Below are 115,343 nucleotides of genomic sequence, written 5' to 3' on the forward strand. Positions count from 1 at the left end.
GGAGCGGCGGCACTGCGCGAGGAACTGACCGCGCTCGGCGTGACGGTCACCATCGCCGCCTGCGACACCTCGGACCGTGACGCGGTCGCGGCACTCCTCGCCGCCGTACCGGACGCACACCCGCTCACCGCCGTCGTCCACACCGCCGGGGTCCTCGACGACGGCGTGGTCACCGCCCTGACCCCGGACCGTGTCGACACCGTCCTGAGGCCAAAACTGGACGCCGCACTGCACCTGCACGAACTGACCCGGGACGCGGACCTCGCGGCGTTCGTCCTCTTCTCCTCCGCTGCCGGTGTCCTCGGCAACCCCGGCCAGGCCAACTACGCCGCCGCCAACGCCGCCCTGGACGCGCTCGCCCTGCACCGCCGCCGGTCCGGTCTGCCCGGTGTCTCCCTGGCCTGGGGCTACTGGAGCGACGCCAGCGCCATGACCCGGCACCTCGGCGCCGCTGACCTGCACCGCACCCGGCGTCTCGGCATGACCGGACTCTCCGCCACCGAGGGCATGGCGCTCCTCGACACGGCCCTGAGGTGGGGCGACGAGATCCCCGCCGCCCTCGTGGCCGCCCGGTTCGACCTGCCCGCTCTGCGGGCGTCCGCCCGTGCAGGAACTCCCGTAGTACCCCTGCTGCGCGGCCTCGCGCCCACCGCCCGGCCGACGGCCGGGGCCGCACCCGCGGCAGGCACCGGCTCCCTGCGGCAGCGGCTCGACCGCCTGGGCACACGGGAGCGCACCGAGGCACTGGTGGACCTGGTCCGCCGGAGCGCCGCCCAGGTCCTCGGCCACTCCGGGCCCGGCGCCGTCCGTGCCGACCATGCCTTCAAGGACGCCGGGTTCGACTCACTGACCGCCGTCGAACTGCGGAACCGGCTCGCGTCCGCGACCGGTCTGCCCCTCTCCTCCACCATCGTCTTCGACTACCCGAAGCCGGTGCTGCTCGCCGGCCACCTGCGCGTACGGCTCTTCGGCGACGACGAACCGACGGGCGACGCGCAGGAGCGGGACGCCGGGGAGCGCGTCACCGGCACCGCAGCCGCCCTCTCTGACGATCCGATTGCCATCGTCGCGATGGCCTGCCGCTTCCCGGGCGGTGTGGAGAGCCCCGAGGACCTGTGGCGACTGGTCGCCGAAGGCGTGGACGTCGTCGACGAGTTCCCCGACGACCGGGGCTGGGACATCGACCGGCACTACGACGCCGACCCCGACAGCGCCGGCAAGACCTACGTACGGCACGGCGCGTTCCTGGACGACGCGACCGGCTTCGACGCCGCCTTCTTCGGGATCTCCCCGAACGAGGCGCTCGCGATGGACCCCCAGCAGCGACTGCTCCTGGAGACCTCCTGGGAGGCGTTCGAACGCGCCGCGATCGACCCGACCGGGCTCGGCGGTCAGGACGTCGGCGTGTTCGTCGGCGTCAACAGCCACGACTACACCGTACGGACGCATCACGCGGCCGGTGTCGAGGGCTTCCGCCTCACCGGCAGCTCCGGCAGCGTCCTCTCGGGCCGGATCGCCTACCAGTTCGGCTTCGAGGGCCCGGCCATCACGGTCGACACGGCCTGCTCGTCCTCGCTCGTCGCCTTGCACCTGGCGGCCCGCGCGCTCCAGCGAGGCGAGTGCTCCATGGCCCTCGCCGGCGGTGTGATGGTCATGGGGAACCTGGAGACGTTCGTCGAGTTCTCGCGGCAGCGCGGACTGTCCCAGGACGGCCGCTGCAAGGCCTTCGCCGACGCGGCGGACGGAACCGGCTGGTCGGAGGGTGTCGGCGTGCTCCTCGTCGAGCGGCTCTCCGACGCACGCCGCCGGGGCCACCAGGTTCTCGCGGTGGTCAACGGCAGCGCGGTCAACCAGGACGGCGCGTCGAACGGCCTGACGGCACCGAACGGGGTTTCGCAGCAGCGGGTGATCCGCAGGGCGCTCGCCGACGCGGGTCTGTCGACGGCTGATGTGGACGTGGTCGAGGGGCATGGCACGGGTACGGTGCTCGGCGATCCGATCGAGGCGCAGGCCCTGCTCGCGACGTACGGGCAGGACCGGCCCGCCGACCGCCCGCTGTGGCTCGGCTCGGTCAAGTCCAACATCGGTCACACGCAGGCCGCGGCAGGTGTGGCGGGCGTCATCAAGATGGTCATGGCGATGCGCCATGGCGTCCTGCCCCGCACGCTGCACGTGGACCGGCCCTCGACCCATGTGGACTGGTCCGCGGGCGCGGTGGAACTGCTCGCCGAGGCCCGGCAGTGGCCGGAGGGCGGGCACCCGCGGCGCGCCGGTGTCTCGTCCTTCGGTATCGGCGGCACCAACGCGCATGTCGTGCTCCAGCAGGCGCCGGCGGAGGACGACGCGGCGTCCGAGCGGGCATCGGCGGGCGACCCGGCCCCCGGCGCCGACTCGATGGCTGCCGTGGACCAGGGGTCCGGCGGCGCGACGGCGCCTGCCCCGAACCAGGGGGCCGGCACCGGCTCGGCAGCCGCCTCGGACCAGACGCCCGCCGTTGACGCGGGACCCGACGCGGACCCCGTACCGTCACCGCCCGTTCTCCTGCCCGTGCCCGTGTCGGCCCGGACGGCGGCGGCTCTGCGGGCCCAGGCCGGTCGCCTCGCCCGCTTCGTCGACGCGCGGCCCGAGCTGTCCCTCACGGACACCGCGCACGCGCTGGCCACCACCCGTGCCCGGCTCGACCACCGGGCGGTCCTGCTGGCCACCGGCCGGGAACAGCTCGCCGACGCGCTGCGGGCGCTCGGGAACGGCACGCCCACCGCCGTCACCGTCACCGGCAGTCCCGCCGAGGGCAAACTGGCCTTCCTCTTCACCGGACAGGGCAGTCAGTGGGCCGGCATGGGCCGCGAACTCGCCGCGCGGTACCCGGTCTTCCGCAACGCCTTCACCGCCGCGTGCGACTCCGTCGAACGGCACCTGGACGGACACCTGGCGCGCCCGCTGCACGAGGTGGTGTTCGCCGAGCCCGGCACGGCCGAGGCCGCACTGCTCGACCACACTCTGTACACGCAGGCCGGTCTCTTCGCCCTGGAGACCGCGCTGTTCCGGCTCTTCGCCTCCTGGGGCGTACAGCCGGACCTGGTCGCCGGACACTCGGTCGGCGAGATCTCCGCCGCCCATGCCGCCGGAGTCCTCGACCTGGCAGAGGCAGGCCAACTGGTCGCCGCCCGTGGACGGTTGATGCAGGCACTGCCCGAGGGCGGCGCGATGGTCGCCGTACAGGCGGCCGAGGCCGAGGTGATGCCGCTGCTGGCCGAGACCGCCGGCGAGATCGCGATCGCCGCGGTCAACGGACCCGACGCCGTCGTGCTCTCCGGCGCCGAGGACACCGTCCTGGCACTGGCGGCGAGACTGGCCCACCAGGGCAGGAAGACCAAGCGACTGACGGTCAGTCATGCCTTCCACTCGCCGTTGATGGCACCCATGCTCGACGAGTTCCGTGCCGTCGTCGCACGGCTGCACCCCCGGCCGGCCACCGTCGAGGTCGTCTCGACGCTCACCGGTGCGCCCGCCGAGGACGGCCGCTTCGCCACCCCGGAGTACTGGGTCGACCAGGTGCGCCACTCCGTACGGTTCGCCGACGCGGTCGCCGCGCTGCGCGACCAGGGCGCCGGGACCTTCCTGGAGATCGGCCCCGGCGGCGGCCTGACCGCCCTCGCCCTCAGCACGCTCGGCCCGGACCACCGGGGCTGCGTCGCCACCCTGCGCGAGGACGGCTCCGAGGAGAACGCCGTCCTCACAGCGCTCGCCGAACTGCACGTCCGCGGTACGGACATCGACTGGCCCGCCCTCCTCGGCACCCCCGCCGCCGCGATCGGCACCGACCTGCCCACGTACGCCTTCCAGCACCAGCGGTACTGGGCCGAACCCGAGACCACCGCCATCGACGCCGAGGCGCTCGGCGCCCGCTCCACCGGCCACCCGCTGCTCGGCACGGCCGTCGAGATCCCCGAGGACGACCACGCCGGCACGATCAGCGACGGCGGCACCCGCGTGGTGCTCACCGGGCGACCCGACCGGCGCGTCCTCGGTCGACTCGTCGATCCCGCCAACGGCGTCGTTCCGGCCGCCGTGCTCCTCGATCTGCTGGTCCACGCCGGCACCGAGGCGGGCAGCGGCGCCGTCGAACAGATCATCGTCGACACTCCGCTGACCGTGCCCGAACACGGCCACCTCCAGCTCCGTGTGCACGTCGATGCCCCCGGCCGGGACGGACTGCGCCCGGTCGCCGTCCACAGCAGGGAGACCAACGACGGGAACGGCACCTGGACGCGCCACGCCCACGCCCTGCTCCGGCCCGGCCTGCCAAGGCCCTCCTTCGACCTGCGCACCTGGCCCGCCACCGGAGCCGACGCCTCGGCGGACCTCCTCGGCCTCCACGGCGTACGAGGCGTACACGGCCTGACGGAACAGGACGGCCTGCTCTCCGCCGACCTCGCCCTGCCTCCGGAACTCGCCGACGAGGCAGCGGGGTTCACACTCCACCCCGCACTCCTCGACACGGTCCTTCGCCTCCTGGCCGCGCGCACCGGCGAGAGCGGGCGCGACCTCACCGCCTGCGCCGACCTGGCCGTCTACGCGCAGGGTGCCACGGCCCTGCGGCTGCGCGTCACGCCCGTCGAGGGCGGACGCCACCTCGTGGAACTCGCCGACCACACCGGCGAACCGGTGGCCGCGCTCGGCCCGCTCACCCTGGGCCTCCCCGACAGCGACACCACCTCGGAAACCGTCAGTAACCCCGCCATCCGCGAGGCACGGACGACGCAGGACGGGCCGCTCGTCCGGCGGGTCGTCGGACGGCCGCCGACCGACGAGGGCGGATCGCTGGCCCACCGGCTCGCCGGGCTCGGTGCCGCAGAGCAGCAGCGTGTCCTGATGGATCTCGTGCAGGAGAGCGCCGCCGTCGTCCTCGGTCACACCGGCGCCGACGACCTCGACGTGAACCAGCCGTTCAAGGACCTCGGCTTCGACTCCCTCAGCGCCGTCAAACTCCGCAACCGGTTGCACGACTTCACCGGCATGAGCCTCCCCAGCAGCCTGGTCTTCGACTACCCGACCCCGTCCGCCCTCGCCGGGCACCTCCGCACCGAGCTGCTCGGCGAGGACGTCGCGACCGCAGGCACCGCCGCATCCCTACCGGCCGTACCCGCGGACCCCGACGAGCCGATCGCCATCATCGCCACGAGCACCCGCCTGCCCGGCGGTGTCGACACCCCCGAGGAACTGTGGCGACTGGTCGTCGAGGAGCGCGACGCGCTCTCCGGCTTCCCGCAGGACCGGGACTGGGACGTCGACAAGCTCTACCACCCCGACCCCACTCACCCCGGCACCACGTACACCCGCGTCGGCGGATTCCTGCACGACGCCGCCCAGTTCGACGCCGGACTCTTCGGGATCTCGCCGCGCGAGGCCCTCGCCATGGACCCGCAGCAGCGGCTGTTGCTGGAGACCTCGTGGGAGGCGCTGGAGCGCGCCGGCATCGACCCGGTCTCCACCCGGGGCAGTGACATCGGCGTCTTCACCGGCATCGTCCACCACGACTACGTCACCCGACTGCGGCAGGTCCCCGAGGACGTCCGTGGTTACGTGATGACCGGCACCTCGTCGAGCGTCGCGTCGGGGCGCGTGTCGTACGTGTTCGGCTTCGAGGGGCCGGCGGTCACCATCGACACGGCCTGCTCCTCCTCGCTCGTGGCGATGCACCTGGCGGCCCAGGCACTACGGCGCGGCGAGTGCTCGCTCGCCCTGGCAGGTGGTGCGACCGTCATGTCCAGCCCGGACGCCTTCGTGGAGTTCGCCCGCCAGCGCGGCCTCTCCGCCGACGGCCGCTGCAAGGCGTACTCCTCGACCGCCGACGGCACCGGCTGGGCCGAGGGCGTGGGCGTGGTCGTCCTGGAGCGATTGTCCGAGGCCCGCCGCAACGGCCACCGGATCCTGGCCGTGCTGCGCGGCAGCGCGGTCAACCAGGACGGCGCCTCGAACGGTCTCACCGCGCCCAACGGGCCCTCGCAGCAGCGGGTCATCCGGCGCGCCCTGGCCGACGCGGGCCTGTCGACGAAGGACATCGACGTCGTCGAGGGCCACGGCACCGGCACCTCTCTGGGCGACCCGATCGAGGTCCAGGCCCTGCTCGCCACCTACGGCCAGGACCGGCCCGCCGACCACCCGCTGTGGCTCGGATCGCTGAAGTCCAACATCGGTCACACCCAGGCAGCAGCGGGTGTCTCCGGCGTCATCAAGATGGTCGAGGCGCTGCGGCACGGCGTGTTGCCGCCCACGCTGCACGTCGAGGCGCCGACGCCGCAGGTGGACTGGTCGGAGGGTGCGGTCGAGCTGCTGACGGAGGCGCGGGAGTGGCCGGTCACGGGCAGGCCGCGCCGGGCCGCCGTGTCCTCCTTCGGCGCGAGCGGCACCAACGCGCACGTGATCCTTGAGGAGTCACCCGAAGAGCCCGCGACGCCCGTCGAGGCGCCGGCGAACGACGCGGAGCCGCTCGTGGTGCCGCTGGTGGTGTCGGCGAAGAGCGCCGGCTCGCTGGCGGGGCAGGCGGAGCGGCTCGGGTCGTTCGTCGGCTCCGCGGAGAGTACGGCCCTGCCGGATCTCGCGGCGGCGCTGGCTTCGCGGCGGGCGGTGCTGTCCGAGCGTGCGGTGGTGGCGGCCGGTTCGCGGGGGGAGGCGTTGGCGGGGTTGCGTGCGCTGGCGCGGGGTGAGTCCGTGCCTGGTGTGGTCGTTGGCAGTGCGGTGGCTGCGGGTCGGACGGTGTTGGTGTTCCCGGGCCAGGGTTCGCAGTGGGCCGGTATGGGTCGTGAACTCCTCGACTCCTCACCGGTGTTCGCGGAGCGGATCGCTGAGTGCGCGGCGGCGCTGGATCGTTGGGTCGACTGGTCGCTCGTGGATGTGCTGCGGGGGGACGCTCCGGCCGAACTCCTGGAGCGGGTGGATGTGTTGCAGCCGGCGAGTTTCGCGGTGATGGTGGGTCTTGCGGCGGTGTGGGCGTCGGTGGGTGTGGTGCCGGATGCGGTGGTGGGTCACTCGCAGGGCGAGATCGCCGCCGCGTGCGTATCCGGGGCGTTGTCGTTGGAGGACGCTGCCCGGATTGTGGCGGTGCGCAGTCAGGTGATCGCCGGGAGTCTCGCGGGCCGGGGTGGCATGGCCTCGGTGGCACTGGCAGAGGAGGACGCGCTCAAGCGTCTGGAGGGGTGGGCGGGCCGGGTCGAGGTCGCGGCGGTCAACGGTCCGGCGTCGGTCGTCATCGCCGGTGACGCCGAGGCCCTCGACGAGGCACTCGATGTGCTGGCGGCGGATGGTGTGCGGGTGCGTCGGGTCGCGGTGGACTACGCCTCCCACTCCCGGCATGTCGAGGCGATCGAGGAGACGCTGGGTGAGGCCTTCGCCGACATCCGTGCTCAGGCCCCCCTGATTCCCTTCTACTCGACCGTGACCGGTGGGTGGGTGCGGGAGGCGGGTGTTCTGGAGGGTGGTTACTGGTATCGCAACCTGCGTGGTCAGGTCCGCTTCGGTCCGGCGATCGCCGATCTCCTTGCTGGGGGTCACACGGTGTTCGTGGAGGCCAGTGCCCACCCCGTCCTGGTCCAGCCGGTCAGCGAGATCGTCGACCAGGCGGACGACACGGTCCGGCTGCGCGCCGTCGTCGGCAGCACGCTGCGCCGTGAGGACGGCGGCCCGCGCCGACTGCTGACCTCGATGGCCGAACTGTTCGTGCGGGGTGTGCCCGTCGACTGGACCGGCGTCCTCCCGGACGGTGCCGCCACCTCCGACACCGGCACGGGTGCCAGGCACGTGGACCTTCCGACGTACGCCTTCGACCGACGTCACTACTGGCTGCAGGAGGCCGAGAACGCCGACGACGGCGGCGCTACGGGCGAGGACACCGACGCGGACTTCTGGAGCGCCGTCGAGCGGACCGACGCCGACTCGCTCGCCGGGCTGCTCGCCCCGGACTCCGCCGGCCTGCGCGATGCCCTGCGCACCGTCGTACCGGTGCTGGCGGACTGGCGAGGCAGGCGGCGGCAGCGATCCAGCGCCGAGCGCCTCCGTTACGCCGTGACCTGGCGGCCCTTGGAGCGCGAGGTGTCCGGGGTGCCCGCAGGCCGCTGGCTCGCCGTCCTGCCCGCGGGGGGCCCGGCAGAGGGCGCGGCCGGTTCCGCGGCCGGTTCCCAGCAGGTGGCCGAGCTCCTCGCTGCACTCGGCGCCCAGGGACTGGACGTCGTACCCCTGGAGATCGACCCGTCCGCCTTCACCCGCACCGGGCTCGCCGAACACCTGAGCGGCGTCCGGGCCGAGTACGAGCCTGCGGGGGTCCTCTCCCTGCTCGCCCTCGGCGGCACGCCGGACGCCACCGCCACCGCGGCCCGGACCCTCGCGCTGGTTCAGGCGCTCGGGGACGCGGGCGTCGACGGGCCGCTGTGGTGCCTGACCCGGGGCGCGGTGAACACCGGAGTCCAGGACACCGTCACCGAGCCCGGCGAGGCCGCCCTCTGGGGTCTGGGCCGCGCCGTGGCCCTCGAACACCCCGACCGGTGGGGCGGCTTGATCGACCTGCCGGTGACCGTCGACGCCCGCACCGCGCAGTACCTCGTGGGCGCGTTGAACAGTGCCGCGGGGGACGACCAGCTCGCCGTCCGCCGCCCCGGCGTCTACAGCCGCCGGCTCACCCGCAAGCCCGCCCCCGAGGCCCCCGCCGACGGTGGCTGGCAGCCCCGCGGCACCGTCCTGGTGACCGGCGGCGCCGAGGCCCTCGGCACACACGCCTCGCTCTGGCTCGCCCGTTCCGGCGTGCGCCGTCTCATCGTCACGACCACGGCTCAGGCGCCCGCCGACGCCGTCGCCGAACTGCTGGGCAAGCTCGCGGACATGGGGGCCGAGACGACCGTCGTCTCCTGTGCCGACGCCGACCGAGAGACACTCGGCCGCCTGATCACCGAGACCCCGGAGGAAGAGCCGCTCACCGCCGTCGTGCACGCTGCCGACACCGCCTGGACCAGCAACGTGGCCGACACCGGCCTCGCCGACCTCACCGAGGTGTTCGCTGCCAAGGTCGACACCGCCCTATGGCTCGACGAAGTGTTCACCGACACCGACACCGACACCGACACCGGGACTCTCGGAAGGACTCCGCTCGACGCCTTCGTGGTCTTCTCCTCGATCGCCGGGATCTGGGGCGGTGGCGGTCAGGGCGTCTCGGGCGCGGCCAACGCCGTCCTGGACGCCCTGGTCGAACGACGCCGCGGCCGGGGCCTCGCGGCCACCTCGATCGCCTGGGGAGCCCTCGACGAGGCCGGCCCGGGCATGGACGAGGCGACTCTCGCCCAGCTGCGCCGCCGCGGTGTCCTGCCGATGGCCCCGCAGGTCGCGACGACCGCCTTCGAACAGGCCGTGGAGGCACGGGAGAAGGCCGTGACGGTCGTCGACATGGACTGGGAGGCGTTCATCCCGGCGTTCACCTCCGTACGGGTCAGCCCGCTCTTCGCCGACCTGCCCGAGGCTGCCGCCGCCCTGCGCGCGTCCCAGCCCGACGCGGAGAACAGCGACACCACCTCGTCCCTGGTGGACTCCCTCCAGGACGTCCCGGAGGCCGAACAGAACCGTCTGCTGCTCCGGCTGGTCTGCGGACAGGCCGCGACCGTCCTCGGACACAGCAGCGCGGAGAGCATCGGCCCGCTCCAGTCCTTCCAGGAGGTCGGTTTCGACTCCCTCGCCGCCGTCAACCTCCGCAACAGCCTGCACGTGGCCACCGGTCTGCGACTGCCGGCGACCCTCGTCTTCGACTATCCGACCCCGGACGCCCTCGTCGGTTTCCTGCGCTCCGAGCTGCTGACGGAGACGGGCGACGACGACCTGGACGGGCGCGAGGACGACCTGCGACGGGCACTCGCGCAGGTCCCGCTCTCCCGCTTCCGGGAGGCCGGCCTTCTCGACACGCTGCTCACCCTCGTCGGCCCCGAGGACGGCTCCGCCCCCAGGACGGCGCCCGAGCCGGAACCGGCGGCGCCCGCCGTCGACGACACCGACCTGATCGACGTGATGGACGTCGCCGACCTCGTACAGCGCGCCCTCGGCAACCACGCCAACTGATCACCTGACATACCGACACCTGACATACCGACACCTGACATACCGACACCTGACATACCGACACCTGACTTACCGACAGCGGCAAAGACGGAGGACGTACCGAGATGACGGCGCCGGACGAGCAGATCGTCAACGCACTGCGTGCCTCGCTCAAGGAGAACACGCGGCTCCAGCAGGAGAACCAGCGTCTCTCCGAGGCCTCGGCCGAACCCATCGCGATCGTTTCGATGGCCTGCCGGTACGCGGGCGGCATACGCACCCCCGAGGACCTGTGGCGGGTGGTGACCGACGGCACCGACGTCTACACCACCTTCCCCGAGGACCGCGGCTGGGACCTGGAGGGCCTCTACCATCCCGACCCGGACAACCCCGGGACGACGTACGTCCGCGAGGGCGCGTTCCTGCACGACGCGGGCCAGTTCGACGCCGCGTTCTTCGGGATCTCGCCGCGCGAGGCGCTCGCGATGGACCCCCAGCAGCGGCAGCTCCTGGAGGTCTCCTGGGAGGCCCTCGAACGGGCCGGCCTCGACCCGCACTCCTTACGCGGCACCGACATCGGCGTGTTCGCCGGCATGGTCCACCAGGACTACGCGCCCGACCTCAGCGGTTTCGAAGGCTTCCTCAGCCTGGAGCGCGCCCTGGGCACCGCGGGTGGCGTCGCCTCGGGGCGGGTCGCCTACACCCTCGGTCTCGAAGGCCCCGCCGTCACTGTCGACACCATGTGCTCCTCGTCCCTGGTCGCCATCCATCTGGCCGCCCAGGCACTGCGGCGCGGTGAGTGCTCCATGGCCCTGGCCGGCGGCGCGACCGTCATGTCGACTCCCGGCGGGTTCGTCGGCTTCGCACGGCAGCGCGGCCTCGCCTTCGACGGCCGCTGCAAGTCGTACGCGGCCTGCGCGGACGGCTCCAGCTGGGCCGAGGGCGCCGGCGTGATCCTCCTGGAACGCCTGTCCGAGGCACGGCGCAACGGGCACCGGGTGCTCGCGGTGATCCGCGGCTCGGCCCTCAACCAGGACGGCGCCTCCAACGGCCTGACGGCGCCCAACGGCCCCGCGCAGCAGCGCGTCATCCGCAAGGCACTGGAGAGCGCCGACCTGACCACGGCCGACATCGACATGGTCGAGGGCCACGGCACCGGCACCGTTCTCGGTGATCCGATCGAGGCACAGGCCCTGATGGCCACGTACGGCCAGGACCGGTCCGAGGACCGGCCGCTGCGGCTCGGCTCGGTCAAGTCGGTGATCGGCCACACCCAGGCCGCCTCCGGCGTGGCCGGTGTGATCAACATGGTGCAGGCGCTGCGGCACGGCGTCATGCCCGCCACCCGGCACGTCGACGCCCCCACCCCGCAGGTGGACTGGACCGCGGGCGCGGTGGAACTGCTGACGGAGACACGGGAATGGCCGCAGGACGACCGTCCGCGCCGGGCCGGTGTGTCCTCGTTCGGTGCCAGCGGCACGAACGCCCACATGATTCTGGAGCAGGCACTGGAAGAGGAGCCCGCCGCGGACTCCGCTCCGGCTCCCGCTGCCGACGGCGTGGTGCCGCTCGTGGTCTCGGCGGCCACGGCCGCCTCGCTGACCGGCCAGGCGGAACGGCTCGTGTCGTTCGTCGAGGCGTCCGGCACGGTCGCCCTCGCCGGCATGGCGGCCGTACTGGCCACCGGCCGGGCGGTGCTGTCCGAGCGTGCGGTGGTCGTGGCCGGCTCGTCCGAGGAGGCCCTGGCGGGCCTGGGAGCGCTGGCGCGCGGCGAGTCCGCTCCTACGGTGGCCGTCGGCAGCGCGTCGACGCCGGGCGGGGCCGGAAAGGTCGTACTCGTCTTCCCGGGTCAGGGTTCGCAGTGGGTCGGTATGGGTCGTGAACTCCTCGACTCCTCACCGGTGTTCGCGGAGCGGATCGCTGAGTGTGCGGTGGCGCTGGATCGTTGGGTCGACTGGTCGCTCGTGGATGTGCTGCGGGGGGACGCTCCCGCTGAACTGCTGGAGCGGGTCGATGTGTTGCAGCCCGCGAGTTTCGCGGTGATGGTGGGTCTTGCGGCCGTGTGGGCGTCGGTGGGTGTGGTGCCGGATGCGGTGGTGGGTCACTCGCAGGGCGAGATCGCCGCCGCGTGCGTATCGGGCGCGTTGTCGTTGGAGGACGCTGCCCGGATTGTGGCGGTGCGCAGCCAGGTGATCGCCGGGAGTCTCGCGGGCCGGGGTGGCATGGCCTCGGTGGCACTGCCGGAGGCCGACGTCGCCGAGCGGCTGGAGCGCTGGGCGGGCCGGGTCGAGGTCGCGGCGGTCAACGGTCCGGCGTCGGTCGTGATCGCCGGTGACGCCGAAGCCCTCGACGAGGCCCTCGACGCGCTGGAGGACCAGGGCGTACGCGTGCGCCGCATCGCCGTCGACTACGCCTCGCACTCCCGGCACGTCGAGGCCGTCCAGGAGACCCTTGGCGAAGCCTTCGCCGACATCCGCAGCCAGGTCCCCGCCGTGCCGTTCCTCTCCACCGTGACCGGTGAATGGGTCCGCGAGGAGGGTGTCCTCGACGGCGGCTACTGGTACCGCAACCTGCGCCGGCAGGTCCGCTTCGGTCCCGCGATCGCCGACCTCCTGGCCGAGGGCCACACGGTGTTCGTGGAATCCAGCGCCCACCCCGTCCTGGTGCAGCCGATCAGCGAGATCGTGGACCGCGCCGACGCCGACGCCGTCGTGACCGGCTCCCTGCGCCGCGACGAGGGCGGGCCGCGCCGCCTGTTCACCTCGATGGCCGAACTCTTCGTCCGCGGCGTCCACATCGACTGGAGCGGTGTCCTCACGGCCGGTCCCGACGCCGGACGCGTCGACCTCCCGACATACGCCTTCGACCACCAGCACTACTGGATCCAGCTGACCGGCACCGCCCACGACGCCGCCTCGCTCGGCCTGAGCGGCACCGACCACCCGCTGCTCGGCGCGGTGGTCCCGCTGCCCCAGTCCGACGGCCTGGTCCTCACCTCACGGCTCTCCCTGCGCACCCACCCCTGGCTCGCGGACCACGCCATCGGCGGCGTGGTCGTCGTACCCGGCACGGTCTACGTCGATCTGGCGGTCCGCGCCGGCGACGAGTTCGGCTGCGCTGTCCTGGAGGAACTCGTCATCGAGGCGCCCCTCGTGCTGCCCGAGCACGGCGGTGTCCGTGTCCAGGTCGCCGTCGGCGGCGCCGGGCCCAACGGTTCGCGCACCGTGGACGTCTACTCCCTCCGCGAGGAGGCCGCCGACGAGGCCGGACAGGGGGAGTGGACCCGGCACGCCACCGGCCTTCTCTCCATCGCCGCCCCGGCCGCCGGCACCAAGCCCGCCGTCGACTTCGCCGCCTGGCCCCCGGCCGGCGCGCAGCCCGTCGCCATCGACGACTTCTACCCCGACCTGGTCGCCCGCGGATACGCGTACGGTCCGGCCTTCCAGGGCCTGCGCGGCGTGTGGCGGCGCGGCGACGAACTGTTCGCCGAGGCCGCCCTGCCGCCCGAGCAGCGGGAGAACGCCGACCGGTTCGGCATCCACCCGGCCCTGCTCGATGCCGCCCTGCACACCAACGCCTTCGCCAACCCCGACGACGACCGCAAGGTCCTGCCCTTCGCCTGGAACGGCCTCGTCCTGCATGCCCTGGGCGCCTCCGCCCTGCGCGTACGAGTCGCCCCGAGCGGCCCGGACGCCCTCTCGTTCCAGGCCGCCGACGAGACCGGTGACCTTGTCCTGACCATGGACTCGCTGGTGTCCCTGCCGGTCACCGCCGAGCAGTTGGACGCCGGAGCGGCCGGCCGGGAGAGCCGCGACTCGCTGTTCCGCGTGGAGTGGACCCCGCTGCCCGCTCCCGAGGGCGCCGCCGCGCCCGCCTCCTGGGCGCCGCTCGCCACCGCCGACGACGTGACGGCACTCGCGGCCCGCGAGACCCTGCCGCCGGTCGCCGTTCTCACGGCGACCACCGGAGACGGCGAGGACCCGCTCGGCCTCACCACCCGCGTCGTGGCCGTGATCCAGGCGTGGCTGGCCGCCGCACCCGGCCTGGACGCCGTCCCCCTCGTCGTCGCGACCCGGGGCGCGGTGCCCGCCGGGGGCGACGCCGACGTCACCGACCCGGCCGGCGCCGCCGTCTGGGGCCTGATCCGGGCCGCTCAGGCAGAGAACCCCGACCGCATCGTGCTCGTCGACCTCGACCCCGCCGGTTCCGCCGGAGCGGGTCCCGTCCTCGGGCCCGTCCTGGCCACCGGTGAGCCCCTCGTAGCCGTCCGCGGTACGGCCCTGTCCGCCCCCCGCCTGGTGCGCGCGACCACTGCCCCCACCGAGCCCCAGGCCGAGACCGGGTCCACGTTCGCCTTCGACCCAGAGGGCACCGTCCTGCTCACCGGCGGCACCGGCTCCCTGGGCGCCATGGTCGCCCGGCACCTGGTCGACACGCACGGCGTACGACACCTCCTGCTGGTCAGCCGCCGAGGCCCCGCCGCCGAGGGCGCGGCCGAACTGGTCGCCGGACTCGGCGAGTCGGGCGCGGTGGTGACGCTCGCCGCCTGCGATGTCGCCGACCGGGACGCGGTGGCGGCACTGCTGGCGGCCGTACCGGCCGACCACCCGCTCACCGGTGTCGTCCACCTCGCCGGCGTTCTGGACGACGGGGTGATCGGCGCGCTGACGCCGGAGCGCATAGAAGGCGTCTTCGCCCCGAAGGTCACCGCCGTCCGCCACCTGGACGAACTGACCCGCGAACTCGCACCGGGGCTCGCGTCGTTCACCGTCTTCTCCTCCGCCGCCGCTCTGCTCGGCTCCGCGGGCCAGGGCAGCTACGCGGCTGCCAACTCCTTCCTCGACGCCAGCATGGCCCAGCGGCGGGCCGCCGGTCTGCCCGGTGCCTCGTTGGCCTGGGGCCTGTGGCAGCAGAGCACCGGTCTGACCGCCCACCTCAGCGAGACCGACCAGGCCCGCATGAGCCGCGGCGGCGTCCTGCCGCTCGCCCCCGCCGAGGCCCTCGCCCACCTCGACACCGGCCTGCGAGGCGAACACGCCCTGCTCGTACCGATCAAGCTTGACCTGCGGTCCCTGCGGGCCGACGCGACCTCCGGCGGTACCGTCCCGCACCTGCTGCGCGGCCTGGTGCGCACCGGCCGCCGCCTCGCCCGTGCCGGCGCGGGCGACGGCAGCGACCTGGTCCGCCGTCTCGCCGGACTGCCCGATGCCGAACAGGAGGCCGTCCTCCTCGGTATCGTGCAGGCCGAAGCCACCGCGGTCCTCGGCTTCAACGCCGCCGAACTCGCCCAGGGAACCCGCGGGTTCAGCGAGATCGGCTTCGACTCGCTCACCGCTGTCGAACTCCGCAACCGGCTCGGCGCCGCCACCGGAGTCAAGCTCCCCGCCACCCTCATCTTCGACTACCCCACCCCGGTGGCACTCGCCCGCTACCTGCGCGAGGAACTCGGCGACGACACGGCCGGCGCCGGCGCCACCGCCCTTCCCACCGTCGTGACCGCCGACCCCGACGAGCCCATCGCCATCGTCGGCATGGCCTGCCGCCTGCCCGGCGGCGTCGACGACCCCGACGACCTCTGGCGCCTCGTGGCCGAGGGCCGCGACGGCATGGTGGCACTCCCCGACGACCGCGGCTGGGACCTCGACGGCCTGTTCGACGCCGACCCCGACAAGCCAGGCACGGCCTACGTGCACAAGGGCGGATTCCTGCACAACGCCGCCCAGTTCGACGCCGGTTTCTTCGGGATCTCGCCGCGTGAGGCCCTCGCCATGGACCCGCAGCAACGGCTCCTACTCGAAACCTCGTGGGAGGCGCTGGAGCGCGCAGGCATCGATCCCCGCTCCGCGCGCGGTGACAACATCGGCGTCTTCTCGGGCGTCTCCATCCATGACTACGTCGAGTCCCTCAGCAACATGCCCGACGAACTCGAAGGGTTCGTCACCACGGCCACCGCGGGCAGCGTGGCCTCCGGCCGGGTTTCGTACGCGTTCGGCTTCGAGGGCCCGTCCGTGACCGTCGACACCGCCTGCTCCTCGTCCCTCGTCACCATCCACCTCGCCGCCCAGGCACTGCGCCAGGGCGAGTGCTCGCTCGCCCTCGCCGGCGGAGTGGCCGTCATGGGCTCGCCGATCGGTCTGCGCGGCATGTCCCGGCAGCGCGGCCTCGCCGCCGACGGCCGGGTCAAGGCGTTCTCGGCCGGTGCCGACGGCACCATCCTGTCCGAGGGTGTCGGCATCGTCGTCCTGGAACGCCTCTCGGAGGCCCGCCGACGCGGACACCGGGTGCTCGCGGTCGTCCGTGGCTCGGCCGTGAACCAGGACGGCGCCTCGAACGGTCTGACCGCGCCCAACGGGCCCTCGCAGCAGCGGGTCATCCGTAAGGCGCTCGCCAACGCGGGCCTCGCCGCAGCCGACATCGACGTCGTGGAGGCACACGGCACCGGCACGGAACTCGGCGACCCGATCGAGGCGCAGGCCCTGCTCGCCACGTACGGCCGGGACCGGGATCCGGAGCGCCCGCTGTGGCTGGGATCGCTCAAGTCGAACGTGGGGCACACGCAGGCAGCGGCAGGTGTCTCCGCCGTGATCAAGATGGTGCAGGCGCTGCGGCACGGCGTCATGCCGCCCACGCTCAACGTGACGGAGCCGACGCCCCAGGTCGACTGGACGGCGGGCGCGGTCGAACTGCTCACCGAGGCCCGCGCCTGGCCGGAGGAGGGCAGGCCGCGCCGCGCCGGAATCTCCAGCTTCGGCATCAGCGGCACCAACGCGCATCTGATCCTGGAACAGGCACCGGAGAACGAGCCCGCACCGCCGGCCACCTCGACCGACGGCGTGGTTCCACTCGTCGTGTCCGCCGCCTCGGCGGCATCCCTGGCCGGACAGGCCGCGCGGCTCGCGTCGTTCGTCGATACGTCAGATGCATCAGATACGTCGGATATGTCCGAGACGGTACAGGTAGTGCCGCTGGAGGCCGTGGCGGCGACGCTGGTCACGCGACGGGCGCTGCTCTCCGACCGCGCGGTGATCGTGGCTGCCTCCCGGAACGACGCCCTGTCAGGTCTCGGTGCCCTGGCGCGGGGCGAGTCCCACCCCGGCGTCGTCACAGGCGGATCGTTCGGTACCGCCGCTTTGGGGCGGACGGTGTTGGTGTTCCCGGGCCAGGGTTCGCAGTGGGCCGGTATGGGTCGTGAACTCCTCGACTCCTCACCGGTGTTCGCGGAGCGGATCGCCGAGTGCGCGGCGGCGCTGGATCGTTGGGTCGACTGGTCGCTCGTGGATGTGCTGCGGGGTGATGTTCCGGCTGAACTGCTGGAGCGGGTGGATGTGTTGCAGCCGGCGAGTTTCGCGGTGATGGTGGGTCTGGCTGCGGTGTGGGCGTCGGTGGGTGTGGTGCCGGATGCGGTGGTGGGTCACTCGCAGGGCGAGATCGCCGCCGCGTGCGTATCCGGGGCGCTGTCGTTGGAGGACGCTGCCCGGATTGTGGCGGTGCGCAGCCAGGTCATCGCCGGGAGTCTCGCGGGCCGGGGTGGCATGGCCTCGGTGGCACTGGCAGAGGCCGACGTCGTCGGGCGCCTGGAGCGCTGGGCGGGCCGGGTGGAGGTCGCGGCGGTCAACGGTCCGGCGTCGGTGGTCATCGCGGGTGATGCCGAAGCCCTGGATGAGGTGCTGGAGGTCCTGGCGGCGGATGGTGTGCGGGTGCGTCGGGTGGCGGTGGACTACGCCTCTCACACACGGCATGTCGAGGCGATCGAGGAGATCCTGGGTGAGGCCTTCGCCGACATCCGTGCTCAGGCCCCCCTGGTTCCCTTCTACTCGACCGTGACCGGTGAATGGGTCCGCGAGGCCGGTGTCCTCAACGGCGGCTACTGGTACCGCAACCTGCGCAATCAGGTCCGCTTCGGTCCCGCGATCGCCGACCTCCTGGCTGGGGGTCACACGGTGTTCGTGGAGTCCAGCGCCCATCCGGTCCTGGTCCAGCCGGTCAGTGAGATCGTCGACGCCGAGGGCGTGGCGGCTCTTGTCGGTGGCTCGCTGCGCCGCGACGAGGGCGGTCCGCGCCGCTTGCTGACCTCGATGGCCGAACTCTTCGTCCACGGCGTCGCGGTCGACTGGACCGGCATGCTCCCCGAGGAATCCGCCGGCCAGGTCGATCTCCCTACGTACGCCTTCGACCACCAGCACTACTGGCTCCAGTTGGCCCCCGCGACCGACGCCGCCTCCCTCGGCCAGGCCGCCGCCGACCACCCGCTGCTCGGCGCGGTGGTCCGGCTTCCGCAGTCGGACGGCCTGCTCTTCACCTCCCGACTCTCGCTCCGCACCCACCCCTGGCTCGCGGACCACGTCATCGGCGGCATGGCCGTCGTGCCCGGCGGCGCGCTGGTCGAGCTGGCCGTTCGCGCCGGTGACGAGGTCGGCTGCGGCACGCTGGACGAACTGGTGGTCGAGGCGCCGCTCGTGCTGCCCGAGCAGGGCGGCGTCCGCGTCCAGGTCACCGTCGGCGGACCCGACGAGGACGGCGCCCGCACGATCGACATCTACTCGATCCGCGAGGACGCCGCCGAGGACACGGGCGCGGACGCCTGGACCCGCCACGCCACCGGCCGGCTTTCCACCGCACCCGCCGACCGCTCCACGGCCGACGACGACCTCGTCCTCTGGCCGCCCACGGGCGCCCGGCCCGCAAGCGTCGACGAGCTCTACGACGACCTGTTCCGGCTCGGCCACGCGTACGGCCCGGTCTTCCAGGGCGTACGGGCGCTGTGGCGGCGCGGCGACGAGGTCTTCGCCGAACTGGCCCTCCCGGACGAGCAGCGCGGTGACGCGAGCCGCTTCGGGCTGCACCCGGCACTCCTGGAAGCGGCTCTCCACTCCGGCCTGCGCCATGCGGCCGTGGCCGACTCCAGCACGACCGCGGGCGGGAACGGTGCGGGCACGAGCCCGAACGCGGACCCGAACGCGACGACGGCCACGGACGGGCAGCGCCTGTGGCAGCCCGCCGAGTGGACCGGTCTGACACTCCACGCCACGGGCGCCTCTGCGCTGCGCGTGAAGCTCGCGCCGACCGGGTCCGACCGGCTGTCGCTGACGGCCGCCGACGAGACCGGCGTACCCGTCCTGACGCTCGACGCGCTCTCCTTCCTGCCGGTCACCGCCGAACAGCTCTCCACCGCGGCGGCCGTCGCGGGGCCGGGCCACGACTCCCTGTTCCGGGTGGAGTGGGCCGAACTGCCCATGGTCACCCCGGGCACGGAGACACTGCCGCCGTGGGTGCCGCTGTTCCACGCCGACGAGGTGGAGATCCTCGCCGCCAACGTCACCACCCCGGTCATCGCCGTGACACAGGCGTTCGGCAGCGGCAACGGCGATGACGCGCTGCTCCTGACCAACCGGATCCTGTCCATGGTCCAGGCATGGCTCGCCGCCCCGAGCCTGGCCGCCTCCCGGCTGGTCGTCCTCACCCGGGGCGCGGTGCCCGCCGGGGGCGACGCCGACGTCACCGACCCGGCCGGCGCCGCCGTCTGGGGCCTGATCCGGGCCGCCCAGGCCGAGGACCCGGAGCGGATCGTCCTGCTGGACACCGCCGCCGACTCCGACCTGGACGTCACCGGCATCGAGATGGAACCGGTCCTCGCCGCCGTACTGGCCACCGGCGAACCCCAGGTCGCCTCCCGCGGCCAGCTGCTCTGCGCCCCCCGCCTCGTCCGCGACACGGCCGGAGCCGACACCTCCGACACCCCCGCTGCCTTCGACGCCGAGGGCACCGTCCTCGTCACCGGCGGCACCGGCTCCCTGGGCTCTCTGCTCGCCCGACACCTGGTCGACACGCACGGCGTACGGCACCTTCTGCTGGTCAGCCGCCGAGGCCCCGCCGCGGAGGGCGCCGCTGAACTGGTCGCCGAACTCACCGGGGCCGGTGCGGTGGTGACGGTCACCGCCTGCGATGTCGCCGACCGGGACGCCGTGGCGGCACTGCTGGCGGCCGTACCGGCCGAGCATCCGCTGACCGGTGTCGTGCACACGGCCGGTGCCCTGGACGACGGGGTGATCGGCGCGCTGACGCCGGAGCGCGTCGAAGGCGTGTTCGCCCCGAAGGTCACCGCCGTCCGCCACCTGGACGAGCTGACCCGCGACCTGGACCTGACCACCTTCGCGGTGTTCTCCTCCGGCGCCGGGCTCTTCGGATCGGCAGGCCAGGGCAACTACGCGGCTGCCAACTCCTTCCTCGACGGCCTGATGGCCCGACGCCGGGCCGTCGGTCTGCCCGGTGTGTCGATGGCGTGGGGCCTGTGGCAGCAGAGCACCGGCCTGACCGCCCACCTCAGCGAACTCGACCAGGCCCGTATGAGCCGTGGCGGCGTGCAGGCTCTCACTCCGGCCGAGGGCTTCGCCCTCTTCGACGCGGCCCTCCACGCCGAACAGGCGCTCGTCGTACCCATCAAACTCGACCTGCGAGCCGCCCGCGCCGATGCCACGTCCGGCGGGGCGGTGCAGCCGCTGATGCGCGGCCTGGTCCGTACCGGCAGGCAGTCCGCTCGTGCGGCCACCGTCCAGCGTGGCGCCGGTGGCCTCGCGGACCGGCTGGCCGGGCTCACGCCCGAGGAACAGGAGGCGCTGCTGCTCGACCTGGTCCGCGGCCAGGTGGCGACCGTCCTCGGGCACGCCGGGGCAGACGACGTACGGTCCGAGAAGGCGTTCAAGGACGCCGGTTTCGACTCGCTCACCTCGGTCGAGCTGCGTAACCGGGTCCGCGAGGCCACCGGCCTCAGCCTGCCGACGACCGTCGTCTTCGACTACCCGACGCCGCTCGCCCTCGCCCGCCATCTGCACGAGGCGTTCGGCCACATACCCGCGGTCACTGCCGCACGGGTCGCCCCCTCTGTGGCGGTCGCCGACCCCGACGAGCCGATCGCGATCGTGGGTATGGCGTGCCGCCTGCCGGGTGGCGTGGCGAACCCGGAGGACCTGTGGCGGCTGGTCAGCGAGGGCCGGGACGCGATGTCCGGGTTCCCGTCCGACCGCGGCTGGGACCTCGACGGCCTGTTCGACTCCGACGCCGGCCGGGTCGGCACCTCGTACGTCGACCAGGGCGGATTCCTGTACGACGCGGGCCTGTTCGACGCGGGCTTCTTCGGGATCTCGCCGCGTGAGGCCCTCGCCATGGATCCGCAGCAGCGGTTGCTCCTGGAGACCTCGTGGGAGGCCATGGAGCGCGCCGGGATCGACCCGGGGACCCTGAAGGGAACCGATGTCGGCGTCTTCTCCGGCGTGATGACCCAGGGATACGGCTTCGGCGGTGAGGTCCCGGCCGAACTCGGTGGCTTCACCGCGACCGGCTCCGCCGGGAGCGTGGCCTCCGGCCGGGTCTCCTACGTGTTCGGTTTCGAGGGTCCGGCGGTGACCGTGGACACGGCCTGCTCGTCGTCGCTGGTCGCCATCCACCTCGCCGCCCAGGCACTGCGTCAGGGCGAGTGCTCGATGGCGCTCGCCGGCGGTGCGACCGTCCTGGCGAACCCGTACACCTTCGTGGAGTTCTCCCGCCAGCAGGCACTGTCGCCCGACGGCCGCTGCAAGGCCTTCTCCGCGACCGCCGACGGAACAGGCTGGGCCGAGGGCGCAGGGGTCGTGATCCTGGAGCGCCTGTCGGAAGCCCGGCGCAACGGGCACCACGTGCTCGCGGTGATACGCGGTTCGGCGGTCAACCAGGACGGTGCGTCGAACGGCCTGACCGCCCCCAACGGGCCCTCCCAACAGCGGGTCATCCGCAAGGCGCTGGCCAACGCCGGCCTGTCGACAGCCGATGTCGACGCGGTGGAGGCGCATGGCACGGGTACCGTCCTCGGCGACCCGATCGAGGCGCAGGCACTGCTCGCCACATACGGGCAGGACCGGCCTGAAGACCGGCCGCTGTGGCTGGGCTCGGTCAAGTCGAACATCGGGCACGCGCAGGCCGCCGCCGGTGTCGCCGGCCTGATCAAGACCGTGGAAGCCCTGCGGCACGGCGTCCTGCCGCCCACCCTGCACGTCACCGAACCGTCGCCGGAGGTCGAATGGTCGGCTGGTGCGGTGGAACTGCTGACCGAGGCCCGGGAGTGGCCGGAGAACGGCAGGCCGCGTCGGGCGGGCGTCTCCGCCTTCGGCGTCAGCGGCACGAACGCGCACATCATCCTGGAGCAGGCACCGGAGCCGGCCGTGTCGGAGCCCGAGCCCGAGCCGACGGCAGACGCCGTCGACGGCGTGATGCCGTTGGTGGTGTCTGCGCGGAGCGCCGGCGCACTGGCGGGCCAGGCGGAGCGGCTCACGTCCTTCGTTGAGTCCGGAGAGAAGCTGCCGTTGAGCACCGTGGCGGGTGCGCTGGTTGCTCAGCGGGCGGTGTTGTCGGAGCGTGCGGTGGTGGTGGCCGGTTCGCGTGAGGAGGCGTTGGCGGGGCTTGGTGCGCTGGCGCGAGGTGAGTCGAGTGCTGGTGTGGTCAGGGGCAGCGCCGGGGGTTCGGTTCGTACGGTGGTGGTGTTTCCGGGGCAGGGTTCGCAGCGGGTCGGTATGGGTCGCGAGTTGTATGCGCGCTATCCGGTGTTCGCGGAGGCCTTCGATGAGGCATGCGCGGCGCTGGACGGTCAGTTGTCCGGCTGGGTGGAGCACTCGGTCAGGGATGTGGTCCTGGGTGGGGCCGGTGATTTGAGTCGGACGGTGTTCACGCAAGCCGGTCTGTTCGCGGTGGAGACGGCGTTGTTCCGGTTGGTGGAGTCGTGGGGGATCAAGCCGGATGCGGTGATGGGCCATTCGATCGGTGAGATCACGGCGGCTCATGTGGCGGGGGTTCTGTCGCTGGCGGATGCGGCTGTGGTGGTGGCGGCGCGTGGGCGGTTGATGGAGGCGTTGCCGTCGGGTGGTGCGATGGTCGCGGTGGCGGCGTCGGAGGCGGAGGTCGCCGGGCTGCTGGGTGAGGGTGTGGGTCTGGCGGCGGTCAATGGCCCCGCGTCAGTAGTGCTGTCGGGTGTCGAGGATGCCGTGTTGGCGGTGGTGGCGAAGCTGGGGGAGCAGGGTCGTAAGACCAAGCGGCTGACTGTTTCGCACGCGTTCCATTCGGTTCTGATGGAGCCGATGCTGGCCGAGTTCGCGAATGTCTTGTCTCAGGTGTCGTGGTCGGAGCCGGAGTTCCCGGTGGTGTCGAACGTGACCGGGCGGCTTGCCGAGCCGGGGCAGCTCACCGACCCGCAGTACTGGGTCGACCACGTCCGCCGTCCCGTGCGCTTCGCCGACGGGGTCACGGCTGCAGCCGGCGACGGCGATGTGGTTGTCATCGAACTCGGCCCGGGTGCGGCCTTGTCGGGTGTGGTGGCCGAGTCGGCCGGTGAGCGGGCGACGTGTGTCGCGGCTTTGCGGGACGGTCGTTCCGAGGCGCAGACCCTCCTCACCGCGACCGCCGAAGTCTTCGTACACGGAGGGGCGGTCGACTGGGCGGGCATGCTGCCGGTCGCGGGTGCCGCGCACCTCGACCTCCCGACGTACGCCTTCGACCACCAGCACTACTGGCTCCAACTGGCTCCGGCCGTCGACGCGGTGTCGCTCGGACAGTCCACCGCCGATCACCCCCTCCTGGGTGCTGTGGTGGAGGTTCCGGAGACCGGTGGTGTCCTGTGCACCTCGCGGTTGTCCCTGCGCACGCACGCCTGGCTCGCGGACCACGCTGTCGGCGGGGTCGTCCTCGTCCCCGGTACCGGACTGGTCGAGCTCGCCGTCCGTGCCGGAGATGTCGTGGCCGCCGGGATGCTGGAGGAACTGGTCATCGAGGCGCCGCTGGTCGTCCCCGCCCATGGCGGTGTCCGTGTCCAGGTAGCCGTCGGCGGCCCCGACGAGAACGGCACGCGCACTGTCGCCGTCTACTCGGCGCGCGAGGACAACGGTGGCGAGATCGGCGTGGACGCCTGGACCCGGCACGCCACCGGCACCCTGGGAGCGGCTCCAGCCGGGAGCACGGACATGGCCGGCTTCGACGTCTCCGTCTGGCCGCCGTCCGGCGCCGAACGCGTACCGCTCGACGTCACCGGGTTCTACGAGGAACTACTCGGCCACGGATACGCGTACGGCCCGGCCTTCCAGGGCCTGAGGGCCGTGTGGCGGCGCGGCGAAGAGCTGTTCGCCGAGGTCGCCCTGCCGGACGAACTGCGCGACAGCGCCGCCCGGTTCGGCCTTCACCCGGCCCTGCTGGACGCCGCGCTGCACACAGAGGCGTTCGCGCAACCGGACGAGGGCCACAACGTCCTGCCGTTCGCCTGGAACCGGCTGGTGCTGCACGCCGCCGGAGCCTCCTCACTGCGCGTGCGGATCGCACCGCAGGGCCAGGACGCTCGATCGCTGATCGCCGTCGACGAGACCGGCGGTCCGGTTCTCACGGTGGAGTCGGTGACCTTCCGGCCCGTGGACGTGGAGCAGTTGGACATCGCGGCGGCTGACGACAGCCGGGACGCTCTGTTCGAGGTGGAGTGGACCGAGTTGGTGGCGACGCCTGGGGCGGTGGCCGAGCCGGAGCCTTCGTGGGTTCCGGTCACGACCACCGAAGACGTGGCTGCCTTGGCCGCGGAGGTTCCGGCGGTGGCTGTTCTGGAGGCCTTCGGCGGTGGGGCCGGTGGTATCGACGAGGTGCTCGCGTTGACGGGCAGGGTGCTGTGTGTGGTTCAGGCCTGGCTGGCGGAGGAGGCTTTCGAGGATTCCTCGTTGGTGGTCGTCACTCGGGGTGCTGTCCCCGCCGGTGCTGACGGCGATGTCGTCGATCCGGCCGCGGCAGCTGTCTGGGGTCTCGTCCGCACTGCCCAGGCCGAGAACCCCGACCGGATCGTCCTGCTCGACCTGGACCCGGCCGCCGAAGACCCGTTCACCACGGTCCTCGGACGGGCGCTGGCCTGCGGCGAGCCGCAGCTCGCGAAGCGCGGTTCGGTGTTGTCCGTGCCACGTCTGGTGCGTGCAGCCGTCGTCGAGTCGGCTGAGGGCGTGGCTCTGGCTGTCGGGGGGACGGTGCTGGTGACCGGTGGTACGGGTTCGTTGGGCGCGCTGCTGTCCCGGCACCTTGTCACTGAGTACGGCGCTCGTCATCTGGTGCTGGCGAGTCGGCGTGGCCCGGATGCGGAGGGTGCGACGGAACTGGTTGCCGAGCTGCGGGAGTTGGGTGCCGAGTCGGTGGCGGTGGCGGCGTGCGACGTGGCCGACCGGGATGCGGTGGCTGCGCTCCTCGGTTCGGTGTCGGCGGAGCATCCGCTGACTGGGGTCGTGCATACGGCTGGTGTGTTGGACGACGGTGTGATCGGTGCGTTGACGCCGGGGCGGTTGGCGTATGTGTTCGGGCCGAAGGTTGCGGCTGTGGGGCATTTGGATGAGCTGACTCGGGGCATGGACCTGTCGGTGTTCGCGGTGTTCTCGTCCGCGTCCGGGTTGTTCGGTTCGGCCGGTCAGGGCAACTATGCGGCGGCGAACGCCTATGTGGACGCGGTGGCTCACCGGCGGCGGGCGGCGGGGCTGCCGGGTACGTCACTCGCCTGGGGCCTGTGGGAGCAGACCAGCGGCATGACCGCCCATCTGGGTGTCGCCGACCAGGCCCGTATGAGCCGTGGCGGCGTCCTGCCCATCGCCCCCGCCGAGGGCATGCGGCTGTTCGACGCGGCCCTGCGGACCGCCACCGCCCTGGCGGTGCCGATCAAGCTGGACCTGCGGGCGCTGCGCGCCGACGCGGCGGCGGGCCGCCCGGCGCAGCCAATTCTGCGCGGACTGGTCAACCCCGGTCGCCAGACGGCCCGTACGGCCTCCGGCGACAACGGCGGACTGACCCGCCGGCTCGTCGGCCTCGCACCGCAGGAGCAGGAGGCGCTGCTGCTCGACCTGGTCCGCGGTCATGTGGCGAGCGTCCTCGGTCACGCCGGGGTCGCGAACGTCGGCGCGGAGACGGCCTTCAAGGACACCGGCTTCGACTCACTCACGTCGGTCGAGCTGCGCAACCGTCTGCGCGAGGCCACCGGCCTCAAGCTGGCGGCGACGGTGGTATTCGACTACCCCACACCACTGGCGCTCGCTCGCTATCTGCACGGCGAGCTCGGAACCACCGACGACGCCTTGTCGATGGTGAATTCCAAGATCGAGGACATCGAATCACTGATCACCGGACTGCTCTTCGACGAGGCCAAGAAGACCGGCGTCATGCTCCGTCTCCAGGGGCTGGTGGCGAAGTTCAACGGACTCGGCGAACAGACGGAGAACTCGACAGTGGCAGAGCAACTGGAATCCGCCTCCGCCGATGAGGTTCTCGACTTCATCAACGACGAACTCGGAATCTCCTGAGAGACCCCGCCTTCACTGACTGCCGCTCCCCAAAACCCGGTGAGGAAATCGAAGATGGCCACGGACGAGAAACTCCTCAAGTACCTCAAGCGTGTCACGGCCGAGCTGCACGACCTGCGGCAGCAGGTCGCGCACAGCGCGGACGAGCCGATCGCCATCGTGGGCATGGCGTGCCGTCTGCCGGGCGGTGTGGCGAACCCTGAGGACCTGTGGCGGCTCGTCAGCGAGGGGCGGGACGGTGTCACCGGCTTCCCGGAGGACCGTGGCTGGGACCTGGACGGGTTGTTCGACTCCGACCCGGACAAGGCCGGAACGTCGTACGTGAACCAGGGCGGATTCCTTTACGAGGCCGGGGAGTTCGACGCGGGCTTCTTCGGGATCTCGCCGCGTGAGGCGCTGGCGATGGACCCGCAGCAGCGGCTGTTGCTGGAGACCTCGTGGGAGGCGCTGGAGCGGGCCGGCATCGCTCCCGGCTCGATCAAGGGCACGGATGTCGGCGTCTTCAACGGCATCATGGGCGTCGACTACTTCTTCGGCGGCAATGTCCCACCGGAGCTGGAGGGCTTCGCCGGGACGGGGGCGGCCGGCAGCGTGGCGTCCGGCCGTATCTCGTACGTGTTCGGCTTCGAGGGCCCGGCCGTGACCGTCGACACGGCCTGCTCGTCCTCCCTCGTCGCCCTCCATCTCGCTGCCCAGGCGCTGCGCCGGGGCGAGTGCTCGCTTGCCCTGGCCGGCGGTTCGACCGTGATGGCGACGCCGCACACGTTCGTGGAGTTCTCCCGGCAGCGGGGGCTTGCGTCCGATGGCCGGTGCAAGTCGTATGCGGATGCCGCGGACGGTACGGGCTGGGCCGAGGGCGCCGGTGTCGTGGTCCTGGAGCGGCTCTCGCGGGCACAGGAGCGCGGGCACCGGATCCTGGCGGTCGTACGGGGTTCCGCGGTGAATCAGGACGGTGCGTCCAACGGCCTGACGGCGCCGAACGGTCTTTCTCAGCAACGCGTGATCCGCATGGCGCTCGCCAATGCGGGCCTGTCCACGGCCGATGTGGATGTGGTCGAGGGGCATGGCACGGGTACGGTGCTCGGTGATCCGATCGAGGCGCAGGCGTTGCTGGCGACGTACGGCCAGGACCGGCCTGTCGAACGGCCTTTGTGGCTGGGTTCGTTGAAGTCGAACGTCGGTCATACGCAGGCGGCTGCGGGTGTTTCCGGTGTGATCAAGATGGTGCAGGCGCTGCGGCACGGCGTGATGCCGCCCACCCTGCATGTCGATGCCCCGTCCTCGGAGGTGGACTGGTCGACCGGCGCGGTCCAGCTCATCGAGCGGCCCCAGCCCTGGCCGGAGGTGGACCGGCCGCGCCGTGCCGGTGTGTCGTCCTTCGGCGTCAGCGGGACGAACGCGCACATCATCCTGGAGCAGGCACCGGAGACGGAGCCCGTGGAGCCGGGGCTGGTCGGAAGCGATGACGGCGTGGTGCCGTTGGTGGTGTCCGCGAAGAGTGCCCAGTCCCTGGCGGGTCAGGCGGAGCGGCTGGCGTCGTTCGTCGGTGCCGAGGGCGCCGGCGCCCTGCGGGACGTGGCGGGTGCGCTGGTCGCTGAGCGGGCGGTGTTGTCGGAGCGTGCGGTGGTGGTGGCCGGTTCGCGTGAGGAGGCGTTGGCGGGGCTTGGTGCGCTGGCGCGAGGTGAGTCGAGTGCTGGTGTGGTCAGGGGCAGCGCCGGGGGTTCGGTTCGTACGGTGGTGGTGTTTCCGGGGCAGGGTTCGCAGCGGGTGGGGATGGGCCGTGAACTGTACGACCGGTACCCGGTGTTCGCGGAAGCCTTCGATGAGGCATGTGCGGCGCTGGACGGTGGGTTGTCGGGGTGGGTGGAGCATCCGGTCAGGGATGTGGTCCTGGGTGGGGCCGGTGATTTGAGTCGGACGGTGTTCACGCAAGCTGGTCTGTTCGCGGTGGAGACGGCGTTGTTCCGGTTGGTGGAGTCGTGGGGTGTGCGGCCGGATGCGGTGATGGGCCATTCGATCGGTGAGATCACGGCGGCTCATGTGGCGGGGGTTCTGTCGCTGGCGGATGCGGCTGTGGTGGTGGCGGCGCGTGGGCGGTTGATGGAGGCGTTGCCGTCGGGTGGTGCGATGGTCGCGGTGGCGGCGTCGGAGGCGGAGGTCGCCGGGCTGCTGGGTGAGGGTGTGGGTCTGGCGGCGGTCAACGGTCCTGCGTCAGTAGTGCTGTCGGGTGTCGAGGATGCCGTGTTGGCGGTGGCGGCGAAGCTGGGGGAGCAGGGTCGTAAGACCAAGCGGCTGACTGTTTCGCACGCGTTCCACTCCGTCCTGATGGAGCCGATGCTCGACGAGTTCGCTGCTGTGCTGTCTCAGGTGTCGTGGTCGGAGCCGGAGTTCCCGGTGGTGTCGAACGTGACCGGGCGGCTTGCCGAGCCGGGGCAGCTCACCGACCCGCAGTACTGGGTCGACCACGTCCGCCGTCCCGTCCGCTTCGCCGACGGCGTGACGGCCGCAGTCGGCGAGGGTGATGTGGTTGTCATCGAACTCGGCCCGGGCGCCGCCCTGTCGGGTGTGGTGGCCGAGTCGGCCGGTGAGCGGGCGACGTGTGTCGCGGCTTTGCGGGACGGTCGTTCCGAGGCGCAGACCCTCCTCACCGCGACCGCCGAAGTCTTTGTTCGCGGGGGATCGGTCGACTGGGCGGGAATGTTGCCGGTCGCGGGTGCCGCGCACCTCGACCTCCCGACCTACGCCTTCGACCACCAGCACTACTGGTTGCAGACCGCTGCTGCGACCGATGCTGTCGCGCTCGGGCAGGCCACTGCCGACCACCCCATGATCGGCGCCGTTGTGGTGGTGCCGGAGACCGGCGGTGTGCTGTGCACCTCCCGCCTGTCGCTGCGTACGCATCCATGGCTGGCCGACCATGCCGTGGGCGACACCGTCCTCATGCCCGGCACCGGACTGGTGGAGCTGGCCGTTCGCGCGGGTGACGAGGTCGGCTGCGGCACACTGGAGGAGCTGGTCATCGAGGCGCCCCTCGTGCTGCCCGAGCAGGGCGCTGTTCGTGTCCAAGTCAGTGTCGGCGGACCGGACGAGACCGGTTCCCGATCCGTCGCCGTCTACTCGACGTCGGAAGAAACCGTCGGGCACCACGAGAGCGATGCCTGGACCCGTCATGTCACCGGCACGCTCACGGCGACCGCCGCTACTTCCGCTCCCAGTTTCGACTTCACCGCCTGGCCGCCCCCCGGCGCCGAGCAGGTTGAGGTCGCGGGTGTCTACGACCTGCTGGCGGCGGCGGGTTACGGCTACGGCCCGGTGTTCCAGGGAGTGCGGGCGGTATGGCGGCGTGGCGAGGAATTGTTTGCCGAGGTGGCGTTGCCGGACGAGCAGCGGGACAGTGCTGCCCGGTTCGGTATTCACCCTGCTTTGCTGGACGCGGCCCTGCACCCGGTGATGCTGGATGTGGCGCTTGCGGATCCGGCGGGTGAGGGCCGTGGTGATGCCGATGCCGGCGTGCATCTGCCGTTCGGCTGGAGCGGGTTACGTCTGCATGCCACTGGTGCTTCCGAGCTGCGGGTGCGTCTGGTGCGGTCCGCCGCCCACACCCTTTCCCTCGAAGCCGCCGACGGGACCGGTGGTCCTGTGCTCAGTCTGCAGTCGCTGGTCTCCCGGCCCGTGCCGGTCGAACAGCTGGGCCGGACGGCGGCCGACGACAGCCGGGACGCTCTGTTCGAGGTGGAGTGGACCGAGTTGGTGGCGACGCCTGGGGCGGTCGTCGAGCCGGAGCCTTCGTGGGCTCTGGTCGCGTCGGCTGAAGACGTGGCTGCTTTGGCCGCCGAGGTTCCGGCGGTGGCCGTTCTGGAGGCCTTCGGTGGTGGGGCCGGCGGTGTCGACGAGGTGCTCGCGCTGACGGGCAGGGTGCTGGGTGTGGTTCAGGCCTGGCTGGCGGAGGAGGCTTTCGAGGACTCCTCGTTGGTGGTCGTCACTCGGGGTGCTGTCCCCGCTGGTGCTGACGGCGATGTCGTGGATCCGGCCGCGGCAGCTGTCTGGGGTCTCGTCCGCACTGCCCAGGCCGAGAACCCCGACCGGATCGTCCTGCTCGACCTGGACCCGGCCGCCGAGGACCCGTTCACCACGGTCCTCGGACGGGCGCTGGCCTGCGGCGAGCCGCAGCTCGCGAAGCGCGGCACTGCGCTGTCCGTGCCTCGGTTCGTCCATGTCAGTGAGCGGATCTTGCAGGTACCCGAAGAGGCGCGTGAGTGGCGGTTGGGCGCTACAGGGGGTGGCACGCTCGACAACCTCGCTCTGCTGCCTGAGCCCGGTGCCGCGGCGCCGTTGGCCGCAGGTCAGGTCCGGGTCGGTCTGCGGGCGTTGGGCATCAACTTCCGCGATGTTCTGATCGCGTTGGGCATGTATCCGGGTGGGGCTGAGCTGGGCGGTGAAGCCGCTGGTGTCGTGCTGGAGGTCGGCGAGGGTGTGACGGATCTGGCCGTCGGCGACCGGGTGATGGGCCTGACAAGCGTGGGGTTCGGATCGATCGCTGTCACCGATCGACGGTATGTCGTCCCGATCCCCGAGGGGTGGTCGTTCCAGCAGGCGGCATCGGTCCCCGTAGCGTTCCTCACCGCCTATTACGGCCTGCGTGATCTGGGCGGCCTGCGGGCGGGGGAGTCGGTGCTGATCCATGCCGCCACCGGCGGTGTAGGCATGGCCGCTACGCAGATAGCCCGGCACCTGGGTGCCAGGGTGTTCGGTACGGCGAGCCCCGGCAAGTGGGCGGTGTTGCGAGAACTGGGCTTCGACGACACGTGCATCGCCTCGTCCCGAACGGCGGAGTTCGAGGAGCACTTCCTGACCGGGACCTCGGGTGCCGGAATGGATGTGGTTCTGGACTGCTTGGCCGGGGAGCTCGTGGACGCGTCGCTGCGGCTGCTACCCCGCGGCGGCAGGTTCATCGAGATGGGCAAAACCGATATCCGGGATGCAGACACCGTCGCCAGGACGTACCCAGGGGTTGCCTACCAGGCATTCGACCTGATTGAGGCCGGTCCTGACCGCATCCAGCAGATGCTCACCGAATTGATGGGACTGTTCGAAGCGGGGGAGCTTACCCCGCTGCCGCGTACCGCATGGGACGTGCGCAGTGCACCGGACGCGTTCCGCTACATGAGCCAGGCCCAGCACATCGGCAAGATCGTGCTGAGCGTCCCGAAACCCCTTGATGCGGAGGGGACGGTGCTGGTGACCGGTGGTACGGGTTCGTTGGGTGCTGTGGTGGCTCGTCACCTGGTGTCCGAGTACGGCGCTCGTCATCTGGTGCTGGCGAGTCGGCGTGGCCCGGATGCGGTGGGTGCGGCGGAACTGGTTGCCGAGCTGCGGGAGTTGGGTGCGGAGTCGGTGGCGGTGGCGGCGTGTGATGTGGCCGACCGGGATGCGGTGGCTGGGCTTCTTGGTTCGGTGTCGGCGGAGCATCCGCTGACTGGGGTCGTGCATACGGCTGGTGTGTTGGACGACGGTGTGATCGGTGCGTTGACGCCGGAGCGGTTGGCGTATGTGTTCGGGCCGAAGGTCGCGGCTGTGGGGCATTTGGATGAGCTGACTCGGGGCATGGACCTGTCGGTGTTCGCGGTGTTCTCGTCCGCGTCCGGGTTGTTCGGTTCGGCCGGTCAGGGCAACTATGCGGCGGCGAACGCCTATGTGGACGCGGTGGCTCACCGGCGGCGGGCGGCGGGGCTGCCGGGTACGTCACTCGCCTGGGGCCTGTGGGAGCAGACCAGCGGCATGACCGCCCATCTGGACGCCGCCGACCAGGCCCGTATGAGCCGTGGCGGCTGGCTGGCCATCGCCCCCGTCGAGGGCATGCGGCTGTTCGACGCGGCCCTGCGGATCCCCACCGCCCTGGCGGTGCCGATCAAGCTGGACCTGCGGGCGTTGCGCGCCGACGCGGCGGCGGGCCGTGGCATCCCGACCCTGCTGCGCGGCCTGGTGCACACCGGCCGAAGGCAGGCACGGGCGGCGGCAGGGGCGAGCGGTGGCGGGCTCGCCGCCCGGCTCGTCGGCCTCGCACCGCAGGAGCAGGAGGCGCTGCTGCTCGACCTGGTCCGCGGTCAGGTGGCGAACGTGCTCGGCCACGCCGGGGTCGCGAACGTCGGAGCGGAGACGGCGTTCAAGGAAGCCGGCTTCGACTCGCTCACCTCGGTCGAGCTGCGCAACCGTCTGCGCGAGGCCACCGGCCTCAAACTGACCGCTACCGTCGTCTTCGACTACCCCACACCGCTGGCGCTCGCCCGCCACCTGGCCGAGGAACTCGGTGACACGGCGGCCGGAGCCGCAGCCGTCCCCATGGGACTGGCGGTCAACCCCGACGAACCCATCGCCATCGTCGGCATGGCCTGCCGTCTGCCTGGCGGAGTCGTGACCCCGGACGACCTGTGGCGGCTGGTGTCGGAGGGTCGGGACGCGATCTCCGGCTTCCCGGAGGACCGCGGCTGGGACGTCGAGGACCTGTTCGACTCGGACCCGGACCGGGCCGGTACGTCCTACGTCGACCAGGGCGGATTCCTCTACGGAGCCGGGCAGTTCGACGCGGGCTTCTTCGGGATCTCGCCGCGTGAGGCCCTCGCCATGGACCCGCAGCAGCGGCTGTTGCTCGAGACCTCGTGGGAGGCGTTGGAGCGGGCCGGCATCGACCCGGCGGCGTTCAAGGGCCGAGAAGTCGGCGTCTTCTCCGGCGTCATGAACCAGGGGTACGGCATCGGCGGCGTCATCGCGCCGGAGCTGAGCGGCTTCACGGCGACCGGCTCCGCGATGAGCGTGGCCTCGGGCCGCATCTCGTACGTGTTCGGCTTCGAGGGCCCGGCGGTGACCGTGGACACGGCCTGCTCGTCCTCCCTCGTGGCCATGCACCTGGCCGCGCAGTCGCTGCGCCAGGGCGAATGCACCCTCGCCGTGGCCAGCGGCGCGACCGTGATGGCGACTCCGCACACTTTCGTCGAGTTCTCGCGGCAGAAGGCGCTCGCTGCCGACGGCCGCTGCAAGCCCTTCTCCTCGACCGCCGACGGAACGGGCTGGGCCGAGGGCGTGGGCGTCGTGGTCCTGGAACGACTGTCGGAAGCGCGCCGCAACGGCCATCAAGTGCTCGCGGTCGTCCGTGGCTCGGCGGTCAACCAGGACGGCGCGTCCAACGGCCTGACGGCGCCCAACGGTCCCTCCCAGCAGCGCGTCATCCGCAGGGCCCTCGCATCGGCCGGCCTGTCGGCGGCCGAGGTGGACGTGGTGGAGGCGCACGGCACCGGGACGGTGCTCGGCGATCCGATCGAGGCGCAGGCCCTGCTCGCCACGTACGGCCGGGACCGGGACCCGGAGCGACCCCTGTGGCTGGGCTCCGTCAAGTCGAACTTCGGTCACACCCAGGCCGCGGCCGGTGTGGCCGGTGTGATCAAGATGGTGGAGGCGCTGCGGCACGGCGTGTTGCCGCCCACGCTGCACGTCGAGGAGCCGACGCCGCAGGTGGACTGGTCGGAGGGGGCGGTCGAGCTGCTGACGGAGGCGCGGGAGTGGCCGGTCACAGGCAGGCCGCGCCGGGCGGGTGTCTCGTCCTTCGGGCTCAGCGGGACGAACGCCCACCTGATCCTGGAGCAGGCGCCGGAGGAGGAGCCTGCGCCGACGTCGGTTCCGGCCGAAGGTGTGGCACCGCTGGTGGTGTCGGCGCGGAGCGCCGGTGCGCTGGTGGGGCAGGCGGAGCGGCTGGCGTCTTTCATCGAGGCCGAGGACGGTACGACGCTGCCGCAGCTCGCGGCGGCGCTGGCTTCGCGGCGGGCGGTGCTGTCCGAGCGTGCGGTGGTGGCGGCCGGTTCGCTGGGTGAGGCGTTGGCGGGGTTGCGTGCGCTGGCGCGGGGTGAGTCGAGTCCTGTCGTTGTCACTGGTGGTGGTGTGGCTGCTGGTCGGACGGTGTTGGTGTTTCCGGGTCAGGGTTCGCAGTGGGCGGGTATGGGTCGTGAACTCCTCGACTCCTCACCGGTGTTCGCGGAGCGGATCGCCGAGTGCGCGGCGGCGCTGGATCGTTGGGTCGACTGGTCGCTCGTGGATGTGCTGCGGGGGGACGCTCCGGCCGAACTGCTGGAGCGGGTCGATGTGTTGCAGCCGGCGAGTTTCGCGGTGATGGTGGGTCTGGCTGCGGTGTGGGCGTCGGTGGGTGTGGTGCCGGATGCGGTGGTGGGTCACTCGCAGGGGGAGATCGCCGCCGCGTGCGTGTCGGGCGCGTTGTCGTTGGAGGACGCTGCCCGGATTGTGGCGGTGCGCAGCCAGGTCATCGCCGGGAGCCTCGCGGGCCGGGGAGGCATGGCCTCGGTGGCACTGGCAGAGGCCGACGTCGCCGAGCGGCTGGAGCGCTGGGCGGGCCGGGTCGAGGTCGCGGCGGTCAACGGTCCGGCGTCGGTGGTCATCGCCGGTGACGCCGAAGCCCTGGATGAGGCACTCGATGTGCTGGCGGCGGATGGTGTGCGGGTGCGTCGGGTCGCGGTGGACTACGCCTCTCACACACGGCATGTCGAGGATATCGAGGAGACGCTGGCCGTCGCGTTCGCCGACATCCGTGCTCAGGCTCCGCTCGTGCCGTTCCTGTCGACCGTGACCGGTGGGTGGGTGCGGGAGGCGGGTGTCCTCGACGGTGGTTACTGGTATCGCAACCTGCGTGGTCAGGTCCGCTTCGGTCCGGCGATCGCCGATCTCCTTGCTGGGGGTCACACGGTGTTCGTGGAGGCCAGTGCCCACCCCGTCCTGGTCCAGCCGGTCAGCGAGATCGTCGACCAGGCGGATGTCGAGGCGGTGGTGGGTGGTTCGCTGCGCCGCGACGAGGGCGGCCTGCGCCGACTGCTGACCTCGATGGCCGAAGTGTTCGTGCGGGGTGTGCCCGTCGACTGGACCGGGGTCCTGCCGGACGGTGCCGCCAACGGTCACGTCGACCTCCCGACGTACGCCTTCGACCACCAGCACTACTGGTTGCAGACCGCTGCTGCGACCGATGCTGTCGCGCTCGGGCAGGCCACTGCCGACCACCCCATGATCGGCGCCGTTGTGGTGGTGCCGGAGACCGGCGGTGTGCTGTGCACCTCCCGCCTGTCGCTGCGTACGCACTCCTGGCTCGCGGACCACGCCGTGGGTGACGCCGTGCTCGTGCCCGGCACCGGACTGGTGGAACTGGCCGTTCGCGCGGGTGACGAGGTCGGCTGCGGCACGCTCGACGAACTGGTCATCGAGGCGCCCCTCGTCCTGCCCGAGCAGGGCGGCGTCCGTGTCCAGGTCAGTGTCGGCGGACCGGACGAGACCGGAGCCCGTACCGTCGCCGTCTACTCGACCCGTGAGGACGCCACCGGCGACACCGCTACCGATGCCTGGACCCGCCATGCCACCGGCACCCTCACGGCGACCGACACCACTTCCGCTCCCGGCTTCGACTTCACCGCATGGCCGCCCCCCGGCGCCGAGCAGGTTGAGGTCGCGGGCGGCTACGACCTGCTGGCGGCGGCGGGTTACGGCTACGGCCCGGTGTTCCAGGGAGTCCAGGCGGTATGGCGGCGCGGCGAGGAACTGTTCGCCGAGGTCACGCTGCCCGACGAACAGCGGGACAGTGCTGCCCGGTTCGGTATTCACCCCGCTCTGCTGGACGCGGCCCTGCACCCGGTGATGCTGGATGTGGCGCTCGCGGACCCGGAGGGTGAGGGCCGTGGTGATGCCGACGCCGGCGTACACCTGCCGTTCGGCTGGAACGGGCTGAGCCTGCATGCCGCTGGTGCCTCCGCGCTGCGGGTGCGTCTGGTGCGGTCCGCCGCCCACACCCTTTCCCTCGAAGCCGCCGACGGGACCGGCGGCCCGGTGCTCAGTCTGCAGTCGTTGGTCTCCCGGCCCGTGCCGGTCGAACAGCTGGGCCGGACGGCTGCCGACGACAGCCGGGACGCCCTGTTCCAGGTGGAGTGGACCGAGCTGCCCGGCAGCGCGGCCCCGGGCATGGAAATGCCGCCCGCCTGGGTGCCCGTGGCCTCCCCGGACCACGTGGCCATGCTGAACAACGGTGCGGGCGTACCGCCGGTCGTCGTCCTGGACGCTGCTGGTGACGGTTCGGACGACGACGAGACGCTCGCCCTGACCGGTCGTGTTCTGGAGGTCGTCCAGGCATGGCTGGCCGCCCCTGGCCTGGACGAGGCCACGCTGGTCGTGGTCACCCGTGGCGCGGTGCCCGCGGGTGACGCCGCCGACCTCGCGGACCCGGCCGGCGCCGCCGTCTGGGGCCTGGTCCGGGTCGCCCAGGCCGAGCACCCGGACCGGTTCGTGCTCCTCGACACCGATGCCGCACCCGGCACCGACGTCGAACCGGTGCTGGCTGCCGTCCTCGCGACCGGTGAGCCCCAGGTCGCCGTGCGCGGCACCGCACTCTTCGCCCCCCGTCTCGCCCGCTCCGGCCCCGGCTCCGGCACCCCAGTCACCTTCGCGCCGGACGGAACAGTGCTGATCACCGGAGGCACGGGCACACTGGGCGGTCTGGTGGCCCGGCGACTGGTCGCGGAGCATGGCGTACGGCATCTCCTGCTGGCCGGCCGGCGCGGTCCCGATGCCGAGAATGTCGCCGAACTGACGGCCGATCTGACGGAGTCGGGCGCATCGGTGACGGTCGTCGCGTGTGACGTCACGGATCGGGACGCCGTGTCCGAGCTGTTGGCAGCCGTACCGGCGGAGCATCCGCTGACCGGTGTCGTCCACACGGCCGGTGTGTTGGACGACGGTGTGATCGGTGCGCTGACGCTGGAGCGGCTGGCGTACGTGTTCGGGCCGAAGGTCACGGCCGTACGGCATTTGGACGAGCTGACCCGTGAACTCGCCCCGGAACTAAAGGCGTTCGTGGTCTTCTCGTCCGCCGCCGGAGTGTTCGGCTCGGCGGGCCAGGGCAACTACGCCGCGGCGAACGCCTACCTCGACGCCGTGGCGCACCGGCGCCGCTCGGACGGCCTGCCCGGCCAGTCGCTGGCCTGGGGCCTGTGGGAGCAGGCCACCGCCATGACCGCCCACCTGGACGACAGCGACGCGTCGCGCGTGAGCCGGAGCCGGAATCGGGCCCTGACGTCGGCCGAGGGCCTGGACCTGTTCGACACCGCACTGCGCAACGGCGAGGCCCTGCTGGTCCCGATCAAGCTCGACCTACGGTCGATGCGCGCCGACGCGACCGCCGGAGGCGCGGTCCAGCCACTGTTGCGGGGCCTGATACGGGTCGCCCGGCAGACCGCCCGCCCCGCCGCCGAGGGCGAAGTCACCGGTGTCCTTGCCGCCCGGCTGGCCGGACTGACGGCCGACGAGCAGGAAGCACTGCTCCTCGACCTCGTGCGTACGCACGCGGCGACCGTCCTCGGCCACGCCGGGCCAGACGGAGTGCCGGTCGAGACCGCCTTCCGCGAGACCGGATTCGACTCGCTCACCTCGGTCGACCTGCGTAACCGGCTTCGCGAGGCGACCGGCCTCAAGCTGACCGCCACCGTCGTCTTCGACCACCCGACGCCGCTCGCGCTCGCCCGCCATCTGCACGATGAGCTCGGCGTGTCGCCGGAGACCGCGGCCCCGGCATCGCCGGCCATGTCCGTGGCGGCACCAGCCGATCCCGGTGAGCCGATCGCGATCGTGGGTATGGCGTGCCGCCTGCCGGGTGGTGTGGCGAGTCCGGAGGACCTGTGGCGGCTGGTCAGCGAGGGCCGGGACGCGGTGTCGGGCTTCCCGGAGGACCGGGGCTGGGATCTTGAGGGTTTGTTCGACGCGGATCCGGGCAAGGCGGGCACCTCGTACGCCGACCAGGGTGGGTTCCTGCAGGGGGCTGGTCTGTTCGACGCGGGCTTCTTCGGGATCTCGCCGCGTGAGGCGCTGGCGATGGATCCGCAGCAGCGGCTGTTGCTGGAGACCTCGTGGGAGGCGTTGGAGCGGGCCGGTATCGACCCGGGGACGTTGAAGGGCCGGGACGTCGGGGTGTTCTCCGGCCTGATGGGCCAGGGCTATGGTTCGGGCAGCGACGTGCCCGCCGAGCTGGAGGGCTTCGTCACGACCGGGGCCGGCACCAGCGTGGCGTCGGGGCGTGTGTCGTACGTGTTCGGGTTCGAGGGGCCGGCGGTGACCGTCGACACGGCCTGCTCGTCGTCGCTCGTCGCCATCCACCTGGCCTCGCAGTCGCTCCGTCAGGGAGAGTGCTCGCTCGCCCTCGCCAGCGGCGCGGCCGTCATGACCGGCACCGGGGCCTTCGTTCAGTTCTCGCGGCAGCGGGGCCTGGCGGTCGACGGCCGGTGCAAGTCGTACGCGGATGCCGCGGACGGTACGGGTTGGGCCGAGGGTGCGGGCGTCGTCGTACTGGAGCGTCTGTCGGAGGCGCGCAGGAACGGGCACCGGGTGCTGGCGGTCGTACGGGGTTCAGCGGTGAACCAGGACGGCGCGTCGAACGGTCTGACGGCCCCGAACGGCCCGTCCCAGCAACGGGTGATCCGCAAGGCGCTGGCCGCGGTCGGCCTGTCCACGTCGGACATCGACATGGTCGAGGGCCACGGCACCGGCACGGTCCTGGGCGACCCGATCGAGGCGCAGGCGCTCCTGGCCACGTACGGGCGGGATCGCGATCCGGAGCACCCCCTCTGGCTGGGCTCCCTGAAGTCGAACATCGGCCACACCCAGGCGGCCTCGGGTGTCGCCGGCGTCATCAAGATGGTGGAGGCGCTGCGCCATGGCGTCATGCCGCCCACCCTGCACGTGGACGTTCCGTCGTCGCAGGTGGACTGGTCGGCGGGTGCGGTCGAACTGCTCACCGAGGCGCGGGCGTGGCCCGAAACCGGCCGACCGCGCCGGGCGGGCGTCTCCTCCTTCGGGCTCAGCGGGACCAACGCGCACCTGATCCTGGAGCAGGCGCCGGAGGTCGAGCTCGCCGAGCCGGCCGAAGCACCGACCGAGGGTGCGGTGCCCCTGGTCGTATCGGCGAAGAGCGCAGGCGCGCTGGCGGGCCAGGCCGAGCGACTGGCGTCGTTCATCGGCGCCGCTGATGGTGCGACCCTGCCGGAGATCGCGGGGGCGCTGGTCGGGGAGCGTGCGCTGCTGTCCGAGCGTGCGGTGGTCGTGGCCGGTTCGCGTGAGGACGCGCTTGCCGGGTTGGGTGCGTTGGCGCGGGGTGAGTCGGCTGCGGGCTTGGTGACGGGCAACCGGGTTTCGGCTGTTCGTACGGTGGTGGTGTTTCCGGGTCAGGGTTCGCAGCGGGTCGGTATGGGCCGTGAACTGTACGACCGGTACCCGGTGTTCGCGGAAGCCTTCGACGAGGCTTGCGCCGTGCTGGACGGTCAGTTGTCGGGCTGGGTGGAGCACTCGGTCAGGGATGTGGTCCTGGGTGGGGCCGGTGATCTGAGTCGGACGGTGTTCACGCAAGCCGGTCTGTTCGCGGTGGAGACGGCGTTGTTCCGGTTGGTGGAGTCGTGGGGGATCAAGCCGGATGCGGTGATGGGCCATTCGATCGGTGAGATCACGGCGGCTCATGTGGCGGGGGTTCTGTCGCTGGCGGATGCGGCGGTGGTGGTGGCGGCGCGCGGGCGGTTGATGGAAGCACTTCCGTCGGGTGGTGCGATGGTCGCTGTGGCGGCTTCGGAGGCGGAGGTCGCCGGGCTGCTGGGTGAGGGTATGGGTCTGGCGGCGGTCAATGGCCCCGCATCAGTAGTGCTGTCGGGTGTCGAGGACGCCGTGTTGGCGGTGGCGGCGAAGCTCGGGGAGCAGGGTCGTAAGACCAAGCGGCTGACTGTCTCGCACGCGTTCCACTCCGTCCTGATGGAGCCGATGCTCGACGAGTTCGCTGCTGTGCTGTCTCAGGTGTCGTGGTCGGAGCCGGAGTTCCCGGTGGTGTCGAACGTGACCGGGCGGCTTGCCGAGCCGGGGCAGCTCACCGACCCGCGGTACTGGGTCGACCACGTCCGCCGGCCGGTGCGCTTCGCCGACGGCGTCACGGCTGCAGCCGGCGACGGCGATGTGGTTGTCATCGAACTCGGCCCGGGCGCCGCCCTGTCGGGTGTGGTGGCCGAGTCGGCCGGTGAGCGGGCGACGTGTGTCGCGGCTTTGCGGGACGGTCGTTCCGAGGCGCAGACCCTCCTCACCGCGACCGCCGAAGTCTTTGTTCGCGGGGGATCGGTCGACTGGGCGGGAATGTTGCCGGTCGCGGGTGCCGCGCACCTCGACCTCCCGACGTACGCCTTCGACCACCAGCACTACTGGCTCCGGGCCGGCGTCACCACCGATGCGGCGTCCCTCGGGCAGGGCAAGGCCGATCACCCGCTGCTCGGTGCGGTGGTGCGACTCCCGCACTCCAACGGCCTGGTCTTCACTTCTCGTCTCTCCCTGCGTACGCACGCCTGGCTCGCGGACCATGCCGTCGACGGGGTCGTCCTCGTCCCCGGCGCTGGGCTGGTCGAGCTGGCGGTGCGGGCCGGCGACGAGGTCGGCTGCGGCACGCTCGACGAACTGGTCATCGAGGCGCCACTGGTCGTCCCCGCCCACGGCGGTGTCCGCGTCCAGGTCGCAGTCGGCGGCCCGGGCGAGAACGGCACGCGCAGCGTCGACATCTACTCGACCCGTGAAGGCGCGGAAGCCGACTCCACTGGCGGTGAGGCATGGGTCCGCCACGCCACCGGTGTCCTCGGAGCGGTGGCGAAGGCGGCCGTCAGCACGCGGGCCGACTTCGTCACCTGGCCGCCGCCCGGGGCCCAGAAGGTCGATGGGGAAGGCATCCACGCCGACCTGGTCGCCCATGGCTACGAGCACGGCCCGGTGTTCCAGGGCCTGCGTGCGGTGTGGCGGCGCGGCGAGGAGATCTTCGCCGAGGTCGCCCTGCCGGAGGAACAGCGCGACAGCGCAGCCCGCTTCGGCATCCATCCCGCTCTGCTCGACACCGCCCTGCACCCGGTGCTGCTGTCGGGCGCCACGCCGGAAGACCGCGAGCGGACATGGCAGCCGCTTGAGTGGCGTGGGCTGACGCTGCACGCCGCCGGTGCCACGGCACTGCGGGTGCGGATCGCGCCGCAGGGGCCGGACGCGCTGTCGCTGACCGCCGTCGACGAGACGGGCGGGTCGGTCCTGTCGGCCGACGCTGTCGCGCTCCGACCGGTGTCCGCAGCCCAGTTGGAGTCCGCGGCGGGCACCGCGAGCGACGGCGGGCCCGGGCTTTTCCGCGTGGAGTGGACCCCACTCGCAGAGCTGTCGTTCCAGAGCACCGGGGCGGTTGTGGCCGCGGAGGAGTGCCCGGTGACCGTATCCACCCCGGAGGACCTGGCAGGTCTGACCGGCGGGGCGGACGTGCCACCGGCGGTGGTCCTGGAGGCCATCGCCGGCCGGGACGGTGTCGCGAGCGGCGAGGACGAGGGAGTCCTTCCGAACGTGGTCTCGCGTGTCCTGTCGGTGACGCAGGCGTGGCTGGCCGACGAGGCACTGGAGAGTTCCCGGCTCGTCGTCGTGACCCGCGGCGCGGTGCCCGCGGGCGGTGACGCCGCGGTGACCGACCCGGCCGGCGCAGCGGTCTGGGGCCTGATCCGGGCCGCCCAGGCCGAGAACCCGGAGCGGATCGTCCTCCTCGACCTGAACCCGGCGGCGCCCGACTCAACCACCGCCTCCGCCACACCCGGGCCCACCGCCCTCGATTCCGCTCTCCTGGACGCAGTCCTCGCGAGTGGCGAACCACAGGTGGCGGTCGTCGGTACGGCGCTGACCGTGCCGCGCCTTGTCCGTACGCGGGTACAGCAGTCGGGACGGCCTGCCGCCTCCCTCCCCGAACGGTTCCCGCTCGACCCCCACGGCACGGTTCTCGTCACCGGCGGTACCGGATCGCTCGGTGCACTGACCGCCCGCCATCTGGTCGCGGAGTACGGCGCGCGCCACCTGGTCCTCGCAGGCCGGCGAGGACTGGACGCCGACGGCGCGGCGGAGCTCGTGGCGCGGTTGACGGCCGAGGGCGCCGAGGTGTCGGTCGTGGCGTGCGACGTCACCGACCGGGACGCGGTCGCCGAGCTGCTGGCCTCAGTACCTGCCGAGCACCCGCTGACCGCGGTCGTCCACGCCGCCCGGGTCTTCGACGCCGGCCTGATCGGCGAGATGGCCCCGGAACGGCTGGCCCAGGTCTTCGCGCCGAAGGCCACCGCGGTCCGGCACCTGGACGAGCTGACCCGTGAACTCGCCCCGGAACTCAAGGCGTTCGTCCTCATGTCGTCCGCCTCGTCCGTCTTCCTGGGCGCCGGTACCGGCGCCTACGCGGCGGCCAACGCCTACGTCGACGCGGTGGCCCACCGCCGCCGTGCCGAGGGCCTGCCCGCCCTGTCGCTGGCCTGGAGTCTCTGGGCGCAGATCGCCGACCCGGAGCCCACTGCTCCCGACGCCGCCCCGGCGACCGGCCAGGACCGGACCGGGCGCCGCGGCGGCGTGGAACCGCTGACAGCGGTCGAAGGCATGGAGCTGTTCGACGAGGCCCTCAGGGCCTGTGCGGACGACGCCGCTTTTGGCACAGGCCCTGGAGACAGCACAGCCCTCCTCGTACCGGCCAGGCTCGACCTGCGGGCGGTCCGGGCCGACGCCGTGCTCGGCGGGGGAGTCCCTCCGCTGCTGCGCGGACTGGTCCGCCCCGGTCGGCAGCAGGCCCATTCCGGCGGCGGCACCGGCGGCGGACTGGCCGCACGGCTTGCCGGACTTTCGGCCACCGAGCAGCAGGCGCTGCTGCTCGAACTCGTACGAGGCCAGGTGGCGATCGTCCTCGGCCACACCGGTCCGGAACAGGTCAGGCCGGAGACGGCGTTCAAGGACACCGGCTTCGACTCGCTCACCTCGGTCGAACTGCGCAACCGCCTCCGCGGCGCCACGGGGCTCCCCCTCCCCGCCACGGTCGTCTTCGACTACCCGGCGCCGCTCTCCCTCGCGCAGTACCTCCACGGCCGGCTCGACCCCACGACACCGTCCGCGGCCGGAACGCATCCGCTGCTGGCCGAACTGAGCAGGCTCGAAGCCACGTTGGCCGAGACGCCCGCCGACGACTCGGCCCGCGCCCAGGTGGCCACCCGGCTCCAGGGCCTCCTGGCCACCTGGTCGACAGCGAACGGAACCCCGCCCGCCGAGGAGGAACTCGACTTCGACGCCGCCTCCGACGACGAACTCTTCGACCTCATCGACACGGAGTTCGGCAACTAGCAACCGCCGACCCGCCCGCCGCCCCGCAGCCGCTGACCCGACGCCACAGCCTCTAGGAGCCGAACCTCAATGGCGGATGAAAGCAAGCTTCGCGACTATCTCAAGCGCGTCCTCGCCGAGGCACGCCGCTCCCAGCAGCGTGTGCTGGAACTTGAGGCCGAGAAGTCGGAGCCGATCGCGATCGTCGGAATGGCGTGCCGGCTTCCGGGCGGGGTCGCCGGCCCCGAGGACCTGTGGCGACTGGCCGCCGAGGGCCAGGACGGCGTCTCCGGCTTCCCCACCGACCGCGGCTGGGACCTTGAGAGCCTGTTCGACGAGGACCCCGAGCAGAGCGGCAAGTCGTACGTGACCCGAGGCGGGTTCCTGCACGAGGCCGGGCTCTTCGACGCGGGCTTCTTCGGGATCTCGCCGCGCGAGGCGGTGGCGATGGACCCGCAGCAGCGGTTGCTGCTGGAGACGTCATGGGAGGCCATGGAGCGGGCGGGCGTCGACGCAACGGGGCTCAAAGGGGCGGACGTCGGCGTCTTCGTCGGTGTCATCAACGAGGGCTACGCCACTGGCGGCCCCATCCCGCCGGAACTGGAAGGCTTCACCGGAACCGGCACCACCGGAAGCGTGGCCTCGGGCCGAATCTCGTACGTGTTCGGCTTCGAGGGCCCGGCCGTCACTGTGGACACGGCCTGCTCGTCCTCGCTCGTGGCCATGCACCTGGCCGTGCAGGCACTGCGGCGCGGGGAGTGCCAGATGGCGCTGGCCGGCGGCGCGACCGTGATGGCCGGCCCAGGCATGTTCATGGAGTTCTCGCGCCAGCGCGCCCTTGCCGCCGACGGCCGGTGCAAGTCGTATGCGGATGCCGCGGACGGTACGGGCTGGGCCGAGGGCGCGGGCATGGTCGTCCTGGAGCGGCTGTCGGAGGCGCGCCGCAACGGGCACCGAGTGCTGGCGGTGGTACGGGGTTCGGCGGTGAACCAGGACGGTGCGTCGAACGGTCTGACGGCGCCCAACGGCCCCTCCCAGCAGCGGGTGATCCGTAAGGCGCTCGCCGACGCGGGTCTGTCGACGGCTGATGTGGACGTGGTCGAGGGGCATGGCACGGGTACGGTGCTCGGCGATCCGATCGAGGCGCAGGCGTTGCTGGCGACGTACGGTCAGGAGCGTGAGCCCGGGCGGCCGTTGTGGCTGGGTTCGTTGAAGTCGAACGTCGGTCATACGCAGGCGGCTGCGGGTGTGGCGGGCGTGATCAAGATGGTGCAGGCGATGCGGTACGGCGTGCTGCCGCCCACGCTGCACGTCGATGCCCCGTCTTCACAGGTGGACTGGTCGGAGGGTGCGGTCGAGCTGCTGACGGAGGCGCGGGAGTGGCCGGTCACGGGCAGGCCACGCCGGGCGGGTGTGTCGTCCTTCGGCGTCAGTGGGACGAACGCGCACCTGGTCCTGGAAGAGGCCCCGGCCGTGGCGCAGGAGGCGCATTCGGTGGTGACCGGTGGTGTGGTGCCGCTGGTGGTGTCGGCGAAGAGCCCCAGTGCGCTGGCGGGCCAGGCGGAGCGGCTCGTCTCCTTCATAGAGGCGGGTGAGGAGTCACTGCCGGATCTCGCGGCGGCGCTGGCTTCGCGGCGGGCGGTGCTGTCCGAGCGTGCGGTGGTGGCGGCCGGTTCGCGGGGTGAGGCGCTGGCGGGGTTGCGTGCGCTGGCGCGGGGTGAGTCGAGTCCTGTCGTTGTCACTGGTGGTGGTGTGGCTGCTGGTCGGACGGTGTTGGTGTTTCCGGGTCAGGGTTCGCAGTGGGCCGGTATGGGTCGTGAACTCCTCGACTCCTCACCGGTGTTCGCGGAGCGGATCGCCGAGTGCGCGGCGGCGCTGGATCGTTGGGTCGACTGGTCGCTCGTGGATGTGCTGCGGGGTGATGTTCCGGCTGAACTGCTGGAGCGGGTGGATGTGTTGCAGCCGGCGAGTTTCGCGGTGATGGTGGGTCTGGCTGCGGTGTGGGCGTCGGTGGGTGTGGTGCCGGATGCGGTGGTGGGTCACTCGCAGGGCGAGATCGCCGCCGCGTGCGTGTCGGGCGCGCTGTCGTTGGAGGACGCTGCCCGGATTGTGGCGGTGCGCAGCCAGGTCATCGCCGGGAGCCTCGCGGGCCGGGGTGGCATGGCCTCGGTGGCACTGCCGGAGGCCGACGTCGTCGGGCGCCTGGAGCGCTGGGCGGGCCGGGTGGAGGTCGCGGCGGTCAACGGTCCGGCGTCGGTGGTCATCGCGGGTGATGCCGAAGCCCTGGATGAGGTGCTGGAGGTCCTGGCGGCGGATGGTGTGCGGGTGCGTCGGGTCGCGGTGGACTACGCCTCTCACACACGGCATGTCGAGGCGATCGAGGAGACGCTGGGTGAGGCCTTCGCCGACATCCGTGCTCAGGCCCCCCTGATTCCCTTCTACTCGACCGTGACCGGTGGGTGGGTGCGGGAGGCGGGTGTTCTGGAGGGTGGTTACTGGTATCGCAACCTGCGTAGTCAGGTCCGCTTCGGTCCGGCGATCGCCGATCTCCTGGCTGGGGGTCACACGGTGTTCGTGGAGGCCAGTGCCCACCCCGTCCTGGTCCAGCCGGTCAGCGAGATCGTCGACCAGGCGGATGTCGAGGCGGTGGTGGGTGGTTCGCTGCGCCGTGACGAGGGCGGCCTGCGCCGACTGCTGACCTCGATGGCCGAAGTGTTCGTGCGGGGTGTGCCCGTCGACTGGACCGGGGTCCTGCCGGACGGTGCCGCCAACGGTCACGTCGACCTCCCGACGTACGCCTTCGACCACCAGCACTACTGGCTCCGCCTCGGTCCGGCTGGTGACGCCGCCTCTCTCGGCCTGGCGGGTACCGACCACCCGCTCGTCGGGGGAGTGGTGGCGGTGCCGGAGACCGGCGGTGTGCTCTGCACCTCCCGGCTGTCGCTCCGTACCCACCCCTGGCTCGCGGACCACGCCGTTGGCGACACCGTCCTCCTACCCGTTGCCGCCCTGGCGGAGCTGGCTCTCCGGGCCGGCGACGAGGTCGGCTGCGGCACGCTCGACGAACTGGTCATCGAGGCGCCGCTCGTGCTGCCCGAGCAGGGCGGTGTCCGTGTCCAGGTCAGTGTCGGCGGACCGGACGAGACCGGAGCCCGTACCGTCGCCGTCTACTCGACCCGTGAAGACGCCACCGGCGACACCGGCACCGACGCCTGGACCCGCCACGTCACCGGCACCCTCACGGCGACCGACACCACTTCCGCTCCCGGCTTCGACTTCACCGCATGGCCGCCCCCCGGCGCCCGACGCGTCGAGACGGACGAGCTCTACTCCGATCTGGCAGGCCAGGGCTACGCGTACGGCCCGGTCTTCCAGGGCGTACGGGCGCTGTGGCGGCGCGGCGACGAGACCTTCGCCGAGCTCGCCGTACCGGATGAGGAGCGGGAGGAGGCGGGCCGGTTCGGCGTGCACCCCGCCCTGCTGGACGCCGTACTGCATCCCGTACTCCTGGAGGCCGTGACCGCCGACGGGGACGCGGGCGGCGACGGTCTCCGGCAGCCTCTCGTCTGGCACGGACTGGGGCTGCACGCGGTCGGCGCGACCGTGCTGCGGGCGCGGATCGTGCCCAACGGGCCGGGGACCCTGTCGTTCGAGGCGGTCGACCAGGCAGGTGGTCCGGTTCTGACGGCGGACGCGGTGGAGTTACGGTCGCTGACCGCCGAGCAGGTGCGAGCCGGTGCCGGTTCTCCGGCCGACGACGCGCTGTTCCGTGTCGAGTGGACGCAACTGCCCGGCGACAAGAGCACGTCGGCCGAGATCGCGTCCTGGGCCGCGGTGTCCAGCGCGGGCGAGGTGACGGCGCTGGCCGAGGCGGTGGCGGCAGGCGGCGAGCTGCCGACCGCTGTGCTGCTGCGGGCCGTCACGGTGGCCGACGACACTCCGGTGGATGTGACCAACCGGGTCCTCGCGGCCGTGCAGACATGGCTGGCCGTTCCGGGCCTCGACGCGGTCACACTGGTCGTGGCGACCCGGGGCGCGGTGGGCGCCGGACCCGAGGGCGCGGTCACGGACCCTGCCGGTGGCGCGATCTGGGGCCTGATCCGCGCCGCGCAGACCGAGAACCCCGACAGGATCGTCCTGCTCGACCTCGATCCGGAGATCCGGGCCGCCGACCTCACCCGCGATCCGGATCACCCCAGCGACGTCACCGTGGGGCTGCCTGGCGGACTCGACTCCGTGCTCGGGGCGGTGCTCGGCTCAGGAGAACCCGAGGTGGCCGTGCGCGGCGCGGCCCTCTCGATCCCGCGGCTCGCCCGCGCCTCCGCCGCGGGGCGGACACAGGCGCCGACGGACCTGGACCCGGACGGCACCGTACTGATCACCGGCGGTACCGGCTCGCTGGCCGGCATCCTGGCCCGGCACCTCGTCGTGAACCACGGCGTACGGCGCCTGCTGCTCGTCAGCCGCCGAGGCCGCGCCGCCGCCGGAGCGGACGAGCTGGTCGCCGAGCTGAGTGGACTCGGCGCGACCGACGTCATGGTGAAGTCCTGCGACGTCACCGACCGCGACGCGGTGGCGGCGCTCATCGCGGTGATACCGGCCGAGCACCCGCTGACCGCTGTCGTGCACACCGCGGGTATCGCGGACGCCGGTGTGATCGGCACGCTCGACCCGGCCCGGGTGGCGGAGGTCTTCGCACCGAAGGTGACGGCCGTCCGGCACCTGGACGAACTGACCCGCGAACTCGCCCCGGAACTCAAGGCGTTTGTCGTCTTCTCCTCCGTCTCGTCCGTCTTCCTCGGCGCGGGCACCGGCAGTTACGCGGCGGCCAACGCCTATCTCGACGCAATCGCCCACCAGCGCCGGGCGGCGGGCCTGCCCGCCACCTCACTGGCCTGGGGGCTCTGGGAGCAGACCGCCGGCGGTATGGCGGCCGGCATGGACGACCTCACCCGAAGCCGGATGAACCGGCGAGGCGGCGTACTGCCGATGACCCCTGCCGAGGGCATGGAACTCTTCGACGCGGCACTGCGCACCGGTGACGCCCTGCTCGTTCCGGCCAAGCTGGACCTGCGGGCGCTGCGCGCCGACGCGGCGGCGGGCCGTGGCATCCCGACCCTGCTGCGCGGCCTGGTGCACACCGGCCGAAGGCAGGCACGGGCGGCGGCAGGGGCGAGCGGTGGCGGGCTCGCCGCCCGGCTCACCGGGCTCGCGCCCGACGAGCAGGAGGCACTGCTGCTGCAACTCGTCCGGGCGCACGCGGCGACCGTGCTCGGACACCCGGCGCCCGAGAGCGTCCGGACCGAGAGCGCGTTCCGCGACTCCGGCTTCGACTCGCTCACCTCGGTCGAGCTGCGCAACCGCCTGCGCGAGGCGACCGGTCTGAAGCTGGCCGCCACGGTCGTCTTCGACCATCCCACCCCGCTCGCCTTCGCCCGGTTCCTGCACGGCGAACTGGCCGAGGCGACCGGCGCGGCGCCGGTCGCCGACGAACCGGTCCCGGGCCCGCTCGCCGACCCCGACGAGCCGATCGCGATCGTGGGCATGGCGTGCCGCCTGCCGGGCGGTGTGGCGAGCCCGCAGGACCTGTGGCGGCTGGTCAGCGAGGGCCGGGACGCGATGTCCGGCTTCCCGGACGATCGAGGCTGGGATGTCGAGGGCCTGTTCGACTCCGACCCGGACCGGGCCGGTACGTCGTACGTGAGCCAGGGTGGATTCCTGTACGACGCGGGCCTGTTCGACGCGGGCTTCTTCGGGATCTCGCCGCGCGAGGCCCTCGCGATGGACCCCCAGCAGCGGCTGCTTCTCGAAGGATCGTGGGAGGCGCTGGAGCGGGCCGGGATCGACCCGGGCTCACTCAAGGGCACGGACGCCGGTGTCTTCTTCGGCGTCATGGGTCAGGCGTACGGGGCGGGCGGAACCGTGCCCGCCGAACTGGAGGGCTTCACCGGCACCGGCGGCATGGGCAGCGTCGCCTCCGGCCGCGTGTCGTACGTGCTCGGCCTGCAGGGCCCGGCGGTGACCGTCGACACGGCCTGCTCGTCGTCGCTCGTCGCGGTGCACATGGCCGCACAGTCGCTACGCCAGGGCGAGTGCTCGCTCGCCCTCGCCGGCGGCGCGACGGTGATGGCGACGCCGGGGACTTTCGTGGAGTTCTCGCGGCAGCGGGGCCTGGCGGTCGACGGCCGGTGCAAGTCGTATGCGGATGCAGCGGACGGTACGGGTTGGGCCGAGGGTGCGGGTGTCGTCGTACTGGAGCGTCTGTCGGAGGCGCGCAGGAACGGGCACCGGGTGCTGGCGGTCGTACGGGGTTCAGCGGTGAACCAGGACGGCGCGTCGAACGGTCTGACAGCGCCGAACGGGCTTTCGCAGCAGCGGGTGATCCGCAAGGCTCTCGCCAACGCCGGTCTGTCGACGTCGGACGTGGACGTGGTCGAGGGCCACGGGACCGGCACGGTCCTGGGCGACCCGATCGAGGCGCAGGCTCTGCTGGCGACGTACGGGCGGGATCGCGATCCGGAGCGCCCCCTCTGGCTGGGCTCCCTGAAGTCGAACATCGGCCACACCCAGATGGCGGCCGGTGTCGCCGGCGTCATCAAGATGGTGGAGGCGCTCCGGCACGGCGTGATGCCGCCCACCCTGCACGTGGACGTTCCGTCGTCGCAGGTGGACTGGTCGACGGGGGCGGTGGAACTCCTGACGGAGCCGAGGGACTGGCCGGAGACGGACCGGCCGCGCCGGGTGGGTGTCTCGGGCTTCGGCGTGAGCGGGACGAACGCGCACGTGATCCTGGAGCAGGCGCCGGAGCCTGAGCCGGCGCTGGAGCCTGAACCGACGGTGGATGTGGTCGGTGGTGCGGTGCCGTTGGTGGTGTCGGCGCGGAGCTCGGGTGCGCTGGCCGGGCAGGCGGAGCGGTTGGCGTCCTTCCTCGCTGATGAGGAAGTGTCGCTGTCCCCTGTCGCGGGTGCGTTGGTCACTCAGCGGGCGGTGTTGTCCGAGCGTGCGGTGGTCGTGGCCGGTTCGCGCGAGGACGCCCTTGCCGGGCTTGGTGCGTTGGCGCGGGGTGAGTCGGCTGCGGGCTTGGTGACGGGCAACGGGGTCTCGGCTGTTCGCACGGTGGTGGTGTTTCCGGGGCAGGGTTCGCAGCGGGTGGGGATGGGCCGTGAACTGTACGACCGGTACCCGGTGTTCGCGGAAGCCTTCGATGAGGCATGTGCGGCGCTGGACGGTGGGTTGTCGGGGTGGGTGGAGCATCCGGTCAGGGATGTGGTCCTGGGTGGGGCCGGTGATCTGAGTCGGACGGTGTTCACGCAGGCGGGGTTGTTCGCGGTGGAGACGGCGTTGTTCCGGTTGGTGGAGTCGTGGGGGATCAAGCCGGATGCGGTGATGGGCCACTCCATCGGTGAGATCACCGCGGCTCATGTCGCTGGTGTCCTGTCTCTCGCGGATGCGGCGGTGGTGGTGGCCGCACGGGGCCGGTTGATGGAGGCGTTGCCGCCGGGTGGTGCGATGGTCGCTGTGGCGGCGTCGGAGGCGGAAGTCGCCGGGCTGCTGGGTGAGGGTGTGGGTCTGGCGGCGGTCAACGGTCCTGCGTCAGTAGTGCTGTCGGGTGTCGAGGACGCCGTACTGGCGGTGGTGGCGAAGCTGGGGGAGCAGGGTCGTAAGACCAAGCGGCTGACTGTCTCGCACGCCTTCCATTCGGTGTTGATGGAGCCGATGCTGGCCGAGTTCGCTGCTGTGCTGTCCCAGGTGTCGTGGTCGGAGCCGGAGTTCCCGGTGGTGTCGAACGTGACCGGGCGGCTTGCCGAGCCCGGTCAGCTCACCGACCCGCAGTACTGGGTCGACCACGTCCGCCGTCCCGTCCGCTTCGCCGACGGCGTCACGGCCGCGGCGGGCGACGGCGATGTGGTGTTCGTCGAACTCGGCCCGGGCGCCGCCCTGTCGAGCGTCGTGGGGGAGTCCGCTGGTGAGCGGGCGGCGTGTGTCGCGGCTCTGCGGGATGGTCGTTCCGAGGCGCAGACCCTTCTCGCGGCAGTCGCCGAGGTCTTCGTACACGGAGGGGCGGTCGACTGGGCGGGCATGCTGCCGGTCGCGGGTGCCGCGCACCTCGACCTTCCGACGTACGCCTTCGACCACCAGCACTACTGGCTCCGCCCCACTCCTGCGGTCGACGCCGTCGCGCTCGGCCTCGCCGGTACGGCGCATCCGCTGCTCGGCGCGGTGGTGAGGCTTCCGCAGTCGGACGGTCTGGTCTTCACCTCGCGGTTGTCCCTGCGCACGCACGCCTGGCTCGCGGACCACGCTGTCGGTGGGGTCGTCCTCGTCCCCGGTACCGGGCTGGTCGAGCTGGCGGTGCGGGCCGGCGACGAGGTCGGTTGCGGCACGCTCGACGAACTGGTCATCGAGGCGCCGCTCGTCGTGCCTGAGCAGGGCGGTGTCCGCGTCCAGGTCGCCGTCGGCGGCCCCGACGAGAACGGCGCACGCGCCGTCGACATCTACTCGACCCGCGACGAGGGCACGGAAAGCAGCGGCGCCGACGTATGGATCCGCCACGCCACCGGCCGGCTGGTGCGGGAGACCGCCGTGCGCGCCGCGACGGTCGACTTCGCCGCCTGGCCGCCGCCCGGCGCCGAGCGCGTCGAGGTGGACGTCGACGACTTCTACGCGAGGCTGATCCGGGTGGGCTACACGTACGGCCCGGCGTTCCAGGGCCTGCGCGCGGTGTGGCGGCGCGGCGAGGAGATCTTCGCCGAGATCGCCCTACCGGAGGAACAGCGCGACAGCGCAGCCCGCTTCGGCATCCACCCCGCCCTGTTGGACGCAGCCCTGCACTCCAACGGGTTCGTGACGCCGGTCGACGCCCCCGGCGGAGCGGACCGGTCCCGGACCGTGTTGCCGTTCGCCTGGAACGGCCTGGCGCTGCACGCCACCGGAGCTTCGGCACTGCGGGTGCGGGTGGCGCCGTCCGGGCCGGACGCCGTGTCGTTGCAGGCGGCCGACGAGACCGGCGGCCTCGTCCTGACGACGGACTCGCTCGTGTTCCGGGAGGTCTCCGCCGAACAGTTGGAAGCGGCGGCCGGTGCGGCGGGCGACGACGCCCTGTTCGGTGTGGAGTGGACCGAGCTGTCCGCCGCGACCACGCGTACGGCCGCGCCGGTGCCGTCCTGGGCACCGGTCGCCACCGCCGCCGACGTGGCGGCGCTCGGCGCCCGGGACGAAGCGCCGACGGCAGTGGTCGTACGAGCGGTCGCCGCGGAGGACGATGACGCACTCGGACTCACGGCCCGCGTGCTCGGCGTACTCCAGGCCTGGCTGGTAGCCCCGGCCTTCGAGAGCGGCAAGCTGGTGGTGGTCACTCAGGGCGCGGTGCCGGCCGGCGGCGACGCTGACGTCACCGACCCGGCCGGCGCCGCCGTCTGGGGCCTCATCCGGTCCGCCCAGGCCGAGAACCCCGATCGAATCGTCCTCCTCGACACCGAAGACAGTGCCTTCGAGGGCGACTTGAGCGTGGTGCTGGCCGGCGGTGAGCCGCAGCTCGCGAGGCGCGGTTCGGTGTTGTCCGTGCCGCGTCTGGTGCGTGCAGCCGTCGTCGAGTCGGGAGGGGGTCTTGCTCCGGCTGTCGGGGGCACGGTGCTGGTGACCGGTGGTACGGGTTCGTTGGGTGCTGTGGTGGCTCGTCACCTGGTGTCCGAGTACGGCGCTCGTCATCTGGTGCTGGCGAGTCGGCGTGGCCCGGATGCGGAGGGTGCGACGGAACTGGTCGCCGAGCTGCGGGAGTTGGGTGCGGAGTCGGTGGCGGTGGCGGCGTGCGACGTGGCCGACCGGGACGCGATGGCTGCGCTCCTCGGTTCGGTGTCGGCGGAGCATCCGCTGACTGGGGTCGTGCACACGGCTGGTGTGTTGGACGACGGTGTGATCGGTGCGTTGACGCCGGAGCGGCTGGCGTATGTGTTCGGGCCGAAGGTCGCGGCTGTGGGGCATTTGGACGAGCTGACTCGGGGCATGGACCTGTCGGTGTTCGCGGTGTTCTCGTCCGCGTCCGGGTTGTTCGGTTCGGCCGGTCAGGGCAACTATGCGGCGGCGAACGCCTATGTGGACGCGGTGGCTCACCGGCGGCGGGCGGCGGGGCTGCCGGGCACGTCACTCGCCTGGGGCCCGTGGGAGCAGACCGCCGGAATGACCGCGGCAACCGAGGTGGCCCATCGCACCCGTACCAACCGGCGCGGCGGCATCGTGCCGCTCCGGCAGAAGGAGGGTCTGGCCCTCTTCGATGCGGCACTGAGCGGTGACCGAGCGCTGTTCGTGCCGATCGATCTGGACCTGCGGGCTGTCCACGCCGAGTCGGCGACGGGCGGCGGCGTGCCGCCCCTGCTGCGGGGCCTGGTCCGAGGCACCCGCCAGGTGGTGCGAGCCGCGTCCGGTGACAGCGGTGACGGCCTGCGCCGCCGGCTGGCCGGGCTCGCGCGGGCCGAGCAAGAGGCCGTGCTCCTCGACCTCCTTCGCACCCATGTGGCGACGGTGCTGGGGTACAGCGGTCCGGAGGGGGTCGTGGCCGGTACGCGGTTCAAGGACGCCGGCTTCGACTCGCTCACCTCGGTCGAGCTCCGGAACCGACTCCGTGAGGCCACCGGCCTCAACCTGGCCGCGACGGTGGTCTTCGACTACCCGACCCCGCTCGCGCTGGCCCGCCACGTACACGCCGAACTCCTCCCGGACGGTGCGAAGAGCGGAACGGAGGTCGACGAAGAGCGGCTGCGGCATGTCCTGGCCTCCCTCCCACTGGCCCGGATCCGGGAGGCCGGACTGCTGGACGCCCTCGTCGAGCTGGCCGCTCTCGACACTGCCACACCCGCTGCCGGGCAGCCGGACGAGACCGACGGACCGGGGACGCTCGCCGGTCTTGACGTCGACGACCTCGTTCAACTGGCGCTCGGTGACAGCTACGAGGACCTCGAAGGCTGATGCAGTACCTACTGATGAGGACAGCTAAGTGAGTACTTCATACGAGAAGCTTGTCGAGGCGCTGCGGAAGTCGCTCGAAGAGGTCGGCTCGCTGAAGAAGCGCAACCGCCAACTCGTCAACGCCTCACGGGAACCGATCGCGATCGTGGGCATGGCCTGCCGCCTGCCCGGTGGTGTGGCGAGTCCGGATGACCTGTGGCGGCTGGTCAGCGAGGGCCGCGACGGTGTGTCCGGCTTCCCGGCCGACCGAGGCTGGGACCTGGACGGCCTGTTCGACGAGGACCCGGAGAAGACCGGCACGTCGTACGTCGACCAAGGCGGGTTCCTGCACGAGGCGGGCCTGTTCGACGGCGCCCTCTTCGGGATCTCCCCGCGTGAGGCCCTCGCGATGGATCCGCAGCAGCGGCTGCTCCTGGAGACCTCGTGGGAGGCCCTGGAGCGCGCCGGGATCGACCCCGAGACCCTGATGGGAATCGATGTCGGTGTCTTCAGCGGCATCATGGGCGTCGACTACTTCGCGGGTGGCAACGTGCCCCCCGAACTGGAGGGTTTCACCGGCACGGGAGCGGCGGCCAGTGTGGCCTCGGGCCGGGTCTCCTACGTGTTCGGCTTCGAGGGCCCCGCGGTCACGCTGGACACCGCTTGTTCGTCGTCCCTGGTCGCCATCCACCTCGCCGTCCAGGCCCTGCGTCGCGGGGAGTGCTCGATGGCGCTGGCCGGCGGCGCGACCGTGATGGCCACTCCTGGTCTCTTCATCGACTTCTCGCGGCAGCGCGGTCTCGCCTCCGACGGCCGGTGCAAGTCGTACGCGGATGCCGCGGACGGTACGGGCTGGGCCGAGGGCGCCGGTGTCGTGGTCCTGGAGCGGCTGTCCGAGGCCCGGCGCAAGGGCCACAGGGTGCTGGCGGTCGTCCGTGGCTCGGCGGTCAACCAGGACGGTGCGTCGAACGGTCTGACGGCGCCCAACGGACCCTCCCAGCAACGCGTGATCCGCAAGGCACTCGCCGACGCGGGCCTGTCGACGGCTGATGTGGACGTGGTCGAGGGGCATGGCACGGGTACGGTGCTCGGCGATCCGATCGAGGCGCAGGCGCTGTTGGCGACGTACGGTCAGGAGCGTGAGCCTGGACGGCCTTTGTGGCTGGGTTCGTTGAAGTCGAACGTCGGTCACACGCAGGCGGCTGCGGGTGTTTCCGGTGTGATCAAGATGGTGCAGGCGCTGCGGCACGGCATGTTGCCCGCGACGCTGCATGTCGACGCCCCGTCGTCGCAGGTCGACTGGTCGGCGGGCGCGGTGGAGGTGTTGGCCGAGGCACGCGAGTGGCCGGAGACGGACCGGCCGCGCCGGGCGGGCGTCTCGGGTTTCGGCGTCAGCGGGACGAACGCGCACATCATCCTGGAGCAGGCACCGGAACCCGAGACGGAACCGGCAGAGCCCGCCAACAGTGATGGCGCAGCGCCCCTGGTGATCTCGACGGCCTCCGCGGATTCACTGTCCGGACAGGCCGAGCGCCTCGCCTCCCTGCTCGAATCGTCGGACAGCGTGTCTTTGCCGGACGTGGCGGGTGCGCTGGTTGTTCAGCGGGCGGTGTTGTCGGAGCGTGCGGTGGTGGTGGCGGGTTCGCGTGAGGAGGCGTTGGCGGGGCTTGGTGCGCTGGCGCGAGGTGAGTCGAGTGCTGGTGTGGTCAGGGGCAGCGCCGGGGGTTCGGTTCGTACGGTGGTGGTGTTTCCGGGGCAGGGTTCGCAGCGGGTCGGTATGGGCCGTGAACTGTACGACCGGTACCCGGTGTTCGCGGAAGCCTTCGATGAGGCTTGCGCGGCGCTGGACGGTCAGTTGTCCGGCTGGGTGGAGCATCCGGTCAGGGATGTGGTCCTGGGTGGGGCCGGTGATTTGAGTCGGACGGTGTTCACGCAGGCGGGGTTGTTTGCGGTGGAGACGGCGTTGTTCCGGTTGGTGGAGTCGTGGGGTGTGCGGCCGGATGCGGTGATGGGCCATTCGATCGGTGAGATCACCGCGGCCCATGTGGCGGGTGTCCTGTCGCTGGCGGATGCGGCGGTGGTGGTGGCGGCGCGTGGCCGGTTGATGGAGGCGTTGCCGTCGGGTGGTGCGATGGTCGCGGTGGCGGCGTCGGAGGCGGAAGTCGCCGGGCTGCTGGGTGAGGGTGTGGGTCTGGCGGCGGTCAACGGTCCTGCGTCAGTAGTGCTGTCGGGTGTCGAGGATGCCGTGTTGGCGGTGGCGGCGAAGCTCGGGGAGCAGGGTCGTAAGACCAAGCGGCTGGCTGTCTCGCACGCCTTCCACTCCGTCCTGATGGAGCCGATGCTGGCCGAGTTCGCGAATGTCTTGTCCCAGGTGTCGTGGTCGGAGCCGGAGTTCCCGGTGGTGTCGAACGTGACCGGGCGGCTTGCCGAGCCGGGGCAGCTCACCGACCCGCAGTACTGGGTGGATCACGTCCGCCGTCCGGTGCGCTTCGCCGACGGGGTCACGGCTGCAGCCGGCGAGGGTGATGTGGTTGTCATCGAACTGGGCCCGGGTGCGGCCTTGTCGGGTGTGGTGGCCGAGTCGGCCGGTGAGCGGGCGACGTGTGTCGCGGCTCTGCGGGACGGTCGTTCCGAGGCGCAGACCCTCCTCACCGCGACCGCCGAGGTCTTCGTACACGGAGGGGCGGTCGACTGGGCGGGAATGTTGCCGGTCGCGGGTGCCGCGCACCTCGACCTCCCGACGTACGCCTTCGACCACCAGCACTACTGGCTCCCGGCCACCCCTGCCACCGATGTCTCCTCGCTCGGGCAGGGCAAGGCCGATCACCCGTTGCTCGGTGCGGTGGTGAGGCTTCCGCAGTCGGACGGTCTGGTCTTCACCTCGCGGTTGTCCCTGCGCACGCACGCCTGGCTCGCGGACCATGCTGTCGGTGGGGTCGTCCTCGTCCCCGGTACCGGGCTGGTCGAGTTGGCGGTCCGGGCCGGCGACGAGGTCGGCTGCGGCACGCTCGACGAACTGGTCATCGAGGCGCCGCTCGTCGTGCCCGAGCAGGGCGGTGTCCGCGTCCAGGTCGCCGTCGGCGGCCCCGACGAGAACGGCGCACGTACCGTCGAGGTGTACTCCGCCCGCGAAGACGCCGAGGCCGATGCGGCCGACGGAGCCGGTGTGTGGACCCGGCACGCGTCCGGAACGCTGGCGCCGACGACGCTCGCCGCGCCTGCTCCGAAGTTCGACTTCGCCGCCTGGCCGCCGCCCGGCGCCCAGCCGATGGACATCAACGGCGGCTACGACCTGCTCGCGCGCGTGGGCTACGCGTACGGGGAGTCGTTCCAGTGCGTGCGTGCTGTATGGCGGCGCGGCGAGGAGGTCTTCGCCGAGGTCGCCCTGCCGGAGGAACTGCGCGACAGCGCCGCCCGGTTCGGTATCCACCCGGGACTGCTGGACGCCGCCCTGCACTCCAGCATGCTCAACGAGGCCGCCGCTCTCCGCGGCCGGGTTCCGGACGACACGGTGGCCGACGAGCCCGTGGTACGGCTTCCGTTTGCCTGGAAAGGTCTGGCGCTGCACGCCGCCGGAGCTTCCTCCATCCGGACGCGGGTCGTGCAACTCGCGCCCGACGCCATGGACCTGGAGGCGGTCGACGACGCGGGCGGTCTCGTCCTCAGGCTGGACTCCCTGGTCTCGCGGGCCATCTCCGCCGAGCAGTTGGAGGCCGCGGCCGGCACCGCACCGGGCAGTGACTCACTGTTCACGGTCGAGTGGACCGAACTGCCCGCCCCGGCTCCAGCTCCGGAGACTCAGACGCCGTCCGCCCTGCCGCAGTTCACCGTCGTCGAGGCCGTCAGCGACGGTGACACCGACGCCGATACCGAAAGCCCCTACGCACTCACCAGCCGCGTATTGGATGCCGTTCAGGCCTGGTTGGCCGACGAGACGCTCGACGACGCCTCCCGCCTCGTCGTACGCACCCGGGGAGCCGTCGCCGCCGGGGGCGACGCGGCGCTCACTGACCCCGCAGGCTCCGCCGTCTGGGGCCTGGTCCGGGCCGCGCAGGCGGAGAACCCCGACCGGATCGTGCTCATCGACACCGAATTACCCTCCTCTGAAGGCGAGTTGAGCGCTGCACTGGCCGCCGCTGAACCCCAGCTCGCAGTCCGTGGTACCAAGCTCCTCGTCCCCCGGCTCGCTGGGGCCGACGTGTCGGTGCCCGCACCCGCCCGCAGGGTGCTGGACCCGGAGGGCACCGTCCTGGTGACCGGCGGCACCGGCTCTCTCGGTGCGGTGCTTGCCCGTCACCTGGTCACCCGGTACGGCATCCGCCGCCTCGTCCTGACCAGTCGGCGCGGCCTGGAGGCGGACGGTGCCCGCGACCTCGTAGCCGAACTGCGAGCCCTGGGTGCGGAGTCGGTCGATGTCCCGGCGTGTGACGTGACCCACCCGGAGGCTCTGGCCGCCCTCCTCACCGAGCTCTCCGGGGCCGGGCACCGGCTCACCGCGGTCGTCCACGCCGCGGGCGTCTTCGACGGCGGGGTGATCGGCGACATCACCCCCGAGCGGATGGCCAGGGCATTCGCGCCGAAGGTCACCGCCCTTCAGCAGCTGGACGAGCTCACGCGCGAACTCGTCCCGGATCTGGACGCGTTCGTCGTCTACTCCTCCGTCTCGGCTGTCTTCCTGGGCGCGGGTACGGGAAGCTACGCCGCTGCCAATGCATTCATGGACGGCCTGATGGCCAGGCGTCGCGCCGACGGCCTGCCGGCCCTGTCCCTCGCCTGGGGACCGTGGGAGCAGTCCTCCGGCATGGGCGCCGACCTGGACGAGCTGGCCCGGAGCCGGATGAACCGGCGCGGCGGTGTGCAGCCCCTGTCGGCGGACGAGGGCCTGGCTCTGTTCGATGCCGCCCTGCACAGTGACCGTTCCCTTCTCGTCCCGGCCAAGCTGGACCTGCACGCCCTGCGCGCGGCCGCCAATGCCGGCGCCGGGGTGCCGCCGCTGCTGCGCGACCTGGTGCGGCCGGCCCGTCGGCAGGCGGCGCGCGGGGCGGCGCGGGACGGCGGCAGCGGGCTCGCCGCACGGCTGGCCGGGCTCGCGCCCGCCGAGCGGGAGGCGCTGCTTCTGGACCTCGTCCGTACCCGTGTCGCCGCTGTTCTCGGCCACGCGGGTACGGCGAAAGTCGTGGCGGAACGGGCGTTCAAGGACGCCGGCTTCGACTCGCTCACCTCGGTCGAACTGCGCAACCGCCTTCGCGAGGCCACCGGCCTCAGCCTCCCCGCCACGGTCGTCTTCGACTACCCCACCCCGCTCGCCCTGGCGCGTTTCCTGCACGGTGAGTTGGACGGGACAGGGGCCGCACTCACCGCGGCGGGCCCGGTGACGCCGGCCTCCGCGGTCGCGCACGACCCGGACGATCCGGTGGCGATCGTCGGCATGGCCTGCCGCCTGCCCGGCGGTGTCGCGAGCCCCGAGGACTTGTGGCGGCTGGTCACCGAGGGCCGGGACGGCGTGTCCGGCTTCCCGAACGACCGCGGATGGGGTCTGGACGAGCTCTTCGACAGCGACCCCGAGCACGAGGGGACCTCGTACGTCGACCAGGGCGGCTTCCTTCACGAGGCCGGGGATTTCGACCCCGCGTTCTTCGGGATATCCCCGCGCGAGGCCACGGCGATGGACCCACAGCAGCGTCTGCTCCTGGAGACGTCGTGGGAGGCCATGGAGCGGGCCGGCATCGATCCGGGCACGCTCAAGGACGCGGACGTCGGCGTGTTCAACGGCATCATGGGCGTCGACTACTACGCGGGCGGCAACGTGCCCGCGGAACTGGGCGGCTTCGCCCTGACCGGCACCGGAGCGAGCGTGGCGTCGGGCCGCATCTCGTACGTGTTCGGGTTCGAGGGACCAGCGGTTACCGTCGACACGGCCTGCTCGTCCTCCCTCGTCGCCCTCCACCTCGCCGCCCAGGCGCTACGGCAGGGCGAGTGCTCGCTCGCCCTGGCCGGCGGTTCGACCGTGATGTCGAGCCCGAGCATGTTCATGGAGTTCTCCCGGCAGCGGGCGCTCGCGTCCGACGGCCGCTGCAAGTCGTATGCGGACGCCGCGGACGGCACCGGCTGGGCCGAGGGCGCGGGAGTCGTCGTACTGGAGCGACTGTCGCAGGCTCGCCGCAACGGTCACCCCGTCCTGGCCGTGCTGCGCGGCAGCGCGGTCAACCAGGACGGCGCGTCCAACGGCCTCACCGCCCCCAACGGTCCCTCCCAGCAGCGCGTCATCCGCAAGGCCCTCGCGGCGGCCGGCCTGTCGACGGCCGACGTCGACCTGGTCGAGGGCCACGGGACCGGCACCGTACTCGGCGACCCGATCGAGGCACAGGCCCTGCTCGCCACCTATGGGCGCGGCCGGCCCGCCGAACGGCCGCTCTGGCTGGGCTCGCTGAAGTCGAACATCGGCCACGCCCAGGCGGCCGCAGGTGTCTCCGGCGTGATCAAGACCGTGCAGGCGCTGCGGCACGGCGTCATGCCCGCGACCCTCCACGTGGACGCGCCCTCCGCGCAGGTCGACTGGACGGCCGGCGCCGTCGAACTGCTCACCGAGGCTCGCGCCTGGCCGGAGGTCGAGCGGCCGCGCCGGGCGGCGGTGTCCTCCTTCGGCCTGAGCGGCACCAATGCGCACGTGATCCTGGAGCAGGCGCCGGAGCTTGAGCAGGCACTGGAGCTTGAGCAGGCACTGGAGCCTGAGCAGGCACCGGAGACGGAGCCCGTGGAGCCGGGGCTGGTCGGAAGCGATGACGGCGTGGTGCCGTTGGTGGTGTCCGCGAAGAGTGCCCAGTCCCTGGCGGGTCAGGCGGAGCGGCTGGCGTCGTTCGTCGGCGCGGAGCACACCGGCGCCCTGCCGGACGTGGCGGGTGCGCTGGTTGTTCAGCGGGCGGTGTTGTCGGAGCGTGCGGTGGTGGTGGCCGGTTCGCGCGAGGACGCCCTTACCGGGCTTGGTGCGTTGGCGCGGGGTGAGTCGGCTGCGGGGGTGGTGACGGCCGGTGCTTCGTCGTCCGAGGCGGCGAAGGTCGTGGTGGTGTTTCCGGGGCAGGGTTCGCAGCGGGTGGGGATGGGCCGTGAACTGTACGACCGGTACCCGGTGTTCGCGGAAGCCTTCGACGAGGCTTGCGCCGTGCTGGACGGTCAGTTGTCGGGCTGGGTGGAGCACTCGGTCAGGGATGTGGTCCTGGGTGGGGCCGGTGATCTGAGTCGGACGGTGTTCACGCAAGCTGGTCTGTTCGCGGTGGAGACGGCGTTGTTCCGGCTGGTGGAGTCGTGGGGTGTGCGGCCGGATGCGGTGATGGGCCATTCGATCGGTGAGATCACGGCGGCTCATGTGGCGGGGGTTCTGTCGCTGGCGGATGCGGCGGTGGTGGTGGCGGCGCGTGGGCGGTTGATGGAGGCGTTGCCGTCGGGTGGTGCGATGGTCGCGGTGGCGGCGTCGGAGGCGGAAGTCGAGGCGCTGCTGGGTGAGGGTGTGGGTCTGGCGGCGGTCAACGGCCCCGCGTCGGTGGTCGTCTCCGGTGTCGAGGATGCCGTGTTGGCGGTGGCGGCGAAGCTGGGGGAGCAGGGTCGTAAGACCAAGCGGCTGACCGTCTCGCACGCCTTCCACTCCGTCCTGATGGAGCCGATGCTGGCCGAGTTCGCGAACGTTTTGTCCCAGGTGTCGTGGTCGGAGCCGGAGTTCCCGGTGGTGTCGAACGTGACCGGGCGGCTTGCCGAGCCCGGTCAGCTCACCGACCCGCAGTACTGGGTCGACCACGTCCGCCGTCCCGTCCGCTTCGCCGACGGCGTCACGGCTGCAGCCAGCGACGGCGATGTGGTTGTCATCGAACTCGGCCCGGGCGCCGCCCTGTCGGGTGTGGTGGCCGAGTCGGCCGGTGAGCGGGCGACCTGCGTCGCCGCCCTGCGGGACGGTCGTTCCGAGGCGCAGACCCTCCTCACCGCGACCGCCGAAGTCTTCGTACACGGAGGGGCGGTCGACTGGGCGGGAATGCTGCCGGTCGCGGGTGCCGCGCACCTCGACCTCCCGACGTACGCCTTCGACCACCAGCACTACTGGCTCCCGGCGGGCGGCACCGGCGCGGGCGGCGATGTCGCCTCGCTCGGTCTGACCGGCATCGATCACCCCATGATCGGCGCGTTCGTCGAGGTGCCCGAGACCGGCGGTGTGCTGTGCACCTCCCGGCTGTCACTCCGTACCCACCCATGGCTGGCCGACCACGCTGTCGGCGACACCGTTCTCGTGCCCGGCACCGGACTGGTCGAACTGGCCGTGCGGGCAGGTGACGAGGTCGGCTGCGGCACGCTGGAGGAGCTGATCATCGAGGCGCCGCTCGTCGTCCCCGAGCAGGGCGGCGTCCGCGTCCAGGTCGCCGTCGGCGGCTCCGACGAGGACGGTACCCGCGCCGTCACCGTGTACTCGGCGTCCGAGGACACCGCCGGGGATCACGGCAGCGACGTCTGGACCCGCCACGCCACCGGCCGGCTGGGAGCGGCCCTGGCCGGGAGTGCGGACATGGCCGACTTCGATGTCTCGGTCTGGCCGCCGGTCGGCGCCGAGCAGCTTCCGGTCGAGGGTGGCTACGATCTGCTGGCAGCGGCGGGTTACGGCTACGGTCCGGCCTTCCAGGGTGTACGTGCGGTGTGGCAGCGTGGCGAAGAAGTGTTCGCAGAGGTCGCTCTGCCCGACGACCAGCGCGGCGACGCGAGTCGCTTCGGCATTCACCCCGCGCTGCTGGACGCCGCCCTGCACTCCGGCACGTTGGCCGTGGTGCTTGCGCACCCGGCGGACGAGGACCACGCCGGCACAGGAGCCGGCATACCCGTGCCGTTCGCCTGGACGGGGCTGCGCCTGCACGCCGCCGGTGCCTCCGAGCTGCGCGTGCGGATCGCGCGGTCCGTCGACGACACCTTGTCTCTCGAGGCCGCCGACTCGACGGGTGCTCCGGTGCTCAGCCTGCGGTCGCTGATCTCCAGGCCCGTGTCGGCCGAGCAACTGAGCCGGACGACGGCCGACCACAGCCGCGACGCGCTGTTCGGGGTGGACTGGACCGAACTGCCGGCCGTGAGCACGCGTACAGCCATGCCGGTGTCGTCCTGGGTGTCGGTCACGTCCGCCGAAGAGGTGGCCACACTGGCCGACGAGGTGCTGACCGGGGTGTCCGGCACACCCGAGGCAGTGATATTGACGGCCGCCACCAAGGGCTCGGACGTCAGCCCGCTGGAGTTGACCGACCGGGTCCTGGAGGCCGTCCAGACGTGGCTCGCGGGTGGCGGCTTCGCAAGTACACGGCTGGTGGTGGTCACGCGGGGCGCCGTGGCCGCGGGAGGCGACGCGACCGTCACCGACCCGGCCGGCGCCGCGGTGTGGGGACTGGTGCGCGCCGCCCAGGCGGAACACCCGGAGCGGATCGTCCTGCTGGACACAGAAGCCGACGAAGCCGGCCCAGCCGCCGAAGCGGCAGAGACCCCTGAGAACACCGCCCTCGGTGCACTGTTGGGTACTGTTCTCGCGCTTGGTGAGCCCCAGATCGCGCTGCGTGGCGCAGGGTTCCATGTTCCCCGGCTCACCCGGGTCGGCGTTCCGGCGTCGGCCGCCTCGCCTGGCGGTGCGGTGCTGGACCCGGAGGGCACAGTCCTGGTGACCGGCGGCACCGGCGCTCTCGGTGCGATGCTGGCCCGTCACCTTGTCACCAAGCACGGCATTCGCCATCTCGTCCTGGCCAGCCGGCGTGGTCCGGACGCGGACGGCGCTCGAGATCTGGTCGCCGAACTCCAGGCACTGGGCGCCGAGTCGGTCGCTGTCCCGGCCTGCGACGTGGCCGATTCGGAGGCGCTGCGGACTCTGCTGTCCGGGCTGACCGAGCCGTCCAGGGTGAAGCACCGGCTCTCTGCCGTCGTTCACACCGCGGGCCTTATCGATGCCGGAGTCATCGGTGAGATCGACCGGGAGAGTCTGGAGCGAGTGTTCGCGGCGAAGGTGACAGCGACACGCCAACTGGACGAGGTCACCCGGGTGTTCGCCCCGGACCTCGACGCGTTTGTCGTGTATTCATCCGTTTCGGGGATCTTCATGGGTGCTGGTACGGGCAGTTACGCCGCTGCCAATGCCTACATGGACGGTCTGATGGCCAGGCGTCGCGCTGACGGCCTGCCGGCACTGTCCCTTGCCTGGGGCCCGTGGCTGCAGGACACGGGTATGGGGGCGAGCCACACCGACGAGGTAGTCCAGAGAAGGCTGAACCGGCTCGGTGGAGTACAGCCCATGACGTCCGCGGAAGCCCTGGAACTGTTCGACGCCGCCCTGCACAGCGACCGTTCCCTGCTCGTCCCGACCAAGCTCGACCTGCGCGCCTTGCGGGCCGATGCCGCCGCGGGCCGCGAGACTCCCCCACTCCTTCTCGGGCTGGTCGCGGCCCGGCGGAAGGCGGCGCGGCCCAGTGTTTCGGGCGACGAGCGTTCCCGGCTCACCGAACAACTCGTGGGACTGTCCCCGGCTGAACGGACGACGGCCCTCCTCGACCTCGTACGGACCGAGGTGGGAATCGTCCTCGGCTACCCAGCGACCCAGCTGATCGACGCGGACCAGGGCCTCTTCGAGATCGGCTTCGACTCGCTCACCGCGCTCGAACTGCGCAACAGAATCAGCAAGTCGCTCGGTATCAAGCTCACGCCCGAACTGGTCTTCAGCTACCCGACGCCGGCGCTGGTCGCCGCCCACGTGTACGGGCAGTTCTTCGGTGAGGAAGCGCCGGGTCTCCCGGGGGTCGCCGTGTGACAGGAATCCGGCACCAGCCACAAGGCGGAAACGAACCACAAGGCGGAAACGAACGGCGAAAGGAGCCCAGGCAGTGTTCAACGCGGAGGCGTATCTCCGGCGCATCGGCTGCGACGGAGAGGAAAAGGCGAGCATCGAGACGCTGCGCAGGCTTCAGAAGCGGCACCTCATGGCGATCCCGTACAGCATCGAAACGGTCGAGATTTCCGCCGATGGCATCCAACTCGTCGAACTCGACGAGGACGCGATGTTCCGGACGGTCGTTCTCGAAGGGCGCGGCGGCACCTGCTTCCAGATGAACCGTCTGTTCTTCCGTCTCCTGGGCGAACTGGGTTATGACGTCACGCTGCTGGCGGCAAGCACCGCCGAGGGCTGGGAGAACTACGGCACCGAGGTGGAGCACATGTTCATCCGGGTCGCCCTGGACGGCGCCGAGTGGCTCGTCGACGCCGGCTACCCGGGACCCTCGTACCTCGAACCGCTCCTTGTCACCGACGCGGTGCAGACCCAGTACGGCAGCCAGTTCCGGCTCGTGGACCAGGGCGACGGCGCGTACGCGCTGCAGCGGCGCGCACGCGCCGGGCGTTGGGGTGTCGTCTACACCTTCCGGCTCCAGGAACGACGGTGGGACGACTGGAAGGCGGTAGAGGCCGGCATGCGCGCCATCGCTCCCGCGCCGGACGGCGATCCGCAGGGCGGGCTGTACGGCCGGACCTTCGACAACGGCCAGGTCGTGCTCAAGGGCCGCCGGTACCTGACGGTCCGCGACGGCCGCGAACGCGCCCGCACGGTCGTCGACGACGACGAACACCGGGCCCTGGTGGCGCAGATCCTCTCCGGGGACCTGCCCGGGCTCTCCTGAGCGGCTTCCGGAGACAGCACCATCCGCAATCCGAGACAAAGGCTGGAAGGAAACCAGAATGGCCAAGAAGACGGCTGACGTGGTGGTCATAGGCGGCGGACCGGCGGGGGCGGTCAGTGCTTTCGTGCTGGCCCGCCAGGGCCACTCCGTCGTGCTCCTGGAACGTGACGAGTTCCCGCGGTTTCACATCGGCGAGTCTCTGCTGCCGTACATGATGGGCCTGTTCGACCGGATCGGGCTGCGGGAGGCGCTGGAGTCCAAGGGCTATGTGCCCAAGTTCGGCGGCGAGTTCATCGACCCGACGGAGACGAAGTTCTTCTCCGGTGTCTTCCGGGCGGACTTCAGCCTCCAGGGCGAGGGGCGTTTCGACCGGGCGTTCCAGGTCGAGCGGGCCCGGTTCGACGCGATGCTCGTGGAGGAGGCCGGCAAGGCCGGCGCCGAGATCCACCTGGGCACGCCGGTGAAGGACCTTCTCCTCGACGGCGAGCGGATCACCGGTGTCACGTACGAGAAGGACGGCGAGGAGCACCGGATCGACGCGTCCTACGTGATCGACGCCAGCGGCCGGGCCGGCCGGATCGCGAACAGGTTCGGGCTGCGCAAGACGCTGGAGAAGCTCCGCATGGTCGGGGTGTTCCGCCACTACTCGGGCCTCGACGAGCGACACAACCTGGGCAACGAGGGTGACATCCAGGTCGGCGCGCACGACGACGGCTGGGTGTGGGCGATCCCCATCTCCAAGGACGTCATCAGCGTCGGCACCGTGATGCCGCGTGACGTGTTCCGCAAGGGCACGCCGCAGGAGGCCTTCGACGAGCACCTGAACCGGGTGCCGCGGATCACCGCGCGGCTCACCGGGACGACCCCGGCCACGGACCTCAGGATCGAGACCGACTACTGCTACCACGCGGACACCGTCACGGGCCCCGGCTGGGTCATGGTCGGCGACGCGGGCTGCTTCGGTGACCCGATGTTCTCCGGCGGTGTGCTGGTCGCGGCGTCGACCGCGGCGCGCGCCGCCGAGACGATCAGTGCCGCCCTCAACAACCCGGCCGACGCCGACCGGCTCATCGAGGAGTACGCGAACTACTTCAAGACGGGCTACGACACCTACATCCGCCTCATCCACGCCTTCTACGACGGCGAACTGGTGGCGGTGGCGGCCGACGCCGGGCGGACCACCTCCCGCGAAGCACTGGAGCGGTACCTGATCCGGCTGATCGGCGGCGACTTCTGGAGCGAGCACAACGCGGTCGCGCAGGAGATGCGGCGGCGCCCGGAGTGGGACACCTTCGCACCGTTCCAGCGGGTCTTCGGCTGCCCGGCCTACCCGCAGCTCGACGAGCAGGACCGCAAGGAGCGCGCCGAGGCCCGCATCCTGCGGGTGACCGCCGGCCAGTAACGGCCCCGGTCAGGTCCGGGGGTTGCGGCGGACCGCCGCAACCCCCCGGGCGGGACGGCGGCCGACCCGGCGTATGACCGGCTTCGACACGACAGGGTGAGGCGGCGTGAGAGAACAGATACCGGTAAACATCGGCGAGCGTTCGTACGATGTGCTGATCGGCTCGGGAGTGCGTTCCTCGCTGGCCGAAGTGATCCAGGGTCTCGGCGCCCGGCGGGTCGCCGTCGTGTCGGCCCGGCCCGCGGAGTGGGTGCCCGACACCGGGGTGGAGACCCTGCTGCTGCCCGCCCGGGACGGCGAGCCGGACAAGAACCTCGCCACCGTCGAGGCGCTGTGCGCGGAGTTCGTACGCTTCGGGCTCACCCGTGACGACGCCGTCGTCTCCTGCGGGGGCGGCACCACCACCGACGTGGTCGGTCTGGCCGCCGCCCTCTACCACCGGGGTGTGCCGGTGGTGCACCTGCCGACGACGCTGCTGGCCCAGGTCGACGCGAGCGTCGGCGGCAAGACGGCGGTCAACCTGCCCGCGGGCAAGAACCTGGTGGGCGCCTACTGGCAGCCCGCCGCCGTCCTGTGCGACACCGACTACCTGGCCACCCTGCCCCGGCGCGAGATGCTCAACGGCCTGGGTGAGATCGCCCGTTGTCATTTCATCGGCGCCGGCGACCTGCGCGGGCTCGGCCTCGCGGAGCGGATCGCCGCCAGTGTGACCCTCAAGGCCGGCATCGTGTCGGCCGACGAACGGGACACCGGGTTGCGGCACATCCTCAACTACGGCCACACCCTCGGTCACGCGCTGGAGGTGGCCGGCGGTTTCACGCTCCGGCACGGCGAGGCCGTCGCGATCGGCACGGTCTTCGCGGGGCTGCTCGCCGGCGCCCTGGACCGGATCGGTCCCGCGCGGGTGGCTGAGCACCGGGAGGTGGTCGAGTTCTACGGCCTGCCCAGTGCACTGCCCGAGGAGGTCGAGGGGGCCGAGCTGATCCGTCTGATGCGCCGGGACAAGAAGGCGCTGCGCGGCCTCGCGTTCGTCCTCGACGGTCCCGGGGGAGCGGAGCTGGTCCAGGACGTGCCCGAACACGTCGTGGCCGACGTCCTCGAACTCATGCCACGGCAGCCCATCGACCGGCTCGTCGAGCCGGTCGGCCTCCACGGAACGGGAGCCCCGGTGGCATGACGCACTCATCGAGGGGAGCGCCCGGCGAGGCCCGGGTCAGGGTCGCGCGGGAGCAGCGGTTGGCGGACCGCCTCGCCGCGGCCCTGGCCCGGCCTGCGGCTCAGCAGCCCCAGTGGCCGGACCCGGCCCGGGCCCGGACGGTGCTGGCCCGGCTGCGCACGGCGCCCCCGGTCGTGGCCGAGGCAGAGACGGCGCGGCTTTCCGAGCGGCTCGCGGCGGTCGCCCGCGGCGAGGCGTTCCTGCTGCAGAGCGGGGACTGCGCGGAGACCTTCGCGGAGACCACCGAACCGCACCTGCGGGCCAATCTCGGACTCCTGAAGCGCATGGCGCAGGTCCTGGCCCACGCCGCCGGGCTGCCGGTGGTTCCGCTCGCCCGTATGGCCGGCCAGTACGCGAAGCCGCGCTCGCAGCCCGTCGACGCGGCCGGTCTGCCGGCCTACCGGGGCGACATCGTCAACTCCGCCGCCCCCTCCCGCGCCGCCCGTACTCCCGATCCGGAGCGGATGCTGCTCGCCCACGGGCACGCGGCCCGCGCCATGGCGGTCGTCCGCCGGGTGGGCGCACAGGATCCGCCGGACCCGCGCGCCGGCATCCTCGCCCACGTCCACGACGCACCCGGCGGCGACCAGTTCGTCCGCGGCGCCGAGGAGGCCGGCCGCGATCCGGGCCCGGGGACCGAGGAGATCTACGTCGGCCACGAGATGCTCCTGCTCGACTACGAGACCGCCCCGCTCCACACCGCCGGGTTCACCACCGGTCCGGAACCGCTGCTCGTCAGTCCGCTCGCGCACTTCCTGTGGATCGGCGAGCGCACGCGGGGTCTCGACGACGCGCACCTCGCCGTCGCCGAACTGCTCGCCAACCCCGTCGGGGTGAAGATCGGCCCGGGCACCACCCCCGAGCAGGCCCTCGCCTACGTCCGCAGACTCGACCCGCACGGAACGCCAGGGCGGCTGACCCTGATCAGCCGGATGGGCCACACCCGGGTCCGCGAGGTGCTGCCGCCGATCGTGGAGAAGGTCACCGCCACCGGCCACCAGGTGGTGTGGCAGTGCGATCCGATGCACGGCAACTCCCGGACGACGGCGGATGGTCGCAAGACCCGCCGCTTCGACGACATCCTCGCGGAGATCAGCGGCTTCTTCGAGGTTCACCGCACCCTGGGCACCCATCCCGGCGGTCTGCACCTGGAGGCGACCGGCGAGGACGTCACCGAGTGCCTGGGCGGGGCCCGCGGTCTCGGTGAGGACGACCTGCCGGCCCGCTACCGCACTGCTTGCGACCCCCGCCTGAACGCCGAGCAGGCGATGGAACTCGCCCTCACCGTCGCCGAGTTGCTCACCGCGGCCGGCCGGGCCGCCGGCCCGCGGCCCGCCCTCCACCGCCCCCGGAGCCCGAGATGACCGACACCGACACCGACACCGATTCCGGCGACGGCACCGACACCCCGCCCCAGGCCCCGATCAGCGGCACCACCCGCCTGTACGTCGTCATCGGCGATCCGGTCGCGCAGGTCCGGTCGCCCGGGCTGCTCAACCCGCTGTTCGCCGAACAGGGCGTCGACGCCGTGCTGGTGCCGGTGGAGGTCCGCCCGGACAGCCTGGAGCGGGTTGTCCGCGGTCTGCAGCGGATCGGCAACCTCGACGGCATCTTCGTCACCGTCCCGCACAAGGCCGATGCCGCCCGGCTCGCCGAGCGGCGCAGCCGTGCCGTCGAGATCGCCGGCACCGCCAACGTGCTGCGCCGTGAGGCCGACGGCAGTTGGCTCGCCGAGAACTTCGACGGCTCCGGCTTCGTGGCGGGCCTCGCCCGTGCCGGCCACGAGGTGCGCGGCAGACGGGTCGCGCTGGCCGGGGCCGGCGGGGCGGGCAGCGCCATCGCGGCGGCGCTGCTGACGGCCGGCGCGGACCGGCTCGCCGTCACCGACCCGGACCGGCCCAAGCTGGACGCACTCGTCGACCGGCTCGCCGGGTACTGGCCCGGCCGCGTCCACGCCGCCGCCGAACCACCCCTGTACGACAGCGACCTCGCCATCAACGCGACCCCGCTCGGGCTGCGGCCCGGCGACCCGCTGCCGTTCCCGCCCGCGGACCTCGCTCCCGGCTCGGTGGTGGCCGACATCATCATGAAGCCCCACGAGACGCCCCTGCTGCGACAGGCCGCCGCCCTCGGACACCACATCCACCACGGCATCCACATGCTGACCGGTCAAGTGGACTCCTACTGCGCGTTCTTCGGCCTGCGCGCGCCCGCGAACGGCTGACGCACACGCCCGGAAAACCTTCGTCGCCGGCCGGTCCGTACCCGGCCGGCGACGACTACCAGACCGGGGGATGCGGGGTCCTACGGGCGGTGCCTACGGTGAAAGTCGCACCTTCCTGTGTGTGATCCCCGGGGTGAAACGTTCCGTCGGCCACGTGCCCCGCCCGCTTTATGTCGCCCGTCGGCCATCGGCCGAGAAATGTCCGAAGCGGAGATTTGGAGATACATGAACGCGCGACCGGCACCGGAGTTCCCCTCCTGGCCGCAGTACGACGACGGCGAGCGCAACGGCCTGATCCGGGCCCTGGAACAGGGCCAGTGGTGGCGCATGGGCGGGTCGGAGGTGGACTCCTTCGAAAGCGAGTTCGCCGACTTCCACGGCGCCCCGCACGCCCTGGCCGTCACCAACGGCACCCACGCCCTGGAGCTGGCGCTGCAGTGTCTGGGCGTCGGCCCGGGCACCGAGGTCATCGTCCCGGCCTTCACCTTCATCTCCTCGTCGCAGGCCGCTCAGCGGCTCGGCGCGGTCGCCGTCCCCGTCGACGTCGACCTCGGCACGTACAACATCGACGTGGCCGCGGCAGCCGCCGCCGTCACCCCCCGCACCAAGGTGATCATGCCGGTGCACATGGCCGGGCTCATCGCCGACATGGACGCGCTGGACAAGCTCTCCGCCGACACCGGCGTCACCCTGCTGCAGGACGCCGCCCACGCACACGGCGCCCGCTGGCAGGGCAAACGGGTCGGCGAGTTCGGCACGGTCGCCGCGCTCAGCTTCCAGAACGGCAAACTCATGACCGCAGGCGAGGGCGGCGCGCTGCTCTTTCCCGACGAGGAGACCTACGAGGCCGCCTTCCTGCGGCACAGCTGCGGCCGGCCGCGTACCGACCGCCGCTACATGCACCAGACCGCCGGCACCAACATGCGGCTCAACGAGTTCTCCGCGTCCGTGCTCCGTGCTCAACTGGGCCGCCTCGACGCCCAGATCGCGCTGCGCGAGCAGCGCTGGACACTGCTGTCCCGACTGCTCGGCGAGATCGACGGTGTCGTGCCCCAGGGCGAGGACCCGCGCGCCGACCGGAACTCCCACTACATGGCCATGTTCCGGATACCCGGCATCTCCGAGGAGGGCCGCAACGCCCTCGTCGACACGCTGGTCGACGCCGGCCTGCCCGCCTTCGCCGCCTTCAGGGCGATCTACCGCACCAACGCCTTCTGGGAGACGGCCGCGCCCGACACCACCGTCGACAAGCTCGCCGAAAGCTGCCCGAACACCGAGGCGATCAGCACCGACTGCGTCTGGTTGCACCACCGGGTCCTGCTCGCCTCCGAGGAGGCCCTCCACGCCACGGCCGAGATCATCGCCGACGCCGTGGCCGCCCGGTGAGGGTCCGGGCCGCCGTCGTCGGGCTGGGCTGGGCGGGCCGCGAGCTGTGGCTCAGACTGCTGCGCGAGCACGAGGACTTCGAGGTGGTCGCTGTCGTCGACCCTGACCCGCGCTCCCGGGCTGCCACCGTCGCGGCGACCGGCCTGCCCGCCCACGCCACCGTGGACGCCCTCGACCCTCGCACGGTCGACGTCGCCGTCGTCGCGGTGCCCAACCATCTGCACGCCGAGGTGGCGGCGGACCTGCTCCGCCAGGGGATCTCCGTCTTCCTGGAGAAGCCGGTCTGCCTGACCGGCGCCGAGGCCGACGCGCTCGCCGAGGCCGAACGGGACGGCGGGACACTGCTCGCCGGCAGTGCCGCCGCCCACCGCGGCGACGTCCGGGAACTCGCCGGACTGCTGCCCGAACTCGGCCGGATCCGCCATGTCGGCCTGGCCTGGGTCAGGGCGCGCGGAGTGCCGCAGCCGGGCGGCTGGTTCACCCAGCGCAGCAAGGCCGGCGGTGGCGTGCTCGTCGACCTCGGCTGGCATCTGCTCGACGTCCTCACCTCCCTCCTCGGCCCCGCCCCCGTCGTCCAGGTGATCGGCTCGGTCTCCGACGACTTCGTCAACAGCGGTGCCTGGTCCGCCGCCTGGCGTGAGGACCGGGCCACCGACGTCCCGGCCGGCGACGTCGAGGACACCGCCCGCGGCTTCCTCGTCCGAGAGGACGGCATCTCGGTCTCGCTGCGGGCGAGTTGGGCTTCGCACGAGGCGCTGGACGCCTCCGTCGTCACCATCGAGGGCAGCGCGGGAACGGCACGGCTGCACTGCACCTTCGGCTTCAGCCCCAACCGGGCCCCCGAACCGGTGCTCACCCTCACCCGGGAAGGCACCACACAGCGCATCCCGCTGCCCACCGAACCCATCGGTGTCGAGTACGGACGGCAGCTCGACGGCCTCGCCGGGCTCCTGGCCGACCCGGGCCGGCGCGGCCTGGCCGTCGCCCAGGCCCGCAGCACCGTGCGGCTGGTCGAAAACTTCTACGCATCGGCGCGCGCCGCCCGACCGGTGGACCGCGCCGACGACTCCACCACCTACAAGGAGGTGCGGACCGCATGACCACAGAGTCGGAACACCACGCGGGAACGAGCACCGAGCAGCAGCCCACGGTCCCCAGGCAGGCCGTCGTCTTCGACCTCGACGGGGTCGTCGTCGACAGCTTCGCGGTGATGGGCGAGGCGTTCGCCCTCGCCCATGCCGAGGTCGTCGGCGACGGCCCGGCGCCCTTCGAGGAGTACCAGCGTCACCAGGGCCGCTACTTCCCCGACATCATGCGGATCATGGGCCTCCCGCTGGAGATGGAGGAACCCTTCGTCCGCGAGAGCTACCGGCTGGCCGACCGCGTCCAGGTGTACGACGGTGTCGTCGACGTGCTGCGGACGCTGAACGAGCGCGGCCTCAGGCTCGCCATCGCCACCGGCAAGGCCGGTGTGCGCGCCCGGTCCCTGCTCGAAGTCCTCGGCCTGCTCCCGTACTTCGCCCATGTCATCGGCTCCGACGAGGTACCCCGGCCCAAGCCCGCCCCCGACATCGTCAGGCGCGCACTCGAACTCCTCGACGTCCCCGCGGACCGGGCCGTCATGATCGGCGACGCCCCCACGGACCTGGCCAGCGCCCAGGGCGCCGGCGTCACCGCCGTCGCCGCACTCTGGGGCTGCCACGACGGGGCGGAACTGCTCGCCGCCGGCCCCGACGTCGTCCTGCGACGGCCCGCCGACCTGCTCGCCCACTGCCCGGCCCTGCCCGGGCACTGAACCGGAATGGCAGCCGTACCACCGCCGTGGCATCTGGGCATCGACATAGGAGGCACGAAGGTCGCCCTGCGCGCGGAGTCGGCGGGCGGCCGCACCGAGGAGCACCTGTTCCCCTGGCCGCACGACGACGGCGGCCCGGACCGCGATCTGGCCCTGCTGGCGGACGGTGTCGCCACCCTGACGGCCCGTACGGGTGACGGTTTCCAGGCGGTGGGGGTCGCCATGCCCGCCACGGTCGGCCCGGACGGGCGGGTCGCCGCCTGGCCGAGCCGGCCGTCCTGGACCGGCCTCGCGCTGGGCCCGGCACTGCACGCCCTCGTGCCGGGCGCGGTCATCGCCTGGGCGGACGACGGCGACGTGGGCGCCCTCGCCGAGGCCGAGGCGGCCGACTGCGCCGATCTGCTCTACGTCGGCGTCGGCACCGGCATCGGCGGCGGCCTGGTCCTGGGCGGCCGACTCTGCCCCGGGCCGGGCCGGGGCTCCTTCGAACTGGGGCATCTGGTCGTCGCGCCGGGCGGCCCCAAGTGCGTGTGCGGCCGCCGGGGCTGCCTCCAGGCGATCGCCTCCGGCCCGGCCACCCTGGCCCGAGCCGGTGAACTCCGCGGTCGACCGGTCGCCCACGGGGAGCTGGGCGAAGCCCTCCGTGCCGCCCGGCCATGGGCCACGGCCGCCGTCGACGCCACCTGCGAGGCCCTGGCCACCGCCATCATGGGTGTCACCGAACTGCTCCACCCCGGCCTGGTGGTGATGGGCGGCGGCTTCACGGCAGGCATCGACAACCTGGTCGACCGCACGGCCACCCACCTGGCACCGCTGTCCCGCCCGGGCCGCCCCGCGCCACCCGTCGCCCCGGCGCGCCTGGGCGGCCTCTCCTCCCTACGGGGTGCGGTGCTCCTGGCCCGAACCGTCACCGACAGGGCCGTACCGCTGCCATAGTCGCCCCGCCGCCGCTACCGAGGTCGGGCCGGGGCCCGTACCCTCCGACCGGGCCCGGTCAGGCCCCACTTCCTCCCGCACCCGCCGGAACGCCCGCGCCCAGATGGGCCCGCAGGCCGTCCACCAGGACCGCCGCCGCCTCTGGGCCCGCCGCCGCGCCGTAGACGTGGTAGTCCGGGCGGACCAGCACCGCGTCGGCCCCGTGGCGGGCCAGGAACGCGCGGTAGACACCGCCCACGTCGGCCACCGCACCGCCCTGCGGCATCCCGTCCTCGGGCAGCAGCCGTACCACGTGCGTGCCCAGGTCCGTCAGGAACGCCGACCGCTCCTCGTCGAGGCCGGCGTGCGCGCCCGGTGCGAGCAGCAGGACGAAACCGCGGCCGATCACGTCGTCGAACAGGCCGGTGCCGCCCGGGCCGCGTACCCGGCCCTGGGGGATCACCTCGCCGGCCGGAGCCGCGGGTGAGCCGTCGCCCGCCCGGTGCAGGAGCCCCTGGGTGAGGGGCTTGGCCGGGTCCGGGACCGTCGGACCGCGACCGCGTCGGCCAGCCAGGATCGTGGCGTCGCGCTCGGCCGCGGCCGTGGGGTCCGTCACGCAGATCACCCGGCCCAGCTGGACGGAGGACAGGATCGACTCGTGCACCTGCGCGCGGCGTTCCTCGGTATAGGTGTCGAGGAGCGACTTCGGTGCGAGGCCGCCCAGCACCAGGTCCAGCTTCCACGCCAGGTTGACGACATCGCGGATGCCCGAGCACATGCCCTGCCCGGCGAACGGCGGCATCAGATGGGCGGCGTCCCCGGCCAGCAGCACCCGGCCCGCCCGCCACCGGTCGGCCCAGCGGGCCTGGAAGATGTACGTGGTGCTGCGCAGCAGGGTCGCGGTGTCGGGGGTGACCCCGTAGGGGGCGAGGAGCCGCCAGGCGGTCTCTTCCCGGTTCAGCTCCGCGGCCCGCTCGCCGGGCAGTCGCATGAACTCCCAGCGCCGGTGCCCGGGACCGCTGCCGACCAGGGTGGTCGGCCTGGCCGGGTCGCAGATCTGGACGTTGGTCGGAACGAATTCGCCCGGTTCGCGCAGCTCCACGTCGCACAGCAGCCACTCGTAGGAGAAACCCAGGTCGGTGACCGGCACGTCCAGGTGGTGCCGGACGAAGCTGTTGGCGCCGTCGCAGCCCACCACCCAGCGTGCGGTGTACGTCCGGGCCGCGCCGTCCTCGTCCTCGGCCGTGACCGCGACCCGGTCCTCCCGCTCCTCGATCCCCACCACCTGACGGCCCCGCACCACCGTGACGCCGGGCAGCTCGGAGGCCCGCGCGGCCAGCAGTTCCTCAAGGGCCGGCTGGTGCATGGTGTTGGCGTCCGGCCACCCGTAGGGGCCCTCGGCGCGGAAGGCGATGTCGAGGAGGATCTCGGCGGCGGCCGTGCGCCACTGGTAGCCGCCCGCGGGCTCGGTGATCCGGCCGAGGCCCGCGCCCGTCCCGCAGCCGGCGAGCAGCCGCGCCGTCTCGCCGTCGAAGCTCGTCGCCCGGGGAAGGGTGTACGGGCGCCGGCGCCGTTCCAGCACGGTCACCCGCCGACCGCGCTGGGCCAGCAGGACCCCGAGCGTGGCCCCCACGGGCCCGTTGCCGACGACGATGACGTCCGCGTCCAGGTCGGAACGCGCGCCGGCGGGTCGTTCGTACGATGACACCTCGGGCACGGGAAACCCCTCGTCGCAGGGTGGCCGGCGCATGCACAACTGCCGTGCCGGGAACGGCGCAAGACTAGCCAGCCGTACCGGCGTTCGGGCCGTTCGAAGGCCAGGGCTATCAGATCTGGGGATACCCGGCGCCGCCCGCACGACCCTAGGGTTGCGGTATTCCCCCACCGACCACGAGGAGCTCCTCCGGCATGCCTCAAGCAACGGCGCACTTCGAGAAGTGGGTGAGCGTCACCCACCCCGCGCCGCAGAGCCCCGTGCGGCTCACCTGCCTGCCGTACGCGGGCGGCTCCGCAAGCTTCTTCTTCCCGGTCGCCCGGGCCCTGCACCCGTCGGTGGAGGTGCTGGCCGTCCAGTACCCGGGCCGCCAGACCCGGATCCACGAGCCGATGATCGACAACATCCCCGAGTTCGCGGACGAGATCTTCGCCGCGCTGCGGAACCTGGACGACAAGCCGATGGCCCTGTTCGGCCACAGCATGGGCGCGGTCCTCGCGTACGAGGTGGCGCTGCGCATGCAGGACGCCGGACTGCCCATGCCGGTACGGCTGTTCGCGTCCGGCCGACGGGCACCGTCCCGCTACCGTGACGAGCGGGTGCACGCCGCGAGCGACGCCGACGTCGTGGCCGAGATCAGAGCGCTCAGCGGCACCGACGAGACGCTGTTGGGCGACCCGGAGGTGCTGGCGATGATCCTGCCGGCCATCCGCAGCGACTACACCGCCATCGAACGGTACCGGCACGAGCCCGGACGCCGTCTCGACTGCCCGGTCACCGTGCTCACCGGCGACAGCGACCCTCGGGTCTCCCTCGACGAGGCCGAGGACTGGGCGCGGCACACCACCGGGCCGAGCGAGGTGAAGGTTTTCCGGGGCGGCCACTTCTTCCTCGCCGACCGGGCTTCCGAGGTCATCGACCTGGTGGCCGCGCGGCTGGGACCGTCCTGACGGACCGAGGAACCCCGGGCCCGCAGGACCGCGCGACCGACCGCTGACCCTCCACGTGAGAGAAGCCGAGATGCCCCTCGCCGCCCCTGTGCCGACGATCGGCCAACACGCACTCCTGGTGTTCCTGCTCCAGGTCGCGTTCCTTCTGCTGCTCGCCCTGGTGCTCGGCCGGCTGGCGATGCGGTTCCGCCTGCCCGCCGTCACCGGCGAGCTCGCTGCGGGCGTCCTTGTCGGCCCGTCCCTCCTGCAACCTCTGCTGCCCGGCTTCTCCGACTGGCTGCTGCCCCAACAGGCCGAGCAGATGAACCTGCTGGACGCGGTCGGCCAGTTGGGCGTGCTGCTGCTGGTCGGTGTCACCGGCGCCGAGATGAACTTCGCCCTGGTCAGGCGGCGCGGTCTCACCGCGGCCAAGGTCAGCGCCGCGGGCCTGCTGCTGCCGCTGGGCCTCGGTATCGCCACCGGCTACCTGCTGCCGGGGTCGTTCGTGCCCGACGGCACCACCCCGACCGTCTTCGCCCTGTTCCTGGGTGTGGCGATGTGCGTGAGCGCCCTCCCGGTGATCGCCAAGACCCTGCTCGACATGAAACTGCTGCACCGCGACATCGGCCAGCTGATCCTCTCGGCCGGAGTGGTGGACGACGTGGCGGGCTGGTTCCTGCTGTCCGTCGTCTCCGCGATGGCCACCGTCGGACTGACCGCCGGTGTCGTCGCCACCTCCGTCCTCTACCCGGTGGGCGTCGTCCTGTTCGCGGCGCTGATCGGCCGCCCGCTGGTGCGGGCCGCGCTGCGGTGGGCAGGACGCGCCGAGAGCGCCATGCCGACGGTCGCCACGGTCGTCGTCCTGATCCTGTTCAGCGCGGCGGCCACCCAGGCGATGCACCTGGAGGCCATCTTCGGCGCCTTCGTCTGCGGCGTGCTGATCGCCACCAGCGGCGTGGTGGACCCGGAGAAACTGGAACCGCTGCGGACCCTGGTCCTCGCCGCCCTCGCCCCGCTCTTCTTCGCCACCGCCGGACTGCGCATGGACCTCACCGCGCTGGCCCGGCCTTCCGTCCTGGGCGCGGCTGTCGCGGTGCTCGCCGTGGCCGTGGCCGGCAAGTTCGGCGGCGCGTTCATCGGAGCCCGGCTCAGCAGGCTCAACAGGTGGGAGGCGCTGGCCCTCGGTGCCGGCATGAACTCTCGCGGTGTCGTCGAGGTGATCGTGGCGATGACCGGGCTCCGCCTCGGCGTCCTGAACACCGAGACGTACACGATCGTCGTCCTGGTCGCCATCGTCACCTCCCTGATGGCGCCGCCCATCCTGCGGTACGCGATGGCCCACGTCGAGGAGACCGCCGGGACCAGGCTCGGCATGGATCCCCCGACCGCCACCCCCCAGGGAACCCCAGACCACGGACCGGATGCGGTTCGGACCTTTGAACACCGAGGTGACGCATGAGCACGATGCTCCTACTGAACGGACCCAACCTCGGCATCCTGGGCCGCCGGGAGCCGGAGCTGTACGGCACCGACACCCTGGCCGACATCGAGCAGGCGGTCGCCGACGAGGTGAGCGAGCAGGGCTGGAAGGTCCTCTCCGTCCAGCGGGAGTCGGAGGGCGAGCTGGTGAGCGCCATCCACGAGCACGGGCCCGACAGCGTCGGCGCCGTGGTCAACCCGGGCGCCCTGATGATCGCCGGCTGGAGCCTGCGGGACGCCCTCGCGAGTTATGAGCACCCGTGGATCGAGGTGCACCTGAGCAACGTGTGGGCGCGGGAGCGGTTCCGGCACGAGTCGGTCATCGCCCCCCTGGCCTCCGGCGTCGTGGTCGGCCTGGGCGCGTTCGGCTACCGCCTGGCGGCCCGCGCCCTGCTGCACGTGACCGGCGCGGGCCGATGACCATGCCACGGGAAGAAGTCGGGAAAGGAAGCCCTGGACGATGAGGCTCACACTCCACGAGGTCGGCGACGGTGACAAGGTCGCGCTGCTCGTTCACAGCATCATCTCGTCGTCGGACACCTGGAGCCGGGTGGCAGCACGGCTCGCCGAGCGCGGCTACCGGGTGATCATGCCGGACCTGCGCGGTCACGGCGACAGCCCGAACGCCGAGGAGTACACGCCCGAGCTCTTCGCCGCCGACCTGGTGCAGTCGCTGCCGGCCGGCGCCGATCTCGCGATCGGCCACTCCTTCGGCGCGTCGGTGCTCTCCCTGGCGGTGGCCGAGCTGAGTCCCTCCCGGGTGGTCTACAGCGATCCGGCCTGGCGGTTCACCGACAAAGCGGTGGCCGAGATCAAGGAGTTCGCGCAGTTCACCAAGGTGACCACGGCCGAGGTGATGCGGCAGATGTTCCCACGCTGGCTGCCCGAGGACATCGAAGCCGAACTCGCCGCGTACAAGCGCTGGGACATACGCGCTGTGGACTGGCTGGACAGCACCGTCGAGTTCGTGCCCGAGCGGCCTCTCGTCCCCTCGCTGGTCCAGGGCGCCGGCGACCATCACCTCGTACCGGACGACCTCGCAGAGCGGCTGCGCGCGGTCGGCTTCGAGGTCCGCCACGTGGCGGACACCGGTCACTGCATCCACCGCGACGACCTGGAGGGCTTCCTCACGTCACTCGACGACTGGATCTGACACATCATCAACTCCCGTTCACACGTGCGGTATCCGGCCCGCCGGACACCGCACGTAGAGCGTGTTAGGGTCGCCGACATGAGTGCGGGCAAGATCGAAAACGTCACTGCGGACACCTCCCCGGCCGACGAGAACGAACCGGTCAGGCACGGTTCGTTCGAGCTGCGGGTGCACATCGACGCCCCGCCGGAACGGGTGTTCGCGGCCTTCGCCGAGCCCGAACTGCGCGTTCGCTGGTTCAAGCTGCCCGGGCCGCCCCGCACCGCCGAACACGAGCTGGACTTCCGTGTCGGCGGCGGCGAGCGGGCGCGCAACCGCGTCGTCTCCGAGGACATGGACGAGCGGGTCGAATACCGCTCGCGGTTCCTCGACCTGGAGCCGGCGGAGCATCTCGTGTACGTCTACGAGGCGTATGTGAACGACGTGCGTCGCTGGGTGTCCCTGGTGACCGTTCGGCTGGCCGCACAGGACGGCGGAACCCGCCTGGACTGGATCGAGCAGTACACCTACCTCGTGTTGAGCGGCCCGGACGGAGAGCAGGACTTCGCCCACATCCGAGGCAGCACCCGACTGCTCCTCAACGGCCTCGCCTGGGCTGTCAAGGAAACATCCCAGCGGGACCCTGCCCCCCTCCACGTCCCCGGGAACTGACCGAGCGGATCAGCCCTCCCTGGGGCGAAGCGTGCAGTGACCTCCATATCCGCGGCATTGACGCACTCGTGCGGTCCTCCTCGACGCTTGTCGGATCGGCCTTGGTCCGGCTGAGCCGACCACGGGCGGCAGCGAGCGGTCACCGGCCTCGAACCCGGTGGCAGGGCGGTGACAATCGGGACGGATCCGTAGCGGACGTACAGGGCAACCGTCATGTGTGGTGGTGGGTCGTACGGGGGGCAAGGGCACAAGCCCGCGCATTCGACCGGGGAACCAATGGGGGAGACCATGCAGATCCGTACCCGAGGCATTCGTACCACCGTGGCCGCGCTGGCGGCCGTGGCCGGTGTCGCCGCAGCCGCTGTCCCGGCCGCCGCCACCACGCCGGCCTCCGACACACCCCGGTTCCTGGAGCCTGCCGACCTGCCGCCCCACCCGTCCTCGCCGTGGTACGCCGGAGCGGTCACGGCCGGCCAGCCCGACCCGCTGCCGATGTGCGTGGGCGACGCGCTGCCGTCCACCACCACGCACCGGGAGTACTGGACGGAGTACGACACGAACGCCCAGCAGCTCACGGTCGAGGGGCGCAGCGAACAGTGGGCGAAGGACTTCGCGGCGCTGCTGCGCAAGGACCTGGCCGGCTGCGCGAAGAAGCTCATGCAGCAGGACCCGGACATCACGGCGACGCAGAAGTACTACGGCCGGCTGAACGTCGAGGAGGGCGCCGATGTCTACGGCATCCACACAGCCTCCACCTGGGGCTCCTCCGACATCAACCTCTTCTCGGTCGGCCGCGACGGCGCCACCGTGACGGTCGTCCGGTGGGGCCAGATGGGTACCTTCCAGCACGCCCAGGTGGCCGACTTCAAGGCCACGACCGTCACGGCGGTGAAGAAGCTGTACTGAGCTTTCCTTTCATGGCGTGGCCCAGGCCTGAAGATGCGGCGCGGCACCAGCACGGTGCCGCGCCGCGTTCTCAGTCCTGGGCCACGCGTACAACTGGATGAGCCACTCCCAGTTCTCCCCGCGGCGTAAGCGGCGTATCGGGCAGCGAAGGTGCGTGGAGCGGGGCTCCGTCACAGCCCTTCACCTCGCCGACATGGTGTCCGGGACTTTGCCCTTGAATTAGTGGTAGAGGGCAGCAGGAGCCACTCGACGCGCCGGGTGATGGGTGGGGCGTTGTCGCAGCCCTGACCCGGCTGGGTGGTCACCGTGCCGTCATCGGCTCCGGTGCGCTGTGCGCGCGACGGTAGGCCAGTGGTGACAGGCCCAGGTACGTGTGGAACTGCTTGCGCAGGGCGACGGGATCGCCGAAGCCGCAGACGGTGGCGATCCGTGCGACGGTCAGGTCGGTGGACTCCAGCAGCAGGCGCGCGTGCGCCAGCCGCCGCTGCGCCAGCCACTTCAGCGGGCTGCTGCCCACCTCACTGCGGAACCGTCGGGTGAAGGTGCGCATGCTCATGTGCGCGTGCCGGGCCATGTCCTCCAGCGTGACCGGTTCGGCCAGCCGGTCCAGCGCCCACTGCCGGGTCGCCGAAGTGGAACGGTCGGTGTCCTGCGGAACCGGGTGCTCGATGAACTGGGCCTGCCCGCCCTCGCGCCACGGCGCCACGACGCAGCGCCGTGCGGCGGCCGAGGCCACCGCCGCCCCGTGGTCCAGACGGACCAGGTGCAGGCACAGGTCGATGCCGGCCGCTCCGCCGGCGGACGTCAGGATGCGTCCGTTGTCGACGAACAACACGTCCGGATCGACCTCGACGTCGGGGAACCGCCGCGCCAGCGCGTCACACAGCCCCCAGTGCGTGGTGGCCCGCTGACCGTCCAGCAGACCGGCCGCCGCGAGCAGGAAGGCCGAGGTGCACAGGCTGACGATGCGGGTTTGCGGCCCTATCCGGTCCAGCGCCGCGGCGAGTTCCTCGGGGAGCGCGCCGGTCGCGAGCAGCTGCTCGCTGGGCTCCTGCGTGGCGAGAACGACGGTGTCCGCGGTCTCCAGCACCGACTCGTCGTGGTCGACGACGATCCGGTAGTCCTCGTGCGTGCGCACCGGCCGGCCGCCGAGGGAACAGGTGCTGACGGAGTACAGACGGGTCCCATCCGGTTCACAGGCCTCGTTGAACACCCTGGCCGGGATGCCCAGGTCCAGCGGCAGGACTCCGTCGAGGGCGAGAACGACAACACGATGCGTCATGGCCGGAATGGTACGACAGATGTCCTTCCGGCCACTCACCCGCCTCTGCGGGCACACGCCACTGTTTCTTGTGCCGGGACCGCGGTCCCGGCACAAGAAGGCGTGAGACGGACATGAGCGAGGACAACATGAGCGAGCGGACCATGCGGGCAGTCACCATCAGCGAGTTCGGCGGAGCGGAGGTGCTGACCGTCGAGGAGGTCGCGCGCCCCGAGCCGCTGCCGACCGAGGTGCTGGTACGGGTGCACGCCGCCGGGATCAACCCGGTGGACTGGAAGACCCGCGAGGGCCAGGGCATGGCGGGGCTGCAGACGCTCCCGCTGACCCTGGGCTGGGACGTGTCCGGTGTCGTCGAGGAGGTCGGCTTCGGCGTCACCACCCTGAAGGTCGGCGACGAGGTCTACGGCATGCCGTGGTTCCCGCGCGCCGCCGGCGGCTACGCCGAGTACGTGACCGCCCCGGCCCGCCAGTGGGCCCGCAAGCCGGCCGCCCTCGACCACATGCACGCGGCCGCCGTGCCGCTGGCGGCGCTGACCGCCTGGCAGACCGTGGTCGACACCGCCCACCTCCAGGCCGACCAGCGCGTCCTGATCACGGCCGCCGCCGGCGGGGTGGGCCACTTCGCGGTCCAGTTCGCCCGGCACCTGGGCGCCCACGTGATCGCCACCGCCAGCGCCGCACGCCACCCCTGGCTCAAGGAACTCGGCGCCGACGAGACCATCGACTACACCACCACCCACTTCGAGGACGTCGTCAAGGACGTCGACGTCGTCATCGACCTGGTGGGCGACGCCCACGACCGGACCAGCACCCGCTCGCTGAAGGTCCTGCGCCCGGGCGGCCTGCTGGTCGCCGTCCCGGCCGGTGTCTCCCCGGAACTGGCCCAGGCCGCCGAGGCAGCCGGAGTGCGCCTCACTGCGTATCTGGTCGAGCCGGACGGTACCGCGCTGACCACGATCGCCGGCCTGATCGACGCCGGTGAGGTCGCCGTCGAGGTGGAGGAGACCTTCCCGCTGGAGCAGGTCGGCACGGCCCACGCCCACGTCGAGGCCGGCCGCACCCGCGGCAAGGTCGTCCTCACCGTGACCGACTGACCTTCCCTGCAAGCAGTCAGGAGCAGCACCGTGTACTACGAGATCCGCCGCTACCAGGTGCAGCCCGGGCGCCGCGAGGAGCAGGTGCGCTACATGGAGGATGTGGTCATGCCGTTCCAGGCCTTGCTGGGCATGGACGTGTCCGCCTCCTTCGTCGACGCCGAGGACGGCTACGTGTGGATCCGCCGGTTCGAGGACGAGGCCCAGAGTGAGGCCCTGTACACAGCCGTGTACGAGCACGACCGCTGGAAGAACGAGATCGGCCCGGTCGTCTACGGCCTGCTGATCTCCGAGAAGTCCGTCGTCACCCGCGTGGTCCCCACCCCGGCCTCACCCCTGCGGTGACCTGGCTTGCGGCCCCTCCACCCGACGCGCACAGCACAGCAACAAAGGAATATTCATGAGCACCGTCACAGTCCAGAAGTCGGCCCCCGCCTCGTCAATCACCCAGGCCGCCGCCGGCGCACTCATCGCGGCAGTACACACCGCCGCTGCCCGGATCGGCTTCACGGCGGCCGTCGCCGTCACCGACCAGGGCGGACATCTGAAGGCGTTCGATCGGGCCGACGACGCGCCCTTCCTCACCGGCGAGGTCGCCGTCGACAAGGCCTGGACCGCGATCTCCTTCCGTATCCCCACCCATACGTGGAACGACCTGCTCGTCAACCCGCAAATCGCGCCGCTGGGCGGCCACCCTCGTGTGCTGGCCGTCGGCGGCGGCTACCCGATCATCGAGAACGGCCGGTACGTCGGGAGGCTGGGGATCTCCGGCGGCGACTACGAGCAGGACCAGCAGGCCGCCGAGGAGGCCCTGGCCGCTCTCGGGTTCGACCCGCCCGGTCACTGACCGACACATGGTCGCAACGCCAACTTTCACATTGGACGTGAATGTCAAGTCCCTTGGGCCGGAAAGGCCTGGTGAGGAGGCAGTGGCGGATGGTGGCCATGGCGCGGGGTGCGGTGCCGGCGTGAATGGTCGAGGCATCCTCTGCAACAGCAGGCACGGGACGTCCTCGTGATCATCTGGCTTCGACACCACGTACGTACCAGGTTCCTTGAGTTCTTTGCCCCTGATGGCTCTGGCCGCCGGGTACCCTCGCGAGTTTGTAGCCCATCGAGTTCCCTGGCGATGGGGTGTAGGGGTACGACCAGAACGGACTGGCGCGAGAGTCGAGCCTCGATCGTGTGATCGTTCGCGTGCGGGCTTGTGGTGGTCTGGGCTGTTCGGGCTAACGTGATCGTGCGACCTGGGACACCGGGTACGGCGTCAGCGTGCGGGGCCCCTGCTCCACCAGAGGATGGTTCAGGGCCTCCCTGTCGCCTCCGGCCGTACCCACCTGGCCAGGTCGCGCAGGGAACTGGCCTCCCGGGCCCGGACCACGCACACGATGCGTGTCGCCACCCGGGGTCGAGTACGCCGGGGACCAGCTCGCCCAAGACCGTTCGGGGCGCGCGGCTGACTCACTCTCGCTCAGTCCACAGGAACGGTTGCGCTGCCAGGGATCCCGGTCACTGGACAGGCTGACAGGCGGTCCCGGCCGCTCGGGTCCGCCGGCCCGGGTTGCCCTGGTCAGCGCACCCTTCCCCGCGGCTTCAGCGGCGTCTCGGGCAGAGACGGCGCGCGGAGAGGATCTCCGTCGTAGCCCTTCACCTCGCCGAACCGGGTCCCCTTCGCCCAGTCCTCGCGAGCCTGCACGATCTCCTCCTGTGTACGGCCCACAAAATTCCACCACATGATCAACTCCTCCTCGAACGGCTCGCCGCCCAGGAGCATCACGCTCGCGTCGGACGTGGCGCGCAGCGGGAGTTCCGTGCGGCCGCAGCCGAGGTAGAGCATCGAGCCCGGCAGGACCGGTACCCCGTCGACGTGCACCTCCCCGGACATGGCCAGCACCCCGTACTCGAAGTCGGCCACCAGCGGAAGGCGTACGTCGGCGTCGGCGGCGAGCGTCAGGTCGGCGCCGACGATGGGGGTGTACGTCGTGCCGGGCGAGGTCGCGCCGTCGAGGTCGCCCAGGATCACGGTCGCCGTCACGCCGGGTGCCGTGACCGTGGGCAGACCGGCGTGGTGTTCGAAGCGGGGGTCGGTGTGGCGGTGGTCGTCCGGCAGGGCGACCCACAGCTGCGCCCCGTGCAGGAACCGCGCGTGGGACCTGGGGCTCTCCTCGGAGTGGCTGATGGCCCGGCCGGAGGTCATGAGGCCCAGTTCGCGCGGGCGGATCGTCTGGAGGCTGCTGGTCGAGTCGCGGTGCAGCACCTCGCCCTCGTGCAGCCAGCTCACCGTCTGCAGACCCATGTGGGGGTGCGGCGGCACCTGCATACCGGGTTCGTCGGCGATGTCGTCCGGACCGTAGTGGTCGACGAAGGCCCATGCGCCGATCATGCGCCGTCCGAGGTTCGGCAGCAGCCGGCGTACCTCGGTCCCCTCCCCGAGCTTGACGCGCCGGGGGCTCAGCAGTTCGCGCACGGGTTCGGCGACGACGAATCCACGGCCGCCACAGACGCTGGGTACGGGCGCGCGGTCAAGGTTGCTCATGGCGCACAACCTAGTGCGCCCGCAGGTCCGCGCGCACGGGAGTGGACCCTTGGTGAGTTCTCTTCTGGGCGGGAGGCGGGGTTCGCTTGGTGAAGGGTAGTGGGGCCCACGCCGCCGCCCGAGACCGACGCACTCTCCGCCCGTTTCCGCTCCGCCCGGACCTCCTTCGCGACGACGGGCGACCCGGGCCCGCCCGCGTACGACACCGAGCGGCGGCTCGGCCGGCTCCTCGGCACCGAACCGTCCGTCGTCGCCTACCCGGAGGAGGCCTCCCGCCGCCTGGGGGAGAGGCACACGTTCGGGGTGCTGCCCCTGACGGCGGAGTGACGCGGCGGCCCTACCTCGCGGCCAGCAGCCGCAGCACCCGGTCGGAGACCGGCGTGGGCAGGACGCGCAGCGCCCGGACCAACGCCGTTGTCTGCCAGGGGAAACAGGCCTGCGCCGGTTCTCGTTCCAGGGCGCGTACGACGTACCGCGCGGCACGCTCCTGACTGACCTGGAAGGGCTTGGGCAGACCGTCCGCACCGACCCGGTCCGTTCCCACGAAGCCGGGGTGGATCGAGGTGAACCGGATGCCCCTGGGGGTCAGTTCGACGCGTGCCGCGTCGAGGAGGGTGCGTACGGCCGCCTTCGCCGCCGAGTACGGGCCCTGGCGGGGGATGCCCATCAGCCCCGCGAGGGAGTTGGTGTGGGCGATCAGCCCGCCGTGCGGCTGCTCGCCCATCCGCCGGACCAGCGGCACCAGGTAGTTGACGACGACGTCGTAGTTCAACGCCATGATCCGGGACACGTCCGCCGTGCTCACCCGGTCCATGGCCATGTCCGGCCCCTGACCGGCGTTGAGCAGCGCGATGTCGATCGTGCCGAACTCGGCGACGGCGGCCGTCACGACCCCGGCCGCCGCCTCCGGGTCCAGGGCGTCGGCGGCGAGGTCGAGGCAGGCGCTGCCCGCGGCCCGTATCTCCTGGGCCACGGCGGCCAGTTCGGGGGCGCGCCGGGCCGTGAGGACGAGGCGGTTGCCCGCCGGGGCCAGTTGGCGGGCGACCGCCGCACCGATCCCGGAGGAGGCGCCGACGATCAGGACTGTCCGGCCGGTAATGGTCGTGGCGGTCACAGGAAGTGGCGGCCCTCACCGCGGTAGGTGGGCACGGTGTCGACCACCTCGCCGCCGCTGACCAGGTGCAGCTCGCCGATGCGCTCGCACAGTTCACCGGCCTTGGCGTGCCGCAGCCACACCCGGTCCCCGATGTTCAGCACGCTCGCGGCCCTGCCCACCAGCGGGGTCTGCACCTCGCCGAAGGACTCGGTGGCGGTCACGCGCAGCCCGGGGGGCCAGGCCAGCGTGGGCAGCCGGTCCTTGCCGAGCGGCCCGGACGCCACCCAGCCACCGCCGAGGAGGGTCGCGACCGACGACGAGGGACGGCGTACGACGGGCAGCACGAAGTACGCCGCCGGGACGGGCCGGAAGGCGCGGTAGAAGTCGAACAGGCCCGGACCGTACAGGCCGGAGCCCGCCGCGAGTTCGGTGACCGAGTCCTCGCGGGTCGTGGTCTCCAGGCTGCCCGTGCCGCCGCCGTTGACGAACCGCAGCGGTGTCACGGCCCGTACGGCCGCGACTGCGGCTTCCCGGCGGTGGCTCAGCTCCTCGACGGAGGAACGCTGCATCGCCCGTACGACGGCCCGCTTGACGGCGTTGCCGGGCACGTTGTCACCGAGACCGGCGACCTGCCCCTCGTACCCCATGATGCCCGTCAGCTCGAAGCCCGGGCGGGACGCGATCTCGCGCGCGAACGCCGCCGCCTCCTCGGGGGTGTACACCGGGGATCTGCGCGGCCCCAGGTGGATACGGCCGCCCGCGAGGCGCAGGGCGGCGTCCAGTTCCAGGCAGACGCGGATCCGGGTCTCGCGGGGGCCGGTCGCGGCGTCGATCAGGTCGAGATGCTCGACGCAGTCCACCATCAGGGTGATCCGGGACGCGAGCCGCTCGTCGGCGGCCAGTTGGCGAAGCGCGTTTCGGTCGGCGGTCGGGTAGCCGACGAGGACGTCGTCGAACTCCTCGGCCAGCCACAGGGCTTCGGGCAGGGTGAAGCCGAGGATGCCGTCGAATCCGGGGCGTTCCAGGGCTCGCCTGATGAGGGCGCGGGAGCGCAGCGACTTGCTCGCCAGCCGGATCGGCTTGCCGCCCGCACGGCGTTCCAGGTCGCGGGCGTTGGCGTCGAAGGCGTCCAGGTCGATGACGCCGAAGGGCGGTTCGAGGCCGGCGGTCGCCGCCCGCAGTCCGTCGAAATGGCTCTGGGCCATCGGATCCGAACCGGTTCTGGGAGTGGAGGTGTCGATGCTCATCGGTCGGTGTCTCCTTGCTCGGGTACCGCGGTCGGTGCCAGGACGAGGCCCGTGCTGCGGCGCTTGGCCATGGCCGCCACCTTGGGGATCACGAAGCGCATCAGCCGGGGGAACACACCGGCGACCCGCTGTACGCGTCCGCCGATGGCGGGGTGGACGATTTCTATCGGCTTTCTCACGATGGCGTCGACGATCACCGAGGCCACCTTCTCGGGGGAGAGCGGCTTCTCGGCGAAGGTGATCACCGAGCTGGGATCGGCCATCTCCTGCTCCAGCATGGGAGTGCGGGTGCCGGGCGGATGGACGATGCTGAAGGTGACGGGCCCGTCGCGTTCCTCGATGGCCACACTGTGGTGGAAGGCGCGCAGCCCGTGCTTGGTCGCGCCGTAGGTGGTGTAGCCGGGCAGCGGCAGGAACGACGTCATGCTGCACACGGTGACGATGTGCCCGTGGCCCTGGGCGCGCATCCTGGGCAGGGCGGCCAGCATGCCGGTGATCGGTCCGAGCAGGTTCACCTCCACCATGTGCCGGTGCTGAGCCGGCGGCAACTGGCGGGCGTAGCCGGTGTGGATGATCCCGGCGTTGTTGACGAGCACGTCGACCGGGCCGAGTCGCTCCGCCACCGCGTCGAAAACCGCTTCCCACGCTGCCTCGTCGCGGATGTCCAGCTCGAACGCGTGCGCGGCGTCGCCCAGTTGACCGGCGATCCGGGTCGCTCCGGCCAGGTCGATGTCGGCGAGCGCCACCCGGTGGCCCCGGCGCACCGCCTCGCGCGCGGTCGCCGCACCGATGCCGCTCGCGGCACCGGTGATCAGCACGACGCTCATCGCGGGCCCCCGCCCCGAGCGTCGGCGTGAGGGCACCGCGCACCGTCCGTTCGCTGTCCGTGCATGTGAACTCCCGGGAGAATAGGCCGAGTCGACGAGGGTCGCGGTTATGACGGCAGGACGAACGCCTCCAGTCGCGACCCGTTCAGCCCGGCCGCGCGCACCGGGTCGTCGGTCGGTGTGGTGGCCGCGTACAGGGTGTCGCCGTCGGGTCCGGCGACCACACAGCTCAGGGTCTGTCTGCTGGTGGCGACCCGGTCCAGGATCACGCCGCCGGGTCCAACCCGGACGCACTCGCCGCGCAGCGCGTTCGCGACCCACGCCGTGCCGTCCCGCCCCGGCGCCATGCCGTCGGGGGCGATGGGACTGGCGGAGCGGGCGGCGATCGCCGGCCGGTCGAGGAGGGCGGAGACGCGCCGCGTGACACGGCCCAGCGGCCCGGGATGGTTGAGGGACGCCCACAGGGCGGAAGGGATCAGCGGAGCCCAGGGCCGGGGCGGGCCGAGGCGCCCGTCGGGCAGCACGGGCAGTGCGGTCAGGCGCATCGCGAGCGTCTCGGCGACGAGCAGCGTGGAGTCGTCGTCGACCAGGAACATGCCGTTGGGGAACACCAACGGCTCGCTCAGGCCCAGCAGTTCACCCTCGGGGGAGAAACAGGCGATGGGCGTCCTCGGCGGTCCCGGCGGGGCATAGAGCATCGAGTTGGGCTGCCGGCGGACGAAGCCGTGGTAGTCGAAGCCGAAGTTGCCCACGTAGGCGCGGCCCAGCCGGTCGACGAACATGTCGTTGGCGGGGCCCCCGGCGATGCCCTTGAGGTCGGCGTGCACGACCAGGGAACCGTCCGGCTCCCGCCGGTAGACGCAGTGCCCGTCCATGGAGACGACCAGCATCCGCCCGTCGGGCAGCCAGCCCAGGCCCCCCGCCCGGCCGGGGACCTCCGCCACCGTCTCCGGCTCGCCCCGGGTGTCCCAGCGGTGCACCGTCCCGTGAGCGAGGTCGCAGAACCACAGGGCGTCGTCGTGCCAGCGCAGCGACTCCAGGACGCCGAATCCGTCCAGAACGACCGTGGCCCTTCCTCGCACCCCTGCCTCCCGAGGTTGCTCGTACCCGTCCGTTTCCCGCTACGGTGGCCCAGAGGAGAGAAGTAAGTCAAGCGTCCTGGACAAGTGACTTACTTCTTCTGGGTGGGTTGGTTATCCTGACGGGCGAACCCACAGGTGAGACCGGTGTGGAGAGGAGAACGCGTGCCCCGCATGGCGGCGAGCGACCGGAGAGCGGAGCTCCTTGAGGCGGCGATCCGGGTGATGGCACGCGACGGCGTGGCCAAGGCCACCACCCGCGCGGTGGTCACCGAGGCGGACATGACCCTCGGGGCCTTCCACTACTGCTTCGAGTCCCGGGCGCAGCTGCTCGACCTCGTCACCGAGACCCTCACCGAGCGGTACGTCGCCGAGGTCCGCGGTCTGTTCGCCCCGCACAAGGACATCCGTGACAGTGTCCTCGACAGTCTGCACGCCTTCTGGAAGGGCTTCGAGGCCAACCCCGGCGAGCACCAGATCAGTTACGAGCTCACCCAGTACGCGCTGCGCAATCCCGGCTTCGAGGACGTCGCCAGGAAGCAGTACGAGATCTACCTGCGCGCCTTCGTCGGTCTGCTCGAACTCGCCGCCGACAACGCCGGAATCGAGTGGACCGAACCGGTGCCGGTGCTCGCGCGGTACGTGCACTCAGTGATCGACGGCCTCAACATGACGTGGCTGGTCGACCGCAACACCACCGACAGCCTGGCCGCGCTGGAGCTGCTCGCCGATCACCTTCTCCGCCACGCCCGGCCACGAGCCGCCTGAGTCTCGAGCTGCCCGAGTCACGAGCCGTCGACCTGAGGGAAAGGGTGTCCGCATGGCGTTCGCCGACTACCAGAACGAGATCTACCTGAACGGGCTGGGCGGTGTGCTGCCCTCCTTCCCCATGGAGTTCGCCGAGTTGGCCGACCGGGCCAGGGCCGCGCTGCCGCCGTCCGTCTGGTCCTACGTCGCCGGAGGCGCCGGCGACGAACACACCCAGCGGGCCAACGTCGCCGCCTTCGCCCGCTGGGGGCTGATCCCGCGCATGTTCGTCGGCGCCGCCCAGCGCGATCTGACCGTCGAGCTGTTCGGGACGACACTTCCGTCCCCGGTGTTCCTCGCCCCGATCGGTGTCATCGGACTGTGCGCCCAGGACGGACACGGCGACCTGGCCACGGCCCGCGCCGCCGCCCGTACCGGAGTCCCGATGGTCGCCTCCACCCTGTCCGCCGACCCGCTGGAGGACGTGGCCGCCGAACTCGGCGACACCCCCGGCTTCTTCCAGCTCTACACCCCGACCGACCGGAGCCTCGCCGAGAGCCTCGTCAACCGAGCCGAGCGAGCCGGGTACCGGGGCATCGTCGTCACCCTCGACACCTGGATCACCGGCTGGCGCCCGAGGGACCTCGCGACGGCCAACTTCCCCCAGCTGCGCGGCCACTGCCTGGCCAACTATCTGAGCGACCCGGCCTTCCGGGCCGGCCTCGGCCGGACACCCGAGGAGGACCCGCAGTCCGCGATCCTGCACTGGACCCAGGTCTTCGGCAACCCGCTCACCTGGGACGACCTGACCTGGCTGCGCTCGCTGACCGACCTCCCGCTGATCGTGAAGGGCATCTGCCACCCCGAGGACGCGCGCCGCGCCCGCGACGCGGGAGTGGACGGCGTCTACTGCTCCAACCACGGCGGCCGGCAGGCCAACGGCGGCCTCCCCGCCCTCAACGCCCTGCCCGCCGTCGTGGAGGCGGCCGGTGACCTGCCGGTCCTCTTCGACTCCGGTGTCCGCGGCGGCGCCGACATCGTCAAGGCCCTCGCCCTGGGCGCGACAGCGGTCGGCATCGGCCGCCCGTACGCCTACGGCTGCGCCCTGGGCGGCACCGACGGCATCGTCCACGTCCTGCGCTCGCTGCTCGCCGAGGCGGACCTGATCATGGCCGTCGACGGCTACCCCTCGCTCAAGGACCTCGTCCCCGAGGCGCTCCAGGCCGTCTGACACCCGGCGACCCGACCCCGTTCAACCGATGGGTTGAACGGAGGTTCATCCCCCAGCCCCGACGAGGCTCCGAACAGCCGACGCGAAGACCCTCTCGCTCGCGTCAGGCTCGAAACCCCAGCAGGACTCCCCCCGTCGAGAGGCCCTCAGCGTGTCCAGTTTCCTCAGCCGACGCCGTGTACTGACCACCGGAGCCGGAGCGGCCCTGGGTGTCGGCGCGCTCGGTGCCACCGGGACCCCCGCCGCCGCGGCCTCGTCCGCCGGGTCACGTCCGACCACGCGCGCCGAGGAGACCCGGACGCTCGACGAGCTGTACCGGGCCGCGCTCGCCGAGGGCGGCAAGCTCGTCCTCTACATGGGCGGCGATGTCGACAGCCAGGGCAACGGCGTGCGCAGCGGCTTCTCGGCCCGCTTCCCGGAGATCGACCTCAAGGTCGTCGTGGACTACAGCAAGTACCACGACGTCCGCATCGACAACCAGTTCGCCACCGACACCCTCGTCCCCGACGTCGTCCAGCTCCAGACGCTCCAGGACTTCACCCGCTGGAAGGGGCAGGGCCGCCTGCTGCACTACCGGCCCGCCGGCTTCTCCAAGGTGTACGACGGCCTCAAGGACCCGGACGGCGCCTGGACCGCCATCGCGGTGATCGGCTTCAGCTACCTGTACAACGTCGCCGCGGTCGGCGCCGACGCCCCGAGGTCACCGCTCGACCTGATCGACCCGAAATGGAAGGGGCAGATCGCGTCGTCCTATCCGCACGACGACGACGCCGTCCTCTACCTCTTCAAGCTGTACGTGGACCACTACGGCTGGGACTGGGCCGCCAGGTTCGCCGCCCAGGACGTGCGGTTCGCCCGTGGCAGCAACAGCCCCGGACTGGCCGTCTCCAGCGGGCAGAAGGCGCTCGGCGTCGGCGGCTCGGGCTCGCTCGTGCCGTCGGCCACGGCACCTACCCAGTGGGGCGTCGCCGAAGGACACCCGTTCATGGCCTGGGGCCAGCGGGCCGCGATCCTCAAGCAGGGCCGGAACACCACGGCCGCCAAGCTCTACCTCAACTGGCAGCTCTCCACCGCCCAGCAGCAGGGCGCCCGCAACGGCTGGTCCGTACGGACGGACGTCACCCCCGCGGGGGGCCTCCAGCCCATCTGGACGTATCCGAACGCCAACCTCGACGGCTTCCCCCGCTTCATGGCCGACCGTGCGGGGATCGAGCGCTGGAAGCAGACGTTCGCGCTGTACTTCGGTGAGGTGAGGGGCGAGCCGACTCCCGGCTCGCTGGGGCTGCACCCCGGTGCGTAGCTCCGCCGGTTGAGCGGTTCACCTCTTCTTCACAGTGGCCATACAAGCGGTCGATAGACTCGGGGGTCCTTTCGAATGGATCAGTCTGCCCAAGGGGATCCCCGTGTCCGACCGTGTCCCCGTCCGTTCGCCGCTCAGGGGCGGTGGGCGGCTGACCCTGGAGCATGTGTCACATCTGGCGTTCTTCGGCATCGTGGCGTCGGCGCTGTTGCAACTCGCCCGGCTCAACAGCGAGTTGTGCTGGTACATCGCGACCGTCAGCGGATTGCTCGCGCTCGTCTACACGGGCGGAGTGACACTGTGGGACCGGCTCGGGACGGTCGGGCGGGTGAGCTGGATACCCCTGCTTCTCGCCCTGTGGGGCCTCCTTCTCGTCCTCGTCCCGGCCACGCTCACCGCCGCCTTCGGCTGGTGCGCCCTGCCGTTGGCCTGCGCCGCGCAGCGCGTGCTCGGCCGCCGGGCCGCGACCGCGGCGGTCGCCGTGATCACCCTGGTTCTCGTCACGGCGCTGGCCGGCGCCGATGGCCGGTTCGTGATCGACGCCGTACTGGTGCCCGTGGCGGCTGTCTGGGGAACCGTCGCCCTCTACCGCGTCCAGCAACGGGACGCCGAGGCGCGCCGGCTTCTCGTCGAGGAACTGCGTGACACACGGGAACTCGTCGCCCGGCAGCAGCGCCGCGCGGGCGTCCTGGCGGAGCGGACCAGGATCGCCCGCGATCTGCACGACACCCTCGCCCAGGAACTCGCGGGCGGGCTGATGCTGCTCCAGGCCGCCGAACGCGACTGGGAGGAGCGCCCCGACGTGGCACGCACCCGTGTTCGCGCCGTCGCCGACGGCCTGGGCACCAACCTCACCGAGACCCGCCGCATGATCCGGGACCTCACTCCGTCCTCCGTCGCCGAGACCGGCATCGAGGGCGCGCTGCGGGTCCTGTGCGCCCGCTCCCAGGCCGACGGGACGGCGGCACGGGTACGGTTCCGGTCGGTGGGTGACCCCCAGCCCGAGCTCGACGAACACACCGCGACCACCCTGTTCCGCGTCGCGCAGAGCACACTGGCGAACGTCCGCGAACACGCCCACGCGGTGAACGTGCAGGTCACCCTCAGCAGGCGGCGGCCGGACCGGGTGGACCTGGAGGTCAGCGACGACGGCGTGGGATTCGACCCCGCCGAGGTCTTCGCCCGTACGGCACCGGGTCCGGGCCGGGGTTTCGGGCTGCCCGCGGCGCGGGCCAGGCTGCGCGAGTACGGCGGCGACCTGGACGTCAGCGGCGCGCCTGGCCGGGGCACCCGGATCCGGGCCACGGTCCGCGCGCGGCCCCGGCCGCAGCCCCCCGCCGGGTCCGTCGCGCCCGCCCTGCCGGTCCCCACGGCGACCGTCCGATGACCGAGGTCCCGCCCGGCCGGGGCGAGCCGTTGCGCGTCCTGATCGCGGACGACCACGCCGTCGTACGGGCCGGTCTGCGCGCGCTCCTGGAGGGCGAACCCGATCTCGATGTGATCGCCGAGGCCGGCAGCGGTGAGGAGGCTGTCGGGCTGGTCGCCCGGACGCTGCCCGATGTCGCGCTGATGGACCTCCGCTTCGGGAGCCCGGGGGGCGGCATCGACGGGGTCGAGGCGATCCGGCGGCTCGCCGCCGAGGCGCCCGGGGTGGCGGTGGTGATGCTGACCAGTTACGCCGGACGGGCCGATGTCGTCAGGGCGTTGGAGGCGGGTGCCCGGGGCTATGTGCTCAAGGCGGGCCCGCCCGAGGAACTGTTCCGGGCGGTGCGCGGGGCCGCCGCCGGGGCGCTGGGGCTGGCACCGGAGATCGTCGGGGAACTCGTCGGCCAAGTGGTCAGCCCGGAGCACGAGTTGAGCGGACGCGAGATCGAGGTCGTACGGCTGATGGCCGAGGGGCTCAGCAACCGGGCCATCGCCGCGGCGCTGTTCCTCAGCGAGGCCACGGTCAAGACGCATCTCGTGCGCGTCTACCGCAAGCTCAAGGTCGACAACAGGGCGGCGGCGGTCTCGGAGGCCGTACGCCGGGGTGTGCTCGAACTGACCTGACCCGGGCGGAGGTTGGGGACGCGCCCGGGGGCCGCCCCGGCTTCAGCCCCGGGCGGTGAGCCAGTCCTCGTCCGCCCACGTGGCGGTCTTCGGGATGCGCGAACCGTAGTCCGGCAGTTCGCCGACGCGGGCGCGGACGCTCGCGTGCACCCGGGCGTGCTGGGGCAGCCGGCGGTGCCGGTAGGTCAGCAGGGCCCAGAGCCAGCCCATCCGGTGCACCTTGCCCAGCGCGTACGTGGGGCCGACCGGCAACTCGCGCCGATAAGACCCGGGCTTCAGCAGGAGGCCCCTGCCGTCGGGGGCCAGGGCGCCGTCCACGACCCACTTCAGGGCGATGGTGGCGAGATGGTGGTCGTCCTCGAAGGTGCCGCCGACGTCCGAGTGGACACCCGCGAACCACACCTGCTCGACCCCGTCCGGCAGCGCGGGCTGCTCGCCCGGGGTGACCAGGTACTCGCGGTACGGCGTGCGCTTCTCGTCGATGGAGACGGCGTGCCGGACCCGCAGGGCGTTGGGCACCTGTCGGGTGTGCGGCCAGCGCAGGTTCCAGCGCAGGATGCCGGCCGCCTTCACGGAGTCCCAGATGCCCAGGTACTCGACCGGGATCCCGGTCCTGGCCTCCACCTTGATGCTGAACGTGCCCGCGAAATGGTGGAGTTGGGCCCAGTCGTCGGCGGTGAAGGTCTTGTTCCTGGCGTAGACCGACACGGCGTACGGGACGAGGTTCTCCAGACCGGGCCGCAGCAGACCGACCGCCTTGAGCATGCCGGTGAGAGCGCGCGCCGTGTACGCGCCCCGGCTGAAGCCGAACACGTAGACGTGGTCGCCCGGTTCGTAGTGCCGCATCAGATACGTGTACGCCTCCGCGAGGTTGACCCTGATCCCGGAACCGAAGGCGAGCCCGAAGAGCTTCGAAAGCCGGCGGCCCACGGTTGTCACGGCTCCCGCAGAGGAGAACGTGCCGACCCCGGGGTCGTAGTACGCGATCTGCCGGGCGGGGTCGGACAGGTCCAGCATCTCGTAGAGCCGTACGACGTTCGTGTTGCCCTTCGCCCTCAGTTGATTGCCCGTGCCGTCCAGACAGATGACGAGGTTCCTGGCCATGGCGGCCTCACCTTCACTGACGTATGCCAGGACATACAGCGCGTTACGAAATATAGTAGGAGAAATGATGCCAATGGGCATGCTCGGGAGCGGTGGTGTTCCGGAGGATCCATGGCCGGTTCAGTGATCTATCTCGAAGACCTGGCCGCCGTCGCCGACGAAGCGGCGGCCGCCTCGCCCCGCACCCACGCGCTGGTCATCGGAGTCGGCAAGTACCCGCACCTCGACGGCGGTGAGTCACCGGTCGCCGACTCCGACGGGATGCACCAGCTCAGCTCGCCCCCGGTGTCGGCCCGCACCTTCGCCACCTGGCTGCTCACCGACTACAACGACCCCGAACGCCCGCTCGGCAGCGTGGCCCTGCTGCTCAGCGAGGAGCACCCGACGCCGTTCACCGACCCGCGTACGCGCACCGACCACGACGTCGACGAGGCCACCATCGGCAACATCGTCACCGCGGTCGGCGACTGGTACGACCGGGGCGACAGCCACGTCGACAACCGGCTCCTGTTCTACTTCTGCGGGCACGGCGTCTCCCAGGGCGAGGACATGGCGCTGCTCGCCGCCGACGTCTTCGCCGACCACCACAACCCCCTCAACGGAGCACTCGACTTCGCCGGCCTCATGAACGGCCTCAAGCGGTGCAAGGCCGGCCAGCAGGTGTTCTTCGTGGACGCCTGCCGCGCCAACTCCGATGTACTGATCGAGAGTTCGGGCACCCGGTTCGCCGGCTGCACCCCGCTCGGCGCGGGTGCGCGCCCACTGGACCTGCCCCGGCGCTTCCACATCCCCTACTACGCCACGCTGGCCGGCGACCGCTCGTACGGCCGGGCCGGCGAGGTCAGCCTGTTCACGGAGGCCCTGCTGAAGAGCCTCGCCGGGGCCGCGAGCGACGACCCCGAAGGCGACTGGCAGGTCAACACCTCCCAACTCCTCACGGCGATCGACCACTTCATGCACCAGCCGAGCTTCGCCGGACCCGTCGCGAACGTCCAGGTCCCCTCGGTCGGCGAACTGCCCGTCTTCGTCCTCCACCAACTGGCCGGCACCCCGGTCGTCCCGGTGTACGTCGGCTGCGACCCGGCCGAGGACAACGCCGAGGCCGAGTTCGTGTGCCGGGAGGAGGGACAGGACGGCAGGGAACGGCTGCGCCGGCCGGCCGGCGACATCGACGGTGACGATCCCGAGTGCGAGTGGGCCATCGAACTCGGCTTCGGCAACTACGTCTTCGAGGCACATCTCGGCGACCACGAGGTGCGGACCAAACCGGTCACCGTGCGTCCGGTGTTCCGGCGCGTGCAGTTGGGGAAGCCGTCATGAGCACCGGGCTGCGGGTGTCCGTGGCACTGAGCCTCCACGAGTCCGACCTGCCCCACGGGGCGAAGGTCGTCGGCGACATCTACCCGGCCGACGGCACCGGCAGCGCCCACCGGGACGTCCTCTTCCCCTGCGGGACCTCCGCGCCGTCGGCCCGCTACGAGGTCGAACCCGGGCGCTATCTCGTCTCCGCCACACTTCCCTCCGGCATCGTGCTGTCCAAGGACGCGGAGGTCAGCGAGGGCAGGGACACCCATGTGACGCTGCGCACCGCACCCTCGCCCTACGATTCGCACTCCTGGCAGTACCTCATGGGCAACATCGAGTCGTACGGCGACTATCACGACGACGAGACGATCGAGGTGCCCCGGTCGCAGGGCTCGCGTTCCGGGGTGTGGGCGACGGGCGGGGTGGTGGCGCCGGGCAGCGCCGTCTGGGTCGGCGACCCGAAGCCCGACAGCTGGCACTTCCCCACCATGCTCGCCCTGACCGACGGTCCCTCACCGGAACCGATCGCCCTCGACCTGGCCCACTCGGCGCCGCACACCGTGCCCAGCCTCGACCTGGGCGACGCCGCCGCCCGCCTCTACCGCTTCGGCCCGCACGGCCCGGTCGACGAACAGGGCGAGCCCGCCCTCCAGGGGCCCACGGGCCGACGGCAGTTCCTGGTCGTCTCGCTGACCGGAGCCGAGTACGTCGTCACCCTCCCCGCACCCTGGGGCGACGCGCAGATCGAGGTCATGGTCAACGAACGCCAGAGCCCGACCGGCAGTACCGTCTCCGTCACCGTCCGCGACAGCCGGGTGGGGCCCGCCCTCGGCTACATGGCCCGGGGCGCCTTCGACACGGCGGCGGCACTGGTCAAGGACGCCGAGGACATGCTCTACGCCAAGATGGAGAACCCCCTGGCCGCGGTGGCCGGCGCCTACATCCTGGTCGGCAGTGAGCTCACCGAACGCCGGCACCGCTGGGACGACTGGCTCGACCATCTGCGCCGCGAGTTCCCCTGGCTGAGCGACGGCTCGCTGCTGTGGGGCATGCGCCATCTGCGCCGGGCCCACACCGAGACCGAGCTGAGCGAGGCTCGGGACGCGCTCGTCGAGGCCTTCGACCGAGGCGTCCCGGTCTTCACCCTGGGCCTGAGCCGCCTCATCCACGGCCTCTCCGAGTTCCCCGGCGACCCGGAGTGCGCCACCCGCCTCGACCAGGCCCGGCTGCTGTCCTACCGCGTGGACATGCGCGAGCCGTTCGTGATCGTCGGACTGCGAGGGGTGCCCCAGTGACGCGAGAGACCCGACGAGGGAGGCCGCGATGATCCGGTTCACGATGCTGCCCGGCGAGGACGGCGACTGTCTGCTCCTGGAATACGGCGACGACACCTTCGTCCGGCGGATCCTCGTCGACGGCGGGCGCGCGGGCACGTATCCGCTGATCAAACCGGTGCTCGCCGGCCTGGACGGGCTGGTGGACCTGCTCGTCGTCACGCACATCGACCAGGACCACATCCTCGGAGTGCTCGCCCTCCTCGACGACCCGGAGCGGCCGGTGGAGATCGGGGACGTGTGGTTCAACGGCTTCGACCACCTGCTGGACACCGAGGGCTTCGGCGCCCAGGACGGCGAGAAGCTCACCAGCGCCCTGCTGGCACAGAAGGTGCCCTGGAACGACGCGTTCGGCGGGCGCGGCGCCGAGGTCGGGCGGCAGCTCGGGTGGTTCGACGACGGGTCCACGATGGAGGTGCTCTCGCCCGACCGGAAACAGCTGGAGAAGCTGGCCCCGGTGTGGGTGAAGGAGTGCGCCGCCCATGGGCTGATCCCGGGCCGGGACCCCGACGAGCCGCCCGTCGTCCCCGGCTTCGAGCACTTCGGGGGCGCCGTGAACGTGGAGCAGCTCGCCGCGACGCCGTTCAAGCGGGACAACTCGCCGACGAACGTCACCAGCATCGGACTGCTCTTCGAGTTCCAGGACCGGCGGATCGTCCTCACCGGCGACGCCGACGACCACCGGCTCGTCGAGTCGATACGCCCCAGGGCCGAGGCGGCGGGCGGACGGCTCCACGTCGACGTCCTGAAGGTCGCCCACCACGGCAGCGGCCACAACCTCTCCAACGAACTGCTCGGTCTCCTCGACTGCGACCGCTATCTGATCTCCACCAGCGGCGCCCGGCACAACCACCCCGACGACATCGCCATGTCCCGCATCCTCCGGCACGGCGGAACCCGCAAGGAGATCGTCTTCAACTACCGCGACCGCGCCGCGCCCTGGGACGTCGCCTCCCTCAGAGACCGCTTCGGCTACACGGTGACAGCACCGGAACCGGGCGCGGCGGACGGCGTCGTGACCTTCGAACTCTGACCCCGCGGGTCCCCCGGATGGCGGCCCCGGCTTGACGGGCGGACGATGGAGGGAGGCGGGGGCCCGACAGTCATGGGGGAATGGGAGGCAGCGGACATGCTGGAGATCAAGACGGTAGAGAAGCCGGACGAGCGGCGCGATTTCCCCAGGGGACACCTCGAAGCGGTACACATGACGGGCCTCGACTTCGCCGTGGGGACCTTCGAACCGGGCTGGCGCTGGTCCGAGTGCGTCGGGCCCATCGTGGGCACGAAGAGCTGCGAGATCCACCACAACGGCTATGTGGTCCAGGGCCGCATGGGGATCCGCATGGACGACGGCGGCGAGGGCGAAGTGGGCCCCGGCGACGTCTTCGTGTGCCCCCCGGGGCACGACGCGTGGGTCGTCGGCGACGAACAGGTCATCGTCCACGACTTCGCGGGAGGCATGGCCCAGGAGTACGCGAAGGCACCGGGCAGCTGAGAGTCCGGCTCACACCGGCAGCAACCGGGTGATCAGCGCGCCGAGTTGGCGGGCGTTGCGGCACTCGCGCATCTCCACCAGCTCGGCGTACGCGGGCGCCGCCGAGTCGCCCGTGCCCCACTGCGGGCGCCCTTCCGGGTTCAACCAGTAGACGCGGCGGGCCCGTTCGGCCAGCTGCCGTACCGCCGGCAGGTTCGGGTCGCTCATGTTCGTACGGGCGTCACCGAGCACGAACACCGTCGTCCGGGGGCCGACCGCGTCGCCGTACCGCTGCGTGAACTCGCCCAGGGCCATCCCGTAGTCGCTGCTGCCGTGCCAGCCCGTCAGGGTCGCCTCGGCGCGGATCCGGGCGCCCAGTCCCTCGGCGTCGGCGGCGCCGTGCACGAGCAGGCCGGTCACCTCGTCGACCCGGTTGACGAAGGCGAACACACGGACCTTGCTGAACTGGTCGTGCAGCGCCTGCACCAGCAGCATCGTGAAGTCGGAGAAGCCGGCCACCGAGCCCGACACATCGCACAGCAGCACCAGTTCGGGCCGGGCGGGCCGGCGCCGGCGCAGTACGGGCCGCATCGGCACCCCGCCGGTCGACAGTGACGCGCGCACTGTGCGCCGTAGATCGATCGAGCCGCGTGCGGCCTTCCGGCGGCGGGCCGCCAGCCGGGTGGCCAGCTTGCGGGCGAGGGGCTGGACCGTCCGGCGCAGCTCGGCCAGCTGGATACGCCCGGCGATCAGGAAGTCGACCCGGTCGGCGGTCGGCGCGACCGCCCGCCGGGCGATCTCGTCCCGGCCGCGCCGCTCGGCCACCCGGCGCCGCGCCTCCGCGCCGACCAGCCGCCGGAACTCCTCGATCCGCCGCCGGATCTCGTCGTCGAGCAGCCGGTCCGCGAACCCCGTCTCCCCGGCGCCCTCCCGCAGGCTGTCCCGCACCCGGGCCAGCAGCGTCTGCGGCCGGAGCCGGTCCAGCGTCTGGTACGACGACCAGCCGTCCGATCCCGGCGAGGAGCCGTAGCCGCCGAAGCCGTCGACCGCCTCGGCGGCCAGCCGGGCCAGCAGCGCCCGGTCGTTCGCGGTCAGTGCGGCGGCGAGCCGGTCGCGCAGTTCGTCCCGCTCTGCGGGTCCTGTGCCGGGCCCCCCGACACCCCGGGGGAAGTACAGGTCGAAGACCGGGTCGAACACCGGGCGCTGGTCCGGGCCGTGCAGCAGGGTCGCGGCCAGTCCCTCGCGCAGCGACTCCCGGTCCACGAAGCCGAGCACGGCCAGCGCCCGCCCCGCGTCGACGGTCTCGCCGGTACCGATCCGCACCCCGTGTGTACGCAGCGCGTCGACCAGCCCGGTGAGCCGTTCGGCGACATCGGCCCCCGAACCGGTGTGTGCCGACGGCGCGTTCACATCGTGTCCAGGTCCAACTTGGCGTTCGCCCTGAGGACGTCGTCCTGGTGCTTGAGGAGGACGCCCAGGCTGTCCCGTACCACCGTCTCGTCGAGCGTGTCCGCCCCCAGCGCCAGCAGGGTGCGCGCCCAGTCGATGGTCTCGGCGACCGACGGCACCTTCCGCAGGTCCATCGCGCGCAGCGCGCCCACGACCCGCACCACCGACTCGGCCAGCGCCGCGTCCAGCTCCGGCACGCGCAGCCGTACGATGCGGCGCTCCAGGTCGGGGTCCGGGAAATCGATGTGGAGGAAGAGACAGCGGCGGCGCAGGGCCTCGGACAGCTCACGGGTGGCGTTGGAGGTGAGGACGACGAAGGGACGGCGGGTCGCGGTGATCGTGCCCAGCTCGGGGACCGTGACCTGGAAGTCGGAGAGCACCTCCAGGAGCAGACCCTCCACCTCGACGTCCGCCTTGTCGGTCTCGTCGATCAGCAGCACCTTCGGGTTGTCGCCGCGAATGGCGGTCAACAGGGGCCGGGGGAGCAGGAACTCCTCGCTGAAGATGTCCGTGCGCGCCGCGTCCCAGGTCTCGTCACGGCCCGCGCTGATGCGCAGGAGCTGCTTGGCGTGGTTCCACTCGTACAGCGCCCTGGACTCGTCGACGCCCTCGTAGCACTGGAGGCGGATCAGCTCGGCACCGGCGATCTCGGCGACGGCCTTGGCCAGCTCGGTCTTGCCGACGCCGGCCGGGCCCTCGACCAGGAGCGGTTTGCCGAGGCGGTCGGCGAGGAAGACCGTGGTGGCGACGGCGGGCGAGGCCAGATACCCGGTCTCGGCGAGGCGCGCGGAGACGTCGTCGACGGATGTGAACAACGGGGCCTCCAGCAGGGGCGTGAACGGGTTCCGAGTCACTATCTAAGCGCTTGTTCACCGCACCTGTCACGCACGAATCCTCGCGACGGCCCTCCACGGCCGGGGCCGGTCGTCGTGGCGGCCGGCCCCTCGAGCCCGTTCACGCCCGGCCGTCACCGCTCACCAGCACCACCTCCAGGGTGCGTGGACCGTGCACTCCCTCGACCCGGTCGAGTTCGATGTCACTGGTCGCGGACGGCCCGGAGATCCATGTCAACACCCGTGCCGGGTCCAGGAGTTCGAAAGCCTGGGGGACCGAGGAGACGACCTGGTCGGGGACCCGGACGACACAGATGTGGTGATCGGGGACCAGAGTGATCCGGCGGCGCCCCTGGTCAGGACCACCGTCCAGGACGATGGTGCCGGTCTCGGCGATGGCCAGGGCGCACGCGGTGACGACGCTGTCGACCTCGTCCAGGTCGTACACGGTGCTCTCCGCGCGGTCCTCGACCCGGGTGATGTCCGCGGCCGACAGCCACGCTGGCGGGAGCCCGGGGGGTACGACCACCGACGTCGAGCCGTGCGCGGCCAGCATCCCGGCTAGCTGGGCGGGGAGTTCGGCGTCGGTACAGCGGTGCACGATCGCCCGGTAGTCCGCCAGGTTCTCGGCGAGGAGTTCGACGGTCTCCTCGACGCCGAGGTTCCCGTGCTCACGCAGATAGTCGCGGTCGACGGCCTGGTCGTACGGCGTGTCGTCGCGGGGAACGTCGTCGAGAGCCCGGCGCACCCGGCCCAGGATCAGGTCGCGGCTGTTCACTTCGTGGTGTCCTTTCCGCCGTGGGTGCGCTGCCACCAGTCGCGGAACGGCTCCGCCGGCACGGCCGGCAGGTCACGGGTGCCGCTCCAGGCCCTGCCGGGCCCGGGCAGGGTGCGGGGGTGGAAGCGGCGGGTGCGGGAGGCGAGCCGCTGGCCGGTGCGCAGGGCGCCGGGGTGGCCGAACGCCCAGCGGGCGGCGCGCATGGCGGCCCGCTCGGCGGCGTGCCCCTTCGCGGGCTTCAGCACCACCTTGTTGCCCTCACGGGTGGCCGGCCCGCCCTGGACGACCCGCTCGCGCAGATGCACCAGCACCTCCGGGATGTCGATGGCGACCGGGCACACCTCGTAGCAGGCCCCGCACAGCGAGGACGCGTACGGGAGCGAGGCGTCGATCTCGCTCGCGGTGCCCCGGAGCTGAGGGCTGAGGATGGCGCCGATCGGGCCGGGATAGACGGAGCCGTAGGCGTGACCGCCGGCCCGCTCGTACACCGGGCACACGTTCAGACAGGCCGAGCAGCGGATACAGCGCAGGGCCTGGCGGCCGACCTCGTCGGCGAGGGTGTCGGTGCGGCCGTTGTCGATCAGGACCAGGTGGAAGGTCTGGGGTCCGTCCCCGTCCGTCGTACCGGTCCAGGTCGACGTGTACGGGTTCATGCGCTCGGCGGTCGAGGAGCGGGGGAGTGTCTGGAGGAAGACCTCCAGGTCCTGCCAGGTCGGCACGATCTTCTCGATGCCGACGACCGAGATGAGCGTCTCGGGCAGGGTCAGGCACATCCGCCCGTTGCCCTCCGACTCGACCACGACCAGGGTGCCGGTCTCGGCGACCATGAAGTTGGCCCCGGAGACGCCCACCTTGGCGCGCAGGAACTTCTCCCGGAGGTGCAGCCGTGCCGCTTCGGCCAGTTCGGCGGGCGAGTCGGTGAGGCCCTCGGGGGCCGGGCGCCCCCACTCGCTCATCTCCCTGCGGAAGATGTCCCGGATCTCACCCCGGTTGCGGTGGATCGCCGGGACGAGGATGTGCGAGGGGCGGTCCTTGCCCAACTGCACGATCAGCTCGGCGAGATCGGTCTCGTAGGCCGTGATGCCCTCGGCCTCCAGGGCCTCGTTCAGCCCGATCTCCTGCGTGGCCATCGACTTGACCTTGACGACCTCCGACTCACCGGTCATCCGCACCAGGTCGATCACGATCCGGTTGGCCTCGTCCGCGTCGACGGCCCAGTGCACGATGCCGCCCGCCGCCGTGACCGACTCCTCCAACTGGACGAGATAGCGGTCGAGATGACGGAGCGTATGGTCCTTGATCCGCTTGCCCGCCTCCCGCAGCTGAGCCCAGTCGGACACCTCGGCGACGGCCTTCGCCCGTTTGCCGCGGATCGTGTGGGTGGCGTGCCGCAGATTGGCCCGCAGGGTCTGGTTGCCCACCGCCTCGTGAGCCGCCTCGGGGAAGGCCGGCATCCCGACGAACGTCCCGCTCATACCAGGGGCTCCTCTTCCGTGCTCGCCAGGATCTCCGCGATGTGCACCGGCCGCATACCGGTGCTCAGCCGGGTCATGGTCCCGCCGATGTGCATCAGACACGAGTTGTCGGCGGCGCACAGCACCTCCGCCCCCGTCGACTCCGCGTTGCGCACCTTGTCGGCGCCCATCGCCGCCGAGACATCCGCGTTCTTCAGCGCGAACGTGCCGCCGAAGCCGCAGCACTCGTCCGCCCCGGGCAACTCGCGCAGCTCAAGACCCTTGACGGCCTGGAGCAGCTTGAACGGCCGGTCGGCCAGCCCGAGACTGCGCAGCCCGTGACACGTCGGGTGATAGGTGACGGTGTGCGGGTAGTAGGCGCCCACGTCCGTCACCCCCAGTACGTCCACCAGGAACTCCGTCAGCTCGAACGTCTTCGGGACCACGGGCGCCAGCGTGGCCGCGAGTCCGTCCCCGCGCCCCTCGGCCCGGGCCCGCTCACCCATGCGCGGGTACAGCTCCCGCACCATCGCGCCGCACGACCCGGAGGGCGTCACGATCGCCTCGTACCCCCCGAAGACATCGGAGAAATGCCGGGCGAGCGGCTCGGCCTCGTGCCGGTACCCCGTGTTGTAGTGCGCCTGCCCACAACAGGTCTGCGCCATCGGGAAGTCGACGTCGACACCCATCCTGGTCAGCAGTTTCACCACGGCGCGGCCCGTGTCCGGATACAGCGTGTCGTTGACACAGGTAAGGAACAGGGCGACACGCATCGCGGCTCCTAGTGATCGATCATCGGATGAGTGCAGAGTACGCGGAGGTCACGCGGCGGGGAATCCCCGGCTCACCGGACATCGGTGAGCCGGGCCTCCGCCGCGCGCCAGGCCGCCGGATCGCCGGACGGCTCGTAACGGGTCAGCGGCTGGGTACGGGCGAGCAGCCGGCGCATGTCCGTGCGGTCGCCCACGAGCCCGTGGGCCCTCGCCTGGACGAGGACGTTGCCGAGCGCCGCGGCCTCGGCCGGGCCCGCCACCACCGGCAACCCGCAGGCGTCGGCGGTGAGTTGACACAGCAGTGCGTTGCGCGCCCCGCCCCCGACGATGTGCACGGCGTCGACGTCGTGCCCGGCGAGCCGCTGGGCGTCCGACACCGCCCGCCGATGGGCGAGGGCGAGGGAGTCGAGGATGCAGCGCGTGATCTCGCCGGGGGTCCCGGGAACCGGCTGCCCGGAGGCCCGGCAGGCCTCGGCGATCCGCTCCGGCATCCGGCCCGGCGCCAGGAACGCCGCGTCCCCCGCGTCCACCACGGACCGCAGCCCCGGCGCCTCGGCCGCCGCCCGCAGCAGGTCGCCCAGGTCCGGGTTGCCCCAGGCCCGTACGCACTCCTGGAGCAGCCACAGCCCCATGATGTTGCGCAGATAGCGGACCGTGCCGTCGAGCCCCAGCTCGTTGGTGAAGTTGGCGACCCGGCTCTCCTCGGAGAGGACGGGCGCCTTCAGCTCCAGACCGGCCAGGGACCAGGTGCCGGTGCAGATGTAGGCGAACCGCTCGTCCACCGCCGGTACGGCGGCCACCGCGGAGGCGGTGTCGTGCGAGCCGACCGTCGTCACCGGAACCGGCCCGGTGAGCCCGGTCTCCTCCAGCACCTCGGCCCGCAGCACACCCGCCGGATCACCGGGCCGCCGCAGCGGCGCGAACAACCCGAGGTCGATGTCCAGCTTCCGCGCGACGTCATGGGCCCAGTCGCGGGTCCGGGGGTCGATCAGCTGGGTGGTGGAGGCGTTGGTCAGCTCGGTGCCTGCCTCGCCCGTCAGCCAGTACGTCAGCAGGTCGGGGATGAGCAACAACCGCTCGGCGGCGGCCAGTTGAGCAGTGTCACGGGCCGCCGTCAGCTGGTAGAGGGTGTTGAAGGGCGCGTACTGCAAGCCGGTCGCCGCGTACAGCTCGGCGGCCGGGACGGTCGCCCACACCTTCTCCGCGACACCCTCGGTGCGGGCGTCGCGGTAGTGCACCGGGTTGCCCAGCAGGACCCCTTCGGCGTCCAGCAGCCCGTAGTCCACGGCCCAGCTGTCGATGCCGACCGAGTCGACCCGACCGGCCGCCCGCAGTCCGTCGAGGACACCCGCGTACAGCGCGAGCACGTCCCAGCGCAGCCCCTCGGGCACCCGCACGGGCCGGTTCACGAACCGGTGCGCCTCGGCCAGCTCCAGCGTGTCGGGCCCCACCCGGCCGACCATGACGCGCCCACTGGACGCGCCGAGGTCGACCGCGGCGTACGACTTGACGGTCCGGCTCATCGCAGGAAGGCGGCGGCCACGCCGGCGTCGACCGGGACGTGCAGCCCGGTGGTGTGCGTGAGCTCGCCGCCGGTCAGCGCGAACACGGCGTTGGCGACATGCTCGGGCAGCACCTCGCGCTTGAGGATGGTCCGCTGCGCGTAGAACTCGCCGAGCTTCTCCTCCTCGATGCCGTACGTCGCCGCGCGCTGGGCACCCCAGCCTGCCGCGAAGATCCCGGAGCCGCGCACCACGCCGTCGGGGTTGACACCGTTGACCCGGATGCCGTGCTCGCCCAGCTCGGCGGCGAGCAGCCGCACCTGGTGCGCCTGGTCGGCCTTGGTCGCGGAGTACGCGATGTTGTTCGGTCCGGCGAAGACGGCGTTCTTGGAGGCGATGTAGATGATGTCGCCGCCGAGCTTCTGCGCGATCATCACCCGTGCCGCCTCACGCGAGACGAGGAACGAACCACGCGCCATGATGTCGTGCTGCAGGTCCCAGTCCCGCGCCGAGGTCTCCAGCAGCGGCTTGGAGATGGAGATCCCCGCGTTGTTGACGACGAGGTCCACCCCGCCGAAGGCCAGCACGGCGTCCTTGAACGCCTCGGCGATCTGCTCCTCGGACGTCACGTCCACGGTGACGGCCACGGCCTTGTCGGGCCCGCCCAGCTCCTCCGCCACAGCCGCCGCGTTCTCGGCGTTGAGATCGGCGACGACGACACAGGCACCCTCGGCGACCAGCCGCTCGGCGATGGCCCTGCCGATCCCGCTGCCCGCACCGGTGACGAGGGCGACCCGAGTGGCCAGCGCCTTCGGCTTGGGCATCCGCTGAAGTTTCGCTTCCTCCAGCGCCCAGTACTCGATGCGGAACTTCTCCGACTCCTCGATCGGCGCGTACGTCGAGACCGCCTCGGCCCCGTGCATCACGTTGATCGCGTTGACGTAGAACTCGCCGGCCACCCGGGCGGTCTGCTTGTCCTTGCCGAAGCTGAACATGCCCACGCCCGGGATCAGCACGATCGCCGGGTCGGCGCCCCGCATGGCGGGGGAGTCGGGCAGGGCGTTGCGCTCGTAGTAGGCGGCGTACTCCTCGCGGTACTCGGCGTGCAGCTCCCCCAGGCGCGCGATGGCCTCGTCGAGGGGCGCGGAGGCCGGCAGGTCGAGGACGAGAGGCCTGACCTTGGTGCGCAGGAAGTGGTCCGGGCAGGAGGTGCCGAGTGCGGCGAGGCGAGGGTGCTCGGCGCGCGACACGAAGTCCAGCACGACGTCCGCGTCACTGAAGTGCCCGACCTGCGGCTTGTCCCGCGAGGCGATGGCCCGCACGTACGGGGCGAGCGCGGCGGCCCGCTCCCGCCGCTCCTCGGAGGCGAGGGCCGCGTACCCCTCGATCACCGGGCCGAAGGGCTCGGCCTTGCCGTGCTCGGCGAGGAACGCCTCGGCGGTACGGATGATGTGCAGCGAGTTCTTCTCGCACTCCTCGGCCGTGTCGCCCCAGGCGGTGATGCCGTGTCCGCCGAGGACACAGCCGACGGCCTGCGGGTTGGCGGCCTTCACCGCGGCGATGTCCAGGCCGAGCTGGAACCCGGGGCGCCGCCACGGCACCCACACCACACTGTCCCCGAAGCACTCGGCGGTCAGCTTCTCCCCGTCGGCCGCGCAGGCCAGCGCGATACCGGAGTCGGGGTGAAGGTGGTCCACGTGTGCGGCGTCGACCAGCCCGTGCATGGCGGTGTCGATGGACGGGGCCGCCCCGCCCTTGCCGTGCAGGCAGTAGTCGAACGCGGCGACCATCTCGTCCTCGCGCTCGACGCCCGGATACACACCCTTGAGCGCGTGCAGCCGGTCCAGCCGCAGCACGGCCAGCCCGCCCTCGGTCAGGGTCCCCAGGTCACCCCCGGACCCCTTGACCCACATCAGCTCGACATCACCCCCGGTGACGGGATCGACGTCGGTCCCCTTCGCGGACGTGTTGCCACCCGCGTAGTTCGTGTTACGGGCGTCAGCACCGAGCCGACGAGACCGAGCGATGAGAGCGGCGGCTTCGGGATGGATAGCCATGCGAGTCAATCCTTACGTGATGTGTGGCGCCCCTATGGGGGCGCGGGGAACTGCGCGACAAGCCACAACGAGCTGATGGTCCGCGACGAACCGAACCTGGCAGACGAGACCCGGAAGTCACGCCCCCCAACCGGCTTGCTCCCCACCAACCCGCTCCGCAGCGATCTTCGCCCCCCACCCGGACCGGGCATACGCGGCGATCGGATCCCCGTCCAACCCCAGCTCCCCCCGAACCTCCACAAGCAACGGCCGCACATCCGTGTTGTACGCGTCCATCAACACCGCGTTCGCGGCAAGAACGTCCCCGCCCCGCTGAGCCGCACCCAACGCATCCCCGTCAACAAGGAGCGCCTTGGCCGTCGCCTCCTGAACATTCATCACCGACCGGATGATCGCCGGGATCTTCGCCTCGATGTTGTGACACTGGTCCAGCATGAACGCGACCTCGGGCGAGAACCCCCCGCCCCGGATCACCTCGTACATGATCCGGAACAGCTGGAACGGGTCGGCCGAGCCCACCATCAGGTCGTCGTCGGCGTAGAACCGCGAGTTGAAGTCGAACGCGCCGAGCTTCCCCTCCCGCAGCAGCGTGGCGACGATGAACTCGATGTTGGTGCCGGGTGCGTGGTGCCCGGTGTCGACCACGACCTGTGCCTTCGGGCCGAGCTTGAGGCAGTGCGCGTACGCCGTGCCCCAGTCCGGGACGTCGGTCGCGTAGAAGGCCGGCTCGAAGAACTTGTACTCCAGGAGCATCCGCTGGTCGTCGCCGAGCCGCTCGTACACCGCGACCAGGGCCTCGGAGAGCCGGTCCTGCCGGTCACGGATGTCGTCCTGGCCGGGATAGTTCGTCCCGTCGGCGAACCACAGCTTCAGGTCCTTGGACCCGGTGGCGTCCATGATGTCGACGCATTCGAGCAGATGGCCCAGCGCCTTGCGCCGCACCACCGCGTCCGGGTGGCAGATGCTGCCGAGCTTGTAGTCGTCGTCCTGGAAGGTGTTCGAGTTGATCGCGCCCAGCTTCAGGCCGCGCTCCTCGGCGTACTTGGCGAGGGCCGCATAGTCCTCGACCTTGTCCCACGGAATATGCAGGGCGACGGTCGGGGCCACCCCGGTGAAGGCGTGCACCTGTGCGGCGTCGTCCAGCTTCTCGAAGGGGTCGCGGGGGACGCCGGGCTGCGCGAACACCTTGAAACGGGTACCCGAGTTCCCGTACGCCCACGACGGCGTTTCGATGGCCTGGGCCTTGAGAGCGGCCTTCACCGCGCTGAGCTCGGTCACTTCAGGACTCCTGTGACATCGGGTCGGAACGACTGCTGGGAAACAGCACGCTGAACGACGATCTGATGAAACGATTCAGAACGGGAAGCTATGAGCCCCCCGGAGGGGTGTCAAGTCCCCTGACCGATTCGGCTTACCGTGACTTGCCTGTGACCTTCAATTATCGAAAGAATTTCGACACGGACCCATTGACGTGACATGGCTCCCATGCCTAACGTCCCGGCAACCCAGTTGAAACCTTTCACGACGTTGTGAGGCCAGTCCCACAGGCGTCGTCGAGGAGCCCTCATGACCCACCCGTCCGACCCGGGGCCGGCCCCTGTGCTGGCACTCAAGGACATCTCCAAGTCCTTCGGTGCGGTGCGTGCCCTGCGGGACGTCTCCCTGGAGCTGTTCCCCGGCGAAGTGCACGCACTCGCCGGTGAGAACGGCGCCGGCAAGTCGACCCTCATCAAGACGCTCGCCGGGGTGCACCGACCGGACGCAGGCCAGGTACTGCTCGACGGAGCGCCCGTCGCCTTCCACGGCCCCGGCGACGCCCGCGACGCGGGTATCGCCGTGATCTACCAGGAGCCCACGCTCTTCCCGGACCTGTCGATCGCCGAGAACATCTTCATGGGCCGCCAGCCCCGGCGAGCCCTCGGCCGGATCGACCACAAGGCCACCCACGCGGCGACCGCCGCCCTGATGAGCCGCCTCGGCGTCGAACTCGACCCCGACCGCCCCGCACGCGGCCTGTCCATCGCGGACCAGCAGATCGTCGAGATCGCCAAGGCCCTCTCCTTCGACGCCCGCGTCCTGATCATGGACGAACCGACCGCCGCCCTCACCGGCAGCGAGGTCGCCCGTCTCTTCGGCGTCGTCCGCACCCTGCGCGAACAGGGCGCCGCCGTGCTCTTCATCTCGCACCGGCTGGAGGAGATCTTCAAGATCTGCCAACGGGTGACGACCCTGCGTGACGGCGCCTGGATCGCCAGCGAGCCACTGGACGGCATGACCGAGGACGACCTCGTACGCCGGATGGTCGGCCGCGATCTCGACGAGCTCTACCCCAAGCAGGACGTCGAGGCCGGCGAGGTCGCGCTCAGCGTGCGCCGGCTGACCCGCGAGGGTGTCTTCACCGACGTCTCCTTCGAGGTACGGCACGGCGAGATCGTGGGCCTCGCCGGACTCGTCGGCGCCGGCCGCACCGAGGTGGCCCGGGCCGTCTTCGGCATCGACCGCTGGGACGCCGGCGAGGTCGAGGTGGACGGCACGGTCCTGACGAACGGAGCGCCCTCCACGGCCATGGCCGCCGGGCTCGCCCTCGTCCCCGAGGACCGGCGCGCCCAGGGCCTGGTGATGGACATGTCCATCGAGCGGAACATCGGCCTCACCGGCCTGCGGACGACCGTCAGGGCCGGGCTGATGGACCGGGGCGCCGAGCGCAGCCGCTCCCTCGACTGGGCGGTCAAGCTCCAGGTGAAGTACGCCCGTATCGCCGACACCGTCAACACGCTGTCCGGCGGCAACCAGCAGAAGGTCGTCCTGGCCAAGTGGCTGGCCACCGGCCCCCGGGTACTGATCGTCGACGAGCCCACCCGAGGCATCGACGTCGGTACGAAGGCCGAGGTGCACCGCCTGCTCAGCGAGCTGGCCGCCGACGGCGTGGCCATTCTGATGATCTCCTCCGACCTGCCCGAGATCCTCGGTATGGCCGACCGTGTGCTCGTGATGCACGAGGGCCGCCTCGCCGCCGAGATCCCGCGCTCCGAAGCAACCGAGGAAACGGTGATGGCCGCAGCCACCGGGAGGGCCGCCGCATGACGGTGACCGCACCCAACCCCGCCCCCGCAGCCGAGGTGCCCAAGTCCAGCAGTACCCGGCTGGTCGACCGCGTCTTCAAGATGCGCGAACTCGCCATCCTGCTCGTCTTCCTGGTGATGATCGCCGTCACCCAGGCCGGCAACAGCGAGTTCCTGTCCGAGCAGGGCATCAAGGACCTGCTGCTGAACGCGACGATCCTGGTCCTGGTCGCCACCGGCCAGTCGCTGGTGGTCATCACCCGCAACGTCGACCTGTCGGTCGGCTCCACCCTCGGCATCAGCGCCTTCGCCGCGGGCCTCTACCTCCAGGGCGGCGGAAACCCCGTCGTGGCCATCGTCCTGGCCATCCTCCTGGGCATCGGCTTCGGGCTCCTCAACGGGCTGCTCGTCAGCTTCGGCCAGGTACCCGCCCTCGTCGTCACCCTCGGCACGCTCTACATCATCCGAGGCATCGACTCCATCTGGGTCGGCTCCCGGCAGATCACGGCGGCCGACCTCCCGAACGGATTCGTCGACTTCGGCTCCGGCGGCATCTCGGCGGTTCCGTATCTCGCGCTGATCGCCCTCGCCGTCCTCGTCGTCACCGCCTACTACCTCAGGCAGTTCGGCAGCGGCCGTGAGCTGTACGCGCTCGGTTCCAACCCCGAGGCCGCCCGGCTCGCCGGCATCCCCGTGCGCAAGCGGATCCTCATCGCGTACACCTTCTGCGGCGCCCTCGCCGGACTCGCCGGCGCGCTCTACCTCGCGCGGTTCGGCAACGTCGACTCCAGCACGGGCAACGGGTACGAACTCACCGTCGTCAGCGCGGTCGTCGTCGGTGGTGTCGTCTTCACCGGCGGCTCCGGCAGCGTCTACGGGGCTGCGCTCGGCGCGCTGCTGCTGACCTCCATCAACAGCGTGCTGCCCGCCCTCGGCGTCAGCTCGGTGTGGGTCATGGCCATCAACGGCATCCTGCTCATCCTCGCCATCGCGGTCGACCGGATCGTCGCCCTGCGTGTGGCGTCCGCACTGAAGAAGAGGAACGCCCGCCATGGCTGACTCGTCGTTCGCGCGCGGCGCCGGCCGCCTGACCTCCTTGAAGAGGTGGGACTCGGCCGTCGGAGTCCTCCTCGTCGTGGTCCTCCTGCTGTCCTTCGGGTTCGTGGACGGGTTCGGAAACGGGCTCAACCTCTCCTTCCTGATCGGCAACACCCTCCCGATCGCGCTCGTCGCCCTGCCCATGACCCTTCTCGTCGTCTCCGGCGAGATCGATCTGTCGGTCGCCTCCACCGCCGGTCTCTCCGGCGCGGTGATGGGCGCCCTGTGGAACCAGGGACTGACGATCGAGATGATCATCCCGATCTGTCTGCTCCTCGGAGTGGTCTGCGGACTGGTCAACGGACTGCTCGTCACCCGGCTCGGGCTGCCCTCCCTCGCCGTCACCATCGGCACCATGGCCGCCTACCGGGGCATCGCACAGATCGTGCTCGGCTCCGACGCGGTGACCGACTTCCCCACCCAGTACCTGGACTTCGCGGCGGGACGCATAGGCGACACCTTCGTCCCGTACGCCCTGTTCCCCTTCCTCGTGCTGCTCGCGATCGCCGTGGTCGTGCTGCACGCCACCCCGTTCGGCCGCTCGCTCTTCGCGATCGGCGCGAGTGAGGAGGCCGCCCGCTTCGCCGGTATCCGGGTCAGACGGCAGAAGCTGATCCTGTTCATGGTGACCGGTCTCACGGCCTCCCTCACCGGGAT

General features: G+C 71.6%; 51 protein-coding genes and 1 pseudogene (2 of these 52 cut by a window edge). 36 read left to right on the forward strand and 16 right to left on the reverse strand.

What is annotated here, in order from left to right:
- The 14 genes and pseudogenes from PV734_RS09605 to PV734_RS09670 form a co-directional block, all read left to right on the forward strand.
- On the forward strand, positions 1 to 10,095 hold the 3' portion of the coding sequence (locus PV734_RS09605; protein ID WP_319289247.1) for a type I polyketide synthase. 7,236 nt of this gene lie to the left of the window's left edge; 10,095 of the gene's 17,331 nt are visible here — the last part of the coding sequence; its start codon lies off the left edge, out of view; the stop codon is at positions 10,093 to 10,095.
- Between the two features lie 137 nt (positions 10,096 to 10,232).
- Positions 10,233 to 26,399 (forward strand): SDR family NAD(P)-dependent oxidoreductase, encoded by a 16,167-nt coding sequence (locus PV734_RS09610; RefSeq protein WP_415924184.1) that lies wholly within the window; start codon positions 10,233 to 10,235, stop codon positions 26,397 to 26,399.
- Between the two features lie 54 nt (positions 26,400 to 26,453).
- Positions 26,454 to 43,616 carry an SDR family NAD(P)-dependent oxidoreductase gene (locus tag PV734_RS09615; RefSeq protein WP_319289249.1) on the forward strand — a complete coding sequence of 5,721 codons (17,163 nt, stop codon included), beginning with the start codon at positions 26,454 to 26,456 and terminating at the stop codon, positions 43,614 to 43,616.
- 69 nt (positions 43,617 to 43,685) lie between these two features.
- Positions 43,686 to 54,557: a type I polyketide synthase gene (locus PV734_RS09620; RefSeq protein ID WP_319289250.1), complete on the forward strand. Its 10,872-nt coding sequence runs from the start codon at positions 43,686 to 43,688 to the stop codon at positions 54,555 to 54,557.
- Between the two features lie 49 nt (positions 54,558 to 54,606).
- Positions 54,607 to 65,277, forward strand: a pseudogene (locus tag PV734_RS09625) (type I polyketide synthase); the annotation flags it as partial.
- Positions 65,278 to 65,416: 139 nt separating this feature from the next.
- On the forward strand, positions 65,417 to 66,205 hold the full coding sequence (locus tag PV734_RS09630; protein WP_319090957.1) for an arylamine N-acetyltransferase family protein: 789 nt from the start codon (positions 65,417 to 65,419) through the stop codon (positions 66,203 to 66,205).
- A gap of 58 nt (positions 66,206 to 66,263) precedes the next feature.
- Positions 66,264 to 67,607: an NAD(P)/FAD-dependent oxidoreductase gene (locus PV734_RS09635; protein WP_319090956.1), complete on the forward strand. Its 1,344-nt coding sequence runs from the start codon at positions 66,264 to 66,266 to the stop codon at positions 67,605 to 67,607.
- Positions 67,608 to 67,713: 106 nt separating this feature from the next.
- The gene (locus tag PV734_RS09640; RefSeq protein ID WP_319289252.1) at positions 67,714 to 68,784 is read left to right on the forward strand and encodes a 3-dehydroquinate synthase family protein; all 1,071 of its coding nucleotides are present in this window, start codon (positions 67,714 to 67,716) and stop codon (positions 68,782 to 68,784) included.
- Positions 68,781 to 70,187 carry a 3-deoxy-7-phosphoheptulonate synthase gene (locus PV734_RS09645; protein WP_319289253.1) on the forward strand — a complete coding sequence of 469 codons (1,407 nt, stop codon included), beginning with the start codon at positions 68,781 to 68,783 and terminating at the stop codon, positions 70,185 to 70,187. The genes PV734_RS09640 and PV734_RS09645 overlap by 4 nt, the downstream gene beginning before the upstream one ends.
- The gene (locus tag PV734_RS09650; RefSeq protein ID WP_319090953.1) at positions 70,184 to 71,047 is read left to right on the forward strand and encodes a shikimate dehydrogenase; all 864 of its coding nucleotides are present in this window, start codon (positions 70,184 to 70,186) and stop codon (positions 71,045 to 71,047) included. Before PV734_RS09645 ends, PV734_RS09650 begins: the two co-directional genes overlap by 4 nt.
- A gap of 225 nt (positions 71,048 to 71,272) precedes the next feature.
- Positions 71,273 to 72,433 (forward strand): 3-amino-5-hydroxybenzoate synthase, encoded by a 1,161-nt coding sequence (gene rifK / locus PV734_RS09655; RefSeq protein WP_319090952.1) that lies wholly within the window; start codon positions 71,273 to 71,275, stop codon positions 72,431 to 72,433.
- Positions 72,430 to 73,533 (forward strand): Gfo/Idh/MocA family oxidoreductase, encoded by a 1,104-nt coding sequence (locus PV734_RS09660; RefSeq protein WP_319090951.1) that lies wholly within the window; start codon positions 72,430 to 72,432, stop codon positions 73,531 to 73,533. Before rifK ends, PV734_RS09660 begins: the two co-directional genes overlap by 4 nt.
- A complete protein-coding gene (locus tag PV734_RS09665) occupies positions 73,530 to 74,228 on the forward strand; it encodes an HAD-IA family hydrolase (RefSeq protein ID WP_319090950.1) in 699 nt (232 codons plus the stop codon). The genes PV734_RS09660 and PV734_RS09665 overlap by 4 nt, the downstream gene beginning before the upstream one ends.
- Positions 74,229 to 74,234: 6 nt before the next feature.
- Positions 74,235 to 75,164 carry an ROK family protein gene (locus tag PV734_RS09670; RefSeq protein ID WP_319289254.1) on the forward strand — a complete coding sequence of 310 codons (930 nt, stop codon included), beginning with the start codon at positions 74,235 to 74,237 and terminating at the stop codon, positions 75,162 to 75,164.
- A 58-nt stretch (positions 75,165 to 75,222) separates the two neighbouring features.
- Here PV734_RS09670 and PV734_RS09675 read toward each other — a convergent pair whose 3' ends face one another.
- Complete coding sequence (locus tag PV734_RS09675; RefSeq protein ID WP_319090948.1) at positions 75,223 to 76,860, reverse strand: bifunctional 3-(3-hydroxy-phenyl)propionate/3-hydroxycinnamic acid hydroxylase; 1,638 nt, start codon at positions 76,858 to 76,860, stop codon at positions 75,223 to 75,225.
- 191 nt (positions 76,861 to 77,051) lie between these two features.
- Here PV734_RS09675 and PV734_RS09680 point away from each other — a divergent pair, with 191 nt between their 5' ends.
- The 6 genes from PV734_RS09680 to PV734_RS09705 all read left to right on the forward strand — a co-directional run bounded on the left by PV734_RS09680 (position 77,052) and on the right by PV734_RS09705 (position 81,975).
- Positions 77,052 to 77,807, forward strand: a complete 756-nt coding sequence (locus tag PV734_RS09680) for a thioesterase II family protein (protein ID WP_319090947.1) — start codon at positions 77,052 to 77,054, stop codon at positions 77,805 to 77,807.
- A 55-nt stretch (positions 77,808 to 77,862) separates the two neighbouring features.
- Positions 77,863 to 79,245 carry a cation:proton antiporter gene (locus PV734_RS09685; RefSeq protein ID WP_319090946.1) on the forward strand — a complete coding sequence of 461 codons (1,383 nt, stop codon included), beginning with the start codon at positions 77,863 to 77,865 and terminating at the stop codon, positions 79,243 to 79,245.
- A complete protein-coding gene (locus tag PV734_RS09690; protein WP_319090945.1) occupies positions 79,242 to 79,685 on the forward strand; it encodes a type II 3-dehydroquinate dehydratase in 444 nt (147 codons plus the stop codon). Before PV734_RS09685 ends, PV734_RS09690 begins: the two co-directional genes overlap by 4 nt.
- A 40-nt stretch (positions 79,686 to 79,725) precedes the next feature.
- Positions 79,726 to 80,418, forward strand: a complete 693-nt coding sequence (locus PV734_RS09695; protein ID WP_319289255.1) for an alpha/beta fold hydrolase — start codon at positions 79,726 to 79,728, stop codon at positions 80,416 to 80,418.
- 78 nt (positions 80,419 to 80,496) lie between these two features.
- Positions 80,497 to 81,069 (forward strand): SRPBCC domain-containing protein, encoded by a 573-nt coding sequence (locus tag PV734_RS09700; protein ID WP_319289256.1) that lies wholly within the window; start codon positions 80,497 to 80,499, stop codon positions 81,067 to 81,069.
- A 276-nt stretch (positions 81,070 to 81,345) separates the two neighbouring features.
- Positions 81,346 to 81,975 carry a hypothetical protein gene (locus tag PV734_RS09705; RefSeq protein WP_319090942.1) on the forward strand — a complete coding sequence of 210 codons (630 nt, stop codon included), beginning with the start codon at positions 81,346 to 81,348 and terminating at the stop codon, positions 81,973 to 81,975.
- Between the two features lie 301 nt (positions 81,976 to 82,276).
- On the opposite strand, the gene PV734_RS09710 is transcribed toward PV734_RS09705, so the two are convergent.
- A complete protein-coding gene (locus PV734_RS09710) occupies positions 82,277 to 83,257 on the reverse strand; it encodes a GlxA family transcriptional regulator (protein ID WP_319090939.1) in 981 nt (326 codons plus the stop codon).
- Between the two features lie 128 nt (positions 83,258 to 83,385).
- On the opposite strand from PV734_RS09710, the gene PV734_RS09715 reads away from it, so the two are divergent.
- Genes PV734_RS09715 through PV734_RS09725 form a run of 3 tightly spaced genes read left to right on the forward strand, consistent with a single transcriptional unit; the run spans position 83,386 to position 85,198 of the window.
- Positions 83,386 to 84,351 carry an NADP-dependent oxidoreductase gene (locus tag PV734_RS09715; RefSeq protein WP_319091323.1) on the forward strand — a complete coding sequence of 322 codons (966 nt, stop codon included), beginning with the start codon at positions 83,386 to 83,388 and terminating at the stop codon, positions 84,349 to 84,351.
- Positions 84,352 to 84,381: 30 nt separating this feature from the next.
- Positions 84,382 to 84,696, forward strand: coding sequence for an NIPSNAP family protein (locus PV734_RS09720; RefSeq protein WP_319289257.1), 315 nt, complete (start codon positions 84,382 to 84,384; stop codon positions 84,694 to 84,696).
- A 55-nt stretch (positions 84,697 to 84,751) separates the two neighbouring features.
- Entirely contained in the window at positions 84,752 to 85,198 is a 447-nt protein-coding gene (locus PV734_RS09725; protein WP_319289258.1) for a heme-binding protein, read from the forward strand.
- A 723-nt stretch (positions 85,199 to 85,921) separates the two neighbouring features.
- On the opposite strand, the gene PV734_RS09730 is transcribed toward PV734_RS09725, so the two are convergent.
- Positions 85,922 to 86,887, reverse strand: coding sequence for a pirin family protein (locus PV734_RS09730; RefSeq protein ID WP_319289259.1), 966 nt, complete (start codon positions 86,885 to 86,887; stop codon positions 85,922 to 85,924).
- Between the two features lie 99 nt (positions 86,888 to 86,986).
- Here PV734_RS09730 and PV734_RS09735 point away from each other — a divergent pair, with 99 nt between their 5' ends.
- Positions 86,987 to 87,214: a hypothetical protein gene (locus PV734_RS09735; RefSeq protein ID WP_415924179.1), complete on the forward strand. Its 228-nt coding sequence runs from the start codon at positions 86,987 to 86,989 to the stop codon at positions 87,212 to 87,214.
- A gap of 10 nt (positions 87,215 to 87,224) precedes the next feature.
- Here the strand turns inward: PV734_RS09735 and PV734_RS09740 are convergent, their stop codons facing one another.
- The 4 genes from PV734_RS09740 to PV734_RS09755 all read right to left on the reverse strand — a co-directional run bounded on the left by PV734_RS09740 (position 87,225) and on the right by PV734_RS09755 (position 91,139).
- Entirely contained in the window at positions 87,225 to 88,001 is a 777-nt protein-coding gene (locus PV734_RS09740) for an SDR family NAD(P)-dependent oxidoreductase (RefSeq protein WP_319289260.1), read from the reverse strand.
- Positions 87,998 to 89,230, reverse strand: a complete 1,233-nt coding sequence (locus tag PV734_RS09745; protein WP_415924180.1) for an amino acid deaminase/aldolase — start codon at positions 89,228 to 89,230, stop codon at positions 87,998 to 88,000. The genes PV734_RS09740 and PV734_RS09745 overlap by 4 nt, the downstream gene beginning before the upstream one ends.
- Positions 89,227 to 90,057, reverse strand: a complete 831-nt coding sequence (locus PV734_RS09750) for an SDR family oxidoreductase (RefSeq protein ID WP_319090933.1) — start codon at positions 90,055 to 90,057, stop codon at positions 89,227 to 89,229. Before PV734_RS09750 ends, PV734_RS09745 begins: the two co-directional genes overlap by 4 nt.
- Before the next feature lie 107 nt (positions 90,058 to 90,164).
- The gene (locus PV734_RS09755) at positions 90,165 to 91,139 is read right to left on the reverse strand and encodes an SMP-30/gluconolactonase/LRE family protein (protein WP_319090932.1); all 975 of its coding nucleotides are present in this window, start codon (positions 91,137 to 91,139) and stop codon (positions 90,165 to 90,167) included.
- 171 nt (positions 91,140 to 91,310) lie between these two features.
- On the opposite strand from PV734_RS09755, the gene PV734_RS09760 reads away from it, so the two are divergent.
- The 5 genes from PV734_RS09760 (at position 91,311) to PV734_RS09780 (ending at position 96,463) form a co-directional block, all read left to right on the forward strand.
- Positions 91,311 to 91,904 (forward strand): TetR/AcrR family transcriptional regulator, encoded by a 594-nt coding sequence (locus tag PV734_RS09760; protein ID WP_319091321.1) that lies wholly within the window; start codon positions 91,311 to 91,313, stop codon positions 91,902 to 91,904.
- A gap of 52 nt (positions 91,905 to 91,956) precedes the next feature.
- Positions 91,957 to 93,114 (forward strand): alpha-hydroxy-acid oxidizing protein, encoded by a 1,158-nt coding sequence (locus tag PV734_RS09765; protein ID WP_319090931.1) that lies wholly within the window; start codon positions 91,957 to 91,959, stop codon positions 93,112 to 93,114.
- Between the two features lie 151 nt (positions 93,115 to 93,265).
- The gene (locus tag PV734_RS09770; RefSeq protein ID WP_319090930.1) at positions 93,266 to 94,414 is read left to right on the forward strand and encodes an ABC transporter substrate-binding protein; all 1,149 of its coding nucleotides are present in this window, start codon (positions 93,266 to 93,268) and stop codon (positions 94,412 to 94,414) included.
- A 103-nt stretch (positions 94,415 to 94,517) separates the two neighbouring features.
- The gene (locus PV734_RS09775; RefSeq protein ID WP_319289261.1) at positions 94,518 to 95,801 is read left to right on the forward strand and encodes a sensor histidine kinase; all 1,284 of its coding nucleotides are present in this window, start codon (positions 94,518 to 94,520) and stop codon (positions 95,799 to 95,801) included.
- Positions 95,798 to 96,463 carry a response regulator transcription factor gene (locus PV734_RS09780; protein ID WP_319289262.1) on the forward strand — a complete coding sequence of 222 codons (666 nt, stop codon included), beginning with the start codon at positions 95,798 to 95,800 and terminating at the stop codon, positions 96,461 to 96,463. Before PV734_RS09775 ends, PV734_RS09780 begins: the two co-directional genes overlap by 4 nt.
- Before the next feature lie 42 nt (positions 96,464 to 96,505).
- Here the strand turns inward: PV734_RS09780 and PV734_RS09785 are convergent, their stop codons facing one another.
- Positions 96,506 to 97,567, reverse strand: coding sequence for a DUF2235 domain-containing protein (locus tag PV734_RS09785; protein ID WP_319289263.1), 1,062 nt, complete (start codon positions 97,565 to 97,567; stop codon positions 96,506 to 96,508).
- A 111-nt stretch (positions 97,568 to 97,678) separates the two neighbouring features.
- Between PV734_RS09785 and PV734_RS09790 the strand changes: the two genes are divergently transcribed.
- From PV734_RS09790 to PV734_RS09805, 4 genes are all read left to right on the forward strand, one after another.
- Positions 97,679 to 98,887, forward strand: coding sequence for a caspase family protein (locus PV734_RS09790; protein WP_319090925.1), 1,209 nt, complete (start codon positions 97,679 to 97,681; stop codon positions 98,885 to 98,887).
- Entirely contained in the window at positions 98,884 to 100,167 is a 1,284-nt protein-coding gene (locus PV734_RS09795; protein ID WP_319289264.1) for a hypothetical protein, read from the forward strand. The genes PV734_RS09790 and PV734_RS09795 overlap by 4 nt, the downstream gene beginning before the upstream one ends.
- A gap of 28 nt (positions 100,168 to 100,195) precedes the next feature.
- A complete protein-coding gene (locus PV734_RS09800; protein ID WP_319090923.1) occupies positions 100,196 to 101,239 on the forward strand; it encodes a hypothetical protein in 1,044 nt (347 codons plus the stop codon).
- Between the two features lie 96 nt (positions 101,240 to 101,335).
- Positions 101,336 to 101,701 (forward strand): cupin domain-containing protein, encoded by a 366-nt coding sequence (locus tag PV734_RS09805; RefSeq protein ID WP_319090922.1) that lies wholly within the window; start codon positions 101,336 to 101,338, stop codon positions 101,699 to 101,701.
- Between the two features lie 9 nt (positions 101,702 to 101,710).
- On the opposite strand, the gene PV734_RS09810 is transcribed toward PV734_RS09805, so the two are convergent.
- The 8 genes from PV734_RS09810 to rhaI all read right to left on the reverse strand — a co-directional run bounded on the left by PV734_RS09810 (position 101,711) and on the right by rhaI (position 111,804).
- Complete coding sequence (locus PV734_RS09810) at positions 101,711 to 103,090, reverse strand: vWA domain-containing protein (RefSeq protein WP_319289265.1); 1,380 nt, start codon at positions 103,088 to 103,090, stop codon at positions 101,711 to 101,713.
- A complete protein-coding gene (locus PV734_RS09815) occupies positions 103,087 to 103,944 on the reverse strand; it encodes a MoxR family ATPase (RefSeq protein WP_319090920.1) in 858 nt (285 codons plus the stop codon). Before PV734_RS09815 ends, PV734_RS09810 begins: the two co-directional genes overlap by 4 nt.
- A 139-nt stretch (positions 103,945 to 104,083) precedes the next feature.
- Positions 104,084 to 104,740 carry a LutC/YkgG family protein gene (locus tag PV734_RS09820; RefSeq protein WP_319090919.1) on the reverse strand — a complete coding sequence of 219 codons (657 nt, stop codon included), beginning with the start codon at positions 104,738 to 104,740 and terminating at the stop codon, positions 104,084 to 104,086.
- Positions 104,737 to 106,215, reverse strand: a complete 1,479-nt coding sequence (locus PV734_RS09825) for a lactate utilization protein B (RefSeq protein WP_319090918.1) — start codon at positions 106,213 to 106,215, stop codon at positions 104,737 to 104,739. Before PV734_RS09825 ends, PV734_RS09820 begins: the two co-directional genes overlap by 4 nt.
- Positions 106,212 to 106,967, reverse strand: a complete 756-nt coding sequence (locus PV734_RS09830) for a (Fe-S)-binding protein (RefSeq protein ID WP_319289266.1) — start codon at positions 106,965 to 106,967, stop codon at positions 106,212 to 106,214. The genes PV734_RS09825 and PV734_RS09830 overlap by 4 nt, the downstream gene beginning before the upstream one ends.
- A gap of 71 nt (positions 106,968 to 107,038) precedes the next feature.
- Positions 107,039 to 108,490: a rhamnulokinase family protein gene (locus PV734_RS09835; RefSeq protein WP_319090916.1), complete on the reverse strand. Its 1,452-nt coding sequence runs from the start codon at positions 108,488 to 108,490 to the stop codon at positions 107,039 to 107,041.
- Complete coding sequence (locus tag PV734_RS09840) at positions 108,487 to 110,526, reverse strand: bifunctional aldolase/short-chain dehydrogenase (protein ID WP_319289267.1); 2,040 nt, start codon at positions 110,524 to 110,526, stop codon at positions 108,487 to 108,489. The genes PV734_RS09835 and PV734_RS09840 overlap by 4 nt, the downstream gene beginning before the upstream one ends.
- Before the next feature lie 117 nt (positions 110,527 to 110,643).
- Positions 110,644 to 111,804 carry an L-rhamnose isomerase gene (rhaI, locus tag PV734_RS09845; RefSeq protein ID WP_319090914.1) on the reverse strand — a complete coding sequence of 387 codons (1,161 nt, stop codon included), beginning with the start codon at positions 111,802 to 111,804 and terminating at the stop codon, positions 110,644 to 110,646.
- 288 nt (positions 111,805 to 112,092) lie between these two features.
- Between rhaI and PV734_RS09850 the strand changes: the two genes are divergently transcribed.
- The 3 genes in view from PV734_RS09850 to PV734_RS09860 are tightly spaced (each overlapping or abutting the next) and all read left to right on the forward strand, a layout consistent with a single transcriptional unit that may run on beyond the window.
- Entirely contained in the window at positions 112,093 to 113,610 is a 1,518-nt protein-coding gene (locus tag PV734_RS09850) for a sugar ABC transporter ATP-binding protein (RefSeq protein ID WP_319090913.1), read from the forward strand.
- Positions 113,607 to 114,647, forward strand: a complete 1,041-nt coding sequence (locus tag PV734_RS09855; protein WP_319090912.1) for an ABC transporter permease — start codon at positions 113,607 to 113,609, stop codon at positions 114,645 to 114,647. Before PV734_RS09850 ends, PV734_RS09855 begins: the two co-directional genes overlap by 4 nt.
- Positions 114,640 to 115,343: the 5' portion of an ABC transporter permease gene (locus PV734_RS09860; protein WP_319090911.1), read on the forward strand. The gene runs 295 nt beyond the window's last position; the window shows 704 of its 999 coding nt (coding positions 1-704); the start codon lies at positions 114,640 to 114,642; its stop codon lies off the right edge, out of view. Before PV734_RS09855 ends, PV734_RS09860 begins: the two co-directional genes overlap by 8 nt.

This window comes from Streptomyces sp. AK08-02, assembly GCF_033795085.1.
Taxonomy (GTDB): Bacteria; Actinomycetota; Actinomycetes; order Streptomycetales; family Streptomycetaceae; genus Streptomyces; species Streptomyces echiniscabiei.

Bases quoted from the DNA above. Each gene is read 5' to 3' on its own strand.
- PV734_RS09620 (WP_319289250.1), top strand. From the start codon at position 43,686: ATGGCGGATGAAAGCAAGCTTCGCGACTATCTCAAGCGCGTCCTCGCC.
- PV734_RS09800 (WP_319090923.1), top strand. From the start codon at position 100,196: ATGATCCGGTTCACGATGCTGCCCGGCGAGGACGGCGACTGTCTGCTC.
- PV734_RS09730 (WP_319289259.1), bottom strand. From the start codon at position 86,887: ATGAGCAACCTTGACCGCGCGCCCGTACCCAGCGTCTGTGGCGGCCGT.
- PV734_RS09840 (WP_319289267.1), bottom strand. From the start codon at position 110,526: ATGGCTATCCATCCCGAAGCCGCCGCTCTCATCGCTCGGTCTCGTCGG.
- PV734_RS09790 (WP_319090925.1), top strand. From the start codon at position 97,679: ATGGCCGGTTCAGTGATCTATCTCGAAGACCTGGCCGCCGTCGCCGAC.
- PV734_RS09670 (WP_319289254.1), top strand. From the start codon at position 74,235: ATGGCAGCCGTACCACCGCCGTGGCATCTGGGCATCGACATAGGAGGC.
- PV734_RS09745 (WP_415924180.1), bottom strand. From the start codon at position 89,230: ATGAGCATCGACACCTCCACTCCCAGAACCGGTTCGGATCCGATGGCC.
- PV734_RS09705 (WP_319090942.1), top strand. From the start codon at position 81,346: ATGGGGGAGACCATGCAGATCCGTACCCGAGGCATTCGTACCACCGTG.
- PV734_RS09645 (WP_319289253.1), top strand. From the start codon at position 68,781: ATGACGCACTCATCGAGGGGAGCGCCCGGCGAGGCCCGGGTCAGGGTC.
- PV734_RS09635 (WP_319090956.1), top strand. From the start codon at position 66,264: ATGGCCAAGAAGACGGCTGACGTGGTGGTCATAGGCGGCGGACCGGCG.
- PV734_RS09615 (WP_319289249.1), top strand. From the start codon at position 26,454: ATGGCCACGGACGAGAAACTCCTCAAGTACCTCAAGCGTGTCACGGCC.
- PV734_RS09780 (WP_319289262.1), top strand. From the start codon at position 95,798: ATGACCGAGGTCCCGCCCGGCCGGGGCGAGCCGTTGCGCGTCCTGATC.
- PV734_RS09665 (WP_319090950.1), top strand. From the start codon at position 73,530: ATGACCACAGAGTCGGAACACCACGCGGGAACGAGCACCGAGCAGCAG.
- PV734_RS09715 (WP_319091323.1), top strand. From the start codon at position 83,386: ATGAGCGAGCGGACCATGCGGGCAGTCACCATCAGCGAGTTCGGCGGA.
- PV734_RS09835 (WP_319090916.1), bottom strand. From the start codon at position 108,490: ATGAGCCGGACCGTCAAGTCGTACGCCGCGGTCGACCTCGGCGCGTCC.
- PV734_RS09795 (WP_319289264.1), top strand. From the start codon at position 98,884: ATGAGCACCGGGCTGCGGGTGTCCGTGGCACTGAGCCTCCACGAGTCC.
- PV734_RS09805 (WP_319090922.1), top strand. From the start codon at position 101,336: ATGCTGGAGATCAAGACGGTAGAGAAGCCGGACGAGCGGCGCGATTTC.
- PV734_RS09785 (WP_319289263.1), bottom strand. From the start codon at position 97,567: ATGGCCAGGAACCTCGTCATCTGTCTGGACGGCACGGGCAATCAACTG.
- PV734_RS09765 (WP_319090931.1), top strand. From the start codon at position 91,957: ATGGCGTTCGCCGACTACCAGAACGAGATCTACCTGAACGGGCTGGGC.
- PV734_RS09680 (WP_319090947.1), top strand. From the start codon at position 77,052: ATGCCTCAAGCAACGGCGCACTTCGAGAAGTGGGTGAGCGTCACCCAC.
- PV734_RS09850 (WP_319090913.1), top strand. From the start codon at position 112,093: ATGACCCACCCGTCCGACCCGGGGCCGGCCCCTGTGCTGGCACTCAAG.
- PV734_RS09750 (WP_319090933.1), bottom strand. From the start codon at position 90,057: ATGAGCGTCGTGCTGATCACCGGTGCCGCGAGCGGCATCGGTGCGGCG.
- PV734_RS09690 (WP_319090945.1), top strand. From the start codon at position 79,242: ATGAGCACGATGCTCCTACTGAACGGACCCAACCTCGGCATCCTGGGC.
- PV734_RS09760 (WP_319091321.1), top strand. From the start codon at position 91,311: ATGGCGGCGAGCGACCGGAGAGCGGAGCTCCTTGAGGCGGCGATCCGG.
- PV734_RS09650 (WP_319090953.1), top strand. From the start codon at position 70,184: ATGACCGACACCGACACCGACACCGATTCCGGCGACGGCACCGACACC.
- PV734_RS09700 (WP_319289256.1), top strand. From the start codon at position 80,497: ATGAGTGCGGGCAAGATCGAAAACGTCACTGCGGACACCTCCCCGGCC.
- PV734_RS09825 (WP_319090918.1), bottom strand. From the start codon at position 106,215: ATGAGCGGGACGTTCGTCGGGATGCCGGCCTTCCCCGAGGCGGCTCAC.
- PV734_RS09695 (WP_319289255.1), top strand. From the start codon at position 79,726: ATGAGGCTCACACTCCACGAGGTCGGCGACGGTGACAAGGTCGCGCTG.
- PV734_RS09830 (WP_319289266.1), bottom strand. From the start codon at position 106,967: ATGCGTGTCGCCCTGTTCCTTACCTGTGTCAACGACACGCTGTATCCG.
- rifK (WP_319090952.1), top strand. From the start codon at position 71,273: ATGAACGCGCGACCGGCACCGGAGTTCCCCTCCTGGCCGCAGTACGAC.
- PV734_RS09710 (WP_319090939.1), bottom strand. From the start codon at position 83,257: ATGACGCATCGTGTTGTCGTTCTCGCCCTCGACGGAGTCCTGCCGCTG.
- PV734_RS09855 (WP_319090912.1), top strand. From the start codon at position 113,607: ATGACGGTGACCGCACCCAACCCCGCCCCCGCAGCCGAGGTGCCCAAG.
- PV734_RS09725 (WP_319289258.1), top strand. From the start codon at position 84,752: ATGAGCACCGTCACAGTCCAGAAGTCGGCCCCCGCCTCGTCAATCACC.